The organism is Halobellus sp. EA9 (assembly GCF_051195055.1).
GTDB lineage: Archaea > Halobacteriota > Halobacteria > Halobacteriales > Haloferacaceae > Haloquadratum > Haloquadratum rubicundus.
Genome location: NZ_JBNTJW010000001.1, coordinates 439,698 through 540,703, shown reverse-complemented (window position 1 = coordinate 540,703; position 101,006 = coordinate 439,698). Strand labels below are relative to the sequence as shown.

Below are 101,006 nucleotides of genomic sequence, written 5' to 3'. Positions count from 1 at the left end.
TCGGCTTGTGCTGGCGCGAGTGCCGGAGCGGCCGCCTCCTGTGCCGGCGGTGCGGCCGGTGCTGGTGGTGCTGCTGGTGGTGCCGGTGGCGCTGGCGGGTGCTGAACGTCGCTGAGCGCGCTTACCCGGGTGAATCGACTGGAGTCGATGTTGTTGCACCCACTCTCTGTATCGCTTAAGACGCTACTGACAGGCCCCGGGTAGTTCGTTCAGGCGCTGCTGTATACAACGCGCGAATCGGTCAGATAGTTTATCCTCTTGAGGCCGGTCCCATTCTGCCTTGTCAACTGTCTGACTACCTATCTGATGGGGTCGCGGACTGCGCGTTACACCCCTGGTAATCTGCCTGATAATATATTGAGGAGACGCCCATATCGCCTGAGTCGTCTTCACGCACATTCACCAGCAACCCAGTACACGAGTCGTTGAGTGTGGTCGTATCGAACGACTCCCAATCGGACGGTGCCCGCAATGGTGTCCGAGCGTACAACGTATATACACCTGCTTGCGTCGGTACCGAGTCGAGACGGATGTCCCTGCCTCCGGGAACCCGCACTGTATCCCAGTATACGGGGTCACCGCTGTCGGTTAACAGGACCTGTACATCGACGGGGTTCGATGTGTTGTTGTTGATTTTTATGTATCCGATTTGTATCGCTGATCGTTCAGCAATCGTTGTACAGCCAGCAGTCACCCCGAGAGTTGTTGCCGCACACGCTCGGAGGAATCCACGTCGTTTCACACGGGGACCACCCACGGGCCCCAAGATCTGCAAATGACGTGTGTTTTACTAATAACACTATGTATGTCTATATACACGGGTTACCCGGCAAATGCGATTACGACCGCTTTGCTGTATCCATCATCTATATTCAGCAATATGTTCTTGGCAGATTCTGAGTAGGTAACGATTTGATGTGATACAGCATTGGTCTGTACTGATCAATTCTCGACGCTCGCCTCTGATCATAACTCAGTGAATCAGTATAGTCGGACTCTATGTTTCCGTCTACACATCTCCTGCTATACGAGAGGCAGACTCTGTGTGAGAGACGCCTATGTGCTGAACAAGATACGTTCCCACGACAAGCATACCTATAGCTCCCATCATCACCCCAAGCACTGGAGCGATCAGAAGGAGGAGTCCGGCGAATCCAAGATCAAATAGCCCTATGAGCACGGGATAGAGTGTCTGCTGAGTCATCTTACCACTGTATACACGTAGGATCAGCAAAAAGTCACTCAAGACTCAAACGGACGCTATACATACTCGCGAGCGGGCAGAGATTTTCTGACCCTTCAATAAACTCAAGACTCTCCTGTTCTTTTGCAACTGTAGCAGATGGATATTTCAGATGACCTACTCTGCCTGTATAGCGCTACTATAGATCAACAGGATGGCTCATATCTGATTGAGGTTCCAGAGCGAGAAATTCGGAAAGGAGATCTCTCAGCGGATGAGGTGTACAAAATCTCGCTGATGGAAGCTCCGTCAGTCGAAACTGATACTGCTCCGGAGTCGTCAGAGCCAGAGAAACCAGCTGAATCAGAGCCAGCCCCTCCAGTAGACGAAGGCGATATTAGAGAAGTCGAAATCGAGGGATCAGGAGATCAGGGAGACGGAGTCAGTAAAATCGAAGAAGGCTACATCGTGATCGTCCCAGAAACGGAACCGGAAGATACCGTTACAGCGAAGATGCAGACTATCCGAGAGAACTTTGCTATCCCGGAATTTATTCCTTCAGGATCCGAAGACCACAGCTTATGACTTTCAGCTCTACTATACAGTAGTACACAATGGGAATTGATCAATTCAAAACGTATCCTAAGTGGGTAAGACTTCTCAAAGAGAAAGCTGAAAAGCACAATCTGGATTTTGACGCCGACCCAGCAAATTCTAAACTAGAGAAATCCTATTGGTTCGAAATTACATCAGACGCGGTCGCAGTTAGAGGTAAGACTCATCATTCTAATCTCTCTGGCCAGCGAGAAGGAAATCATATTGAAATAGTGTACAAAGATGAAAAGAAATTGAGTTCAGCAAAAACGGAGCAATTTCCGAATGCGAATGAGTTTGAACAGATCGAAGTTTTTGCTATAGTGATCAACCACGAAACTGAGAGTGAATATGATCCTGAAATAGACGACTTCTTAGTTCTCGATGAAGAGGCTCTGGAATGTATTCCACCGTCTGGAAAGAAGCGATTTCGGATCGACTCAAACGGCTATCCATCTCCTTTTGGTGATCACGTGAACGACTGGAATCGAATATTCGAGTCATTTGAGATCACCTGTCGTTAGAAAATACGAGTATCCCACTAGCAACGGTCCTCGATCATACAGATGGTAGGGGTGAAATAGACTTTTCCATCTCTAGGCTTGCTCTCGCTTGGCAGTTGCTCTTCTCTCTAGAAAGTTTCATCAAATGCCTACGGCTCCTACGCTTATATGCAATGGTAAGAAAAGCCGAAACCGATAGCCGCGATATAGAGGGCCAATCCGAGGAGCAAGTAGAATGACTGGACTTGACGACTACATAGGTGATGGAGAAAATCAGCAGAAGCAGACTCACATCACTCTGTCCAACCCGGATCACCCCGAGTCAGAGGCCGGTTATGCTGAGGAGGAGAGAATGAAAAAGCATTTCCGAGCTGCTAAGTCGCTGAAGAACTCCCCGATCGACCGGAAGAAGATAGTCGGGGACTTCCTCGTAGCTGTGGACAAGGAGGTTGTTCAGAACAAAGAGGGTGCCATCGAGGAATTCCTCGAAGCCTCCTCAGGATAACCCCACACCCGGTACCTAGCTTTTTGCAAGACAAAACAGCCCGCGCTGGCGCATTATTGACAGTTCGATTCTGTCGAGCGGGTTTTTGCCCCACTGGAGGTATTGTATCCAGCGATTTGAGCAGACAGTCAATCGATTAACGGAGAATTTAGAGAAATGACTACCGACGCAGACGGTGACATTCGAGTTGAAGCTAGGTCTAAAACAAAAATTGGATTAGATTTCATACACTCAGATGGGAATTGAACACTTCCTGGACTCCGAAACAGAAGCGGAGTCACAAGACTCTGAAAACGAAAGGGAAGAACAGAGCCCCGAGACGAGCACCGAAACACAGAGTTCCGAAGCGGATACGGAGACAACGAGTTCTGTTGTCTCTAGGGAGCAGAAGAAAGAGTTCCTGAAAAATACCGAAGACAAGCCGTACTCTCCGTGGATATCCAAGACTGGAACGCTCACTATGTTCGAGCTGGAGCCTCAGTACGTAAAGGAAAGCATCTCAACGGATCTAAAAGATGCAGCGAAAGAGCGCGGCTTGTTGTATTTCGAGCGTGAGAAGGATGTTATCATCTTCACTGGGAAGTTCACTAGGTACCATCACCTAATTGATGAGATGGGCTTGGACTGGTGCATTGAGCAGGAACAGCAGAGATTACAGAATCTTTCTTGCCAATATTTTGACAGTTTTGAACTGTTACGGGAATTAATCATATGGAAGACAAGAATTCACTAGAATCTCAACAGGACGTATACGACAGAGTCAAGAAAACAATATCTGGCTGTATTGAGGACAAACTTGACTGTGTAATCAAAGCACCTCCTTCTTCAGGCAAATCGTACAGCAGTGCTCAGGTCATCGCTGACAAGGGGATTCACGCAGCGTACTTCACCGCTCGTCGAGATCTCTACGGAGAGTTCAAACAGTGGTGTGAGGACCGAGGACTGACAGTCAAGATACTTCCCTCAATGCCGGAGGATTGCGACAGCTATGACTCAGGTGAAGGCAGTTCCACCCCGAGTAAGGCTTACAAACTGTATCACAGAGGTATCTCACCTCGAACCATTCACCACGAGACGGAGGCTTGCCACCCAGCCTGTGAGTACGCTCGAAAACTCCCGGAGCTGAAAGGAGAGTACAACAAAGACATCCCACTCAACAAGTACGATGTCCTCATAGGGAATACAAAGCACTCTCACGTAGAGCCCTTCGTCCGAGGCCGAACTGTGTTCTTTGACGACATATCGAAGCAAGCATTCATCAAAGAGCACGAGGTTACCGAATCAAAGTTGACTGCTATCTTGGAGGATGACTCCTTCCCTTGCAACTCGGTCGACTTTATTTACGAGACAAGAGGCTCCGAAGAATTTCGACAGAGAGCGATTGAGGCTCTGGATGACTTAGATTTCGAGCCACGGACAGACGAAAGCGCGACCACACACTCCGACGCTGTGAAGATCGTCTCGACGATTTTGAAATCAGAGGATCTAGGTAACGGCTTCGCTGTCTATGGCTACGAAGACACTGACAGCTCAGACGAAGAGGACTATATCGGAGTAAAAGACGGAGACCGTAGTGTATATCTGCTGAATAGGCCTGGATTTGTGGGAAACAACCGCGGGATATCTCCTGATACCATTATCGTTCTCACCGGCTATCCGGTCGAGCACGGAAATCTATCATTTCCTGTATGGCTGAACTGGAGGTTAGGAGTGCATACTGAGCTAATCGAACCTCTATCCCAACCAGAACGTAAGAAGTACTATTCTGACATTATGGGTCTTTCTGTCGTCCAGACCTCCGAGGACGTGAAACCCTACTCATCCGGTGAATACGTGACTCCTCAGCGCGATGCAAAGCTGATCAAGTTAGTCGCTAGAGATCATAACGAGGACGTTCCGATAATTAGCACAAAGAAGGCTCTGACCCAGTACGACGAGGACGAGCTCCCAATTAGTGACAAAATGAACTTCGCTAACGTCGAGTCAAACAACCAATTCCGAAAAGAAGACGTTGGAATTGTGCTCGGGAGTCCTGAGTGGCGTATACATCATCAAGTGAGGCTTATTGGAGCCTTCTTGGATCAGTCTGTTGAGTGGAATGAGAAGAAAGGAACCGAGAAGTCATTCGGAGACGTGGGGGATCCTATTATGAGGGCTTTCCAAAAAGACATAGTAGGACAAGCTATCCTCCGGTTTGGAAGGGATGAATCAGTCGAAGAGAGTACAGTATACGTTCACACGGATGCTATCCCTGACGATATCCCAGTTAGTGAAAAGCCTGATGAGATGGTTGGTGGTTCTTATGTTTCTACTGAAAACCAGATACTCAGATACCTTCGTGATGAGGGCTTAGATCAGTTCGAGATCAATGATATAGATGGTGAAATCGAAGCAAGCAGGAGCAGTATCAGCAAAGAAGTGAAAAAGAGCGATAGGTTTGAATTGATCGAAAAAGGTAGTGGACCGATCCCCGACGTGTGGGGTATAGGGTGTGATGTGTGAAAATATTATCAGGAAACTCACAGAGGGGTACAGTATACGATTCCTAATAATTCGTTGACAATAACCCGATAGAGGTGATTTTCTGGGAGATCTATTGGCTGAGGTGCTGCCCCACATCTCGGACCCGATCTGGAGGGATATTGATTCTATGAGAGCAGAGGGTACCGTAGAACTATTAGCAAAGTTTCTTTCACACTGTTAAGTTTGAATCACCCATTAGAACGTGCTTGCGTATTGACCGTTAGAAAAGAAGCTAACTCTCGACCATATCCGTCGGTTGTACTGAACCTCAATATATTGGATAATGGCTGTTGTAGAATGTTATTAAGGTGATTCGAGCGATGGCAATTTGTCTTGATTCCATTTGTGGTATATGAGTAATGCCATCGGCGCACTAAATGCAGCAAGGCCAGCTAGTAGTAATAGAAATGCAAGATCTATCGATGGTGGCATTGCGTAAGCGCTCATCAATCCCAAAATGAACAGTATCCCAGCGACAGAGAGTGTAATTAGTGAGACAATCGAACTATAAGCGATAATTCGCGCCATCCAGTAATTCACATCTTCATCTGAGGTTGGGTCTAATCCAGCGATCAACAATCTTGACCCAGCAACGACCACTGCGGCTAACAAAGCAACCACCTGCAGCCCTCCTAATGCGACTGATGAAACAGTTGGCATACTGGGATGAAAGTTGGGCGCTTCATCATTCTTTCTCCGAGGATAGCGCCGTATCTACCATTCGCAACCGTACGGTGGAGAAGTAATCATTGTACATCCTGTAGTGAGCGATTCCTGTATAAGTGTATGAGATTGTGCGTGCTTCTACAGGAATTGAGTCCGATAGAAGGAGTCAAGACGAAATTGATTGTACGATACTCTCCCCAACGACCAGCTTGTAGACTGCAAGTAATCCACCAGCCAAAAATAGGATACCCCAGATGAGCGCGAGTACCCCAGGTTTGTAGAACAGATTGTACAAGCCTAATCCAAGGAACATCGCAGCGGAGATAGCCTGTGCTGGGCGTGTTCCTCTAAGATCAGTTAATTCGTCGACAATGGAGGGCATATACTGAGCAAATCAAGTCAATGTATTAGTACTTTGCCGAATCAAGATAGCTCGTACTTGTCGATTTTCCGCCAGTGGTTTCAGCAGTACTGGCGTGACATATATCTCCCGTACATCTCGCACGAGATGCTCTGCTCATTCTCAGATACGTGTTGATTCACTCACTTCGGGAAGAGATCCGGCTAATATTCGCATTATGTGAGGCTATGGATCTCCAAAGTGGTCCTCTGCGATGTCTCTGAGTGATTCGTTTAGATGAGACTTACTCGACGTCTTCCTCGTCTCATCTGGATCAGCAAGATCAAGAATTCGTTCAACGTCTGACCGAGGTATCAGCGTGATATTGAATCCCTCTTGGCCGCAGTATTGCATTTGCTCCGATAGTCTACCTGCCTCGATTTCCGCTTGAAGATCGCTGTAGGGAACCTTCGGCGTTAGTTCTCGGACAGACGAAAACCTGAGCCTCGCACCCCCAGAGTCGTCACGATCTACGTCATCAACAATCAGGAGATGACTTATACAGGCTCCGTGTTCATCAACACTACTCGTGCAATAGAGTAGCCCCTTATCGCCAGCTGAGATCGTCTGCCAAGCCTCGTGCCTGCCAAATCCTTCACGCTTCCAGAATGGGCTCGCGTTGAAGTATTCGCCGTGGCGAAGTGGTTCATCACAGAATCGCGTCCCCTTGCTCCCTCGATGTAGGCGGGATCAGCCTTCTCTTCGATAGGATGGCCGCTTACCTGAATCAGGAACGGCATCATAATAGACAACAGTTCCGCCGGTTGCAAAAGAGTATGTACAGCAGACTTTAGGGAAAACTCGGGTAGTCGACTGCCGGAACAGCAATACGAAGAAGGTGATCACAGGGCTTCAGTCGGACTTTTTCAGCGTTGTAGTCCTCTGATCCTTCTATCGTCTGGCCACAGTGAGGGCATTTCGCTGCCATATGTAATCCTACACGTTCCAGTCGGATATAAACAATTTCTGTTATGTGTTAGTAATAGATTTAGCCGAGTTCAGGCGTGAGGGTACTCGAAGGTCGTAATCAGCTACCACTGACTCGTCCAAGATAGATCCCCACGTGGGGACGGGGGCCTCGCCTGTTCAGTGGGTGTGACTCCACTTTCTCGCATAATGGATCCATCCCGCCTGCCTACCTTCCCGTGTTGGCCCGTGGGGACCGCGCCGATCCTATCCAGTAGCCATACTCACGTCTGTCCCCGTTTGTCCACGGGTGTTGCAATTATAATCGGTATGATAATCTCACCTATAATAGCCATCCCTGGCTTAATGAGGATTCACCCCAGAATTGCCTGTAGAGGGTATATGAGTGTCGATTTCGAGCAAATAGACTGGACAGTGGTTAGTGACGTGAAGGCAAGTGAGAGACGGACACAGGTACTCAGAGCACTCTGTCAGAAGCCTCGTATGAACGGGGAATTAGCCGATGAGCTTGATCTCTCAACGAAGTGGGTCCGTCGACAAATAAAGTGGCTACAAAAGCGAGATCTCGTTGAGGATCTTACTGAATCGAAATACAACTACAAGCTCTACCGAGCCACAGAAGACGGAGAACAAGTTGTTGAGGTGCTATAGTATGTCGACTCAATCGAGAACTAGCTTAATCAGAACTCTCCGGAGGAATCTGAACCTAAGGGTTAGAACGCTCGAAGATGTTGCAGCAGGGCGAAAGAACCCTCCAGACCGACGCGCCTCGATTATGGAGAAGCGCCGAAGCCTGCTTTCTGCGTTTGCCAGTAGAAGATCTAGTAGTACAAGAACAAACAGAAATCGGAGTCGGTCAAACGCAGAGATGGAGGGTAATGATGGGAAGGATCAGGACGACTCCTCGGTCAGCGCTAAGGATGAGGTGAATATTGAGCTTGAGTCGCCAAGTGATGAGGAGATCCAGGCAGCCAACAGTCTCGCAGAGGAGCACGAGGAAGCAGAAGAAATAGCTCTGGTGGAGAAGGGTAGCGTTCAGGTAAGAGATAGTTCCAGTACGACGTTTTCGGTGAAGATCGGAGAGATCTTGGACAAAGAGGGGGCTGACGGACCAGATACGGTACCAGCTGCTTCTCCTAGTATGGCACAGGCGGCTGCAAACAAACGAGATCTTCGACAGATTGATGACTGACTCAGCAGGGCATACAGGAGTAACGAAGCGAAGGAGCGTGTGGAAAAATAATCAGGGTAGCTGCTTGTTGAATGTTTCAGGCTTACTAGAGGCCGGGGACTACAGTATCGAAAAGACTGTACGAGATGATGGAACGATTGTGCTTGAGTTTGATCTGATTGAATCTGGAGACTGAGACTGTCATTTCGGAGTTGGGGTTAGAGTAAGACCCAGGTAGATGCCGATCTGCGAGCCACACCGCGTGTAGTGCTTACTCCAGAGGAGCTGCGACTGGGTCATCTCCTCATACCAATTCGTGTGGTAGATTATGAGTGAGAATTCTACTCCTCAGAGGTAGGATCGTTAACGAATAGCAGTACTTGTTTGCCCGCCGTCAGATCATCAACGAACAACTACTGTATGTAGTATGCAGGGAACGCGATCAACTACTACAAAATATTAAGATGTAGTATAGCTTTATTTTCATCTATGAGCCAAGCCGAACCCCTCTATGCTCAACAAAAACACTCTAATTTAGAGGATGCACATCGAAACCTCACAGACGTAATCAGCGATATCAAGACCGATCTTGAAAATAACACCGGTCGTAGTTATTCAGTAGCGTGGGCCACTGAAGCCCGCGATCACGGTGCTGAGTATGAGGTTGTCGGCGTGAAAGAGCGCATACCAGATGATACGCTTCAGATTCAGGGAGTCAGTCGTGGAGGTAAGTATGATATTGTCCCACACTACGACGAACCTCCAAAAATACGATACCATCACCCTGATTTCGGTGATATCAACTGGAAAAAAGATGCGACTGAACTCATAATTATGACTGGTATGTTCGAGTATGACTCCGAAAAAGGATTCTTAGATTGGGCAAAGGAGAGGTTCCCGTTTTAATCGAAGGATGCTATTCCCGCGCTGCTGAATAGACACTTGGTCTACAACATCTCTCGCAAATCAGCCTCTTCAAAATCCACTGCAAGACCACAATCCGAACAGCCGATCAGCAGCAACCAGCAGACCACCGCCGAGTAGAAGTAGTGAAACAAGACCGATAGCTACAATCGAAGACAGTATTCCCGAGAATGCGCCACCAGGATCAGATCGGAATCCCCAATTGAGGGCTGTATTAACAACGAAAGCCATTATAGCCACCCCTGGAATGCCAACGAGGAGTGCTTTCCAGATACTATCATTCATAGGCGAGTGCTCACCCTCGAAGAGCTACGACTGGGTCATTCTCGTGTTTCTCTAGCCGCCATTTGGCTACTCCCATCTCATCGAACTCGACCTCGTGGATATCCGAGGACTCACAGGCTGGACACGCCTCAGCGGTCTCGCTGGAGGTCCAAGCATCGTCGCAGTCATTACAGTGGTAGTAGTTCTCGGACATTACTGGTACATACTACCAATTAGTGTATAAGATTGAGCCACACCCGGAGTGAAAGTGAATTGAGCTTGTAACGCACCCCGCTAGACGGGTGAGCCGCACCACCAGGCTGGTACATTCGAAAGGGGGGAAAGCTTTCATATAGGTTAGAAGACTGAGATCTACCAGCCGTGAACTGGCGGACCATTACGATCTACCTGCTCGGGGGGATGTTCATTCTCGCGGGGTTCTCATCGCTAGCTGAGGGGATTGGTGGGTTTGTTGGCGGGATCTTGATGCTGGTGAGCGGGCTATTTCTTCTCCCACAGACGCGAAGTCCGCTATTGGGCTACTTGGACAGTCGAACAGAGTTAAATCTCTCAGGAGTTGGTGCGACTGCTATCATCCTGCTCGCACTACTCGGTGGTGGCGCTGGCGCAATGCTCATACCGACTGACGAGCCAGCACCGGAAACGGACTCAACGGTATCGGAGACAGAAACCCCTACTGCGACCCCCACACAATTGTCGACATCCACTCCTACATCAACTGCCTCACCGACACTAACTGCGACATCAACACTGCAGCCAACTACTGAATCTGGTTCACAGACGGCTTGGACCGTGACTGTCGTCGATGTCGTAGATGGTGATACGATGGACGTACGGCTTCCAAATGGCAGCGTTGAGACCGTTCGGCTGCTCGGTGTTGATACGCCTGAAACCTCCGTTACGCAAGTCTCCCCCGACGAGTGGGAAGGCGTTCCAGACACAACTGATGGACGGGACTGGCTTGCTAACTGGGGCGACGACGCAAGCCGGTACGCTGAAGATCGTCTCGCTGGGAAAGAGGTGTATATTGAGGTTGACTCCGAGGCAGATCGGCGTGGGTACTATGGTCGGTTGCTGGTCTACGTTTACCAGTCTGAGAGTTCGGAAACATCGTTCAACGAACGACTGCTCACTAACGGATACGCACGGTACTATGACAGCACGTTCAGTGAGCAAGAAGCTTACCAAGCCGCTGAGGACACGGCCCGCAGTCAGAACGTCGGTGTCTGGGACTATACTGCCCCAGAAACCACGCCAACCGACGCAGGTGGCTCCGGGTCTGGATCTGGGAGCGTCATCGTAGCCGACATTCACGAAGACGCTGAGGGGAATGATAACGAGAACCTGAACGATGAGTACGTGATCTTCGAGAACACCGGTGACAAGGCTGTAGAGATGACAGGCTGGACCGTCTCCGATGAGGCCGACCACGTTTACTCATTCCCGTCCGGCTTCACTCTTGAGCCAGGTGACTCCGTGACCCTATACACCGGCAGCGGTACAGACACCGATGACGAGCTCTACTGGGGCGAGAACGGTGCTGTCTGGAACAATGGCGGTGATACTGTGACGCTCAAAGACGAGAATGGAGACACTGTCGATACGTACACGTACTAACTGAGCACTCTACCAAGACCACCAACGAGTGCTTACTGGTGTGGCTTTACCCAACCGGTCGGTAGCTACAATAGACCCATACGCCAATCGAGACTAAGATCCCCCACAGGAACCCTGCCGCGTGAGCAAAGATATTCGTAAACGCTCCATCTTTTATTATAGCTCCTGCCTCAGGAAACAGTTTCAGAATAAGATATGCTAATATAAAGCTTACTACTGCTACCGCGCCTATGCTTAGCCCAGTGTATTTTCGCTTCTCTTTATCGGGAAACTCGATACCGCCTCTGAAGTAAGGTGAGAGGACTAGGAGGCTCGCAAGAGCAATAAGGCCCATTACCACTGGTCGAAAGTTCCCCGCGTAGCGTAGGTCGATCAGTTGCATCAACAGGAGAAGAGTGATCAATCCGGTGGCGTAGCCGACCTCACGGCTATGGCGCTTCCGTACAAATACATAGAGAGCGACCAACAGGAAGCCTACTAAGCCACTAACCACGCCTGAAAAGCCGCGAGAGACTGGTTCAGCCTCTGGGTACAGTGTCGCGAAGATAGCGTAGCTAATGAGGTTAACAAGAATAGGAAGCGTGAGAAGGTGAATTAGGAATGTGTAACGGAACCAGGAGAGCTCGTCGACGGTAAGGCAGAGAGCGTAGGTGTAGGTTGCAGCGAGAGCATAGCCGATGAGATTATTATACAGGTGAGCATCCGAGGCGTGAACGTAGGCCGCTGTGAGGAGGGTATAGCCCTTGAACCGTGTGTGGTCGAAAGCGAGTGCTTGCTGGAAGGTACCGGGAGTAAGAAAGTGGATCGCAGCGAGAAGAATAGGAACGGCAGCGAGGAGAATGTAATTGATGTCGAAATACTCAGAATTAACAGTACCAGACATACAGGATATAGCTTCTCAGTGGTGTTCAAAAACTTACTGAGGTCAAGAGTAATTATGACCTTGGCTAATTGAATAGTGAATATAATGCCCGCTCCTCCAAGTCGAGACGATCTCGCACCCGACAGGAAACAGTACAGCGCGGTCAAGTTCGACGAGTGGAAGGCTCCCACAGATTCAGGCTTTTTCAATAAACTTGGTGAGTTCGACGATTTAGACGGCTTACCAGTTACTGCGATAGGGCGAGGAGAATCGCTCACGATATATGACGCTGATGGGAGAACAGTAGAGTCGTGGGATGGTCCAGATCATCCGACCGCTAGCGATATTCCCGAACTATGACGGATACGCTGACAGTCTGGGCGCTAAAGATCCAGCCGAATAGTGCTGAAGAAGCAGCGACACCTTACGAGTTCTGTAAAAACCAATCACCGCCCATTATTGGGACCGGATGGGGGCTTTCAGAGCGATACGACTCAGTTGAGGCTGCGCTTGAACAGCACAGATCGAAAGGTAACACGGATCAGTATGGAAACGTGCGGTCTTCCATCCGGGCGATGCTTCAAGACGTTACCGTAGGAGACTATGTCTGGGTCAGCGAAGGTAGTGAGTATGCCCTTTGTCAGGTAAAATCTGACTGGAAGCAGCATCCGGTTAGTGAGCACGAAGCTGACGAGTGGACACGAAACGATATACACAACTATCGGATAGCGGATTGGGAGGTAATTGAACCTACTCTTATTCCGGGGTATGTGAAACGCTACTTCTCAGCACCAAGAATTCTAACAATGGCACGTCCTTCTGGAGGAAAGTCAGAGAGTGCCAAACGCTACGTGCGAGAGCTTTTCCAAAATGGACCGTCCGAGGTGACAGACATCGTTGACCTCAGTGAACTTAGCACGATTGTTGAGGCAAGCGCGGTATCTGAAGTGTTCGATTTGTTGGATCCTGTCGAAACAGAAGATCTTGTTCTGGATTACTTACAGTCCGATGGCTGGCACATTGTGAAATCGTCCACCTCACGAGCACAGCCTGGAATCGAGTGCATTCTCCGGCGAGTCAAGAATAGCAAACCGCAGGCTGGGTACGTACAAGTCAAATCAGGCAATGCAACTGTAGAGGTGGATGAATACCGTGAATTAGCGAGTACAGGGATTGTATATCTCCACCAATATGAAGCGCTAAGCGGCGATTTGCCTGAAGATATTCGATGGATTTCTCCGGTTGAATTGAGAGACTATATCGTTCAGCATCCTGGCTATCTCCCATCACATACTGCGTTCAAGCTGAAGTTAGGACTAGAAGCGGAGTAGTACGCTTCATACCCCTCCTTGGCGACATTCCCGCGATTAGGATACGGATGAAATGTGGATGCTCTACTGAGCTACACGTCACGTGGGCCAGTTGATCTAATCTGACTGCTACGTGTGGGCCGTGGGGGGACAGGAGAGCACGGTGATCTCGGGAAGTTGCGGCCATTCGTGCTATGATCGGATTCTAACTGGCGTATGTCTCCCCCCCACGGTGGTCCGTGTGGACTCGTCGACACTACCCATTAGCCACCCTGATCTACACTCCAATACGGTATCACTGTACGAATGATGGGGTTGTCACCGATAATGTGGATTTTACAGTCGCTAGGTAAAAATATGCGTGCTGTTGCCCTCTCAGATAAGATCTACTTGGATAGAATCTGACTCAGGCATCTCATTCATCGTAAGAGTGAGGAACTGAGGGAAAGTACCGATAATTCTGAGACTGATATAGTCCCGTCTTCCACGCCGACTATGTCAGAAGCAGCAGCGAACAAGTAAGGAAATCAGGCGAGAGAGTTTCTTAGAACTATTCGCAAGGTTTCTTTCCTCACCGTTGAATCTGATTCAGCCATCAGAGCGCGCTTGCGAATGTAACAGTGAGAATCCTCAGAGGTGGTTTTATACGACTATCTGTATATTGGTCTCAACAAGATGGTGAACCCCATCTATCTACTGAGTGGTCTATTCGCATTTTTTATAAGTTCAATCACGTTAGTTCGGACTCGTGCCGTACTCCGGTTTCGTTCACCAGGAAGGATCCAACCGGGGAGTATCCCTGATTGGAAAGTATGGCTCTGGAAAATTATGGCCGGGGTGATGATGGTGACATCAGGTAGTTTCGTTTTTATCCTCGTTGTCGGACTCTGAATAGAGTCCCTGTACTGACCGGTTCGCTACTATTGATTTCACTTCTCTTTCAGTGAAGCAACCTTGAGAAGCCGCGTGCACAATCACCAATATACTCTACTGAACGGATCTATAACAGCATCTGTACTAATGAGTAGGGTAGCTGTTGCCGTTGGAGTTTTCGAAGTCCTCGGGGCGGTTGCGCTCGTCATCACGACGTTCACAATTCCTGCCTTCATCGATATGGCACTTGCGTGGCGGGTTATGGCCGTATTTATGATCACTGAAGGCAGTAATAGGCTTTCTAGCAACGTGAGTCTCTGAAACACACCTCAAAAAGTGTCCTCGACCGATTACCAACGAGTTAGTGCTACGTACACACCCTACATTGAGCGATTAGCCGTTATAGATCGCCTTCTGATTTCGTATGGAAAGATGACGCAGAGTCGAAACTGGTGAGATCGTCTATTCGTTGTTCTAGTTCCTCTATTTCTTCCTGTAGTTCCTCTGTATCTTCGTCAGTAGCAGCTAATTGATCTTTGAGTCCTTGCAGGCGAGTTTCTTTGTTCTCTTCGTCTACCTCTGCTTTCCTCACATACTCACTCTCTTCAATTTTATACACGTCACGTTCGCTGAGTTCCACAACTTCGAGAGCGTCGTCTACTTTGCTGGCGTCTACACTGGTTACTCGCTCACGGTCGATACCGGCTTCTGCGAGTATCTCAAGAACCTCCTCGTCATCTTTCAGCGACCGGTTCCGTCGAGACGTGCGCTGCACAGAGCCATACTGACCGGAGACCGGCTGATCGTGATGAAGTCGGTCCAGTAGGATACTCCTCACGTCTTGACGGAGATCATTAGCGTTCCGTTGCACGTCTGAGAGGAGCGTATAGAGATTCACCAGCGAGGGAGTATCCATCTCTTCAAGATCAGTGGGATCGTTGCGTTCGAGCTCGTCGATAAGGAGGAGAGCATCAGAGTAGACGGATATGTCAGGTTCTTCTCGTTCGTCCTCTTCGCTATCCACTTCGTGAGCATCGACTAATGGAGAGCTCGTTGGTGATTGACTTTCGGAGAGCATCCCCTCTCGGTCGTCAATCTCGAATCGAGGGTGGAGACTCAGGACAGTCGCATAGGGTTCAGCATCTGGCGGAAGATTGTCAAGATCAAAGCCACCCCATCCTTCGGTGACGTGGTCGTATAGCGTCTCAAACTGCTCTCGTTGGAGTGGGACAGTTCCGTCTTCTTCCCGGTACTCGATGAGAATGCGGTGTTCCTGGACGTCTGTGATTCGGAACGGCTTCCGAGAAAGTGGAGTGAGAAGGGTAGCGTCCGTTGGCAACTCTTCTGCGTTTTCGAGGAGATTGTGCCAACTCGCGCTGAATGTCATACCGCAGGTTTACTCACCACAGATCAAAAGCCCACGGTCAATCTTGGGAGAGAATATCCTACTCGTTCTCTTTCAACTCATCCATTGCTTCGTATAGCTCAGTCACGAACCTGAGCACCTTCTCCTCATCTTCAATATCGTAGCCTCGGTACTCAATCACGTCGTTGACTGCCGCTTCTTTCGGACTGTCAGGAGAAGTCCGAGTAACGATTTTCCAACTTTCACTCTCATCGTAGACGACTGCTGAAACAGTCTCTCCTGACGTAATGAGCAGATCATATATTTTCCCCTCGCTATCTTCGTCGTCTTGAATACTGTGAGGCGTAGCAGGAAATACAAACCCAATCGAGTCCGACTGATTGAGCGATGCTACCTCAGGGTGAGAGAGTGGCCGGTCAGGAAGCCCTTTGAGCATATGAGATTATTCTCGATTGGGTTTGTGATAATTCTGATTGGCATAGAGGTAGTTCAGTCGTGATCTGATAACCCTACTCTGGTTCAACTGGAACCCCGCACTCTGGACACTCTGCGAAGAGCCCACCCTCATACTCGATGAGAATGTTACTGTGTGGTATCTCCTCACCACAGAACGGGCAGTTGCCGAGTGGGGATCGCTGAACGGACATAGGGGGATAGGGAGCCTGAACGTGTGACAATCGCTGACTCCCTTGTTACCCCTGATACACCTGATAAGACAAAAAGGATCCCTAACCAGAGTGAAAGTAGAAATATCTACTGTAGTAGCAGAAATTTCGGATCATCATCAATGCCCAGGCCGTGGGGATACACCGTGATTCCGGTGAAAAATCCGCCGATATAGGCGGTGAACGGTGATATTTCAGATTCAGATATCCAGTATTGAATCGCAAATATTCGGAGGGTAGGGGTAATCCACGATAAACACGGTTCTCCGCTTGCTCTCGCTACTCACATCTCGGTCGTAAGTTCTTCTGCTAACTTTCCAGCTTGTTTCTCGTCAAGACCAATCTGATCAAAATACCCTCTGAGTGCTTCTCGGGCAGCGTCTTGATTCGGCTCATACTCTCCGATGATCTGCCCGCTCTGCCACACGATACTGTCTATCCGAAGTAGTGAGATCGGTCTTCCAAGATCCTCACTGACCTGCGAAGCAACCTCTGCCCAAGCACTCATCACCTCGTTTTCCTCTTCCGAGTCAGTGATTCCAGAAGTACGAGCGACTCTTTCGACCTGTAGGTCACAGGGGATCGGGATATCCTCAGGGAAATTGAGATAGGTGTCGTTCTCAATGAGATGGATGATATCGTAGACCTTCATAGCGAAGACAATCGTCTTTCGTTTCATCGGATTATCGAGAGCCTCAGCAAGGTTCTCCCACACGGTCAGGGGCTGGACCTCGTCGTAGTTCTCGATGAACCAGTCAGAAAAGTCGTTGTCAAAGAGCTTGATGAGCCGAGTTCGCTTTTGCTGGTTGAGCCTGGCGTTCACGGAGACTTCCATAAAGTCCCCGAGAATTTCTTTGACATCTGTTGTAGAGTCGAGTTGTCCGTGGGATAGCGCTACTTGCTCCAACTCGTTCCAGAAACGTTGAGCATCCCCTGCGAGCTGATAATCAGCCGTCCCCGCACAGATACCAAGAAGAGAACGATGAGGTTCATCTCCTAACTCGCTGCTAAGAGCTGTGAAGGTCTGGTATTCCGGTTCTTCTTCGTCGAAGAGAATAATTCCCTCGTAGCCGAGAGCGGAGATAGAGCTAGCCACTGAGTCGATCCTGTCTTGATTCATATCAGTAGCAATCCAGGATTGCAACTAAATGCTTTCTCAACTACAATCTTCAGTATGAGCAGAGAGATCGGACTCGTCAGCTGCGTCAAAACCAAGCGAGATGAACCGGCTACTCCCAAGGAGCTCTACACCTCTGATTATTTCAAGAAGATGCGTGCTTATGCTGAGCAGCATCACGACGACTGGTGGATCCTTTCAGCCAAATACGGGTTGCTTGATCCCGATGGGGATCCAGTTGAGCCATATGATGAGACGCTCAGTGGAGCGGGAAAGGCTACGAAGCAAGAATGGTCTGAAAAGGTAGCGGAGCAATTAGAGGAACAAAGTCTACTCTCCGAAGACGTAACGCTCGTTCTACACGCCGGGAAGGACTACTACGAGGAATTACTACCGCTGATTGAAGAGAGCGAAGTCACCATTGAGACTCCCACTGAAGGAATGTATATCGGTGAAAGATTATCGTGGTATAAAGGGAAAATCTGATACTAACTTGGTTTGAGTGGACGAAGGTGTTATACCAGTTCTTCGATGTCGAAATCAAGGTCCGCTCGTTCGGCAACGTATTTGAAGTGATGGCTGATTTCGTCTGCCTGAATGCGATGCTGGAAGTACCCGATCCAAAGGGGGAACCAGCGACGATGGGGTAGCAGGGAAGGAAGTTGAGTAAGTAATTCTCGGTTACTGTCATGCATTGGTAAGGGTCAGGTCTGCTCGGTTGACTTGGTACGCTGGATCATAGCATCCTCAAGAACACCTGCGGAAACATACTCTATACCACTAAATCACGACCTGTAATGGAGGACACAATCAGGTTTATTCGATTCATCAGTATCGAGCAAGGCTGATTAAATGAAAAGACTATATGCACCAGCCAACGATAACTGGGTCATATGCCTGAGTCGGTGTTTCCGTATCCTGGGGGGAAAGCGTATCTCGCCCCGTGGATTATCGAACATTTCCCGCCGCACAAATGCTACGTCGAGGTCTTCGGTGGTGGCGCAGCTGTTCTCTTAACGAAGGAACCGAGCCATACTGAGGTATATAACGATCTGGATGGCGATCTCGTCCAGTTCTTCCGTGTGTTGCGGGAGCGAGAGGACGAACTCATCGAATGGCTCAACAAGGTCCCGTACGCCCGTGAGCAGCATCAAGAGTTCAAGGAGGAGTTTTATTCTGGTGAGCGACCGGACGATCCAATCGAACGCGCGGGCCGGTTCTTCTACCTTCGATACTCGCAGTACGCCTCGAAGTACCGGACACCCTCGGGCTTCGCAGGAGCGCATCAGAGAAATAAGGCCCGTAAACTTCGGAACGCGACAGAGAAACTGCACAAGTTCGCTGAAAGATTCCGGGATGTTCAAATTGAGAAATTGGACTTCGAAGAGCTGATTACTCGTTACGATAGCGAAGATACGTTCTTCTACTGCGATCCGCCCTATATGGATGAGGGTGACGACCTGTACAGGCACGGCGAATTCGATCACGAACGTCTCGTTGATGTGCTGGAGGAAACCGAGGGCAACTGGGCAGTCTCATATCAGCGGCTTCCCGAGCGGTTGGAAGATTACTTCGTCGTCGAAAAAGGCCGATCCCAGTTTATGAATAAGCAACACGACAACGATAGTCGGTCGACCGAGGCCACCGAACGTCTCGTGATGAACTACGACCTGAACGAAACCGGAAAATTCCAGGAAGGCGAACAGCAGACTCTTAGCGGCTCCTACGACTAACTAAGGCTACCGAACGCTTCTCTGATCATCTTCGGAAGATCATCCTCAAGTTCTGACGCCTGGAGCACCTTCATCTCAGAAGACTGTTCCTCGAAGTCCTGCGTTTTTGTATCGAGATCGCGGATGGCGAGGAGACCCTTGCATTTTGAGCCGAATATATCGTCCTCAGTATTGTCGTGTGCGTACTGCTTAGTCTTCGTATCTGGATCTTTGACTTGGAGGAAGGCAAGGTACTCTAGCGTTTCCCGAATACCTCTCCTTATAGTTGACTTGCTAGTGCTATCCTTCACTTCAGCTATGAGATATTCGTACTCGTTCCTCTCGGTATTCTTTATCTCTAATACGAGCGTGTCGGGTCGTCCAGTATAGTTCTCGTATCCTTCTTCGAAGTAATTGTCCGTGAAGGTTTTAGCCACTTTCTGGACTCTGTCACTTCGGGAGAGATCATTTGAGTCCCCGAAAGACTCGTCGATGTCGAAGGAAATATCTCGATCTGCAGCAGATGTGTTGTGATAGAGAACCATTTCGGGATTTCCATCGAAGCGTGCTATCTCGTTTTTATCACGCTCTATAGTTTCGAGAGTTACCGAATCGTCCCGCATATTTTCAAGGACTCTGATAAATCTGAAAAGAACGTACAGCTCGAACAGTGTGGACTCGTCATCGGGTGTAATGGCGGTTTTTCGGAGAAGGTCTTCTATTTCGTCTGGATCTCCTTCCTGAATTCTCCGTCTTCTCTTCACGAGGTCAGCAGCTTCGAAGTAGAGTGGCTGCCGTGAGGATTCTGCCGAGACAAGCATCCGCTCTGTTGGCTCGTAACTCTCAGGGAACCGAATCCGATCGACGTGAACGTTCCGCTCAAAGATTCTTTCCAGTTCCTCTATCAGTTCGTCTTCGCCTTTCCAAGACTCCTCATTCCACGTATAGTCGTTTTTCAGGAATCTCTTCGAGTCCTGAAGACACTGATGTATGAGGGCGACAAGGTGTTTGAGAACGACGTTCTCCGGGATATCGTAGTTTACCGTCTTATTGTCGCAGACGAAAACCGATCTGTCTGCTGGGTTTCGAGAATATCTGTGTTTGATCGTTGAACCCCAGTTTATCCTACCTTCGATTCCGCCGTGCTGAACTTTCGTCTTGACCTTTGTTGACGTTTTGATGCTGCGAAGGCGCTGAGGTAACTCCTTAACGAAGTTGACAACTTCCGGACGGAGTATGAAGTGGAGATCTAGAAGACGCTGATAGTCGAGGAAGCGGTCGCTAAGTTCCTCCGGCTTGATCCTACGGGCAATCTCTGTCTCAGCCCGTGAGCCGCTCATCACGTAGGCGAAGATATCCTGTCCGAGCTGTTCAATAATATCGTCGTTATCAATCATTCTCGTCATCAAACTCGATGTTCAATCGGTCCTTCGCAGCCTTCCTGATTTTGCCTTCGTCGACTTCGCTGTTCTCGATTATCGATTTGATGACCGCTTCTCGGCCGCGCACGCCTTCGAATTGGGGGAATATGTAGTTCAGAATGACGCTGGTCAAAGCCTGATCTCTGTTCAGACCGTCGGAGGTCATCTCAGTTACACCGTCCAACATATCCTTCACGATCGCTGGGCCAATGGCACGACTGTCTATAGCTTTGTTTGTATGCTTCCAGACAGTGGCCACAGCGATCCTTTGCGGTCTAGTAGAGTCAGTATTCCAATACTGTTCGTAGCCCTCGATAAGGTCGTTCAGTTCATCGTCAGTTTCGTAGGTGCCTTCCTGGAACGGATCGTTTACCGAGATGAAGGAGAAACGTCGCATAAACGCGTAGCTCATCTCATACAGCGAATTTTTATCGAAAGTGTTCATCGTGGCTAGGATACGCCACGACTCTGGCACTACGTACTGATTCTCCTTGGGCAAACCTTCCAGAGAGTCGGCGGTGACGATTTCAAGCTCTTCGCCGTTACGCGTATATTGGAGCTGTACAGACTCTCCGGAGAGAACAGTAAAGAGCTGGCCGAACGCTTCGTCGATATTCGACCGATTCAGCTCGTCGATTACAATTGGCTCGTTTCTTTGCTCTAGCGTCTGGTCCTTCTTCAGCCGATTCAGAAGGATCCCGGATGTAAAGAATAACTGATCGCTTCCGTCCGTATCCTCCTCTGGCATATAGCCCCCGAGCGTGTCAAATGTAGACCAATCAGAGGTGGCAGTAGTGATCTGAGAGCCGGAAAACTGCCACGGCTGCTGGTTTTCAAGAATCTCGGCTATGTTTGAGGCTATCTCAGTCTTACCAGTCCCGGGGGGCCCAGTGAAGATAATGTGTTTTCCGGTGCGGAGAGCGGAGTTGACCTGTGCCTTGATATCCTTTTTCTGACCTGGTAGATGGAGACCTTTGAACATTTCATCGCCTAACTTGCCGTCGTAATCCGCGAAGATGTTTACACTAGGTGCCTCAGAGATAGATTTTGCCAGTTGCTGTACCAGTTCCCGCGCAGGCTCTAGGTCAGAAGGTTTACTGCCCCGTACGAGTTCCTGGATTCTCTGACTGGGAGGGAAGTCGATACCGAGTATTTCGTCACCTCTCTCCTCGGCAAACAGATTCTCCGTCAGGTAGTAAGTTTCCTCTTTGATGTCGGACGAATCTTTTCCGTCAATCTTGGTTTTCAAATCGAGGCTTCCGGGTTTTCCGCAGTAGAAGACACGTCGGAATTCGGTGATGTACGAATAGGTTTTTTCATCTTCGTGCTCTTGATACCAGCGGTCCTCTTTGTCGTCTTTTTCACGCGTTGTCCCAGCAATTGCTCCGCCGATTAATCCGGTTTCGTAGTCGTCGGAGCCAAGAACGTCAGAACTGTCGTTAAGATGGAAAACTATGACATCACCCTCCGGGATTGTTTCTCCTTCATCAGTAAAGGGAATAGAGTTGTAATAACAACTGACAATCCAGTCTTCCGGGGGCAGAGAAACGACCTGAATGCCGATTTCTGAGGAAACCGAGTCGATGTATCTCAACAAATCGTTTTCAATGATCTCTCTTTCTGTCCTGACCGCGTCCTCTACTTTCCTAAGAAGAGGGTCGAACTGCGTGGATATGTAGCCATCTTTCCCGGGCAGCTCTTCGGGGAAAAGTTCACCTTTCAGTTTCTTCTCTACAGTGTCAGGAGCAATTCTTCTTTCGTTCGCAACCTTTCGAACGGCATCTTTCCGCCGTTCGCTCATTGGACGGTCTGAGTCAGTGTCTTCCAACACGATGTCGGTGATCCGTTCCACGACCTGGGCTCTCGAACCGCTCTCACGCCAGTCCTCGTGAAGATATTCGTTCAGTATCCGTCGATTGCGTGTAAACCTGCCTCGAAGATCAATAGCCTCGTCTACAGAATTGCGTCCTACTGCAACTACGGTCTCCCCTCCGTGACCGGCTCTATCTCTTTCCTGTATGGCGAAGCCGTTTGAGGCAGCTTTCTCCACTGTTTCTTTCTTTATCTGAAGAGGAGGATTTGATGAGTAAGTGTCCTTCAGGCTATCATCCCAGAAGGCCCAGATATCGTATTGCTCGTGGTAGCCTCCTACGAGAACGAGGTAGTCGTCCGATCGATCCGGGGCGTATCTTCTTGAGTCATCATCCCCCTCGTCATCGTCATCGTCTTCCTCATTCCCCTTGTCTTCAATCGGAGGAAGCCTAGCATTCAGTTTGTACTCGTCTTCTCTACCGGATGGAACAATGTTGTAAAGGTAGAGTCTGTTTTTCTGCGGCAGTGGGGGCTTTAGATGGATATGAAGAGCTTCGTCTCTCCCTTCAATATCGATATGACTATACCATTGCACATTCCCACCGAGACGGTCGACTAGTTCTTGAGCGATATCTGGCCTATCTAAATCACTCTCGAGAAGATCGTCTGAGGTCACTAAGTCGCTGAGAGTGACGGCTTATTAATAAAGTTAATTGGATTTACTGAAACCCTCTGACAAAGATAGATATGGCTAGATGAATACGGTAGCAATCCTTCGTCAGTGAGACAACAGAGGCTCGTACGGTTTTCATCAACGGCTCAGAGTCAAACTTTTTGGTCAAGAAGCCGGTCGATGCTTCCGGCGATGGCCTCGATAATCCGATCCACTGCCTTGCGCGTGCCCTCCGTGTTGAACGCAGAGATGTGGGTCCAACTAATCAGACCAGGGATCTAACAATCCACTAGGAACGGGTTCCCTCAGGTCTTCTACCACCGCTGTTTCTGCTGGCTCTTGGTCTAACCACTCAGTAGAGAACTCATCTTCTACGGAATAGTAGTTTTCGGAAACTAAGAGTCTTCAGTCTGCTGTTGGACTGTATGATTTGAGGGATCGGATTCGATCAAGATTCCCTCTCGCTCAATAGCCAACAGTCGGATATAGCGTAGCATCGTCTGGTACTCAATAGGGTCCGTGTAGGTTCTCCTTGATAAACGAATTGTAGAGACGCTTCATTTGATTAGGATAGTCCTCCCCAAAGTCATCGAGATGCCCCACGATCCAGATATCGAATATTGGAGTACGTCCTCCTTCGATCTGTTACATCTGCTCGATTCGTTGCTCGAACAGGTGGCTCTAAACACAGAGGTTTCTAATATGACTGCCCCACGTGGGCACGTGATGAAACCCGGATATGTAGCAGTGCCTGCCGGAGTACGACAGCAATTTGCCCCCGTGATTCTGGAGAATCTATTCCGATAATGTAGGCTACACTGTCTGCTAATGTGTAGAACCGGTTGTCCCCATCAGTACCGTTTGGGCAACATCAATAAACATCAGCACTACACCGAAGTTCATAGCCCATACCTGCTTATTACCCGTTATATGGCATCAGTATCAGTAGAGCGCTCAACCTCTCTAGGTGAACTCCAAGCTAGCACGTTCCAGATATCTTGTTCGGAGATCTCCTCTGGAACGTAGCTCATATACTTGTCCTGAAGCGTACTCAGGTGCTTGTGCTTAGTGTATTCGTCTCTAATCCTTACGTCACTCCATCCAGCGGCTTTTAGATGACTCACTCGGGTATGGCGGAAGTCCTTGAGCTTGAGCTGTGGGATATCGTGATCTTGCTGAATCTTTCTGAGTTCATCTCGAATCTCATTCAGGGTGAGATCAAACAGCTTCCCCTCCTGGTTCTGGGTTAGACCTCTCAGGATATCTCTTTCTCCATCATCTCGGAGTTGCACGTATTCTCGGTTATCTTCTCCACGTTGCTGCTTGAGGATGTGATACCACACGAGGCCGTCTTCCAATCTCACATCGGAGGATTCCAGTAAGAGTACCTCGCCAGGTCTCCGACAGTGTAGATATTGGATAGCGAAGAACTCCCGATACGGAGACTCTGAATACTCGAGTATCGTTTCTACCTCACTGAGCCGATATACGTTCCTGTCGTCAGCGGCTAGTCCGTAGACAGTCGCGCTGTCAGAGTTTTTGAACCGTCTCTCCCGGTACTTTCGGAACTCCCTCTCGGAGAACCACTCCAGATTCATCTCGTCGCAATAGGACTGTATAGAGTCGAAGTAATGCCGAATCATCTCTCGGCTGAGATCCAGCTCAAAAAGCAAACTGATGAACTCCGTCAGCTGCTCGAATGACTCTGGTTCGTACTCGGAGAACTGGTAGCTGGCTCTGGCTGTGCGCTTCAGATCTCGGAAGCGTTGCACGGCATCTTTCCCACTCATCCCGTCCGTGTGGGATCCTGCGAGATAGACATCGAACAATCGGAGACACGATTTTCGATCTTTCAGGGTTGCCTCTGCGTACCGCTGTTTGGCTTTCTCGGAGTACTCTTCATACTGCATAGCTATCCCTCCAAGTAGGCTGAATCTGGGCTGTTCTGCTCGTAGTACACCTGCTGCGGGTTCAGGATCTCGGGAGGGATATCCGCAGGAGAGGGCTGCCCGATAGCCTCGAATAATCCATTGCTTCCCTCTCGTCCGGCTAATGCGAGAGCGATGCTCTCAGGATCCGAGTTCAGCCAACTCATATCCACCTCGCTCGTCGTATCGTAGTACCTCTTGTCGAACTCGTCCCTGTCCACATTCGGATCAAGTGCCAAGACCTCTGTAGTCACTTCCTCCAGTACTCCCACTTCCTTCAGAAACCAGATCTGCTTGCGGATGTGTTCGTCATTAGAGACCGTCAGAGAGGAGTCCACACGGGCCAACATCTGGTTGTACTGGCGGAAGAGTTCGTTAGGGAACTCCGGGCCTTCCAACGAGATGTAGCCCGAAATGAACGGACCTGTTCGACTAGTCGTTGCGCCGGAGAGGGAGTCTACTGCGATATGGATAGATTCCTCTAATTCGCTAAAATTTTTAACCATATATGAGGTTTGATTTGTAATGAGGGGTTATAAAGGTAGTATTGTTAATAATTCAAAACCGATCTACAATGAATATTCCAGGAACCGTGGTTTCTCGAATACAGAAGCAGCCAAGCAAGGGCAGCGGGCATTCCTTGAGAATCCTTAGCCCCAAGGAAACAGCGATGCAAGAGAGCCGAGCGCGTCTGAAATAGAATTGGCGAGTTTGTTCCTATCCTCTCGACGTAACTCCTTTCTATGTCCGAAAGCGCGGTGAATTTCTACTTCTATCTCTTTCTTTAATAATTCCAGTCGAATTTTTTCCGCCTCAGTTAGTGCTTCTCTTTCGGCCCTCTTGTCATCCATCATCACTGCACGTAGCTCTCCTTGGATGCTGCTCTGCTCGTCTGGAAACATCGCCTCGAATATAAGAGACTGCGCCTCCACTCCAAACTCCCGATTGTAGAGGTAATCAATATCACAATCTTTCAACCGGTCATAATCGTATATTTCTCGCATTCTCTCAGCCAACCAGTCGATTTCCTCCTTGTTGGGCGTATCCTCGTACATACTTCGAACAACTCTATTCCAGTACTTTCAGTCCCGCCACGATAGCGACAGCGGAAAGAGCAACCTGACCAATAGTACCTTTTATTCCGGTTCGTGCGGCTAACTCACCAAGATCAGGTGCCATCCCAATCGGTGGAGTAACGGGGAGTCCAGCGAGTTCAAAGCTCATTACTGCCAGCTCAGATGCTGCTGGAACTTCAAAAGCGAGCCCCACTACGATAATGATTACCAGCAGCGCGATGATCCCGCCACCAGCCTGTTTCTTTGTTGGCATATTCAGTCTCTATCCGCCCTTGTTAATAAAACGTCAGATGCGAGAGGATCACGTGAAGCTGAGAATAGAGATCTGACTCAAATCGGACACCTGCTACAATTAAATGTGGTCACACGCAAATGATCGGGTAGGATCTATGAGGCAGAACTGGGCCAAACTACTTCATTTCATTTATACCCACGATCAGAAACGTGAATATTACAAACTGACTGAGCCCGAACTTCAAGGGGATCACCCGCTGGTCCAAAACACCGATTTAAGCGCAGAAGAAGCCCGAGACGCATTTAGATTTCTTCAGCGTAACGATCTTATTGAGGATCACGGCGAGGAATTCTTCCAACTCACTAAAAAGGGATTTGAGGTAGCTCGGGATCACGAGCAAGCAGCAAGCCAGGCTAAAATAAATCAGTCAATCTCAACTCTTACTGCCGTTCTTGCGTTCGTTGCAATCATTGATTTAGCCCTGAGTTTAGATGGTCTAAGCCGTTTTTCGTCAGTTCTCCTTGCTATCGTCGTCATTATTCTGATTGGCTTGGTAGTTTCGTCGTTGGCTGACCTAAATGTGGATTTGTAGTACAACGGTTACGCACAGGCTCTGCCACGCTTGTTAATAACGAGGATATAGAGGGAGTCGACTCCTATCTACAATTCATCCAAATATTTCGAGGAGACCTGTCGACAGCTCCCACGTAATAAGAGCGGAGGCGACAGCCCCGAACACCCCGGAGCAGCGCACAGAGGAAGAACGTTATGTGAAGCACACCGGCTGCGTCCAGACGCGGTCCTCAAGAAAGCTTGTCGTCATCTTCAGCAGGCCTGACAGTAGGATATAATGATTTAACGCGAGTAGTCCTGCTCCGTCACACTCAATGATGACAGCAGTTGATTTCTGAAATAATTTCACAGATTTCGAGAAGCCATTTGTCCTCCCACCGGAGGACGTGCAAAAGAGCGCTCTTCCCGTTTTCTGTCGCGCTTTTTTATTTGAAATATATGTTTTCTTCGTCGACTTTGCCTTTGATGATTTAGCAAGATCTTTATAATAATTCGACGCGAGAGCGCTTTTGCTCGCGATAGCAAAAATCGCAATACCGCGAGCAGGTCCAACTATGGGAGCTAGCAAGCACCTAAGCAACGATGATAGCAACGACGGATCAAAAACCTACGTCGAGTTCGACTCTTCGGAGGAAACCCAACGTGAGGCCTATCGACTCTGCTCTCGGGGAGGTCAACTCCGGGAGGGAGTCGACGACATAGACAAATTCTTCGCGGAGATGGTGCCTCACGTCGCTACGCACCTGTTCAAGGGTGATAGTATAGACCTGATGGAATGGATGGAACTAGACGAGGAAGATCTGGAAGCCTACAGAGACGAAGTGCTAGACTCTGAGGACTCAGAGTAACAACACCTCAATTTCTTAATTTATATCGGTAGAGTCAAAGACTGACCAGAGTCGGGTATCAGATTCTGCTATCTGTTGTCTCTCTGCCGCGTTTCTTTTGTAAATTTATGACATCTTATAGACACAACACGGTTTTATTTCGTGTAACACTTACTCAGTAAGAAAACGTTGTGTAGTGGAGCTCGAACATATCCATCTCGCACTCGTCGTCGGTGCAGCGAACTTCGAGCGTCGTAGGCATAGGCGTGAGTTGGCCCGCCACGGTCATAAACGCGCGGGCTCCGGCCCGACTGTCCGTCCGCGGCTGCGGCGTTCGGTTTCGCGCGTTACGCGCTACGCTTCGAGGCCCAGCCCGCCGGCCTCGACGGCCTCGTCGACGTCGGCGTCGTCGTGGATGATCGCGCTGACGGTCCGGGTGATCGCCTCGGGGTCGTCGTGCTGAAAGATCGACCGGCCCATCGAGACGCCCGCGGCGCCCGCGTCCATCGCGCCGCGGACCATCTCGGCGGTCTCGCGGTCGGTGCCGCGGCTCCCGCCGGCGATGACGACCGGGAGCCGGGTGGCCTCACAGACCCGCTCGAAGGAGTCGGCGCCGCCGGAGTAGGCGGTCTTGACGACGTCGGCGCCGAGTTCCTCGGCGATGCGGACGGCGTGGGCGAGGCTCTCGGCGTCGTGTTCGTCGACGCCGGGGCCGCGCGCGTAGCTCATCGCGAGGACGGGGACGCCGAGCCGGTGGGCTGTCTCCGTCACCTCGCTGAGCTGCGTGAGCTGGTCGGGCTCGTGGTCGCTGCCGACGTTGATGTGGAACGAGACGGCGTCGGCGCCGGCCCGGAGCGCCTCCTCTACGGTCCCAGTCTGGCGCTTGTCGTTCGAGTCCGGGCCGATCGCGGTCGAGCCGTTGAGGTGGACGATGTAGCCCTTGCCGTTCTTGTTCGGGTGGACGCGCGGGGCGACGCCCTTCTGGGTGAGGACGGCGTCGGCGCCGCCGCGGGTGATCGCGCCGACGGTCGATTCGAGGTCGACGAGGCCCTTTACGGGGCCGAGCGTGATGCCGTGGTCCATCGGGACGACGAGGTATCGCCCCCCTGTCGAGATGCGTTCGAGTCGCGCGGAGACTCCTGTGTTCATCGTGTGTGAGGCTGTGGCAACCGTCGGTTATGTGCGTTCCGCTTGGGGCACACGTTGTTCGTATCCGCGCAGGGCGCCCTCCTTCAGCTCCCGCGCCTTCGCCTCCAGTCGGTCGGCGATCTCGTCGACCGGATCGTCGTGTTCGGTCCCCTCGGCGACGATGTCGACGAGCGCGCTCCCGACGATGATGCCGTCGGCGCCCGCCGAGACGATCCGCTCGGCGTGCTCGCCGGTCTTGATCCCGAAGCCGACCGCCTTGGGGACGTCGTACTCCGAGAGGCGCGCGAGGCTCGCTTCGGTCTGGCCGGAGACGTCGTCCTTCGCGCCCGTGACGCCGAGGCGCGCCTGGACGTAGACGTAGCCCGACACCTGTGACATAATCCGGTCGAGGCGCTCGCCGCGGGTCGTCGGCGCGACGATGAACACCAGATCGAGCCCGAACTCGTCGCAGGCCTCGCGCAGGGGGTCCGCCTCCTCGGCGGGGAGGTCGGGGACGACGAAGCCCGAGAGGCCGACCTCGGCCGCGCGCTCGACGAACGGGCGCGGACCTTGCTCGGAGCCGTACTGGTAGATGAGGTTGTAGTAGGTCATACAGACCAGCGGCACGTCCACGTCCAGGTCCTCGACGAACTGGAAGAAGCGGTCGGGCGTCATCCCGCCTTCGAGCGCCCGCACGACCGCGCTCTGGATCGTCGGGCCCTCCGCGATCGGCTCGGAGAACGGGAGCCCGAGTTCGATCACGTCGGCGCCGCCGCGCGCCAGCGCCTCGACGTATTCGAGCGAGGCGTCGTAGTCGGGGTCGCCCGCGGCCAGGTAGGGGACGAAGGCGGGGCCGTCGGCGAAGGCCTCGGAGAGGTCGGAATTGGCGTGATCGGCCATCTCAGATCCCCCCCGAGAACTCCGCCATCGACGGCGCGCCCTCGATGTCGCGCTTTTCGGTCTCCTCGATCACGGTCTCTAGGTCCTTGTCGCCGCGGCCGGAGACGTTCACGACGACGGTCTCGCCGAGTTCCTCGTAATGCTCTTCGAGGTAGCCGAACGCGTGGGCCGTCTCCAGCGCGGGGATGATCCCCTCCGTCTGGGAGAGCCGGTGGAAGCCCTCCAGGGCGCTGTCGTCGTCGACGTTGACCGCTTCGACGCGGCCGTCGTCGACGAGCCGCGCGAGCTCGGGCCCGACGCCCGCGTAGTCGAGGCCGGCCGAGACGGAGTGGCTCTCCATGATCTGGCCGTCGGAGTCCTGGAGGACTTTCGTGCGGGCGCCGTGGAGGACGCCCTCCTCGCCCGTCGACAGCGACGCGGAGTTGGGCGCGACGCCCGCCTCCTCGTCGACATCGAGGCTGGAGCCGCCGGCCTCGACGGCGTAGAGTTCGACGCCCTCGTCGTCGACGAAGTTCGCGAACGCGCCCATCGTGTTCGAGCCGCCGCCGGCGCAGGCGAGCACGGCGTCGGGGAGGCCGCCGGTCTGTTCCCTCATCTGGCGGCGCGCCTCCTCGGAGATGACGGCCTGGAAGTCCCGCACCATCGCCGGGAACGGGTGGGGGCCGACGACCGAGCCGATGACGTAGTGGGTGTCCTCGACGTTCGTCGCCCAGTCGCGCATCGTCTCGGAGATCGCCTCCTTGAGCGTGCCGCGCCCCGTCGTGACGGGATTCACTTCCGAGCCGTTGAGCCGCATCCGGAAGACGTTCGGCCGCTGGCGGTTGATGTCGCGTTCGCCCATATAGATCTCGCAGGGCATATCCAGGTGGGCGGCCGCCATCGCCGTCGCGGTGCCGTGCTGGCCCGCGCCCGTCTCGGCGATGATCCGGTCTTTGCCCATGTACTTCGCCAGCAGGACCTGCCCGAGGGCGTTGTTGAGCTTGTGCGCGCCGCCGTGGAGCAGGTCCTCGCGCTTGAGGTACACCTCGCGGTCGTAGCGCTCCGAGAGCCGCTCGGCGTACTGCGTCGGCGTCGGCCGCCCACCGAAGTCCCGCAGCCGCCGCCGGAACTCGTCCATAAAGCCGTCCTCGTTCTCCAGCACGTAGCGCTCGTAGGCGTCCGTGAGCTCCTCGATCGCCGGCATCAGCGCCTCCGGCACGTACTGGCCGCCGTACTCCTCGAACTTCCCGTCCGTGTACTGTTGTGTCATCGTGTATCGGATCCCGTGTGTGTCGCTGTCGCGCCGCCTCTACGTCCCTTCTCGGCCTCGACGCCCGTCAGCCGTTCGGTGTTGGCCCGGACGTCGCCGTCCATAATCGCCGTCCCGATCAGGAGCGCGTCCGCGCCAGCGCGGCGCATCCGCCGGACGTCCTCGACGCTCGCGACGCCGCTTTCGGCCAGGAGCGTCACGTCCTCGGGCACGTGCGGCGCGAGCCGCTCGAACGTCCCGAGGTCGACCTCCAGCTCCCCGAGATCGCGGTTGTTGACGCCGACGATCTCCGCGCCCACGTCGAGGGCGCGCTCCAGCTCCCCGCGGGTGTGGACCTCCACGAGCGGCTGGAACCCCCGCTCTTGGGCCGCCTCGTACAGCGCCGCGAGCGAGTCCGTCCCCGGCTCGTCGAGGAAGCGCGCGATGAGCAGGACGAGGTCGGACGCGACGGCGTCCAGTTGCGCCTCGCGGACGACGAAGTCCTTGCGGAGCACCGGGACGTCGACCGCCTCCCGGATCCGCCGGAGGCTCTCGGTCGACCCGCCGAAGTGCTCGGGTTCCGTGAGCACCGACAGCGCGGTCGCGCCGCCCGCGACCATCTCCTCGGCGAGTGCGACCGGGTCGTCGGTCCGCTCGCCTTCGGTCGTCGGGCTCGTCGGCTTCACCTCGGCGACGACGGGCACGCGTCCGTCCGCCTCCGCGGCCCGCACGGCCGCGGGAAACGACCGCGCGTCCACGTCGACGGTCGCCCCGCCGCCGGACCGCTCCCGGGCGGCCGCGAGGATCGAGCGGACCTCCGGGGCAAGCTTGTCCTCATTAGCGTTCATCTATGTCCATTAACGGACTCTTTTGCACATAAGGTTTGCGTGTCGGTGTCGTTTAGTCGCCGCGAGCACACGTCCGAGTGTGCTTCCGTCCGAGCACTTCACCGTCGCCCTGGTCCCGGCGCTGGCGTAAGTCCTCGCGCGCGATCGGCGGTTGCCGACGCCGCGGTTCGCGGCGGTCGTGTTCCTGGGCAGCCAGTTCCCCGACCTCGTCGACAAGCCGCTGGCCCACCAGTTCGGCGTGCTCCCTTCCGGGCGGGTGTTCGTGCACTCGCTTCCGGTCGCGCTTCCGTTCCTCGCCCTCGTCGGCCTCTACGGTGGAAGACCGACCGCCCGCGGCTGAGCAGCCCCTTCGCGTTAGCCCACCTCTCGCACCTCCTCGCCGACAACTACAGGCCGCTCTTGGGCCCGAATCCGACGGTCGCGCCCGACCTGCTCTGGCCGCTTGCGGCTCCGACCGCGCGGCCGATCACGCCGTACTGGGCCGGGCCGAACGGCATCAACGTACTGCTCTGGACGGCCTTCTCGGCGATCGTCCTCTCGATCGCGGCGTACCTCCTCGTCGTGGACGTCCGCGAGCAGCTCCGGCGAGGCTCTCCGGAGTCCTGACGTCTCCGCCCACGCCGTGCTCGCGTGCCCGCGTTTCTCAAGGTTCAAGCCCGGCGCCAACGAACGGCGGCGTATGGACGTCGGCGTCTTCGCGCGGACCTCCGAGCGGTTGGGTCGCACCGTCGAGATCGGCGTCGCGAGCGGTCGGGTCATCAGCGTCTCCTTTCCCGAGGCGCCGCCGGCCGACGCCGACCCCGACCACCCGCTCTTGGACCGCGTGTTCGCGTACCTCGACGGCGAGGCGGATCACTTCGACGACGTCGCGGTCGCGCTGACGGTGCCGACCGACCAGCGACAGGTGCTGGAGGCGACCCGGAACGTCCCCCACGGCGAGACCGTCTCGCTCGACCGCGTGATCCGGATGGCCGGACTCGACCCCGACGAGCGCGAGGACGTCGAGACCGCGCGGACGGCGCTCGCGGAGAACCCGGTGCCGCTCTTCGTGTCCGATCACCGCGTCCGCGACGCCCCGGGGGCCGCGCCGTCGTCGGTGGCCGAGCGACTGCGGGCGATCGAGGGGGCGTAGCCGCTCAGCCGTCCGCGGACGGCCACTCCACGCCGAACCCCTCGTGGACGACGAACTCTAAGGCGTTGATGAGGTAGTGGGCGACGATCACGACGAGCAGGCTCCCGGTGACGACGAACGTCGCCGCGAGGACGAAGCCGAGCGTGCCGGTCACGACGACGCCCAGCCGCCCCTGCGCGCCGTGTCCGAGCGCGAACGCGACCGACGAGACGACGGCCAGCACCCACGGGGAGATCCCGTAGCCCGCGCTGACGACGCCGACGAGCGCGCCGCGGAAGAGCAGCTCCTCGAAGCCGGCGATGACCGGCAGGACGACCAGGAGCAAGAGCGCCCACCCGCCCGCCGTCTCGGGCGCGAGCGCGCTCCGCAGGCGCTCGCCGTCGCCGACGCCGAGACCGAACTGCGCTCCCGCGGCCGCCCCGGCCTCGTTCGCCGCGTAGAGCACGAGGCCGACGCCGACGCCGAGCGCCGCGGCGCCGAGGCCGATCCGCTCGGGCGCGAGTCCGAAGGCCCGAGCGGGGATCTCCGCGTACCACGCGCCCGCGAGGAGCACCACGCCGAAGATACCCTGGGAGACGGCCACGTTCGCCAGGAGCGACGCCGTCGAGACGTCGGCCAGTCGCGACTGCGGCTCGCCCACGTCGTCGGGCGAGCGTTCCTGGCGGACCCGGAACTCGACGCCGGACTTCGGGAGCGTGATCGACTCCTCGCTACCAGAGGAGGTCGCGTCGCAGACGGTGTCGCTCGTCGGCTCGCCCAGATGGTGATTCGCCGGCGGCTCGCCGACGTCGTCGGGACGCTCCTGGAGGATGCTCTTGGACGCGTGTGAAAGAAGAAGCAGGCCCGCGGTGACGACGAACGCGAACCCCGCGAACGTCGCCCACTCGGGCATCTACCCTACTGCGGGCTCGGGCTCGACGGGCTGGAGACGTTCTCGCCCTGCGAGAGCGCCGAGCCGGTGATGCTCTTGAGGCGGTCGACGAGCGAGTCCTTCTCGGGCTCGCCTTCCAGCGCGATGTCGAGGACCTCGCTGATGTGGGAGACCGGAATGATCTCGACCATCTGCTCGTACTCCTCTTCGATCATCACGTCCTGGGTGTTCGCGGCCGGGATGATGACCCGGTCGCACCCGGACTTCGCGGCGGCCTCGATCTTGTGGGTGACGCCGCCGACGGGCAGGACGTCGCCCCGGACCGAGAGGCTCCCGGTCATCGCGAGCGACTGGTCGACGCCGACGCCCTCAAGCGCGGAGATCACGGCCGTCGCGACCGTGATGGACGCGGAGTCGCCGTCGACGCCCTGCTGGCCGGTCTGGACGAACTGGATGTGGATATCCTTCTCGGAGATGTTCTCGTCGGAGAACTTCTTGATGATCGCCGAGACGTTCGAGACGGCCTCCTGGGCCATCTCCTTCAATTGTCCAGTAGCGATGACCTCGCCGGGGCCCTGCGAGGGCGTGACCTCGGCCATCACGGGGAGCATGATCCCCGAGTCCTCGCCCATCACGGCGAGGCCGTTGACGCGGCCGACCTGGTAGCCCTCCGAGACCTGGAGCTCGTAGTCTTTCCTCCGTTCGATGTAGTCGTCGGCGAGCTGCTGTTCGATCGAGCGGCTCCGGCCCTTCGCCTGGAGCACGTGGTCGCGCGTCACGTAGTCGGCGTCCTCCGAGCGGGCGATGTCGCCGGCGACGCGGACCAGCCCGCCGAGGTTCCGGAGCTTGAGGGTGAGGTGGCCCTTGCGGCCGGCGCGGCGCCGCGCTTCGAGGATGACCTCCTCGATGGCCTCCGCGGAGTACTCCGGCAGGCGGCCGTCCTTCGCGACCTCCTGGGCCACGAAGCGGGCGTACTTCCGGCGCATCTCGGGGGTGTCCTCGATGGTGTCGTCCATGTACACCTCGTACCCGTAGCCCTTGATCCGCGAGCGCAGGGCGGGGTGCATGTTCTCCATCGCGTCGAGGTTCCCCGCGGCGATCATAATGAAGTCCGTCGGGACGGGCTCGGTCTGGACCATCGCGCCCGAGGAGCGCTCGGACTGGCCGGTGATGTGGAACTCGCCCTCCTGGATCGCCGTCATCAGGTGCTGCTGGCTGCGGATGTCGAGCGTGTTGATCTCGTCGATGAACAGCACGCCCTTGTTGGCCTTGTGGATGGCGCCGGGCTCGACGCGGTCGTGGCTCGGCGTCTCCATCCCGCCTGACTGGAACGGGTCGTGGCGGACGTCGCCGAGCAGCGCGCCGGCGTGGGCGCCCGTCGCGTCCTCGAACGGCGCCGTCGTCGTGTCCGCGTTGTTGACGATGAGGTTCGGCACCATCGCGTCGCCGCCGCGGGAGCCGTAGCGGAACGCGAGGTAGATGACCCCGGCCGCGAGGATCCCCAGCAGGATCTGGCCCGCGATGATGAAGGAGTAGCCGATGACGATCGCGATGATGATCCACATCAGGAACGACCGCATCTGGTTGCGCTTGCGCGCCTCCTCCTTGTGGGCCTCGACGATCTGTTCGCCCTTGCCGGCCGGGACGGTCCGGACCTTCGGGTTGTTGCCGTCGTCGGGGTTGTGGTAGACCAGGACGTCCTGGAGTTCCTCCGGCGGGAGGAGCTCCGACATCGCCTTCGCCAGCATCGACTTGCCCGTCCCGGGCGAGCCGATCATCATCACGTGCCGCCGCTGCTTGGCGGCCTTCATCACGACGTCGCGGGCGTGCTCCTGGCCGATGACCTGGTCGACGAGCCGGTCGGGGACGTCGATCTCGTCGGTCGAGTCGATCCGCAGGCCGCCGAGGAGGTCGTCCTCGTCGACGTCTTCGGCGACCTCGGCGTCGACCTCGACGTCGCTCCCGAGGTCGTCGATCGTCCCCGTTCCCTCGTCGACGTCGGACCCGGGGCCCGAATCCGGATCGGGATTCGGACTCGGATTCGGATTCGGATCTGGGTCGACCTGACCGTTCCGGTGCTCGGAGCGGCCGCCGCGCTCGTCGGACCCACCGGGCCCGTCGGCCGGTTCGTCGGCGACCCCGTCGCGGAACCCCTCGCCCGCGTCCTCCTCGGACGGCGGCGAGTCGGGCGCCCCGTCGGTGACGCCGCCCCCCTCTTCGGGGGAGTTCTTGTCGGCATCCGTGTCGTTACTCATAGAATACTTCGCTACGTGAAACCAAGGCCGGGCGACTAATATACTTTCTCCTCGAATTCTCATTCCGTAAAATCCGGAAATCGTGGGGTTGAGTCGGTTTATAAGTCATATACGCCCGTAGCCACGTCTCGGGGTATTTATAAACGATGCGGCCGACTCCCGACGTATGCGGGGGTTCTACATCGGCCGGTTTCAGCCCTACCACGACGGTCACCACCGGATGGTCACAGAGATCGCGAGCGAGGTCGACGAGCTCGTCCTCGGGATCGGATCGGCGGGCGACTCCCACACCCCGCGGAATCCCTTCACCGCCGGCGAGCGCCTGATGATGGTCACGAAGTCGGTCGCCGAACTCGACATCACCACCTACGCGGTGCCGATCGAGGACCTCGAACGCAACTCCGTGTGGGTGAGCCACGTCCAGAGCATGTCGCCGGCGTTCGACGTCGCCTACTCGAACAATCCGCTCGTGATCCAACTGTTCTCGGAGGCGGGCGTCGAGGTCCGGCAGTCGCCGATGTTCAACCGCGACGTCCTCGAAGGCGCCGAACTGCGCTCGCGGATGATCCACGGCGACGACTGGGAGAGCCTCGTCCCCGCTCCCGTCGCCGACGTGATCGAGGAGATCGACGGCATCGAGCGCATCCAGCGCGTCAGCGACACCGACACGAACGGGGAGGTGGTCGACGAGGCCCACGCGGGCAGCGACGGCGCCAGCGACCCCGAGTGAGACGATGATCACCCTCACCTCCGACTTCGGCACCCCGTATCCGGCCGCGATGAAGGGCGTCATCCTCCAGGAATCGGACGCGCGCCTCGTCGACGTCGCCCACGACTTCCCCCGCCAGGACGTCCGCGCGGCGGCCTTCTGGTGCCGCGAGACGCTCCCGTACTTCCCGCCGGCGGTCCACCTGGTCGTCGTCGACCCCGGCGTCGGGACCGATCGCGACGCCGTCGTCGTCCGCGCGGGCGATCACGCGCTCGTCGGCCCCGACAACGGCGTGTTGCTGCCGGCGGCGCGCCGGATCGCCGAGCGCGCGGCCGAGTCGAACTCTGAGAGGGAGCCGACCGTCGACTGTTTCGTCTACGAGTACGCGGACCCCGCCTCGTCGACGTTCCACGGCCGCGACGTGTTCGCACCGGCCGCGGCCGAGGTCCACGAGGCCGGCGTCGACGCCCTGGCGTCGGTCCCGGCGGTCTCCCGCGTGGAGACGGTTTCCGCCACGGAGGCGCCCGACTCCCTAGTCGACTGTCGGTTCCCGGAGGCGTCCGTTCGAGATGACACCGCCCGCGGCGAGGTGCTCGTCGTCGACGACTTCGGCAACGCGATCACCAACGTTCCGGGGTCGTTCCTCGACGGACGGGCCGGGACGGATATCGAGGTGAACGGCACTCCCGCGCCGGCCGTCACGGCCTTCGCCGAGGTCGACGAGGGCGAGCGGCTGGTGACGGTCGGGAGCCACGGCTACGTCGAGTGCGACGTCAATCGGGGGCGGGGCGACGAGGCGTTCGGCCTCGCGCCCGGCGACGAGGTCGTCCTCTCGGAGTGAGCCGGGACGAACGCCCGTCTCGTCACTCGCTCCCGAGGCCGACGTCCGGGTCGATGTCGGGATCGACGTCGGCGTCGACGAGGTCTTCGAACTCCGTGATCTCCGCCGCGAGCGTCGACCGCTCGAAGTAGAGCACCTCGACGGCCACGACCGCGGCCGCGAGCGCACAGACCGCGTAGAACGTGTTGCGCTCGGCGGCGTAGAGGTGATACAGCATCACCGGGAAGAACCCCGCGGCGCCGACGAGGCCGACCGCCGGCGGAACCGGATGCACCGACGATTGCGCGCGCTGGCGGAGCGCGAGGTAGCTCACCCCCCCGAAGACGACGATGAACGCGAGCGACGCGAAACTGGTGACGGCGTCGAGGCTCCCCCACGCTGAGAACAGCGCCGTGATCGCGCCGATGCCGAGGATCAGCCGCGGCGGCACGCCGTCGGCGTCGGCGTCCCCCACGCGGTCGGGGAGAAAGCCCTTCGAGAGCAGCCCCTTCGCGAAGTAGCCCGACGAGAAGAGCGTCGCGTTGATCGCGCTCCCGGTCGAAAACAGCGCCGACAGGGCGATGACGAGGCCGCCGAGCCGGCGGATCCCGACAGCAGAGAGCATCCGCTCTGCGGCGACCTTCAGCGCCGTGTGCGGGTGCGTCGTCAGCGCCTCCGGCGCGAGGTTCACGGTCGCCAAGGCGACGACGACGTAGATCCCCACGGCCGCGGGGATCGAGACGTAGATCGCCTCCCGGATGGTCTCTCCCGGGTCGACGATGCGCTCCTGATCGTAGAAGAGCAGCTGCCAGCCCTGGAAGGCGACGAAGGAGACGCCCGCCGCCATCAGCGGGCTCGTCGAGAGCAGTCGACCGGCGCCGACGTCCGGGGGCGACGGCGAGATACCGAGGGCGTAGGCGATCCCGCCGAGGCCGAAGAGCACGAGGACGAGCACCTTCGCGGCCACGAGGACGTTCTCGGTCGTGCCCGTGGCCCGCGCGCCCAGCAGATTGAGCCCGACGAAGCCCGCGACGGCCGAGACCGAGATCACGGAGCGGAGCGGGAGCCCCGCGGCCGACTCCGGGACGACGGGGAACGAGATGGCGAACTCCGCGAACGCGAAGGCGTACATCGCCATCGAGCCGACGTAGCCGAACAGCAGCGTCCAGCCGGCCATCCCCGCCAGCGTCTCGTTGCCGGTGAAACACTGGATGTACGTCACGGAGCCGCCGCCCTGGTCGGCGAGCTCGTTCAGCCGGATGTAGGAGTACGCCGCACAGAGCGCGACGACGCCGGCGAGGACGAACGCCGCCCACGTCGCCGCGCCGGTGATTCGCGTCACGACGCCGAGGACGGCGTAGATACCGCCGCCGATCATCCCGCCGAGCGCGATCGAGACGGCTTCGGTGAGTCCGAGGTTCTCGCCCATCGCCGGGCGGTGGACGACTGAGAGTAAAAAAGGTTGATCACGGCGGTCCGAACAGGTTCGACTCGGCCGCCCGGTCGGAGGTCGGTTCGGCGCGCGTCAGTTCGAGGCGATGACGTCGTCGATCCGGACGACCATCGTCGCCGCCTCGGTCGCGGCGGTGACCGCCTCGCGCTTGACCGCCGCGGGGTCGAAGATCTCGGCCGCGACGGGGTCGCCGATCTCGCCGGTCCGGCCGACGGCGATGACGCCCGCGACGCCCTCGCGGTCGAACGTCGCCCGGAGCTCGACCACGGCGTCGATCGGGTCCATTCCGGCGTTCGTCGCGAGCGTCCGCGGGAGCGCCTCGATCGCGTCGGCGAAGGCCTCGACGGCGAGCTGCTGGCGCCCGTGGACGCCGCTGGCGGCCGCGCGGACGTGCTCTGCGATCGCGATCTCAGTCGCGCCGGCGCCGGGGACGACGCCCCCGGACTCGATGGCGGCGACGGTCACGCCGACGGCGTCGGAGATGGCGCGCTCCAGCTCGTCGACGACGTGCTCGGTGCCGCCGCGGACGAGGAGCGTGACGGTCTCGGCGGCGTCGCCGCCCTCGACGAAGGTGAGGTCGTCGGCGCCGAAGTCGGCCACCGACACGCGGTCGGCGTGGCCGAAGTCGGCCGCGTCGAGCTCGCGGACGTCGCCGAGCTGCTTCGCGCCGGTCGCGCGGGCGATGGCCCGCGCGTCACCGGTCTTGAGGCTCTCGAAGGCGACGATGCCGCGCCGTTCGAGGTGCGCCGCCACGCGGTCGGCGATCGACTTCGTGGAGAACACGACGTCGACGCCGGCCTCGTCGAGGGCCTCCGCGTAGCCCGCCAGCTCGGCGTCCTCGGCGTCGATGACGGCTTCGAGCTGGTCGACCGACGTGATGCGGTACTCGGCGTCGCCCTCGCCCTCGCGGACGTCGAGCTTCGTCGTCAGGACGGCGACCGTCGCGTCCTCGACCGTCCGGGCCATCCCGTCGCGGACCGGCTCCTCGTCGACGACGACGCCCTCGACGAGCTCCGTCGCCGACGACGACGCGCCGACGTGGGTGAGGATCCGCACGTCGTCGGGGTCGAACCGCCCCTCGCCGTCGTAGACGGCGCGGACCGCGTTCACGACGTTGCGCGCGAGCACGTCCGCTGTGACGTCGCCGGTCCCCTTCCCGGTCATCGAGGACTCCGCGACCGCCGCGAGCACGTCGTCGAGTCGCACGTCGAGGACCTGCTCGTCGATGGCCTCCTGGGCCAGCCGCGCGGCCTCGTTGTAGCCCTCGACGATCACCGTCGGGTGGAGGTCGTCGTCAAGCAGGTGCTCGGCCTGGGCCAGCAGTTCGCCCGCCAGCACGGACGCCGTGGTCGTGCCGTCGCTGACGCCCTCCTCTTGGGTCTGGGCCACCTCGACGATCATCTGCGCCGCCGGGTGCTCGATGTCCATCTCCGCCAGGATGGTCGCGCCGTCGTTCGTGATCACGACCTCGCCGCTCGAATCGACGAGCATCTTGTCCATCCCGCGCGGCCCGAGCGTCGTCCGTACCGCGTTCGCGACCACCTTGCCGGCACGAATGTTCGACCGCTGAGCGTCGGCACCGTGCGTTCGGTCGCTGTTCCCGGAAAGGACGTACAGGGGTTGCATTCGTGTAGACATAGTTATGTAAACCTCACAGAGAGGGACGCCAGCGGTTCTATATATAGATATCGGTAATTGGGGGATAGAGCGTGTCAGGCCCTCGTTTGGGATTCGTCAGCCTCGCGAGATCGCAAAAGTGGGACAATCTTCGGCCCAGATACCACATCGCGTACCTCATTTTAGTTGTCTGGGCTCCGGACCGTCGGTCGCCAAGGTATATTTGGGTCGCCGCATCAGTGTTCGACGATGCTGGAGCTGAACCACGGGTTCCGGGTCGTCGACCTCCACGCCCGCCTCGACCCCGGCGACGAGGAGGAGGTCGCCACCCGCGGCCGCGAGACGACTCCCGAGGCGCTCGAACGCGAACTGCACCAGGCGGGAGTCGTCCGCGCGGTCGTCTCGCCCGGACACCGCCCCCCCGACGAGGGATACCTCCGCGCCAACAACGCCGTCGCTCGCCTCAGCGTCGATCGACCCTTCCTGGCGTTCGCGCGGATCGGCGGCCCGCGCGACCCGAGCGACCGCGCCACGGCGCGCCTGCGCAACCTCACCGCCTCGCGCGAACCGCACCACGCCGGCCCCGACGACATCGAGCAGTACGCCTACGACGACCGCTTCCACGGCTTCACGCTCGCGCCCTCGGCGGACGGGCTCCCCGACGACGAGACGCTAGCGGAGCTAGAGGAGGTCTCCCTCCCGGTCGTGGTCCACGGCGGCCGCGACTTCCCGCCGGACGCCGTCGCCGAGACCCTCCTCGATCGGGAGTTCCCCGTCGTCCTCTCGGGGTTCGGCGGCTACCCGCTCGACCGGGACCTGATGCGCGAGGCGATCGACCTGCTCGGCGAGCACGACCACCTGTACCTGGACACGCACCAGGTCCGCTTCCGGAGCGTGCTCGAACGGGCGCTCCTGGAACACCCCGACCGCGTGATGTTCGGCAGCGGCGCGCCCGAGATCCACCCGAGCGTCGGCGTGATGGAGATCCTGACGCTCGACGTCTCCGAGGACGTGATGCGGCGGGCCTTCTCGGCGAACGCCTCGCGCGTGGTCGAGGGGCTCGCGCCCGGCGAGTCGTAAAGGCGAAAAACAGGCCGAAATTGGGCCGGGTCTCCGCTCTCAGCGCCAGTCGTACTTCGCGACCGCCCGGTCCGCGCGCTTCGAGCAGCCGTGGGGGTTCCGCGTGTCCGAGCGGTCCCGGGCCCGCGCCACGAGGCCGTCCGACCAGCCGGTCGCGACGCCGACGATCACGTCGCGGCCGTTGCCGACCCACCCGGTGGGCGTGGCCTCGCCGCGAACGACGTCCCGCGCGGCCGCGAGGGCGTCCGCCCCGGCGTGGGAGGCGATCCGCCGGAGGATCGTCGGGCGGACCCCGTAGTTCTTGACGAGGCGATAGGCGAGCGCGCGGTACTTCCAGCCGATGTTCCGCTCGTCCGTCCCGCCGTCGGCCTCGTACTCGGTGCGGACGCACATGTCCGCGGCCCAGGTGACCTCGCGGCCGAGCCCTGCGAGCCGGTGGGCGGCGTCGCGGGCGCCGCCGGTCTCCAGGTACTCGTCGAAGCCGTCGATCTCCGCCAGGACGTCGGCGCGGAAGGCGACGTTGTCGCCGTTGAAGTACGTCACGTCGCGGCCGCGGATCCGCCGGGCCTCCGGCTGGGTTGTCGTCATCCCCGCGGGCAGGGTCTCGTGGACGGGCCCCGTCACGACCGGCGCTCGCTCCAGGCCGGCCTCGATGGCGTCGACCCACGTCTCCTCGATCGCGAGGTCGCTGCGGAGGAAGGCGACGACGTCGCCCGAGGCGGCTTGGATGCCCGCGTTCCGGGAGACGTTCAGCGTCCGGTCGGAGACCTCCACGAGGACGTCGACGTCGTCTCGGTCGCGGACCATCCCGGTGGTCCCGTCTGCCGACGGGCCGTTGACCACCACGACCTCGGCGTCGGCGGCGTTCGCGGCCAGGACGTCGAGGGTGGCCGCGAGGCGGTCCCGGTCGTTGAGGGTCGGGACCACTACCGAGAGCTCCATACCGGTCGGTTGCGACACGAGAACTTAAATGTCGCACCTCGGAGCGCCCGGTGCGGCCCCGAGGCGGGCCGTTCCGGCCGCGGTGCGCTACTCGTCGTCGACCGTCGCCGTCCAGTACGACACCGACGCCAGGGCGTCGCCGACCGACCACGGGCCGATCGTCGCCTCGCCCAGCGAGGTGTCGAGGTCGCGGAACTCCTGGGCGACGCCGTTCGGGATCTTCCGGTAGAAGCCGTACGGGAGCAGGAAGTCGTGCTGGTCGTCGACCAGTCGCAGGCCGGCGCCGTCCAGGAGGCGGTTCACCTGCGACGCCGAGTAGAGGTGCGAGCCCATCGGGAGCAGCCAGTTGTAGACCACGCGCGTGCTCCGGTCGTTGAAGGTGTCGAAGAAGACGACGTCCTTCGAGACGCGGGCCATCTCGGCCATGAACTTCGCCGGGGTCTCGGCCAGGTGGAAAAACCGCATCGCGAAGACCGCATCGAAGTGGTCGTCGGGGAACGGGAGCCGGGCGGCGTCGCCGCGGAGGAACTCGATGCGGTCGGCGACGCCGGCGCTCCGGGCCTTCTCGCGGCCCTGGGCCAGCATCGCCTCGGAGATGTCGAGGCCGACGATGTCCGCGCCCCGCTCGGCCAGCATCGCCGTGAACCGCCCCGTGCCGCAGGCGATCTCCAGGACGTCCTCGCCCTCGACGGGGGCCAGCGCGTCGAGTACGGCCTTCTTCTCGCGGTCGTCGATGAGTCTGCCGCCGCGCGAGAACCGCTTCGAGTCGTACTCTTCGGCGACGTCGTCGGCCTGGTACCACTCCTTTCCTTTCACGCTACCTACCCGTCCACGCTCGCGGACTAAAACCGTACTGGATGCGCGCCGTCCCTCCCGCCGACGGACGGCGCGCGGGCCGATCGGGCTGGACGCGGGCCCCCGCCCGTCAAACTATGCCGGCGTCGAAACCTTATATGTGTATAATCTATACCGAGTGTATTCACACACTTGTAGCCAACCTTTACCACGAATAGACGCCACCAGGTATATATGAGCACCAGTACCGCAGACCTCGACGGTGACGACCTTCTCTCGGAGTCGGAGTACCGCGATCGCCTCCGCGAGCTTCCCCCGAGCGCGAAGCTCGTAGCGAAAGTCCTCGAAAGCGACGCGCCGCTCTCGCAGGGCCAGCTGGCCGAGGAGTCGCTCCTCCCCGACCGCACGGTCCGCTACGCCCTCAACCGCCTCGAAGAGGCGGAGATCGTCGGCTCGCGTTACAGCTTCAAGGACGCCCGCAAGCAGGTCTACTACCTCAACACGTAGCTCTCGAAGCTCTCGTTTTTCCTCTATACGCCGCTCGTGACGCCCTCGTCTCCCGATCGCGCTACGGTCCGCCGCATCGCCGTCCCCGTCGAGGGCCCGGTCCCGACGGGCTCGACGAACGCGTACCTCGTCGACGAGGCCCTCCTCGTCGATCCGCCGGCGCGCAGCGACGACCTCGACGCCGCCGTCGCCGACGCCTCGATCGAACATCTCGCGGTCACGCACGCGCATCCCGATCACGTCGGCGCCGTCGCCCACTACGCCGCCGAGACGGACGCGACGGTCTGGTGCCGCCGGGGTCGCGAGGACCGCTTCGTCGAGGCGACGGGCATAGAGCCCGACCGGACCTTCGTCGAGGGCACCGACCTTCCGACGGGCGCCTCCGTGCTCGACGTCCCCGGCCACGCCCCGGACCACGTCGCCTTCGAGACCGATCGGGGAGTCCTCTGTGGCGACGTTGCGACCGCCGAGGGCAGCGTCGCCGTCGCGGCGCCCGAGGGCGACCTCCGCGCGTATCTGGTCGCGCTCCGCCGCCTCATCGCCCGCGACCCGCCGCGGCTGTTCCCCGGTCACGGGCCCGTGATCGAGGAGCCCCGCACCGCGTGCGAACGCCTCTACCGCCACCGTCTCGACCGGGAGCGACGGGTCTTCGATGCGGTCCGCGCGGGCGCCGGCGACGTCGACGCGGTGCTCGATGCGGCCTACGACGCGAACCTCACGGGCGTCCGCGACCTCGCGCGGCGGACCGTCGTCGCCCACCTGGAGAAGCTCGCGACGGAGCGCCGCGTCGACTTCGACCGCGACGCCGAGACGGTCGCGACGCGGTGACGTCGCCCGCGACTCCCGCCTATTTCCCCGCCCCCGACCGGGAGCGTTTTGTTCGCGTCGCCGGGACACAGAGACGTGAGCGAGGCCCCCTCCCTGGAAGCGGAGCTCGACCGCGCCCGCGAGCTGTCGGTGTCGGACCTCGCGGACGCCATCGAGTCCATCGGCTTCGAGTGTACGCGCTGCGGCGCGTGCTGCAAGGGCCACGCGGACGAAAACGGCGAGACCGAGCCGCACACGGCGACCGTGTTCCCCGACGAGATCCGAGGGATTCAGGAGGCGGCAGCCGAGGCCGATGACGGCGGCGACCAGACCGACGACGGCGACGACGAGACCGACGACGTCGACGCCTACGACTGGCGCGACGTCGCCCGACCGATGCCGTACGGGCTCCCCGAGGGCGACGGAAGCGCCGGGGGCGAGACGTTCGAGTGGGCGCTCCAGACGGACGCCTGCGGCGACTGCGCGTTCTACGAGGAGGGAGAGACCGAGGGCGCCTGCCGGATCCACCCCGACCGACCGCTCATCTGCCGGACCTACCCCTTCAGCGTCGCGCTCGGCGGCACGAGCCAGCCGATGGGCGAGGCCGTCGACGAGGAGGGGATGGTCCGCGGCCACGAGTGCGAGGGGCTCGGCCGCGACATCTCCCGCGCGGACGCCGAGGAGCTGGCCGCGGCGCTGAAGGAGCGCGCGGTCCGCGAACTCGAAGAGGCGATCGGCGTCCGCGACAACTACGCGCCGGTCGACGCCGACGGCGTCGTCGTGTACGACTCCGAGGGGCCGAAGCGGGCGGACGGGACGCCGATCGACGGCGGGGAGTGACCACGACGCCCACCCGCGCGTGCGAGCCTTCTTGACGGCCCCGTCCTAAGCCCCGCTGATGACGGCCGATTCAGCGGTCTTCGATCGGGTCGCCGAGGCGACCGAGGGCGACGAAGTACGGCTCACGCTGGCGACCGAGGGCGCGACGGTCGGCGGGGTCGACTTCGCGTCGCCGGTCGTCACCCGCGTGGCCGCGGTCCGCGAGGAGACGGTCGACGCGCGGCAGAAGGACGTCGACATCGACGGGATCGTCGACCGGCGGATCCTCCACCTCGTCCCGCTCGGCGACGACGACGCCCACAGCGCCTACGTCCTGGAGACGCGGAGCCCGGTCGTGGGCGCGGACGCGGTCGAGCCCCTGCGCGCACACCCCCGCGACGGCTGCGGGCCGAGCGACGACGTGACGACCCTCCCGGTCGTCGCCGAGGTCGAGTCGATCGAGGTCCGATCGTAGACCGGTCTGCGGCGCTCTGCGATCGGAGCCGAAACCACTACCGCCGACGCCGCACACCACCGGGTATGCGAGTCAGCGTCATCGGCGGGAGCAGCATCGACGCGAGCGAGGCGGAAACGGCGGAGAGCCTCGGCCGGGTCCTCGCCCAGCGCGGCCACACGGTCGTCTGCGGCGGCCTCGGCGGCGTGATGGAGGCCGTCTGCCGCGGCGCCGCCGACGCGGGCGGCCACACGATCGGCATCCTCCCCACGGACCGCCGCGCGGACGCGAACGAGTACGTCGACGAGGCGATCGCGACCGGGCTGGGCCACGCGCGGAACCCCCTCGTGGTGATGAACGGCGACGCGGTCGTCGCTGTCGACGGCGGGGGAGGGACGCTCTCGGAACTGGGCTTCGCGTCGGTCTACGACCGGCCGACCGCCGGCATCGGCACTCACGAGGCCGCACACGTCGAGGCCGTCGAGACGGCCGAGGAAGCGGTGGTGTACGTCGAGCGCGAGGCGCGCGCGGAGTAACTACCAGGTGCCGTGGAAGGTGTCGAACGAGAGCGAATCGAGCGGCTCGTCGCCGACGGCGATCCGGTACTCGCCGGGCGTCAGCATCGGCTTGTGGAACTGCGGGCCGTCGTCGGTCGTGATCCGCGGACAGCCCGTGTTGACGAAGGCGTCCATATCGAAGTTCCGCAGTCGGTCGGGCGTCACCTCGTCCATCGTGATGAGGTAGGCGTCGTCGTTGTCCTCGATGATCTCCTCGGCGATCTCCATCCGGCCCTGGCCGATCTTCGTGCAGAAGATGACGCCCCACTTCTCGGCGTCCATCGCGCGGTGGACCGCGCCGTAGCGCTGCTTCATGAACTTCTCCGTGTCGGCGACGGTCACGACGTTGTTGACGGGGTCGGCGATCAGCACCTTCTTTTCGGGGTGCTCCATCGCGAGGCCGAGCGGGTGGAACTTCCCGCCGCCGACGTAGAGCACCTGGTCGGCGTCGATGTCGGCCGACGCGTAGTTGCAGCCGAGCACCTGGCCCTCGTAGGTCAGGCGGTCGTCGCCGCGACGGGTGTGGACGTCGTAGCCGCGCTCTTCGAGCCACGCGACCATCTCGTCGAAGCGGTTCATGTGCTGGGCGGTCGTGACGAGGCCGACCTCCTCGTCGGGGAGTTCGTCGACGGCCTCTTCGAGGATCGGGAACGGGTCGACGTTCGAGAAGAGGGGGACGTAGATGATCTTGTCCGACTCCTTCATCGGGGAGTGGCCGAAGTGGACGAAGACGTCGGTGCGGCGCATCAGGTAGGTGTCGAGGTCGCAGGCCCCGTAGCAGGGCTGGCCCGACAGCATGAACGTCACGTCGTCGTCGCACAGTTCCCGGAGGTCGTCGGCGACGGCCGGGCCGCGGCGCTTCAGCCCCTCGGGGAACTGCAACCCGACGCGGCTGGCGTCGCGCTCTTCGATCTCCTCGACGATGCGGTCGAGCTCGTAGTCCCACTCCCGGTCGTGCTTCAGCGACATCCCGGTGTTCCGGAGGTCTCCCTCGGTGGCGGCGTCCTGGCTCATTGCACCGCCGTAGCCCGCCGACGCCAATAACCTCGGCGGTTCCGAAATCGGAGGAAAACGACCGTGAACGTCCGGTTCGGTCGCCTCCCCGACCCGGGGCGAGCCCCGGCCGCGGCCGCGCCGTCCGGTAGCTTGAAACGCGCCGCGCCCTCAGGTGCGGGTATGAGCGTCCAGACGGACAAGCTCGAAGAGCTCGGTCGGGAACTCGGCGACGCCATCGCCGAGACGCCGGAGTACCAGGCGTTCGAGGAAGCGAAGGCGGCAGTCGAGGCCGACGACGAGGTCCAGGCGCAGATCTCGGAGTTCCGCGAGCTCCGCGATCAGTACATGCAGGCCCGACAGGTGGGCCAGGCGAGCGAGGAGTCCCTCCGGAAGGTCCAGGAGGCCCAGGAGGAGCTCCACGCGATGCCGAAGATGGCGGAGTACGTCGACGCCCAGGAGGAACTCCAGGACCGCCTGGAGGCCGTCAACGAGGCCATCTCCGCGCCCCTCGACGTCGACTTCGGCGGCGAGGCCGGCGGCTGCTGTCACGACTGACCGGCTGTCGCCCGCCCGTCCGTTTCTCGCGGCGCCCGCCGAGGGTTCATATACGAGACCGGGACCAGGAGCGGTATGCTCGCGATCGCCGGCGGGAAGGGAGGAAGCGGGAAGACGACCACGACGCTCGGGCTGGCCCGGGCCCTCGACGGCCCCGCCCTCGCTGTCGACGCCGACTGCGACCTCCCGAATCTCCACTCGCTCGCCGGCGTCCCGCGGGACCCGCCCGGCGGAAGCCCCGGCCATCCGGACCCCGACGGCCGGGAGACGCTGATCCGGCCGGCGCCGCGGAACGCCCCCGACGGCATCGGGAGCCGGCTCCGACGCCTGGCCGACTTCGGCGGTCACGTGCTCGTCGACTGCCCCGCGGGCGCCGGCCCCGACGCCGCCGTACCGCTCCGGGTCGCGGACGCGGTCCTCCTCGTCGCCACGCCCTGCGTGATGGCGCTGCGCGACGCCGCGAAGACGGCGGCGATGGCCCGCGCGCTCGGCACTCGCGTCGCCGGCGCCGTGCTGGTCCGCGCCCGCATCGAGCCGCCCGGCGTCGCCGACCTGCTCGGCTGTCCCGTGCTCGCGACGGTGCCGCCCGCGGCGACGCCGCTCGAATCCCCGGCCGTCAGCCGCGCGTACGACGGTCTCGCCCGCTCCCTCCCGGATCGACAGAAAGCCTAAGCCCGTCGCCTCCATACCCCCGCTGTGGCATCACGGCTCTCGACCGGCGTCAGCGTCCTCGATCGCCAACTCGACGGGGGGATCCCGCCGGGGAGCATCGTGCTCCTCGCGGCGGACCCCGCCAGCCAGTCGGAGCTGTTCCTCTACGAACTGACCGCGGTCCGCGCGACGCTGTATCTCACGACGATCCGCTCGGACCAGGCCGTCCGCGACGCCCTCGATCGGATGCCGGGCCACGTCGGCGACCCGACGATCCGCGACGTCGGCGGCAACGCGCCGCTGGACACGGCGAACCGCTTCGTCCGTGACCTCCCGGAGGGCGCGAACCTCGTCATCGACGTCGTCGACGCGCTCGAAGAGCCCGAGCCCGCGCGCTACCGGCAGTTCCTCAACGAACTCCAGACGCATATGGTCAACACCGGCGGGCTGGCCGTCCTCCACGGGATGAAGCGCGACGAGGAGCCGGCGAACCGCGGCTACACGGAGCACATGGCCGACGTCGTGTTCGATCTCCGCATCGACGTCGAGGGCTCGGAGATCGAGAACCGCCTCGCGATCCCGAAGTTCCGCGGCGGCACTCCGCCGACCGAGACGATCAAGCTCCAGCTCAGCGAGCGCGTCGCGGTCGACACGAGCCGGGACATCGCCTGAGCTTCCTTTTCCTTCCTCTTCCCCTCGGCGACGTACTCCGTCACCCGACGAAGCCGAAGTACGCGAACGCGACGAGCGTGACGGCGACCGTCAGCGCAGACCAGGTCCGCGGGGTGTCGAGGCCGCCGAGGTCGAGCCGGCTCGTGAAGAGCGAGAGGAAGTAGGGGCCGAGCGGGACCAGCCGCCAGACGAAGGGGATCTCCCGACCCAGGCCGTACCGGAGCCCGAGCGTCAGCGCGATCGTACAGGCCGCGGCGACGGCCGCGACCCGCAGGTCCTGCGCGCCGGCGAGCGCCTCCTCGGGGAGGTCGGCGGTGTCGTCCGCGTCGGCGGTGTCGTCGGCCATCTAGATCCTCGCTTGTCGTGTCGAATCTCGAAAAAAGCGTCTGCGACGCGTTACTCGTCGATGTCGACGTCTTCGAGCTCTTCGGCGAGTTCGTCGGCGTCGACGTCGACGTCCTCGATCGCCTCTTCGATGTCCTCGGGAGCCGCGCCGCCGGGGCCGCCGGCGCCGCCCATCATCCCGCCGAGGCCGCCCATCATTCCGCCCATCCCGTCGATGGTCTCCTGGACGATGACCCGATCGAGGTCGAGCCGGTCCATCACGTCCTGGGCGATCTGCTGCTTGGAGAACATCCACTGCTGATTCATCGTCATCTGCGGCGTGGCCTCGATGTACAGCGTCTCCTTTTCGACCTCGACGGTCTCGGTTTCGAGCTCGCCGTCGTCGTCTTCGGCGTCCGCCTCGTCCTCGTCGGGCTCGACGACCTGCTCTTCTTCGACCGTGTCGGTCTCGATCCAGACCTCGGGGGCCTGCTGGAGGTACATCTCCAGCATGCTCGCGGCCTGCTCCTCGCGGTCGTCGACGATCTCGAGGATCTCGTACTCGTATTCGAGGTCCTCGCCCGCGAGCGGGTGATTGAAGTCGACGCGGGCGCGGCCGCCGACCATCGTGATGACCTGGCCCTGGTCGCCGTCGATCTGGACCTGGGCGCCGGGGTAGCGGTCGTCCTCGTCGATCTTGTTGGCGCTGACGGTGCGGACCTGCTCGTCGTCGTACTCGCCGAACGCCTCGGCGGCGGGGATATCGACGGTGCCGGTGTCGCCCACTTCGCCGCCGACGAGCGCGTCGTCGACGCTCTCGAAGACGTGGCCGGCGCCGACCACGATCACGCGGGGCTCGAAGTCGTACTCCTCGGTGTCGATGTCGGCCTCCTCGGCGGTCTCCTCGTCGGTGGTGTCGACGACGGTGCCGTCGTCCTTCGTTCGGAGCGTGTAGGCCAGACGGACGAAGTCGTCCTCCTGGATGGCGTCCTCGGGGACGTCCGCGACGTCCTCCTCGACGTCTCCCCCTTCGGCGGGAGCGTCGGCGTCTGCCTGCGATTCGGCGGCGTCCGCCTGCTGTTCGTCACTCATACGCTGATCATCTCCCGTGTGACCCTTAAGAATCACGTTTCGGCCCCGAGACGCCCAGAATTCGCCGTCCGTCGATATCGACCATCTCGGCCCCGAAGCGGACGGCTTTTGGCGGTTCCGCTCGACCCGCCGGTATGTACGAGGTCGAGGTCAAACTGCGGGCCGCCCACGACGCCGTCCGCCCGGCGCTCGACGACGCGGGCGCCGAGCGCGTCGGCGGCGTGACCCAGGTGGACACCTACTACGACGCGCCGCACCGCGACTTCGCCGAGACGGACGAGGCGCTGCGGGTCCGGGAGGAACGACCCGCCGACTCCGCGGCGGACGGGGAAGCGGACGCAGACGCGAGCGCGGAGACCAAAGTCACGTACAAGGGCCCGCTCGTCGACGCCGACTCGAAGACCCGCGAGGAACACGAGACGGGCGTCGACGACGCCGACGCCGCGCGAGGTGTCTTCGAGGGCCTCGGCTTCGAGCCCGCGGCGGTCGTCGAGAAGCACCGGACGTTCTTCGAGGTGGACGGCTACACCGTCACCCTCGACCGCGTCGCGGACCTCGGCGAGTTCGTCGAGGTGGAGGCCGAAGCCGAGCGCGAGGGAGAGGTCGACGCGGTCAGGGAGGGCGCGTTCGACGTCCTCGGGCGGCTCGGTCTCGACCCCGACGACCAGATCCGGACCTCCTATCTGGGGCTGCTGCTCGACGAGGGATAATCTCGGATCCGACGCGCACCAACGACATTCTCCGGGGTAATATTCCGACCAGCGAAGGTTTCCGCAAGTTATAGATCCGGGCGGGTCGAAGCCCGTGGCAATGAGCGAGCGGAACATCTCTATCGAGGCGGCGGACCGAACGGCCGTCGAGGACCAGACGGTCGAGATCGTCGAGCGGAAGGGCATCGGCCATCCCGACTCCATCTGCGACGGCATCGCCGAGAGCGTCTCGCGGGCGCTCTCGAACCTCTACCTGGATCGCGTCGGCAAGGTGCTCCACTACAACACCGACGAGACGCAGCTGGTCGCCGGCGAGTCCGCCCCACAGTACGGCGGCGGCGAGATCGTCGAGCCGATCTACATCCTGATCGTCGGGCGCGCGACGAAGTCCTACGACGGCAAGCGGCTCCCCGTCGACTCGACCGCGCTCGCGGCCGCCCGCGACTACCTGAACGAGCACATCCCCGAACTGGAGGTCGGCACCGACGTGATCGTCGACGTGCGCCTCGGCGAGGGCTCGGGCGACCTCCAGGAGGTCTTCGGCGAGGAGGGCGCCGAGGTCCCGATGTCGAACGACACCTCCTTCGGCGTCGGCCACGCGCCGCTCACCGAGACCGAGGAGATCGTCCGCTCCGTCGAACGGGAGCTCAACGGCCCCTACGCCGCGGACCACCCCGAACTCGGCCCCGACGTGAAGGTGATGGGCAAGCGCGAGGGCGACCACGTCGACATCACCGTCGCCGCGGCGATGGTCGACGCGTACCTTGACGACCTCGATGAGTACGACGACGCCGTAGAGAGCGTCCGCGAGCACGCCGCCGCGGTCGCCCGCGACCTGACAGACCGCGAGGTCGCCGTCGACGTCAACACCGCCGATGACTACGATGAGGGCTCGGTCTACCTGACCGTCACCGGCACCAGCGCCGAGATGGGCGACGACGGCTCCGTCGGCCGCGGCAACCGCGCCAACGGCCTGATCACGCCGAACCGCCCGATGAGTATGGAGGCGACCTCCGGGAAGAACCCCGTCAACCACATCGGCAAGATCTACAACCTCCTCTCGACCGACATCGCCGAGACCGTCGTCGACGAGGTCGACGGCATCCGCGACCTCCAGGTCCGCCTGCTCTCCCAGATCGGCCGCCCGATCGACCAGCCCCACGTCGCCGACGCGAAGGTCGTCACCGAACCCGACGCCGACCTCGACGCGCTCGAACCCGAGATCCGTGCCATCGTCGACGACCGCCTGGCGAACGTCTCCGACGTCACCCGCCGCGTGATCGACGGGGAGCTGTCGACGTTCTGAGCCGCGCTGCCGCACCGAGACCCTGATACCTCCCCGCGACGAACGCCGACCGTGAGCGCGACGAACGCGGTGCTCGTGGGGTACGGCGACTTCGGGGCCAAGAGCAGCGCGGTCCGCGCGAAGATGGCAGAGCGCGTCGCCCGCGACGTCGAGGCGGCGCTCGCCGACGCCGGAATCGACGCGACCGTCGAGCGCCCGTGGTCCCGGCTCGTCGTCAGCACGGATCGCCCGGTGGACGCCGCCCGCGCCGCCGCGAGACTGCCGGGCGTCGCCTTCGCGCGCCCGTCGGTCGCGGTCGACGCCGACCTGGAGGCGATCTGCGACGCCGCGCGCCGCCTCGCCGCGGACCACTCCCCCGACCGGACCTACGCGGTCGACAGCGACCGGATCGGCCCCGACGACGCCCACGACTTCTCCTCCCGGGAGATCAAGGTCGCCGCCGGCGACGCGGTCGGTGCGGCGTCGGGGGCGCGCGTCGACCTCGACGATCCCGACCGGACCTACCGGATCGAGGTACGCGAGGCGGAGGCGTTCGTCTCTGTCGAGCGGGTCGACGGCCCCGGCGGCCTCCCGGTGGGCTCGCAGGGCCGCGTCGCGGTCCTCGTCAGCGGCGGCCTCGACTCCCCGGTGGCGATGTGGCGCCTGCTCCGCCGCGGCTGCGAGACGATCCCCGTCTACGTCGACCTCGGCGACTACGGCGGCTCCGACCACCGGGCGCGGGCCCTGGAGGTGGTCCGGACGGTCGCCGAGCGCGCGCCCCGGGCGGACCTCCGGCCGCGGATCGTCGACGGCGAGCCGGTCGTCGAGCGCGTCGTCGAGGGTACCACGTCCACGCGGATGCTCTCGCTCCGGCGCGCGATGCTCGCCGCCGCCGAGGCCGTCGCCGACCGCGCGGACGCCCACAGCGTCGCGACCGGCGAGGCCCTCGGCCAGAAGTCGAGCCAGACGGGCGCGAACCTCGCGGTCACCGATGCGGCCGTCTCGCTTCCCGTCCACCGGCCGCTTCTCACGGCCGACAAGCCGGACATCGTCGCCGAAGTGCGCGATCTCGGCACGTACACGGACGCGACGCTTCCCGTAGGCTGCGACCGGGTCGCACCCTCCCACCCGGAGACGAACGCGACGCTCGACGCCGTCGTCGCCGCGGAGCCCGACGGACTCCTCGATCTCGCCCGCGAGGCGGGTCGCGACGCGGACGTTGGACCCCTGTGAACGCGCGGCACACCTTATTGTGTGAATATATGACGATAGCCGTATGAAAATTAATCACATACAGCATTTGTGTGAATAACCGGGCAAAAATGGGTTTACATACGTAGAGGCCGTACGAATCTGTCGATGTCAAAGACGTGCCGGCCCTCCCCGTCGGCGTCCGACCCCGAGTGGACCGTCCGCCAGGTGGTCGAGCGCCGCGACTGGAACGAAACGACCGAGACGTGCCCGCTGTGCGGCGACGCCGTCGATCTGCTCGGCCCCCACTACCAGGTCGAACTCGACCGCGAACGCACCCCCGGCAACGGCTCGAAACTCACGCGGGAGCGCCGCCTGCTCTCCTTCTGCGACGAGGCCTGCGCGACCGCGTGGCTCGGCGACGACTGACCTGCGCGCTCTTTTGTCCGTCTCTCGCACCGCAATCGATTTATGAGCCCCAGCGGAACCCGGAGACGATCCGCGCGCCGCCGCAGGACGACCGACTATGACCGACGCCCCGTCGCCGCTCGCCCGTAGACCGCCCCGCGACTGCCCCCGTTCGAGCCGGGGGCGACCGGCCCGATGACCCGCGTCTGTCTCGTCGGCGCCGACGACGTCGACGTCCAGTACGAACTCCTCTCGCGGGAGACCGCCCGCGAGGCGCTCTCGACCTACGAGCGGCACGCGCCCTTCGAGAACTCCCTGGCGGTCGACACGGTGAGCCTCGGCGCGGCGGTGTCGCTGTACAACGACCTGAACTGGTATCTCGTCCGCTTCGTCGACCTCGCGCTCGTCCGCGAGCCGAGCGTCTCGACCGAGGAGTGGCTGAGCCGCTCGCTCGCGACGCAGGTCCGCGACGGCGACGCCGACCCCGCGGAGACGGGCGACCTGCTCGCGGTCTACGGCGTCGAGGACGGCGCGCTCGTCGAGCCGATGTACGTCACCCGCCGGCCCGACGGGACCGTCCCCGAGTACGACCTCCGGCCCGTCTCGGAGACGGTCGTCGTCCGCGTCACCGAAGACGAGTTCGGCCGCGGGTAGGCGCCGCGGTCGGGACGTCTGACGCGCGTCTGTCTCTTCGGCCGTCAGCGCCCGGTTCGGCGCGCCGCGCCTGCGAACTATTAAGACGAACGCTCCCGACTGCCGGCATATGGACGAGACACCCGAGAAGATCACGACGCTCGTCGGCCGCGAGGTGTACTCGAACGAAGGCGTCTTCGTGGGCGAGGTCGCCGACGTCCGCCTGGACCTCGAAGACCGGCAGGCGGTGACCGGGCTGGCCCTCACACAGCTCAACGACGAACTCTTCGCCGATCTCGTGAGCGGGCAGAAGGGCGTCATCCTCCCGTACCGCTGGGTCCGCGCCGTCGGCGACGTCATCCTCGTCAACGACGTCACCCTCCACGACGTGATCGAGCAGATGACCCAACCGAACAAGGACGACGCCGAAGACGCGCTCGCGTGACCGCTTTTCGATAGCTCGCTCTCTCCTCCGGGTCGCGGCCGCGTCCCTCGGCCGCCCGCCCCGGACGTCCGACCGCCGTCACGGCCCCGACCAACAGCCATTTGCGGGGCGAGGCTGTATCCCGGCGTATGTCGGACGAACCAGACGATTCCGCTGTCGACAACGACACCGACGAAGCGCCCGACGGCGACGACGCCGAGGAGAAGTCCTTCCGCGAGCGCGTCGAGGAGATCCGCGAGCGACGCGCCGAGGAACGCGAGGAGGGCGAGCGCCCCGACCCCGAGGAGATGATGGGCGGCGGCGGTCCCGGCGGCGCCGGCGGCAACCCCTTCGCGCAGATGATGAGCGGGATGATGGGCGGCGGCGGACCCGGCGGGATGGGCGGCGGCCCGCCCGGGATGGGCGGCGGCGGCCACGGCGGCCGCGGCGAGGAGAGCGACTCCGCGGGCAACGAGGAGCTCGTCCGCGAGGTCCGTCAGCTCCGCGACGAGGTCCGCGATGCGACCCGCCAGCTCCAGCGGATCGCCCAGGCCGTCGAAGACCTCGACGACTGAGACCGACTACGCCCGCGTCTCGCGCGCCCCGGGCGCCCCGCGATTTTCTCCGAGAAGCCGCTCGTAGAGGGCCGCGAGCTGATCGACCGCGTGTTCGACGCTCAGTTCGTCGCGTCGGGCGAGACACGACTCCGACAGCGACTCGCCCTCGTCGAGGACGCGCCCGATCGCGTCCCGACAGCCCGCGAGGTCTCCGTGGTCGTAGTGGTAGCCCGTGACGCCGTCGTCGACGGTGTTCGAGAGCGCGCCGGCGTCGACGGCGACGACGGGCGTCCCGCAGGCGTTCGCCTCCAGGGCGACGAGCCCCTGGGTCTCGACGGGGCTCGGGAAGACGAAGGCGTCCAGGGCCGAGTAGAAGGCGGGGAGATCCTCGCGCGGGAGGAATCCGAGGAACCGGGCGTCGACGTCGAGGTCGGCCGCGAGCGCCTCCCACTCCTCGCGCGCGGGCCCGTCGCCGCCGACGACGACAGTCGCGTCCAGGCCGCCGGCCGCGCGCAGGAACTCACCCACGTTCTTCTCGTAGCCGTGCCGGCCGGTGTAGCCGACGAGCGGCCCCGACGGGAGGTCGTGGCGCTCGCGGAACGCCTCGACTCCCGCCGGATCGACCGGCGCGAAGAAGTCGGTGTCGACGCCGTTCGAGACCACCGCCGCGGGGACGTCGGCGTCGGCGTCGGCGAGCGCCCGCTCCTTCGCGGCCTCGCTCGGGAAGACGACCGCGTCCGAGCGGGCGAGGAACCACCGCTCGTACCGCTGGGCGATCCGCTCGATGCCGCGCTCGACGCGCGGGCGGGAGGTGAGGTAGTCGGCGTACTCCGCGGTCGGCGTGTGGTAGGAGGTCACGAGCGGGAGGTCGTTCCGGCGCGCGAGGCGGACCCCGCCGAGGCCGACCGCAAAGGGCGTGTGGGCGTGGACGACGTCGACGTCGCCGACGGCCTTCGGAATCCGCGGCGATCCCAGGCGGAACCCCTCGTACATCGGGAACGGGAGGCTCCCCACGGGGTGTTCGCCGTCGTCGGGGTCGTACGCGTCGCTCCCGGGGTAGACGACCGGCATCCGGCCGCCGCGGTTCCGCCAGCGGTCGCGCCACGTCCGGATGGTGTAGGAGACGCCGTTCACCGTCGGCAGGTAGGTGTCGGTGAAGACGGCGACCGAGGGGGGACTCATCGGCGGCGATTCACGGACGCGGGGGTAAACAGTTGCGGATCCGTATGCGAGCGGCCGAGCGGGGCTACTCGCCGCTCTCGCTTTCGGTCTCGATTTCCGCCTCGCCGACGTCGACGTCGACGTCGACCGCCCGCCCCGCCCGCTTCGCGTCGACGACCTCCCGGTACGTCGCGGCCAACCGCTCGCCGACGCGGTCGAGGCTGTGCTCCATCGCGGTCTCGCGGGCGTTCTCGCCGAGCCGCTCCCTGAGATCCGGGTCCTCGGCGAGCCGCTCGACCGCCTCGCGGAACTCCGCTTCGGTCTCGCACTTCAGGCAGTCGTGGCCGTGGGTGTAGAACTCCTCGAACACCGGGATGTCCCGGAGGACGACCGCCTTCCCGCAGGCCATCGCTTCGAGGACGGCGATCCCCTGATTCTCGTTCTTCGTCGGGAAGAGGTAGACGTCGCCCGCGCCGTACGCGCCGCGGACGTCGTCGATCCAGCCGGTGAAGGTGACGTTCTCCGGGGGGTTCGACGTCCAGCGCTTGACCGCCTTCGAGGCGTGCGGGCCGGTGTCGTAGGGGCCGAACCACGCGAAGTCGTAGGGGGTCTCCTGCGCGACCTCGCAGAACGTCGAGAGGCCCTTCCGCTCGAAGACGTTGCCGACGAGGAAGACGACCGTCCCCTCCAGGTCGTAGCGCTCGCGGTACTCCGCGCGGAGGTCCTCGTGCCCTCCCAAGGCGTCGACGTCGACGCCGTTCGTGATGGGGCGGATCGGCGCGTCGACGGGGTACGATTCGAGCACGCGCTTCGTGTACGCGGAGGGACAGAGCACGAGGTCCGCCTGCGAGTAGAACCACTTCAGGTAGCGGCCGAGCGCGGGCGCAATCGTCGTCGACCCGCGGAAGGACTCCGCGAAGTCCTCGCGCGTGACGTGCGTGTGGAGGATCAGCGGGATCCCGTTCCGCTTTGCGTGCCGCGCGACGGCGAGCGAGCCCGGGCCGACGAGGTTGCAGTGGGCGACGTCGTACTCGCGGAAGAGGCCGCGGCCCCGGACGGTCGACCGGAGCCCGGCGAGGGGGTCGCCGCCGCGCCACGGCGAGGTCACCACCTCGACGTCCGTGCGGGCGAGCGCGGCGCGCTGCTGGTCTGTGGCCGTTCCGATCCCGCTCCGGTCGAGGTGAGATTCGAGTTCGAGGTAGTTGAGCGCGCGGAGTGCCACGTCTACCGTGGCTTCGCCGCGGGGTCATTTATACTGTCTGTCCCGGCGGCGGCCGCCGAGCGGCGCCGGACGCCGTTCAGCGTTGCCGCGCGGCCGCGGGCGGGACGAGGAGCACGTTGTTGTTCCCCCGGGCGACGACCGACTCGGAGACGCTCCCGAGGAGGAGTCGGCGGAGCCGACTCTGCCCCCGCGTGCCGAGCAGCGTGGTCGTCGCGCCGACGCGCACCTCCTCGGCTATGATCTCCTCGACGGGGTCGCCCTCGCGGACGTTGATCCCGGCGTCGATGTCCAGTTCCCGCTCGACCTCGCGGGCGAGATCCTCGAGTTGCGACCGGGCGTCCGTCGATTCGGTGTCGCGGTTCCGCACGTGCAGGAGGCCGACCGCCTGCGCGGCGCCCCGGAGCGTCGGGAGGTACTCGAAGGCGTCGCGGGCGTTCTCCGAGAAGTCCGTCGGCACGAGGACGTGCTCGAAGAGGTGCTCTTTCACGACGGCCTGATCGGCCTCCGGCGGCGCGATCCGCTCGACGAGCAGGGGGCGGGTGGCCGTCCGCGCGACGTTCCGCGTCGTGCTCCCGACGAACCGGTTCTCCAGCGGGCTCTCCCCGCGCGATCCGACGACGACCATATCGGCGTCGAGCCGGTCGGCGAAGCCGTCGATGCGTCGGTGCGGCGTCCCCCGCGCGACGTGCGTCTCGACGTCGAAGCCCGCGGACTCGAACACCTCGCGCTGCGCCTGTAACGCCGTCCGCGCGTCCGACGCCGCGTCCATCCCCGGCAGCCCGCTCGTCACGTTGTCCGGGACGACCGTGACGAGGTGGACCTCGGTGACGCCGATGTTGTCCAGGCAGTCCAGGCAGGTGCGCGAGCGGACCGCGGCCTCGCTCGCGTCCGAGAGGTCGGTGGCGAATACGATGCGCATACGCCTCGTTTGGTCCCGACGAACTAATATTGTGTGGTAGTTCCAATATTGTAATACCGGCTCCGGTCCGCAACTCGGAACCTCTTTTTCCGCTCGCCCGCACATCCGGGTATGGGCATCCCAGCCGAGCGGATCGACCGACTCCACGACCTCGCGCGCGAGGCCACCGCCGACGGCGACGTCGACCGCGCGCGAGAGTACGTTCGGCTGGCCCGCCGGATCGCCGAGCGGCACCGGACCGGCCTGCCGCGGCGCTTCCGGCGGTTCGCCTGCGACGACTGCGACGCGTACCTCCGGCCCGGCGCGACCGCGCGCGTCCGCCTCCAGTCGGGCCGCGTCGTCGTGCGATGTCTCGCCTGCGGCGCGACGAAGCGCTACCCGTACGAGAACTGAGGCCGGTCGCGTTCGCTCCCCCGCCGAGCGTCGTCACAGGAATCGCCCGCGGCGGGAAGCGTGAGTGCCAGTAGGCTTTTTTCAGCGGCGCTTGAAGACTTAAGTTTCAAACCGAGCCCCCTCATATGGGGCCGATATGGACGAACAGGAGTTGCGGAAGGCGGCGCACGATCTGGACGTCACCGTCTGGGTCGGCAAGGGGGGCATCGATCCGGTCGTCGACGAGGCCGCAGACCAGTTGGCCGACCGCGACCTGGTCAAGGTGAAGTTCCTCCGGGCGGCCCGCGGCGGGACGACCGTCGAGGAGCTCGCCGCGGAGCTCGCAGACCGGACCGACGCGGAGGTCGTCGAGACGCGCGGTAACACGGGGGTGCTCCACAAATGAGCGGCGCCGTCCTCCAGGTCGGCGTCGGCCTGAGCGGGTCGATCGCGCGGTTCCTCGCCGATCTCGGCCTCCCTGACGCGGTTGCGGGCCTGGCCGGCCAGGCAATCGCGTTCCTGGCGGTCTTCCTCGTCCTGTTCTACGTCGGCCGGAGCGTCCTGCTCCCGCTTGCGGACCGGGTGATGAACTCCCGCGACCTCGAACCCCACGCCAAGAAGCCGATCCGGCGGCTCGTGGTCGTCGTGCTCGGCTTCGTCGCGGTCACCATCGCCTTCGGCGCCGCGGGCTACGGCGACCTCCTGCAGTCGCTCGCGACCGTCGCGGCCGCGGCCACGCTCGCGATCGGCTTCGCGATGCAGGACGTCCTCAAGAACTTCGTCGCGGGCATCTTCATTTACACCGACAAGCCGTTCAGGATCGGCGACTGGATCGAGTGGGACGGCAACTCCGGCATCGTCGAGGACATCAGCTTCCGGGTCTCGCGCGTCCGGACCTTCGACAACGAACTGCTCACCGTCCCAAACTCGGCGCTGACCGACGGCGTGATCAAAAACCCCGTCGCGAAGGACAAGCTCCGCCTGCAGGTTCCCTTCGGGATCGGCTACGACGACGACGTCGAGCGGGCCACCGAGATCATCGTCGAGGAGGCCGAAAACCACGAGGAGATCCTCGAAGACCCCGCCCCGACCGTCCGCCTGACCGAACTCGGCGACTCCTCTGTCACGCTCAAATCGCGCATCTGGATCGACAATCCGAGCCGCGCGGACTTCGTGAAGACCCGCGCGGAGTACGTCCAGACGGTGAAAGAGCGCTTCGACGAGGAGGGCATCGACATCCCCTACCCGAACCGGACGCTCGGCGGCGAACTCACCGTCGCGGGCCTCGACGAGGTCGCGCCCGCGGACGACTGAGCGCCCGCTTCCGGTCTGGGGCCGTTCTTCGATCTACAGCTCGATCCGCTCGACGAGCTGGTCGTCGGCCTCGACCTTCGTGTTGACCGCGACGATGCGGACGTGTTTCTCCAGCCCCGAGTTGTGGAGTTTCGCCTTCAGGAGGTTGTCGACCTGATACACGCCGGCGGCGTTTATCATCTCGATCTCGACCAGCACGGGTCGGCCGTCCCCGGGCTTGAGGGTGACGTTCTCGATCGCCTGACTGGAGAGGGTGTTGATGCCACGCCCGCCCTTCTCGTAGGGGATCCGCGAGCGGCCGCGCTCCATATCGAGGGCGTCGGCGACGCGGATGACGCCCGCCTCGGTCGTCAACGGGTCCTCTTCGGTGTGGTGACAGAGGATCGCGTGGAGGACCTCCGATTTGACCCGGACCGCGTCGCGGACGTCGTAGAAGTCGAAGCCGGCGAGGATCCGGTCGAGGACGTCCGAGGCCAGCGGGATCGAGTAGTACGCGTGCTCGTCGCGGTGGACGACGTGGCCGATGTCGTGGAGCGTCGCCGCCAGCGCGACGATCACCGCCTCGTCGGCCTCGTCGAGGCCCTGGTCCGCGGCGCCGTTGAACGCGACGTCGCCGCCCTTCAGCAGGTCATAGAGGTTCAGCGCGCGGTTGCGGACGATCTCGATGTGCTTCGTCCCGTGGTCGTTGTAGCCCTTCCTCGTGACCGCGTTGACGTTCTGGGCCTCCAGGTACGTCTCGATCTCGGGGTCCGAGAGGAGGTCCGGGAGGATCGCGTTGAGCCGCTCGTCCGGGAAGTTGTGGTCCGCCTCGGGGTCGTACTCGTGTCCGACGCTCGGCGTCGATTCGGCCATACCACCGGGTAGCCGACCGATCGCCAAGTACCTGCGGGTCCGCCGGTCGCGGCGGTCGTGGCCTACGCGCTCGCCTCTTCGGCCGCCGCGGCGACCGCGTCGTAGTCGGGCTCGACGCCGGGGTCGTCGCTGACCCACGCGTAGGTGACCGTTCCCGATCCGTCGACGACGAACACGGCGCGCTTTGCGACGTCGCGGACGCCGAGGTCGGCGAAGTCCATCGAGACGTCGTAGGCGTCGATGATCTCGCGGTTGGTGTCGCTGACGAGCCCGAAGTTCAGGTCGTTCTGGTCGCGGAACTCGTTGAGCGTGAAGGGGGTGTCGATGCTGATCCCGTAGACCGTCGCGCCGACGTCCTCGAAGTTCGCCATCTGATCGCGGAACGTACACATTTCGGTCGTGCAGGTCCCCGTGAACGCCGCGGGGAAGAACGCGAGCACGACTGGCGCCTCGTCGAGGTGGTCCGAGAGCGTGAACGAGCCGATGTCGCCGTCTGCGAGCGGTGCGGTGAAATCCGGGGCCTCGTCGCCGACTGATACCATAGGCGTCTTGAGTACGCATCTCGATTGAATGTTGTCTTTTCACGTCGGCGACGGCGTGGCCACCACCGAAGACGAGTGACAACGGCGCTTCGGGGGCGTCTCATACCGACCGCCGTCCCTTTTCGCGGCGCTCGCCACTCCGCGTGCCAGCGAGCTCCAGTAAAAAACCGCGACACGGAATCAGTGCGTGTGCCCGAGCGCCTCGTTGACCATCGCGTTGAGCTCGGAGAGCTTCTTGCGGACCGCCTCCGGCTTGTCTGCCGGCGGCTCCTGGAGCGCCGGTTGCTCGTGGGGATCGGGCTCGCCGACGATGACTGAGCCGATCATCCCGAGCGATTCGTGGGGGCCACAGTAGTAGTGATACACTCCTTCCGTCTCGAACGTGTGTTCGAAGGTCGCGCCCTGCTCCGTGAGGAGCCCGCTGTCCCAGGCGACGGACCCGTCCGGAACGAGCTGCGGCTGACCGTTGTCTGGGTGGTAGGCGATCGTGGAGTGGCTCCCACTCTCGTTCGTCCACGTGACGGTCCCGCCGACGGTGACCCAGACCACGTGCGGCGCGAAGTGGTAGCTCCCGTCCTGGGTCAGCATCTTGACGGTCGCCGACTTCGTCGGTTCGCCGACGCCCGTCTCGTGGTTGTGGCTGTCGCCGCTGTGTCCCGTCTCCTCCTCGTGGTGCTCGGTCTCTTCGCCGTGGTGTTCCGTCTCCTCGCCGTGATGTCCGCTCCCGCTTTCTGTCGTGCTATGGCTCGCGTCTTCGGTGTGGTCCTCCGTCGTGGTCGCGCCGCTCCCGCCGCCGGCGCCCGAACAGCCCGCGAGGCCGACGGCAGCCGCGCTGCTGGTCAACCGAAGCATCCGTCGCCGTGTCCACAGGGATTGGTCGGTCATCGTCGGTTACCTCACACCTGTCGATACGTCGGCTCGGATAATAGGGGCCGACGCTGTTTGGCGCGAGACGCAAAACCCTCCAGTAATTAAGTACTCTCGGCGAAAGCCTCCCCCACGGGGGATACAGTGGAGGGAGACGACGCCGCGGAGTTGCTCACGCTCCTCGGCAAGGAGCGGGTCCGGCAGATCCTGGCGGCGACGAGCCGCGAGACGCTGTCGGCCAAGGAGCTCAGCGAGGAGTGCGACGTGGCCCTCTCTACGATCTACCGCCGGGTGGAAGAGATGACCGACCAGGACCTACTCGTCGAACAGACGCGGATCGCATCGGACGGGAGCCACCGCAGCGCCTACCGCGCGAACGTCGATCACGTCGATATCGACATCGACGACGGAACCATCGAGGTCGATATGCACGTCCACGAAGACGCGGCGCGGCGGTTCTCGCGCATCTGGGAAGACATCCGGGGGCACCGGGGGCAGTGAGTATGCACCTCGAACTCGTCGTCGCGAAGCTCGTCACCGTGGGCCTCGGGCTGTTGATCACCTACCAGGCGTACCGGGGGTATCGAACGTACGGCAGCGAGCCGATGCGGTACGTCGCGGTCGGCTTCCTCTTCATCAGCGTCGGCTCGGTCGTCGAGGGGATCCTGTTCGACGTCGTGGGCCTGTCGATCTTTCTCGCTGGGTCCATCCAGACGGCGCTCGTGGCGATCGGCATGCTCGTCATCCTGTATTCGCTGTACGGTCAGATGCCTGCCGGCGCGGACGGGGGTGACGATCGATGACCGACTTTTGGGGGCTCACGCTGGTCGGTGTTCGCATCCTCCTGCTCCTCTTAGGGCTCGCGACGACGGCGATCAGCTTCCGTGCGTATCGACGGGAAGGAGCCGGCTACCTCCGCGACGCCACGATCGGCTTCGGCTGCATCACGGTCGGCGTCCTGCTCGAAGGCTTCCTCTACCAACTCACCGCCCTGACGCTCACGCAGGTCCACATCGTCGAATCAGTCGCTTTGGCTGTCGGCCTCGGCGTGCTCCTCCGATCGTTCCTCTCGTAGTCTCCGTCGGCGTCAGCCGGATCATCTCGATCCGCGTTCGTACGGACGCGTCCCGGAACGAGACGTTCTACGCCCGTAGCTCCGATTTCTCTGGCCGGGCTGACGAGCAAAAAGCCTATAATTACCACCGGGTTAGGTCCGGGTAGCGATGTACGGAACTATCACCCCTCTGTTCCCGGGGCTGCCGGGTGGGCCGGAGGTGCTCGTCGTCCTGCTCATACTGGTGTTGCTGTTCGGCGCGAACAAGATCCCGAAGCTCGCCCGATCGACGGGGCAGGCGATGGGCGAGTTCAAGCGCGGCCGCGAGGAAATCGAAGAGGAACTGCAACAGATGGACGAAGACGAAGATGAGGAGTCCGAGGCGACGACGTCGAGCGACTCTGCGACGTCGACCGAGACGTCGACGGAAACGAACTGACGTCCGACGCCCGTCCCCACCCGGTCTTTTCTCGGTCGATTCGAAACCGTATCTGTTTAAGCGATCGCTCCGCTATTCGATCGCGGGACGCGTGGCCTAGTGGACCAGGGCGAGGGGTTCCTAACCCCTAGAGCGCGGGTTCGAATCCCGCCGCGTCCGTTCGCTCCGCTCACGAACGCGGCGACTTCCCGTTCGCTGTGCTCGCGGGAGTCCCGCCGCGCCCGTTTTCCCGCCGAGCGATAGCGAGGCGTGAAAACGACACTGAGGGATTCGAATCAGGGAGGTCGCGCGCAGCGGAGCGAGCACGTCCGACCGTGGTTCGAATCCCGCCGCGTCCGTTCGCTCCGCTCACGAACGCGGCGACCTCCCGCTCGCTGGGCTCGCGGGAGTCCCGCCGCGTCCGTTTCCTTCTTCGTAATTCAGAGATCCACGCGATCCCCGATCTCGACGATCTCCAGCGACTTCGGGTACTCGTAGCTCCGCGCGTGGTGATGGAGGGCTTTCGGGTCCGCGGTCAGCCCCTTCCACATGTCCCAGTGGCTCGGGAGGAGGCGATCGAACCGGAGGTCCGAGGCGGCCTTCACGGCCTCGTTCTCCGTGGAGTACCACCGCGTGCGCTTCGGTTCGCCCGTCTGCTTGTCGTCGATGTTGCCGATCGCGCCGAACGCCAGGACCCCGAGGTCGACGTCGTAGCGCTCGCCCACCGCGTCGAAGTCGTCGTGGGGCTTCGTGTCGCCGCCGTGGAAGAACGTCCCCGAGTCGTGTTCGAAGACGTACGACACCGGATGGGTCGAGTCGGGGTCGTGGGAGATCTCGACGTGGACGGTGAACTCCCCGACGTCGAGGGTGTCCCCCTCCGCGACCTCGTGGAACTGCGCCTCGTCGAGGTCGTACTCGTCGAGCCACGCCTCGTCGTCGTAGGCGACCGAAAGGGAGTCGTCGGGGGCGTAGAAGCCCGCGCCCGTGCGCTCCAGGATCGGGGCCTGACTCGGGCCGTGGGTGTGGTCGGTGTGCTCGTGGGTCGCGAAGACGGCGTCCATCTCCGCGACGTCCGCGGGGTCGAACGGCACCGGGATCATCCGGACCGTCCGCGGCGGATCGCCCGTGCCCAGGTAGGGATCGATCGCGACCGTCGTTTCGGCCGACCCCTTGAGGATGAATCCGTTGCACCCGAGATACCAGATCGCGACCGTCTCGGGATCCGCCGATTCGACCGCACGCGGGAGCCAATCGCCCCAGTCGCTTTCGACCATACGCGTCGGTACAGCCGTCCGTGGACTAATTCTGTCGGTTCGACGAGCGCCGATAGCCGCCCGGCGGAGAACTCTGGAGACCGGCTAGCAGTCTGTGAAAGAAATTCAGACTCTGGCATAATAAAGAAAATGAGAAAACGAATACGCATATAATGAATCCAATGATGGAGTATCACATCAGATTTTGTCGACAAAAAGTACTTATGTCATACCCACTTTCGACAAATTGCTATGTCAACGCATAACAGGGAGACGGCACACTTCTCGCAGATGGACGCGGCGATGCGCCAGCTCGGGTCGCGGGACCGTCGGCCGAACGCCGATTCGTGATACTGTCGGACACAAGTCTGTGAAGAATTTCGGCGCCCGGGGCGGCTAATATCTTGAAACAGTTGTGTCCGACAGTATGAGTCCGAAGGCTTCTCCTGTGGGGCTCTCTGCCGGACGTCGCTCCTGACTTGCAGACGCTGCGATACTGTTTCTGTACTGTCCGCGCGTGCGACCTGCTCTCTACAACGGCACCGGCAGCCATCGGAGCGCCGAGAGCACCGCCTCGGGGGGTATGACCGGATCGTGGAGCGTCAGCCAGTCCAGAAGCGTGAGCCCCAGCCCGTGGGCGACGATCGAGGGGAGCAGCGACTGGCTGTGGTAGTCGACCGCGCCGAAGAGGACGTCGGTCGGCCCCGACAGCAGCAGTTCGATCGGGGGCTTCCCGACGTGGTGGAGCGCGTAGACGACCGGGGAGATAAAGACGCTCTTGAAGCCGAACTCGTCGCTGACGCCGACACAGAGCAGTCCGCGATAATAGGTCTCGGCGGCGACGACGACGAGGAGCTGTTGGACCATATGCGGGAGGAACTCCCCGAGCGCGGTCGAGGTCTCCCACATCGGGTAGTACGCGCGGATGCTGGGGAGCGACGCCCCCACGAGGTAGAAGGGAAAGACGAACGCCGCGAGCGCGAGCGTGTCGCGGAGGGCGCGCCGGTCGACGTGGAACCCCAGATCGCGGCCGTGTGTGGCCGCCAGCGCCGCGGGAATCAGGAGGAAGACGACCACGTCGCGGACGGCCCGTGCGGTGAGGTCGGACGGCGGTACCGACCACGAACTCCACGCGATCGAGAGGACGAGGCCGACGACGACCGACCGCTGGAGCCACGTCGACTCGGCGGCGGCGTCGCGGAGGCGGGCGTGGACCGACACCGTCCGAGGACCCTACTTCGTCGGGATCGGACCGTCGCCGACGGCGTCTTTGACGTGGTTCACGAACGACTGGCGGGAGTCGAAGTACGTCTCGTCGACCTCCGCCAAGACGTCCGAGAGCTGCAGTGGTCCCGACGGCGTCCGGATGACGCTGTCGCCCTCCTGGTCTTCGATCCGGCTCTTCTCGTGGGGCCAGGTGAGGCGCGCGGCGACCCGCGCGAGCGGCTGTCCTTCGACGGGCGTCTCCTCGCCCAACTCGACGACGGGACCCTCGGATTCCTCCTCGTCTGCCATACGCCGCAGTTCGCCACCCGCGACATTAATCCCTTCGACACGCCCGTTCGCCCCGGGCTCGGGGTCGCCGGCGGGCTCCGGCGCCCGCGGGGATATCCGGCCGATTCGGACGGCCGTCGTGCGTCCGTCTGACGCATCGTTTTGTGTGGTGGCCCCGAATGGCCACTATGCCCAGTCTCTCGGAGGTCTACAGGGGGAAGCAGTCGGGGGCGAGCCTCCGGCGACTACTCTTCGGATTGGGGCTGTTCCTCGCCGGCGCGCTCCTGGTGGTGACCGGAATCGTCGTCGCGACCACGGACGTCCTCTACGGGTCCGACCTCGCCGCGCTGACGGCGAAGCGCCAGCTCGGCGGCGTGCTCGCGGGCGTCGGCGTCCCCGCGGTGTTCCTCGGCATCTTCGCGGTGCTCCCGTCCGGGCGGCTCACGAAGGCCGCGGCGGTCATCGGCGCCGGCATCGCCGTCGTCGGCGTCGCGCTCTTCACCCACGCGTATCCGTGTATGTGGTCCGGATCGCTCTGCGGCGCGGGGAAGCCGGACCTGACGCTCATGACCGTCAGCGTCTACTTCCTCGGCGCGATCGTCACCTTCTGGTGTCTGTTCGTCGGCGTCGCCAACTTCAAGACGCGCAACGACCCCGGCGGCACCGCCACGGTGAACGTCACCCGGAAGCGCGAGACGCGGTACGTCCCCATAGAGCGCGACCGCGGCGGCTTCGGCGGCATCGGCTTCTTCGGCGGCACGCCCGACGGCGAGGTCGAGACCCAGACCGGCGGCCGCGGCGGGTCCTCGGGGTCGGCCGGCACCGCCTCCGACGGCGGCACCGACGCCGAGTCGATCTCCTCGCCGATGGACGAACCGAGGGCGGGAAGCGGCTCCGCGACTGACGCGTCGCTGACGGCGAACGGTCCCCGACCACCCGACGGCCCGAAGAACGACGCGTCGGGACGCAGCCTCGACGCCAGCGACACCTACTGCGGCAACTGCGCGCACTTCGAGTACGTCCGGACCGACGAGGGGATCCGGCCCTACTGCGGGGCCGCCGAGGAACTGATGGACGATATGGACCCCTGCGAGGAGTGGACCTCGCGGTCGCGGCGACGATAGGCCCTCACGGCTCTCCTAATGTCTCCGCCACGTCGTCCCAGTGGCTACCCTTCCAGAACGCCTGCCCGCAGTCCAGACACTGCCAGCAGTCGGTCTCGGCGGGGTCGGGCGCGTACGAGGGAAGTGACTCGTCGGTGTCGACCGACCGAAGCTCGCCGTTGCAGGCCGCACACCGGCTCGGACGGTCGGGGAGCGCGAGGTCGTAGCCCGCGTCGTCGACCTCGCGGAGTTGCTCCCGGACGTCCTTGCTCTCGACGAGCACCGCCCCGTCGACGCGCGCCGCGAGATCCGCATCGCGGGTGAGGAGCGTCCGGTTCGAGCCGCGGGCCATCGCGGCGATCTCGTCGTCACCCGGGTCGGAGTCCGGTCGCGCGCGCTCGCCGTCGCGTTCCAGCACGTACGCGGCGTCGTAGCCGCACATCCGCAGATAGGTGGTGAGCTTGCCGAGCATCGCGTCGAGGAGGAGCCGCGGCCGATCCGTCCCCGCCCGGTCGTCCGCCGCCTCGTCCGTCGTCCGGTCCGTCATCGTCGCCTCAGTGCAGGAACGATCGCAGATCGTCCACGGCCCACGCGTTCAGTACGTCGTCGGGCTCGCACCAGCCCCGACGGGCGGTGTGGACGCCGTACCGCGCGTAGTCCAGCGCGCCCGGGGCGTGCGCGTCGGTGTCGATCGCGATCGTCGCGCCGGCGTCGACGGCGACGCGGACGAGCTCGCCGCGGAGATCCAGACGCGCGGGGTCGGCGTTGATCTCGATCGCGATCCCGGCGTCGGAAGCGGCGGTCGCGACCCGCTCGACGTCGAACTCCAGCCCCTCGCGCTCGTTGATCAGCCGGCCCGTCGGGTGGCCCAGGACGTCGACGCTGGGGTGTTCGACCGCGCGGACGAGCCGCTCTGTGGCCGCCTCCCGGTCCTGGCCGAGCGCTGCGTGCGGGGAGGCGACGACGACGTCCAGTTCGTCGAGGACGTCGTCGCCGGTCGAGAGGTCGCCGTCGCTGTCGACGTTCGTCTCGACGCCGTGGAGGAGCGTCAGGGCCTCGCCGAACTCCTCGCGGGCGTCCTCGATCGCCCCCAACTGCTCCCGCAGGTCGTCGTCGGAGAGGCCGACGCCGCCGACCATCCCCGGCCCGGTCGCGTGGTCGGTCACGGCGTAGTAGTCGTAGCCGCGGTCGACGGCGGCTTCGACCATCTCGCTCACGCTACTGCGCCCGTCGGACCAGTCGGTGTGGGTGTGGAGGTCGCCGCGGAGGTCGCCCTCACCCAGTAGCTCCGGGAGCGCCCCCTCGCTGGCGGCGTCGATCTCGCCGGTCCCCTCGCGGAGTTCGGGGGGAATCCACGGCAGGTCGAGCGCGGCGTACATCGACTCTTCGGTTTCGCCGGCGACCCGCTCGCCGACGCGCTGGTCCGCGTCGGGGTCGTCGACCTCGGAGACGTCGAACACGCCGTACTCGTTCATTTTCAGGTCCCGCTTGATCGCGACGTTCCGGAGCCGGACGTTGTGGTCCTTGCTCCCGGTGAAGTACTGGAGCGCGGCGCCGAACTCGGATTCCGAGACGACTCGGAGGTCGATCCGGACGTCGCCGGCCCGGCCGCTGGCCTTGTGCTCGCCGGCCTCGATGACGTCGGTCAGCGTCGACCACTCGGTGAACGCGTCGACGACGCGTGCGCCCGACCCGCTGGCGACGAGGACGTCCACGTCGCCGACGGTGTCGCGCCAGCGGCGGATCGACCCCGCGACTTCCGCCTCCGCGACGGCGTCGACTCCGCGGAGGTACGCCAGGGCGTCGTCGGCGAGCGGCCGCGCGTCGCCCAGGCGCTCGCGCTCTTGGGCCTGCCGGGCGAACGCGACGTTCTCGCGGATGTTCGCCTCCGTCTTGGGACCGAAGCCCTTCACCTCCTGAATCTCTCCGGCCTCGGCCGCCGTTGCGAGCTCGTCGAGCGTGGTGATTCCGAGCGCCTCGTAGAGCGTTCCGACGGTCTTCGGGCCGACGCCCTCGACGCGCGTGAGCGCCTCGACGTCGACCGGGAGCTCCTTGCGGAGTTCACTCAGCTCTTCGATCTCCCCCGTTTCGACGTACTCGACGACCTTCGCGGAGATGGCGTCGCCGACGCCGTCGATCTCCTCGACCGCCTCGGCGCCCTCGGCTGCCAGCGCCTCGATCGGCTCGGGGTGCTCGCGGATGTTCTCGGCCGCCCGCCGGTAGACGTTCGGCTTGTACTCGACGCCGTCGGCTTCGAGGAGGTCGGCGAACTCCTCCAGCTGCGAGGCGACCTCTGCGTTCCGGCTCACGGCCGCCTCCCGCTCCCGCCGGCGCCCTCGCGTCCGAGCGCCTGCTTCAGGAACTTCATCCAGCGCTTCCGGTCGGCGGCCTCCTGGACGTCAGCCTCCCGTTCGAGGTCGACCGGCCGGAGCTGTTCGAGGGCGTTCAGCGCCCGGTCGATCCCGACGATGCTTTCGGCGAGTTCCTCGCCCTTCTCGTAGCTGATCTCGCCGTCCTCGATCCGCTGGAGGCGCTGGAGGCGCTCCCGGCGAAGATTCTTTTTCGCGCGCTCGACCCGTTCGCGCTCGCCCGAGGGGATCGTGTCGCGGCGCTTGATCTCGAAGACGAAGTCCCGGAGGTCGATCTCCTCGCCCTGGACGTCGATCGCGTCCGGGATGTCCGCGCCGACGGTCGCGGCCTCGCGGTTGACCCGCTCCAGCAACTGTTTCCGTTCGAACTCCTTCACGGCTCTTGTGGTGCCTAGCGCGGGCGCACACTTCGCTCCTTCGCCGATCGCGCTCGCCCGGTCGTACCCCCGATCGCACTCGTTCGTCCGCCTCCCGTCGGTGTCGCAGACGGCGGCAGACGGCCGCCGAGAGACGAACATACTTATGACTACCGTCGGAATACGGTCGGTATGGGACTGTTCGATCGGCTGCGCGGGGAGGACCACCCGCGCGTCGCCTTCGTCGGTATCGACGGCGTGCCGTTTAGTCTTCTCTCCGACAACCCGGACCGCTTTCCGAACTTCGCCGCCCTCGCCGAGGAGGGAAGCGCGGGCGCGATCGAGAGCATCGTCCCCCCCGAGTCCTCGGCGTGTTGGCCCTCCCTCACGACGGGCGTGAACCCCGGCGAGACTGGCGTTTACGGCTTCCAAGACAGGGAGAACGGCTCCTACGACACCTACGTCCCGATGGGCCGGGACGTCCAGGCGACGCGGCTCTGGGACCGCGTCACCGACGCCGGCCGCCAGGCGAGCGTGCTGAACGTCCCCGTGACGTTCCCGCCGCAGCGCAACGTCCAGCGGATGGTCTCGGGCTTCCTCTCGCCCGGCGTCGACAAGGCGGCCCTCCCCGACGAGTTCCGCGACGAACTCGACGACCTGGGCTACCGGATCGACGTCAACGCCAAGCTCGGCCACGACGACGACAAGACGGAGTTCATCGAGAACGCCCACGAGACGCTCGACCGCCGCCACGAGGCGTTCCAGAACGTCATCGGCGCCGACGACTGGGACCTCTTCTTCGGCGTGTTCATGACGACCGACCGGGTGAACCACTTCCTGTTCAAGGACTACGAGCGCGACGGCGAGAACAAGGAGGCGTTCCTGGAGTTCTACGAGAAGGTCGACGAGTACGTCGGCGAGATCCGCGCGTCGCTGCCGGACGACGTCACGCTCGTCGTCGCCTCCGACCACGGCTTCACCTCGCTCGACTACGAGGTCCACTGCAACGCCTGGCTCGAAGAGCAGGGCTGGCTCTCCTACGAGGACGACGACCACGAGGAACTCGGCGACATCGCCGACGACACCCGGGCGTACTCGCTGATCCCCGGCCGCTTCTACATCAACCTCGAAGGCCGCGAGCCCCGCGGGAGCGTCCCGCGGGACGACTACGAGGCGGTGCGCGCAGAGCTCAAAGCCGAACTGGAGGAGCTTGAAGGCCCCGACGGCAAGAAAGTCGCAGACCGCGTCGTCGAGAAGGAAGACGCCTTCCGCGGCGACCACGACGACATCGCGCCGGACCTCGTCGTCGTTCCGAACCACGGCTTCGATCTCAAGTCCGGCTTCAAGGGCAGCGAGGAGGTCTTCGGCACCGGGCCGCGGAACGGGATGCACAGCTTCGACAACGCGACGCTGTACGTCGACGACCCCGACGTCGAGATCGAGGACGCGGACCTCTACGACATCGCGCCGACGATCCTGGACCTGCTGGAGGTCGACTACGCCCGCACCGACCTTGACGGGGCGAGCCTCCTCAAGCAGTAAGCCGCCGTCGATCGCCCGCAGAATACCTCGTTTTCCCGCGCTTACAACAGGTCGTCCAGTTCGTCGTTCGTCCACTGCTCGGCCGGATCGGTCCGCTCGGCCGCTCCCTCGACGTCTTCCTCCCGGGCGTCTTTCGCCCGCTGGAGGAACGTCTCCAGGCGCTCGGAGCGCTCGACGCCGCCCAGGAGCACGAGCGTGGCGATCCGGTCGCTGGAGAGGGGGAAGTCGCCGCCGCGGACCTGGAGGCTGCCGGTCTCCTCTTCGACCCACCGGCGCGCGCGCTCGACGCCCTTCCGCGGGATGGCGTCCTGGTCGCCGGCGACGATCAGGAGCGCGGCGTCGGCGTCGGTCGCGTCCGGCAGGCTCGACCCGGTGAGGAGGGCGCGCCGGGTCGTGCTCATCACGGCGTTGATGTTCTCCTCGGCGTCGGGGGCGGCCTCCGCCGAGGCGTAGCCGAGCGCGGCGATGCCGCCGGAGCGGAGCGTGTTGATGATCTCCGAGGAGTCGACGACGCTCTCGGCGACGCCCTCGACGGCCTCGCCGGAGGCCAGCAGCAGGCCGACGCGCTGGGCGATCTCGTGGTTGATCGAGTCGTAGCCCTCGGTGACGCTCTCGCCCACCGAGCGGAAGGCGTCGTTGTCGACGAGGAGGAGGGCGTCGGCTTCGCGAGCGAACGTCTTCAGCGACCGGCCGGCGTTCACCTGGTACATCGACCCCTCGTCCTTCCCGGGAAGGATGCCGAGGCCGTAGACGGGGACGTCGTAGATGCGCTTGAGTTCCCTCGTCAGGACCGGCGCGCCGCCGCTGCCGGTGCCGCCGCCGAGTCCCGCGACCACGAAGATGGACTCGGTCCCGGCGACCACGCGGCCGTCGAGCGCCGACAGCACCTCCTGTGTGTCGGACTGCATCACCTCGGCGCCGAGTTCGTTGTCGCCGCCGACGCCGTGGCCCTTCACCCGGTCCTGGCCGATGAGGACGGTCTCGAAGGGCAGATCCTGGAGGTCGGTCTTGGCGGTGTTGACCGCGACCGCGCCGCGGACGGAGCCGAACCCCATCCGTTCGTCGTATTCGACCAGTTCGCGGGCGAGTTTCCCGCCGGCCTGGCCGACGCCGATCAGGACGGACTTCATACTCTCCACATCGGGGAGACGATCCTTCAACGTTCGCCCCCTGGGGCCGGTCGCCTCGTCGGCCGTCGCTCCCCCACGACTCCCGCCCGACGGTTTATATCGGATCCCGCACCCACCCGCGGTATGACGAGCGACTCCGACGGCGCGGACGACGGATCGACGTGGGACGCGAACGCGAACAGCGGCACAGACGACGCCCGAGAGCGGATCGATCGACTGGAACGCCGCGTCGCGTCTCTGGAATCGGAACTCGACGCGGTCCGCGGGCTGCTCGGCGGCGTCGCGGCCGTCGACGAGGCGGTCGAGCGCCGCGCGTCGATCGCGCTCGCCAAAGCCGAATCGCTCGAACGCGAGTTCTCCGCCGCCGAACCCGGGGTCGTCCGCGAGCGGCTGGCCGAGCCGTCGGACGGCGAGGCTCGGTCGGGAGGCGGGGCCTCGGAGAACGGGACGACCCCGGCGGCGTCAACTCGCTCCGAGCGACCGGTGGCCGACGATGGTCGGCCTCCGGCGGACGCGAATCGATCGGCGTCATCGCCGTCCTCGGTGTCGGACGGACGTGACACCGACGACGGCCTCGCGGCGAGACTGCGCGGCGTGCTCCGGTGATCCGGCTGGTCGTCGCCGCGGCGCTCGCGGTCGCGATGGTCGCGGCCGCAGCCCCGGCGGTCGAGGACGCGCAGGCGACGCGGACGGCCGACACCGTCGAGGCGTTCGGCGATCGGCTGGACCGGGCCGGACGGTCGCTCGCGGCGACCAGCGATTCGGCCACCAGCGTCGATCTGGCGGCCACGCGCGGCGTCGCATTCACGTACCCGGGGGCGTCGTGGACGACGGCGCGGCCCGCGTTCGTCGCCGTCGGCGGGCGCCCCGGCGGGCCCGGGAACCGCTCGGTGCTCGCCTACGCGCTGCCCTCGTCGCCGACGCGACTACGCGCGCTCTCGCTACCGGTGCCCGTGCGGACGCCGACCGGCCCGGTCGTGTTCCGCGGGCGCGGCCGGCAGACGGTCTCGATCGCGCTCGTCACGGGCGCAGACGCCGACGGGCCCGCGCTGGTGATCAGCCGCGGCGACGCCGCCTGACGTCGCCCGATCGTTTATATACCGAGACGCGGCCACCCGCCGTATGTCGCGATACCTCGATTCGCCCCGCGCCGATGCCTTCTGTTCCCTGCTCACCGACGCCGCGGTCTCGGTCGGGCTGTCCGGTGGATCGGCAGAGACCGCTTCTCCCGACGCCGACTCGGAGGCGGACTCGGAAGTCTGCCGGTGCTCGGTCGCCGTCGAGTCCCCCACCGGGCTGGGGCTCGCAGATCGGCGGGAACTCCTCGTCGACGCCGACGACTGCCCCGGCCGCGGACGGCTCGAAGCCCGCCCCGCGTGTCGGGCCACCGTCGTCGACGCACTCGTCGAGCGCGACGTCGACGCCGTTCGGACGCGACACGCGGGCCGCGAGCGCACGTACGTCGACGCGGCACTGGCGCTGCTCGTCGCCGCCGGCCGCTTCGTGGAGCGCGCCACCGTCCACGACGCCGACTTGGCCGACCGAGCCCGCCGTGATCCGCTCTCGGCGGCGCACAGGGCCACCGGACGCGCGGGCGCAGTCGCCCGGATCGCCGCCGAGTGCGGGCTCGCCGAGCTGGCCGCCCGCGTCGGCGCCGAGGGAACACCGCCGTCGGAGGCCGGCCAACCGGACGCCTACGAGCGGGCGCTGGATCCGTTCGTCGGCCCCACGGTCTCCCGGTCGCGGGTGTCTCGACGCCTCCCGCCGGGCGCGCGGGTCGTCTCGGAGCGAGCGCTTCCGACCGGCGGGACGGCGCGTATCTGCGAAGCGCCTTCCGGGACGTGCTACCATCTCACGCCCGCGACCGAGGGACTCGACACCGACGCGACGGCGACACTTGCCACCGCCTACGACGTGCTCGCGAACGGCTCGGTCGGCGGCGGATCGCGGGCGCCCGGGCGAGCGGTCAGGCGCGTCGCGGGCGGCGACGAGCCGATCGAGACGCTCTCGGCGGTGCTCGCGCGCCACACCCGCGGGCTCGGCGTCTTCGAGCACCTCTTCGCCGACGAGGCTGTCTCGGACGTCGTCGCCTCCGCGCCCGTGGCCGACGGCCCGGTCCGGGTCGTCGTCGACGGCGAGCGCCTCCCGACGAACGTCCACCTGACGCCCGGCGGCGCGGCCGCGCTCGCCTCGCGGTTCCGCCGAGAGAGCGGGCGGGCCTTCTCGCGGAGTTCGCCCGCGCTCGACGCCTCGGTGGTCGCCGAGACGGGCCGGCGGATACGCGTCGCCGGCGTGACCGCGCCCGCCAGCGACGGCGTCGGGTTCGCGTTCCGCGTCCGCGACGACGAGCCCTGGACGCTCGCCCGACTCGTCGCCGCGGGATCGATCTCTGCCCGCGCGGCGGCCTTCCTGTCGCTCGCAGTCGAGCGCGGCTCGGCGCTCATCGTGGCCGGCACCCGCGGCGCCGGGAAGACGACCCTGCTCGGGGCGCTCTTGTGGGCGCTCCCGGCCGCGACGCGGCTCGTGACGATCGAGGACACGCCGGAGTTGCCGGTCGAATCCCTCCGCGGCCGCGGCCGCGACGTGCAGGCCCTCCATACCGACGCGGCGCTGGGCGATGCGGCGAGCGAGGGTCGCTCCTCCGATGGATTCGCTCCGACGGACGCGCTCCGCGCGGCGCTCCGACTCGGCGACGGCGCGCTCGCCGTCGGCGAAGTCCGCGGCGAGGAGGCGGGCGCGCTCTACGAGGCGATGCGCGTCGGCGTCCAGGGCCACGCGGTCCTGGGGACGATCCACGGCGACTCGGCCGCCGCCGTCCGCGAGCGCGTCGTCTCCGACCTGGACGTGCCGCCCTCGTCGTTCGGCGCGACGGACCTCGTGGTCACCTGCACCCGCGACGGCGACGCCCGACGAGTCTCCGCGATCGAGGCGGTCGAGACGCACGGCGGCGAGTCGTCGTTTCCCGCGCTCTTCGCGCGCGACGCGGGGGAACTCCGTCCCTCGGGTCGCATCGAGCGCGGCGAGAGCGCCGTCGTCGATCGGCTTCGATCACCGAGCGAGTCCTACGCCGAGTTCCTCGCGGCGCTGGAGGCTCGAACGGCCCGGATCGGTCGGCTCGCGACTACCGGGCTGACGCGGCCGGCGGACCTCGACGCCCAACGGAGCGAGAGGCGATGACGAACGGCGCCGACGCGGTCGTCAGGGTGGCGCGGACGCTCGCCGGCTGGTATCCCGGCGACGTCGAGCCGACGCGGGAGCTGCACCGGTCCCTGGCATTCATCGAGAGCGACCTCGCCGGCGACACCGTCGTCCGCGCCGGCTACGTCCTCGCGCCCGTCGTCGCGGTCGCCGTCTTCGCCGTCCTCGCGCTCGCGGCCCCCGGTCTGCCGCTTCCCGCGGCGCTGCCGCTGGCGGCCGGGCTCGGACTGGGCGCTACCCACGTGGTCCATCGACTCCCCGTCGCGGCGGCGACGCTCCGCCGGACGCGCTCGCTCGGCGACGCGCCCGGCCTCGTCGCCCGCGCGGCGCTGCGGCTCCGGCTCGATCCGTCGCCCGAACGGGCCGCGCTGTTCGCCGCGCGGACCGGCGAGGGTCCGCTGGCGCGCAGCCTGGCCGCGCACGTCGAACGCACCCGCGCGGGGCCGACGTCGGGGCTCGGCGCGTTCGCGGCCGAGTGGCGCACGTGGTTCCCGGCGCTTGAACGCTCGACGTCGCTGCTTTCGGCCGCGGTCGACGGTCCGACCGACGAGCGCGATCGCGCGCTCGACCGCGCGCTGGAGACGGTGCTCGACGGCACCCGCTCGGAGATGGCGGACTTCGCGGGCGCCGTTCGCGGGCCCGCGAGCGGCATCTACGCCTTCGGCGTCCTCCTGCCGCTCGCCCTGGTCGGCGTGCTTCCCGCCGCCAGCGCGGCCGGGGTGTCGGTGCCGGCTGCCGCGTTCGTCCTCCTCTACGACGTCGCTCTCCCGGGCGGCCTGGTCGTCGCCGGCGCGTGGCTGCTCCTCCAGCGCCCGGTCGCGCTCGCGCCGGCGCGGGTGCTCGCGTCCCACCCCGACGTCCCCTCCGGTCCGATTCGCGGCGTGGCTGCGGGTGTCGCGTGCGGGGGAGCCGGCGCCGTCGTCGGTGGCTTCGTCGCGCCGTGGGCACCGCCGGTTGCGGCCGCCGGACTCGGCGTCGGCGGCGCGCTCGCCGTCCACTACCGGCCGATGGCCGCGGTGAGAAAGCGGATCCGACGGGCAGAAGCGGGGCTCGCGGACGCGACGGCGGTCGTCGGCCGGCGCGTCGGCGCTGGCGAGTCGGTCGAGACGGCCATCGAGTCGGCGGCGGAGGCGACCACCGGCCCGACGAGCGACCTCTTCGACGAGGCGGCCGGCGTGCAGCGACGGCTCCGCGTCGGCATCGACCGCGCGTTCCTGGGCGACCACGGCGCACTCGCGGATCTCCCGAGCCCGCGGGCCCGCGCGACGGCGACCCTGCTGGCCATCGCGGGGCGCGAGGGCCGTCCGGCCGGCCCGATGCTCGTACGGCTCGCCGATCACCTCACCGAACTCCGGCGGGTCGAGGCCGACGCCCGCCGCGAGCTCGCGGCGATCACGGGGACGCTCACGCACACCGCGGCCCTCTTCGGCCCGCTCGTCGGCGGCGCGACCGTCGCGATGGCCGTCCAGATGGCCGCGGCGGGGACGTCCCGGCCCGTCGGATCGGCGGCGGCCGCGTCCTCCGCGTTCGGCGCCGCGTCGGAGTCCGCGACCGCGCTCGCGCCCTCCCTCCTCGGGACGGCCGTCGGCGCGTACGTGCTCGTGCTCGCGATCGTCCTGACCGTCGTCGCGACCGGGCTCGACCGCGGCCTCGATCGCTCGCTCGTCGGCTACCGGGTCGGTCTGGCGCTCTGCTCGGCGACCGCGGCGTACCTGGCGGCGTTCGTCGGCGCGTCCACGCTGTTCTGAATCCGCTTCCGAGTCCGGGCGTGAGGGTTTATATACCAAAACGGGGCCATCCGCGCTATGTTCGACCTGACGCTGGACGCGTGGTACGGCTGGATCGGGCTGTCGCTGGCGAGCGTCGCGCTCTTCGGGGCGGTCGCCGGGCTCCCGACGGCGCCGCCGCCCGACGCGGGGGCCGTGGCGGCAACGATCGACCGGGTCGCGGGCGCGGAGTACGCCTCGACGGCCGAGCACCCGCTCGACGCCGAGCAGATCCGGCTCGGAACACGCCGAATCGCGCTCCGATCGGACGCCGGGACCGCGCACGCGACGCTCTCGTTCGGCCCGGTGACGCCGGTCCCCGTGACCGACTCGCCGCTCCGGGACGTCCTCCACGGTATGCCCCCGGAGCGGGCGTTCGACTCGCCCGAGGCGTTCCGCCAGGCGGTCGTCGCCGCCCGTGCAAACGCGACCGACGCGCCCTGGCGCGAGGTCGACCGGACGCTGATCGCCCGCCGGACCACCTGGGAGGGAGTGGATGTCGTCCTCGTCGACGCGTGAGGCCGGCGCGGACGCGCGGGCGCAGACGACGCCGATCGTCGCCCTGATCGCGCTCTTCGCGGTCTGTTCCGGCGTCTCGCTGTACGCGAGCGCGCTAACGGCGGCGACGCCGTCCGAGACGACCAACGCTTTGGCCGAGCCGACGCTGGACCGCGTCCACGACGCCGTGAGCACCGGCGGGGTCGTCGACCCGTTCGCGCTGCCGCGGGCCGCCGATGTCGCTCCCGACGGCTATCGCGTCGCCGTCGAAGTGACGACCGACCGGGGCCGCTTCGGCGCCGGCGGCCCGCCGCCGCGGGAGGGAGTCGACGTCGACCGGGCGAGCCGTCCGGCGAGCGTCGATATCGGGACCGGCGACGTCGCGTGGGGACGGCTGACAGTCTGGGTGTGGCGATGAACGCCGCGCTCGACGCCGGCTTCTGCCTCCTTCTCCTCTCCGCAGGCGTCGTCGGCCTCGTGACGGTCGATCAGGCCCCGCCGGCGACGCCCGGACGCGCCGACGCCGTCGCCGACGCGCTCGCGACGACGACCGCACAGGTCGACTACTCGCTGACGCCCGACGTCGACGCGCTGAACGCGTCGGGTGCGGCGGTCGCAGACGAGGAGACGTTCGCTCCCGACTCGCCCGAATTCGATCGGACGAGCCACGGAAGCCTCGCGGGGCTGCTGGCTCGCGCCGCGACCGCCAGCGGTGGGGTCGCGCTCGACGCGGTCGAGCCGAATGCGACGACGGAGCCCGATATCCATCCGCTCACGCGAACGCGGTCCGGGTTCGTACGCGCCGTCGGCGACGCCGTCCTGGCGCGAACCGGCGCGCGGGTTCGCGTGGACGCGACGTGGCGGCCGTATCCGGACGCACCCGTCGGCGGACAGCTCGGCGTCGGTCCCGACCCGCCCGCCGGCCGCGTCCACGCCGCGTCGCTCGTGATCCCGACCGGCGTCGAGCCGCTTCCGCCGTCCGCTCGTACCGACTTCGACGCGTTGGGGGCCGCCGTGGCAGACCGCACGGTCGCCGTCCTCGTCCCCGCGGGACCGGCGCGCGTGACGCTCCGCGGCGACGATCCGACGGCCGCCCTGGTGCGCCACCGCTACGCCCGTCTCGCGTCGGCGACGAACGCGTCCCTCTCGGAACCGCTCGCGACCGAGGACACGCGAGCGGCCAACGAGCGGGTCGCGCGTCGGCTCGAAGCCCGGTTCACCGGCGACCTGCGGGCGGCGCACGACACGCCGATGGAGGCCGCCGAGGCGGTCTCGGTGGACTCGGTCCGCATCGTCGTCAGAACGTGGCCCGCGTCGGAGGGGATCTGAATGCGGTTCGCTGACGACGACCGCGCACGCGTGCCGTTCGCGCTCCTCGGCGTGCTGCTTCTCGTCGGGAGCTCGACGTTCGCTGCCTCGCTCGCGACGCCGGGTCCGGAACCGATCGACCGGGCCGCAGACGTCGCGGCCGACCGCGTCGAGGGCGAGGTGACGGCCGCGGTCCGCACTGCGGTTCGCGACGCCGCCCGCGCGGCCGCCCGCGACCCGGTCACGGTCGCGGCCGACACGCCCGCCGGCCGAGCACTCGGAACGGAGGATCCGTTCCGACGGTCTCTCCGGCTTCGGATCTTCGCCGCCGCCCGCGAGGCGGTCGGGCCGATCGAACACCGCAGAGGCGAGAGCGTCGCCCACGCCTCGTTCGGTGCGGGTGTGGAGGACGTCGAGGGCGCGCTCTCTCGGGTCTCCGTCGCGGGGCGAGACGACGGAACGGAGCTCCGGGCGACGGTCCGCGGCGTCGCGGTGACGGTCAAGCGGAACGGACGCGTCCTCGACTCCTACCGGACGAACCGCACCGTCACCGTCGCCGTTCCCGTGCTCGCGCTCCACGACCGGACCGAGGCCTTCCAGGCGCGCCTCGACGCGGACCCGATCGCGGCGCCGGGGCTCGCCCGGCGGCTGACGGTCGGCGTCACGGCGATGGCGCAGGCCCGCGGACTCGGCCAGTACGCCGGCCTCCCCATCTCGAACGTCGTCGGCAACCGCCACGTCGCGCTCTCGACGAACGCGGGCCTGCTCGACGCCCAGCGGGCGTCGTTCGGACACGCCGACCCCGAGGCCGCCGCTGGCGTCCGCGCGGCGACGCTTCGGACCGGCGTCACCGACGTCCTCGGATCGCGGACCGACCCCCGCGTCGTCGCCGCGGTGACGGGACAGCTCCCGGATCCGAACGACGCCGAACGCGCGGACGCCGCCTCGCGACCGGGCGCGCTCCCGGCAACTCGCACGATCACGGTCGGCGTCAACGACACGGCGGACGAGGCCTTCGTCGCGCTCCTCCGGGGTACGGACGGCCCGAGTCTCGATTCGATCCGTCGAGAGAGCTACCGCGCGAGCGTCAGCGTCGACGCCGACGCGCGGCTGGTGCGGAACGGTCGTCGACCGTCGCCACGTGCCCCCGGCGAAAACTGGACGCTCGCGTACTCGGACGTCGATACGAGCGTTTCGATCCGGGGCGGTGGCCGCTCTACCGCCGTCGTCTCCGCCGGCCATCGCGCGCACCGGCTCTACGCGGCCACGCGCCGCGTGGTCGAACGTCACACCGTCCAGCGCACCTGGGTCAAGAGCAACGCGACGCCGCGGACGACGTCGGCATCGTGGCGCGACGCCCATCGCGTCCGCGTGACTGCGACCGGCCGCCTCGGCGACGCCTGCGGACCGGACCGCGCCGTCGACCCGCTCTTCCGGACGGGCGGCGCGCTCGGCGGGCCGAACCTCCGAGGCGGTAGCTCCGTCGCCCGGGACCTCGTCGCGGAACTCGGCGGTCCCGATGCCGTCGCCCGACGGACGGTGACCGGCGGCCGGACGAACGCCCGAACGCGGTTCACCGGCGACCGTCCCGACGACCTCTCGGCGTGGGTGTACGCCGACGTCGCGGCGCTCCGGGAACGGGTCCGACGTCTCTCCGTGGAGGTAGCGGCCAGCGACGCCGCGACGGGGCAGCGGAACGGGGCCGCCCGGTTGGCAAATCGGGTTAGGAGCCGCCGCGCGGCCCTCCTGAATGCGCCGGGGCGCTACGACGGCGTCGCCGACCGCGCTCGGATCGCCGCGCGCGCCGCGTACCTCGACCTCGTGCTCGCTCGCCTGGACGAGCGCGCGGGGCGGACCGGGAAGCAGAACGCCGGCATCGGCCGAGCGCTCGCGGCGAAGGGTATCTCGGCGGCCAGAGCGAACGACCTCGCCGATCTGACGCCCGAAGCCCCGTCCCGTCGGTTCGCCCTCGGGAGCGGCTCCGGGGCCCGCGGGCGGACCGCCTTCGTCCCCGACGGCGACCCGGCGTACCTCGCGCCCGCGCCGGTCGAGGGACCGCTCGTCGACGGCGTCGACGACGACGAACGGTACGTCGGCCTCGCGGTCAGGAACCACAACGTCTTCGCGGTCCCGTACGGCGACGCCGCGGATCTGGTCACGCGGACGCTCTTCGGGGATCCCGGTCGCGTGTCGCTCCACGCCGCCGGTCAGTCGCTCGTCGCCGCCGACCGAACGCTCGCGGCGCACCCGAACGCGACGCTCCGCGCGCGGACCGACCACCTGAGATCGAGGGTCGCGCAGTCGATGGATCACATCCGGAAGCGAGCGACGCGGACGCTCGCCCGCGAGTCGTCGCTGTCGCGTCGCGAGACCGAGACCGTCGTCCGGCGGGCGTTCGCGCAGTGGGACGGCCCCGGTGAGCGCGCGGTCGCCGCGACGGACGGATCGCTGGCGGCCGCGGTCGCGTCTGCCGCGATCGAGGAGGGAGCGGCACGCGAAAACGACGGCTCCCGGAGGGTGGCCGAGGACCGCATCCGGACGGCGCTCCGCGTCGACCTCCGGGACGCCGCGACGAGCGCGGACGTCCGCGTCTCGCAGGCCGCCGTCGAGGACGCGGTCTCGGCGATCCGAGGGCTCCTCCGCGAGGAGGCACGGGCGAGGGCGGGAGCCGCGACCGAGCGGGCGATCGCGCGGGCGTCGAACGGGACCGTCGGCGGCATCCCGGCGGGCCTGCCGATCCTCCCGACGCTCAACCCCTGGGTGGCGACCGCGAACGTCTGGGTCGTCGAGTCCCGCGGCGCCTACGGGCGCTTCGCCGTCACGACTGACTCGGGCGCCACGACGTACGTTCGCGACGGCTCGTCGGTCGTTTTCGACGTCGACGGCGACGGCGAGCCCGAGGTCCTCGGCCGGAACGAACGGATCGGCTTCCGGGTCCGGACGGTCGCCGTCGTGGCCGTCCCGGCGGGGAAGCTCGGCGTCGGCGACACGGACGGCAATGTCGACGAGCGATCGGTGGCGTGGGCCGGTCCGGCGCCCGGCCCGCGCTGTGTCACCCCGACCGGGCGGTGTCCGCGGGAGTAGTCGGCGGCGTCGCTGTCGGTCGAGCGTCGAGACGGCGAGACGAGAAAGAAAACGGACGTCAGTCCGAGATCAGCGGAGTCGCGCGGCGATAAGCTCTTCGAGGTCGTCGCGGAACTCGTCGACCGCGATCTCTTCGAGGACGGGCACGAAGAAGCCCTCGACGAGCATATTCCGCGCCTGTCCGTCGGGGATCGCCCGCGACACCATGTAGAACAGGTCCTCCTTGTCAACCTGGCCGACCGTCGCGGAGTGGGAGGCTTCGGTGTCGTGGTTGTGGATGATCAGCTTCGGCGACGCGTCGGCCTCGCTGTCGTCCGACAGCATCAGCGTGTTCTCGCGCTGGTACGAGGAGGTGTTCCACGCCTCGCGGCCGACGTCCTGGACGCCCTCGTACACCGAGCGGGCCTCGTCGTCGAGGACGCCGCGGGTCACGAGGTCGGCGGTCGTGTTCTCGGCGTTGTGCCAGACGCGCGCGTTGACGTCGAAGTGCTGGTCGCCGTGGCCGAAGAACGCGCCGACGATCTTCGTCTCCGAGGAGTCGCCGTTGAGTTCGGACTCGACGTCAGAGCGCGTCAGTCGGGAGCCGAGGTTGCCCTCGATCCAGTTGACCGTCGCGTAGGTGCCGACGTCCGCGCGCTTCAGCGAGTACGTGTAGGTGTCCTCGTCGAGGTCCTGGAGCGAGCCGTACTGGACGTAGGAGTTCTCGCCCGCGTCGATCTCGACGAGGTTCGAGAAGTACCGCGCGTCGGCGTCGACGTCCTCGCCGGACTCGATGCTCTCCAGAATCGTCACCGACGACGACTCCTCGGTGACGACGAGCGTGTGGCTGAACAGCGAGCGGGAGTTCATCTCCGCGCGGACGGTCACGTCCTCGGCGTCGACGCCCTCGGGGACGTAGACGACCGTGCCGGTGGTGAAGAGCGCCGCCGACAGCGCGGTCAGGTAGTTCTCTTCGGGGTCGACCGTCGAGCCGAACGCGGACTCGACCAGGTCGGGGTGCTCGTCGAGCGCCTCGGTGAAGGTGAGGACCTCGACGCCCTCGGCGGAGGTCCGCTCGGTCTCGTCGCCCTGATCGAGCGGGTCGACGAGCGACTCGAAGTCGAGCGCTTCGAGGTTCGTCCAGCGCCGGCCGGGCGTCTGGATGACGTCCGGCAGCTCCAGTTCGTCGAGCGCGTCGAGCGCCGAGAGCCGCCGTTCGAGCAGCCACTCGGGCTCGTCGCGCGCGTCCGAAATTTCGCGAACCGTCTCCTCGGAGAGGTTCGCCGGGAGTTGTACGCCGCTCATACTATCCGAGGCTCCCCTCCATTTCGAGTTCGACGAGGCGGTTGAGTTCGACCGCGTACTCGATCGGCAGCTCTTCGGTAATGGGTTCGATGAAGCCCGAGACGATCATCTGCTTGGCGTCGTCGTCGTCGAGGCCGCGCGACTGGAGGTAGAACACGTCCTCGTCGCCGATCTTCCCCACTGTGGCCTCGTGGGCGACGTCGACCTTCGACTCGTTGATCTCCATGTACGGCATCGTGTCCGACGTGGACTCGTTGTCGAACATCAGCGCGTCGCACTCGACCGAGGTCGAAGAGTCCGAGGCGCCGTCGGCGATGTGGACCAGTCCTCGGTAGTTGGTCCGGCCGCCGTCCTTCGAGATCGACTTCGACTCGATGGTCGACTTCGTATTCGGCGCGTTGTGGTAGACCTTCGCGCCGGTGTCGATGTTCTGGCCCTCGCCCGCGAAGGCGATGGTGATGTGGTTGTCGGAGGCGCCCGGGCCCTTCAGGACCGTCGAGGGGTACAGCATCGTCGCCTTCGAGCCCATCGAGCCGGAGATCCACTCCATCCGGCCGTTCTTCTCGACGATGGCGCGCTTGGTGTTGAGGTTGTAGGTGTTCTTCGACCAGTTCTGGACCGTCGAGTACTGGACGTGGGCGTCCTCGCCGACGAAGACCTCGACGCCGCCGGAGTGCAGATTGAACGCGGAGTACTTCGGGGCCGAACAGCCCTCGATGTAGTGGACCTCCGAGCCGTCCTCGGCGACGATGAGGGTGTGCTCGAACTGGCCCATTCCCTCCGAATTCATCCGGAAGTACGCCTGGACGGGCATCTCGACGGTGACGTCCTCGGGGACGTACACGAACGAGCCGCCGGACCAGACCGCGCCGTGGAGCGCCGCGAACTTGTTGTCCGACGGGGGAACGCACTTCGTCATGAAGTGCTCCTTGACGATCTCGGGGTGCTCCTGCACCGCCTCGTCCATATTCATAAAGATGACGCCCTTCTCCTCCCAGCGCTCCTGCATGTTCTGGTAGACGACCTCGGACTCGTACTGCGCGCCGACGCCGGAGAGCGCGTTCTTCTCGGCTTCCGGAATGCCGAGCTTGTCGAAGGTGTCCTTGATCTCGTCGGGCAGTTCCGTCCAGTCGTCGACGCCCGCGCGGACGTCGACATCGGGGCGGATGTACGGGACGATCTCTGCGACGTCCACTTCCGAGAGGTCCGGCTGGCCGGGCCAGTCGGTCGGCATCGGCATCTCCTGGAACTGCTTCAGCGCCCGGAGACGCCGCTGCAGCATCCACTCGGGCTCGTCTTTGTCCTCGGAGATGACGCGGACCGTCTCCTCGGTCAGGCCCTTCTCGGTCTGGAACGCCGAGGACTCCTCCTTCTTGAAGTCGAAGCGGGCCTCGGTGTCCGTCTCTTTAAGGTGGTCTTGTTCGGAACTCATAGTGTGTGATATGTGTTTACGGCTCGTTTCTTATATGACTGTGCGTAACTGGACATAGTTACGCCGCCTCGTAGACTTCCTCGCGGACCCAGTCGTAGCCGTGGTCTTCGAGCTGCTCGGCGAGCTCGGCGTCGCCGCTCTTGACGACCTTGCCGTCCAGCATGATGTGGACGTGATCGGGCTCGACGTACTCGAGGATCCGCTGGTAGTGGGTGATCTGCAGGATGCCGGTGCCCTGCTCGTCGCGGAGGGCGTTGATGCCCTTCGAGACGTCCTGGAGGCGGTCGATGTCCAGCCCGGAGTCGATCTCGTCGAGGACGGCGATCGCGGGCTCGAGGATGGCCGCCTGCAGGACCTCGTTCTGCTTCTTCTCGCCGCCGGAGAAGCCGGCGTTGAGGTAGCGCTGCATGAACTTCTCGTCCATGTCCAGCACTTCCATCTTCTCTTTGAGGAGCTGCTGGAACTCCGCGACGCCGATCTCGCCGTCGTCGGCGGGGCCCTCCATCGGCGAGGTCTCGTAGCCCGCCTCCTCGTCTTCGTCGTCCGCCTCGGCCTCGTCTTCGTCCTCCTCTTCGAAGAGCTCCTCGCGCTCTTCGAGCTTGGCGTTGAGCGCCGTCCGGAGGAAGTTCGTCATGGTGACGCCTTCGATCTCCGCGGGGTACTGGAAGCCGAGGAAGATACCGAGCGCCGCGCGCTCGTTCGGCTCTAGGTCGAGTAGATTCCAGGTGCGTTTGTCCTCGGGGATCTCGAGGTCCTGATCGAAGTCGTCTTCTTCGAGGTGGAGCAGGATCTCGCCCTCGGTCACCTCGTAGGCCGGGTGGCCGGCGATCACTTTCGCCGTCGTCGACTTCCCGGATCCGTTCGGTCCCATCAGGGCGTGGATCTCCCCGGAGTTGACCTCCAGGTCGACGCCGCGAAGAATCTGTTCGCCGTCTTCCTCCGCCACGTTCGCGTGGAGGTTCTTGATTTCGAGTGTAGCCATCGTGTTTCGTTGCCTCGTGTCTCAGAAGTGGGCTGTGGCGCTCATAATGGTTACGCATTCGCCATTCGGAGCTTTACTGTCGATAAAATTTATTTGCGTTTTGCGAAACCCCGGCCCGGTTCCGTGACGCGCCGCGCGGGGTGGCGGCGAACCGACGGTCCGGCCGCCGCTCAGACGAAACTGCCGAGCCCGGTCTGTTCCTGCCCGGACTTCACCTCGTCCCACGACATCCCCAGCGCCTCGATGATCCGCGAGATCGGCCCCTTCAGCGTCTTCTCCAGCATCTTGTCCCAGTCGACCTCGAAGGCCTCGGGGAGCTGGTCGTCGTACTCGACGCAGATCACGTCGGGGTCGCGCTTGAACTCCCCGTAGAGCGCGTCGCGCTGGGGGTCGTAGCCCTCTTCTTCTTCCATCCGCCGGAACCACGAGGGGTGGACCTTCCGGAGGTAGAGCCGCTTCGGCTTCGACCCCCGCCCGAAGTTCGTCCCCAGGAACTCGTTGGCGTACTTGGCGCCGCGGACCTGCGCGGTCGCGGTGTCGTAGGCGTCCAGCCGCTTGCCGATCCCGCCGGGGATGCCGATCTCCTCGACCGGGATCTCGCCGGCCTCGAAGTCCTCGATGACGCCGTTGAGGTAGTCGGCGATCTCCTCGTTCGCCGTCCCGTGGACGATCATCTCGATGACGCGCTTTTGGACCTCCTTCGTGATCGGCGCGATGTCAGAGCGCTTGTACTCGAAGCCCGTGATGTCGATGTCGTCGACGTCCTTTCCCTCCTTCCAGACGATGTGGCCCGCGTAGCGCTTCTTTTTTCCCGCCTGGAAGAACCGTCGGTAGAGCTTCTCGAACTCGATCTGAAAGCGGTGCTCCTCGGCGTCGAGTTCCTCGCGGGCGAACTCGTCGTAGGAGCCGTTGATGTACTCCTCCAGCTCGAAGGACTGCTCGATGGCTTCGTCTTTACTGACGTCGCCGCCGAGCTCCAACATCACGGAGTCGGTGTCTCCGTAGATGACACCTTTGCCGAGATCGTTCGCCGCCGAGGCGGTGTGTTCGATGACGTCGCGCCCCGTCGCGGTGACGGCAGCGCCCATCTCCTTGTCGTACAGTCTAAAGCGATCCCAACCCAGCACGCCGTACAGCGAATTCATAATGACCTTGACAGCGGCCTGCTGGCGGTCGTACTGCTCGTACGCGGACGTGTCGGGGTCGTGGTCGTTCCGGAGGGACTTCTTCTCCTCGCGCTCGGCCAGCAGATCGTCGATCATCTCGCGGATGATGCCGTCGGGCTCGCGGCGGAAGTGCGTCCCGTTGGGGGCCCGGAAGGTCTCGCCGTCGTACGTCTCGGGGTCCACCTTGGTCTCCGGCGATGCGTTGATCGTCACCATACACATCGGGTAGAGGGACTTCAGGTCGAGGACCGTGACGTTCTCCTTGACGCCGGTGATCGGATCGAAGACGGCGCCGCCCTCGTACTCCTCGGCGTCGGCCTGGCCCTTCGAGGGGAGCGCGAAGCGGCCGTGGGCCTCGTGGAGGATGTAGATGTCGACGGTGTCGCCCGGCGTGGGGGCGTCTTCCAGCTTGCAGCCGACGAACGTCCGCACCTCGTCCCAGAAGGCGACGACGTCCTGTTTGCGGTCGATCTCGACGCAGAGTTCCACGTCGCGAACGTTGTATTCGAGCAGGCGCTCGGGGTCCTGCTCCCAGAGGTCGCCGATGTCGCCCGGGTAGCGCTCCTTGCCGACGTCGAGTTCGAGTTCGCCGACGGCGTCCAGGCGGTAGGACTCCAGTTCGGTGAACTGCGTGCGCTTGTACGCGTACAGCAGATCGAAGACGACGCGGCCCTTCACGTTCGGGCCGCCCCAGCCGCTGCGCCAGACCTCGTCGATCCGGGAGAACCGTTCGGGATCGAGGTCGCGCTCCGAGGTCGGATCGAGGATCTCCATCCGGTCGAGGAGATAGGGCATGTCGAAGTCCTCGAAGTTCCAGCCCGTCAGCACGTCCGGGTCCGTCTCCTCGATGTAGGAGACGAACGCGTCGAGCATCGCGTCCTCCTCGTCGAACGTCCGCACCTGGATCTCGGTGTCCTCGCGGAGCGGCTCGTAGGTCTCCAGGTCCTGGGGTGAGACGACGCCCTCGCCGGCCTCGGGGGCGTCGTAGAGCCACGCGACGTACTCGTCGCGTCGGGAGTCGTGGGAGGTGAGACAGACGATCGGCTCTTCGCCCTCCTCGGGGAAGCCCGAGCGGTCGTCGACCTCGATGTCGAAGGTATTCACCCGGAGGTCGGCGTCGACGTCGACGGCCGCGATCTCGTCGTGGGGGATCTGAATCGGGCCCCGCTCGGCGCCGTCGGCCTCCAAGCGCCGCGCGGGCACCCGGATCCCGCTCTTTACGTCCTTGTCGATCAGGAGGCGGTTCGGAAAGAGGATGTCCGCCTCGTAGTGTTCGAACTCGTCGCGGATCTCCCCGACGTCCCGCGGGGTCTGCGTGCAGATCTTCGTCAGGTCCTCGCCGCGGATGCTCTCGTAGCCCTCGTCGGTCCGGGTGATCACGTCCCTGTCGAGTTTGTCGTCGTCGAGGTTCTCCGTCGGCGCGTAGAAGTACGGCTCGAACCCCAGGACGCGGACGTGCTCGCGGTCCCCTGCCGCCGTCCGGCCGAACACGTGCAGGACGGGATACTCGCGGCGGCCGCTCCCCTCGATGGAGTAGTTCACCTGGGTCACCATCAGCTCGACCGTCCCGTCGGCGTCGGGAAAGCGGATCTCCTCGCTGTCGACGACCTCCGAGACGTGCTGTGTGCCGTTGCCGGCGACCGCGACCGCCTCCGCGTCGGGCCGGGCACCCTCGTCGGCGGCCTCGTCGCCGCCGCTCCAGTCGTCCGTGAGCCCTGCCTGTTTCATAGCACTCGGTTCGTGAGTCCCGAGTAAAAGCTTCGGCATTGCGCCCGGCCCGCTATCGCCTCCGAGAATTTGGGCGCAAGACATTTAGTATGGTACACCATACCAAAGACCGAGATGGTCGACCCTGCAGACTCCGAGCGGACGGATCGGTCGCCAGCCGCGCCGGCGCGGTTGGGCGAGGCTCGCGGACTCGACGGCGTCGAGTCCTACGAGGTCGACGAGGGGATCGTGTTCTACGATCCGCAGAACCCGCTCGCGTGGGTCGAAGCGGCCCGAACAGTGACGCTCACAGACCACTGCTGAAGCGGACGTCTTCTTCGATTCTTCACCCCGGAGCGAACCGCTTTTGCGACTGCCGAGCCTCGGTAGAGGCACCGTGTTGGACTCCGACGAGTGGCCCGACGAGCCGGACGAACCCGATCCCGAGGCCCGGTGGGGCAGCCCCGAGGACGACCTCGTCTCGGTCCCCGGGATCGACCTCCCCGGCGAGGACGCCGAGGACGCCGGCGCCGAGGTCGACAGCGACCTCGCGAAGTTCTTCTGGGTGACGGTGATCTACGCCAACGTCGCCGTCGCGGGCGTGAGCATCGGGCTGATGCTCGTCGGCTTCCGCGGCCAGGCCGTCTGGGGCGGGGGCGCCGTCGCCGTCGGGCTGTTCGCTCTCTACCGGACCTACGATCTCTATCGGACGTATCAGGACCACGTCGCCGCCGAGGAGTCGGAGGAAGCAGAAGGCACAGATTCGGAACCGAGCGAGCATAACGGATAAGCGCCCGCCGCGATTCCCCCGAGGTATGCAGACCGTCCGCGACGCGTCGGGCGACCGCTACCTCCTCGTGAAGCGCTCCGCGGAGTCGAGCCGGGTCCGCGATCCGAACACGGGAGAAGAGCGGTACCTCCCGAACGAGGAACTCTCCTTCGAGGGCGGCGAGGCGCCGCTCTCGGTCGCCGCGGCGGCCGTCTCCGAGCCGGTACGACGCGTCGTTTCCGCCGCCCACGACGACCGCTCGCTCGGCCTGCTCGTCGAGCTCGCGGACCGCGGGCCGCTCCCCGTCGTCGAACTGCTCGGCGCCTACGACCTCTGCGAGTCGGACCTCCACGGCCTGCTCTCGGAGTTCCGCGCCGCGGGGCTCGTCGCGGAGACGACCGTCCACGGCGAGCGCGGCTACGACGCGACCGAGACGACTCGCCGCGCCGTCGCGTCGCTCCGCGGGGGAAGCGAGGGCGACGAGCGTAGCGGAAGCGACGAGGACAGCGCGGTAAACGGAGACGGACGCGAGAACGCAGCCGAAGACGGAAACGGAAACGGAAACGAGAACGAAAACTGAGTGCCGATCAGGCGAACGCGCGGCTCGCCTCGCCGTCGGCGCTCGCGTCGGCCTGGATCTTCTCCCAGGCCTCGACGAAGTCGCCCATCCGGATCTCGGTCCTGTCGTCCCGGATGGCGAACATCCCCGCCTCGGTGCAGATCGCCTTGATGTCGGCCCCGGAGGCGTCGTCGGCCAGCTCGGCCAGCTGCTCGAAGTCGACGTCGTCGGCGACGTTCATGTCGCGGGTGTGGATCCGGAAGATGATCTCCCGGCCCTCCTGCTCGGGCTTGGGGACCTCGATGAGGCGGTCGAATCGCCCCGGCCGGAGGATCGCCTCGTCCAGCATGTCGAAGCGGTTCGTCGCGGCGATGATGCGGATGTCGCCCCGCTCGTCGAAGCCGTCCATCTCCGAGAGCAGCTGCATCATCGTGCGCTGGACCTCGGCGTCGCCGGAGGTCTTCGAGTCCGTCCGCTTGGAGGCGATCGCGTCGATCTCGTCGATGAAGAGGACGGCGGGCTCGTTCTCGCGGGCGACCTCGAAGAGGTCCCGGACGAGCTTCGCGCCCTCGCCGATGAACTTGTGGACGAGCTCGGAGCCGGCCATCTTGATGAACGTCGCGTCCGTCTGGTTCGCGACGGCCTTCGCGAGCATCGTCTTGCCCGTGCCCGGCGGGCCATAGAGGAGCACGCCCGACGGCGGCTGGATGCCGACCTGCTCGAACATCTCCGGCGATTCGAGCGGCATCTCGACGGTCTCGCGCACCTCCTGCATCTGCTCTTCGAGGCCGCCGATGTCGCCGTAGGTGACCTCGGGGCTGTGGTCGACCTGCATCACGCGGGCGCGGACGTCGGTCTCGTTGTCGAGGCGCTTGACCACCGAGAGGGAGTTGTTGACCGCGACGCGCGCGTCGGGTTCGAGGTCCTCGCGCATCTCGTCTGTGACCTCGGTGAGGGCCTCCTGATTGTTGCCGTGCTGCTTGATCACGACGCCGTCCTCGGTGATCTCCTGGACCGTCGCGACGAACAGCGGCGACTGCTTGAGCTTCTTGTTCTCGTGGGTGAGCCGTTCGAGTTTCTGCTGGTACTTGTTGTTCTCCGCGTTCGCGTCCAGCAGTTTGTCCCGCATCTCCTCGTTCTGGGACTCGAGGACGTCCAGCCGCTCTCTGAGCGCCTGGATCTTCTCCTGCTGCGACGCCGCCTCCTCGTCGTAAGGGAGTTCGACGTCGTCCACAGTGTCAGTCATCATCCTCCGTAGGTCACGGCTTCATAAGAGACTTCGGGTGAGAGAAGCGCTTTCACACCGCCCGAGGGCGCCCTCGCGGCTCACTCCAGGAAGTCACAGAGCAGATCGTTCACCCGCTCGTCGGCCTCGTGTTGCACCCAGTGGGTCGCGTCCGCGATCGGCTCGAACCGCCCGTTCGCACACCTCTCGGCGCTGTCTTCGGCCATCTCGGGATGGAGGTACGGATCCTCCAGCCCCCAGATCAGCATCGTCTCCGGCTCGACGGTCCAGGTCGGCGGCTCGGGGGCGTCCTCGCGGACGAGCGCCCGGTACCAGTTCACCATTCCGGTGAAGGCGCCCGGCCGGGACCACGCGCGCTTGTACCGATCGAGCGCCCGCTCGCCGAAGGTCTCGGGGCTGGTCGAGGTGTCAACGAACCACCGCAGCCCCCACCAGTCGCCGACGCGCCAGGTCCACTCGGGCACGCGCGGCAGCTGGAAGAAGAAGATGTACCAGCTCTTCAGCAGCTGGCTCGGCCGGCCGGGGAGGAACGCCTGGAAGACCGCGGGGTGCGGGACGTTCATCGTGACGGCCCGGTCGACCCGCTCGGGGTACCGAAGCAGGGTCTGCCAGACGACCGCGGCGCCCCAGTCGTGGCCGACGACCCGGGCGCGATCGTACCCGAAGGCGTCGAGCAGTCCGACCGCGTCCGCGGCCAGCTCGTCGATCGCGTACGCGGCGATCGCCCCCGGCTTGTCGCTGCGGTTGTAGCCGCGCTGGTCCGGCGCGATCACGCGGTAGCCGGCGTCGACGAGGGGCTCGATCTGCGCGCGCCAGCCGTACCAGAACTCCGGGAAGCCGTGGAACAGGAAGACCGGCGGCGCGTCGTCGTCGCCGGCGACGAGCGCGTGCAGTTCGATCCCGTTGGTCTCGACGCGCTCGAACGTCGCCGACGGCGGGAGGGCCTCCGGCGCCACCTCCCGCGAGTCGGTGCCGCGGCCCCGCGTGATCCCGCCGTCGGTCTCAGACATACTCCCTCACCTTCGCGCCGGCGACCCGGCCCACGACGCTCGGGCGCATCAGCGACGTCGGTGCCGTCTCCAGCCGCAGGACGCGCGTGAACGCCTCCGAGACGTGACCGTCCGTGTGCGCGGCGTCGACGACCCACGAGAGGTAGCGGTTGAGGAGGTCCGTGCCGGGCGGCTTCTCGCCCTCGGTCTCGGCGTACTCGAAGTCGGCGCCGACGGTCATCCGCCAGACGACGTCGACGGTGTCGGCGACGCGGTCGAAGAAGCGCGACTGGAGGTCCGACCGCCCGTTCGCGAGCGCGTGGTGTAGCTGGAGGGCGTCGAGCGCGGCCACCGACATCCCCTGGCCGTAGATCGGATTGAAGCTCGCGACCGCGTCGCCGGTGACCAAGAGCCCGTCTGGGAACCGATCGAGGTCCTCGTAGTACCGGCGCTTGCTGGCGGGGAACGGGTACTGGTGGATCTCCTCGCCGTCCCACTCGTGTTCGTCCAGGAGCTCACGGATCTCCGCCGTCGGCAGCGACGCCGCGAACTCCCGGAGGCCCGCGGGGTCGGTCGGCGGGTGGTCGCCGTGCCGGCCGAACACCGTCACGATCCACCGTTCGTCCTCTACGGGCACGGCGGTCCCGCCGCGGGTCGTCGGCGGCGAGGGGACGACCAGATACCCGCGGTCGTCGTCCGCCGGCCGCTCGACGGCGACCGTGCTGTACGCGAGGTCGACGCCGACGTCTTCGGTCTCCGGCGTCGGGTAGCCGTTCCGTTCGAGCCACGTCGGCGTCCGCGAGGTCCGGCCGGTCGCGTCGACCACGAGGTCGGCGGCCAGGGAGTCCTTTTCGTCGGCCGCGTCGACGAGCGTGACGCCGGTGACGGTCGACGCCTCGTCGTCGGAGCGGTAGCCCGTGACGTGGCACTCGCCCCGGAGCGTGACGTCGTCGCGCTCACGCATCCGCCGCCGCACGAGCAGTTCGAAGAGCGGCCGGCTCGCGCAGTAGAACGGCAGTTCGTGCGGAGACTCCGCGAGGAAGTCGCCCTGCTGGTAGAGGTCGAGCTTCTTCGAGGCGTCCATTATGACGCCGCCCTCCGCGAGCAGGTCGTCGCCGTAGCCGGGGAAGAGGTCTTCGAGCATCACCCGGCCGGGCTCCAAGAGCGCGTGGACGTGGTTCGCCTGCGGGACGCCCCGGCGCGCGACCCGCTCGTCGGGCAGCGGATCCCGATCCAAGACCGTCACCGACTCGAAGGCGTCCGCCAGGACGCGCCCCGCCAGGAGCCCGGCCATACTCGCGCCCACGACGACGGCGTGTCCGTCCCGCTCGGTCACGCGGTCGGCGTCGTAGCGCGCGACGTCGTCGAGCGTCATCGTCGCCCCCCGACGGGTCCGTCTCCCACCAGATCCGTTCTCCCGTACGCCCCGCCCGCTCTGCGCTGTGTTCCGAACATCGAGTGTGCCCCCGTTCGTGTTCGAAACTGTCGGGGGAGCGACCTTATGGATTGCCGTCAGTGTATGCGATTAGGTAATATATTGATACAGTAAATATTATTACTCTACATCCCGGAGTGGTGAACACGAATGAGCACGACAGAGGTACTCGCCCCCGAAGAGGAGTCGACCGACCGCTGGGAACCGGTCCGCGAGATGCCGCCGAGCGCGAAACTGGTCGCGAAGGTACTGGACTACAACGACACGCTGACGCAGACGCAGCTCGCCGAGGAGACGCTCCTGCCGCCGCGGACCGTCCGCTACGCCCTCACCCGGCTGGAGGACGCCGACGTCGTCGACTCGCGCTTTTCGTTCACCGACGCGCGAAAGCGGCTCTACACGCTGGAGATCTGACCCGTCGGGGACGCGTCCACCGCCCGGTCCGTTCCGCCCCCGCTCGGCCTCTTGACGACGCGAAGCTTCATACGTGATCCCGCGCCAGCCACGGCGTGACTCACCGTTCGCCGGCCACGTCCGCGTCCGCTCCCGGTCCCACTCCCCCTCCGGCCGCCCCCGCTTCTGCTCCCCCTCCGCCCGCCCGAACCGTCCGCCGGTCGCTCCGCGCGCTCGCCGACGGCTCCGCCACCGAGACGTCCGTTTCGGACCCCGAGAGCGTCGTCGCCGACGCCGAAGCGGCCGTCGACTGCGCCCGCGAGGCGGCGTCGTACGTCGCGGACGGTCGGCTCCGGCGACTCGATGCAGCCGTCGGGGCGGCCGAGTCGCGCGGCGCCACCGACCTGGCGCGTCGCGGCCGGCGGGCCCGGCGGATCCTTCGCCGACTCCGCGCCGCGATGGTCGGCTCCCCCGACGGAACCGGTGCCAACGCCGCCGCTGACGCCGACGCGGACTCCCACCGCGGCCACTTCCGCCCCGCTCGCGGAACCGTTTTAGGCCGCAGCGGTCAACGTCCGCCCAGATGACACGGGTGATCCACACCGGCGACACCCACCTGGGGTACCAGCAGTACCACTCTCCCGAGCGCCGGCGGGACTTCCTCGACGCGTTCGAGCAGGTGATCGACGACGCCGTCGCGGGCGACGTCGACGCCGTGGTCCACGCCGGCGACCTGTTCCACGACCGCCGGCCGGAGCTGCGAGACCTGCTGGGGACGATCCGCGTGCTGCGTCGCCTCCGCGACGCGGGCGTCCCGTTCCTCGCGGTCGTCGGCAACCACGAGGCGACGCGCGGCGGCCAGTGGCTCGACCTCTTCGAGAGCCTCGACCTCGCCGAGCGCCTCGGCGCCGAGCCGCGGACCGTCGGCGACACGGCCTTCTACGGCCTCGATCACGTCCCCGAGTCCCGGCGCGCCGACCTCGACTACGACTTCGAGCCGCAAGACGCCGCCCACGCGGCCCTCGTGAGCCACGGCCTATTCACTCCCTTCGCGCACGCCAACTGGGAGACCGAGACCGTCCTCGACCGCTCGAACGTCGACTTCGACGCGGTCCTCCTGGGCGACAACCACGCGCCGGGCACAGAGATCGTCGACGGGGCGTGGGTCACCTACTGCGGATCGACCGAGCGCACGAGCGCCGCCGAGGAGGAAGCGCGCGGGTACAACCTCGTGACGTTCGGCGCGGACGACACCGACGGCGCCGAGGCGGCCGATTCCGAGACCGCAGACGGAGCGAGCGCCGCGGTCGACATCCGCCGCCGGACGCTCGATACGCGACCCTTTGTCTTCGTCAGCGTCGAACTGCGCGAGGGCGAGGGGAGCGACCGCGTCCACGAGCAGCTCCGCCAGCGCGACGTCGAGGACGCGGTCGTCGTCGTCGAGGTGACCGGCGAGGGCGACCCGGTGACGCCCGCCTCGATCGAGGAGTCGCTGGCCGACCGGGGCGCGCTCGTCGCCCGCGTCACCGACCGCCGCGAGGGGGACATCGAGGCCTCGATCGACGTCTCCTTCGCCGATCCCGACGCCGCCGTCGACGAGCGCGTCCGCGACCTGGGGCTCTCGGCCGCCGCTCTCGACGTCGAGGAGACCATCCGCGCGGACGCGGTCGCGGACTCGAACGTCCGCGAGGCCGTGGAGTCGCGGGTGACGGACCTCCTCGACGAGGGGAACGAGGCGTTCGCGCCCGCCGAGCGCGACGGCGAATCCGAGAGCGAACGCGGCGGCGACGCGCCCGCCGAGCGCGACGGCGACGAATCGGCCGCGGACGAACCGACCGGAGACGAACTGACCTCCACCGACACCGGGGAGGACGCGACCGAAGCGGACGCGGCCGAAGACGCGGGAGAGACCAGCGCGTCCGCCGAAGAGGACGGCGAGAGCGGTGCCGCGGACGAGGCCGAGAGCTCCGACGACGGGGACGACGACGAACCGACGCCGGCCGACACCCAGGTCACGATGGAGGACTTCTAGATGCGCTTCGAGCACATTTCCTTACAGAACTTCAAGCCCTACGCCGACGCCGACCTCGACCTCCGGGACGGCGTCACGGTCATCCACGGCCTGAACGGCAGCGGCAAGTCCTCCCTGCTGGAGGCGTGTTTCTTCGCGCTCTACGGCGCCCGCGCGCTCGACGAGACGCTCGACGACGTCGTGACGACCGGCGAGGACGAGGCCGCGGTGACGCTGTCGTTCGTCCACGAGGGCGCGTCCTACCGGGTCGAGCGGCGGCTTCGCCGTTCGGGCGAGCGGATGCAGACCGCGTCGTGTACGCTCTCGGGGCCGGACGCCGAGATCGACGGCGCCACAGACGTCCGCGCGTTCGTCACGGACCTGCTCCGGATGGACGCCGAGGCGTTCGTCAACTGCGCGTACGTCCGCCAGGGCGAGGTGAACAAGCTCATCAACGCCACGCCCGCCCAGCGCCAGGACACCATCGACGACCTCCTCCAGCTCGGGAAACTGGAGGAGTACCGCGAGCGCGCCGGCCAGGCGCGCCTCGGCGTCGAGGACGTCCTCTCGGAAAAGCGCGGCGCGCTCTCGAAGCTCGACTCCCAGATCGAGGAGAAGGAAGACGCCGGGCTCCACGAGCGGCTGAACGAGCTCGAAACCGAACTCGGCGAGGTGGACGACGAGATCGAGCGCTTCGAGGAGAACGAGGCCCGCGCGGAGGAGACGCTCGCGGAGGCCGAAGACGTCCTCGACTCCTACGAGGAGACGAAGGCGAAGATCGACGACGTCGAGGCCGACATCAGGGAGTTAGAAGAGACGATCCGCGAGGACGAGTCGACGCGCGAGGAGCTCCGCGAGGCGGTCGTCGAGCGCCGCGAGCGGATCGACGACCTCGAAGCGACGCTCGAATCGGCCGTCGACGCGACCGACCTCGACGCGAGCGGCCCCGCGGCCCTCGACGACGACGCTCTCGAAGCGCGTCGCGAGGAGCTCGACTCGGCCGAAGAGGAGGTCCGCGAGGACCTCCAGGAGGCCCGCCAGCGCGAGACGATGCTGTCGAACCAGGCCGAGAAACTGCGCGAGCGGGCCGCGGAGTTCGAGTCGCGGGCCGAGGAGGCACGCGAGCGCGCCGCGGAGGCCGATTCGAGCGCCGCGGACGCGGAGGAGCGCGCCGAAGCGCGGCGAGAGGAGCGCGCCGACGTCGACGACGAGATCGAATCGCTCCGCGAGCGGTTCGAGAACGCGCCGGCGGAGCCGGGCGATGCGGACGAGCACCGCGAGTCGGTGCAGGCCGACCTCCGGGAGGTGCGCGACGAGATCGCCGACGCGCGCGCGGAGATGGAATCCGTCCGCGAGCGCCTCGACGAGGCGACGGCCCTGCGCGAGGAGGGCAAATGTCCCGAGTGCGGCCAGCCGGTCGAGGGATCGCCCCACGTCGACGCCATCGGCGAGTACGAGGCGCGGATCGAGGAGTTAGAGGCCGCCCTCGACGACCTCCGCGAGCGCCGCGACGAGCTCGAATCGCGGCTGGAGACCGCCGAGGCGCTCGTCGAGGCCGAGACGCGACTGGGGAACCTCCGGGAGAAGCGCTCGCTGCTCGAAGACAGCGTCGCGGACGCCGAGTCGACGGCCGAAGAGCGCCGCGAGGAGGCCGCGTCCCTGCGCGAAGACGCCGCGGAGTTCGAGTCGCAGGCCGAAGAGAAGCGCGAGGCCGCCGAGTCGCAGGCGGAGGCGGCCGCGGACGCCGCCGAGCGAGTCGCGGACCTGGAGGAGCAGCTCGACGGCGTCGAGGCCGCCCGCGAGCGACTCGACCGGGTCGAGACGCTCCGGGAGCAGATCGTGGAGCTGGAATCCGAGATCGAAACGCGCCGGGAGCGCCGCGAGACGATCGCGGACCGGAACGACGAGCGCCGGGAGTACCTCCAGGAGAAGCGCGAGCGCCGCGACGAGCTCGCCGAGGCCGTCGACGAGTCGCGCGTCGAGACGGCCAGAGAGAACAAACAGGAGGCCGAGACCTACCTGGAGAACGTCGAGGTGAAGCTCGAGGAACTCCGCGAGCGGCGCGATGAACTCCAGAACGACATCGGGAGCGTGAAGGGCGAGCTCTCCCAGCTCGAATCCCTGCGCGAGGACCGCGAGCGGGTCCGCGAGCGCGTCGCTGACCTGGAGTCGCTCCACGAGGAGGTGTCGACGCTCGAATCGACCTACAGCGACCTCCGCGCCGAGCTGCGGAAGCGGAACGTCGAGACCCTCGAACGGATGCTCAACGAGACGTTCGACCTCGTCTACGGCAACGACGCCTACTCGCGGATCCGCCTCGACGACGAGTACGACCTCACGGTCTTCCAGAAGGACGGGACGGCGCTCGAACCCGAACAGCTCTCCGGGGGAGAGCGGGCGCTGTTCAATCTCTCGCTCCGGTGTGCGATCTACCGCCTGCTCGCCGAGGGCATCGAGGGCGCGGCGCCGATGCCGCCGCTGATCCTCGACGAGCCGACCGTCTTCCTCGATTCGGGGCACGTCTCCCGGCTGGTCGACCTCGTCGAGGAGATGCGCAGCCTCGGGGTGAAGCAGATCCTGATCGTGAGCCACGACGACGAGCTCGTCGCGGCCGCCGACGACCTCGTCACCGTCGAGAAGGACCCCACGAGCAACCGCTCGTCGGTCGATCGCGTCGACGACGCGTCGCTCGCGGCGGTTGCCGCCGAGTCCGACGACTGATAGTGATTACTTTCACTGTTTACCGCCGAACGCCACCCCCCGGTAACGGCGTTCGGCGGTAAGAGACGAGAGTAATCACTATGAGGGCGTCTCTCGGCGTCCCCGCCGCCGACCGTCCGCCCGAAGCCGAACCACTCAACACCGACGGCTCCGAGGGGCGCGTATGGGCACGCCGCTCGACGACCGCGAGGAACAGGCCGCCGCGGTGCTCGACCGCCTCTACGAGGAGTACCCGGACTCGACGATCTCGCTGAACTTCGCCGATCGACTGGAACTGCTCGTCGCCGTCGTGCTCTCGGCGCAGTGTACCGACGAGCGCGTG

General features: G+C 64.2%; 109 protein-coding genes, 1 tRNA gene and 1 pseudogene (1 of these 111 only partly in view). 61 read left to right on the top strand and 50 right to left on the bottom strand.

Features of this window, described 5'->3' with window-relative positions; translation table 11 throughout:
* Window positions 1-1,009: 1,009 nt before the first annotated feature.
* Complete coding sequence (locus ACQUQ0_RS02840; protein WP_435183023.1) at window positions 1,010-1,204, bottom strand: hypothetical protein; 195 nt, start codon at window positions 1,202-1,204, stop codon at window positions 1,010-1,012.
* A gap of 138 nt (window positions 1,205-1,342) precedes the next feature.
* On the opposite strand from ACQUQ0_RS02840, the gene ACQUQ0_RS02835 reads away from it, so the two are divergent.
* The 5 genes from ACQUQ0_RS02835 (at window position 1,343) to ACQUQ0_RS02815 (ending at window position 5,287) form a co-directional block, all read left to right on the top strand.
* Entirely contained in the window at window positions 1,343-1,768 is a 426-nt protein-coding gene (locus tag ACQUQ0_RS02835; protein WP_435183022.1) for a TRAM domain-containing protein, read from the top strand.
* A 29-nt stretch (window positions 1,769-1,797) separates the two neighbouring features.
* Window positions 1,798-2,301 carry a hypothetical protein gene (locus tag ACQUQ0_RS02830; protein ID WP_435183021.1) on the top strand — a complete coding sequence of 168 codons (504 nt, stop codon included), beginning with the start codon at window positions 1,798-1,800 and terminating at the stop codon, window positions 2,299-2,301.
* A gap of 214 nt (window positions 2,302-2,515) precedes the next feature.
* Complete coding sequence (locus ACQUQ0_RS02825) at window positions 2,516-2,785, top strand: hypothetical protein (RefSeq protein WP_435183020.1); 270 nt, start codon at window positions 2,516-2,518, stop codon at window positions 2,783-2,785.
* 235 nt (window positions 2,786-3,020) lie between these two features.
* Window positions 3,021-3,518 carry a hypothetical protein gene (locus ACQUQ0_RS02820; protein WP_435183019.1) on the top strand — a complete coding sequence of 166 codons (498 nt, stop codon included), beginning with the start codon at window positions 3,021-3,023 and terminating at the stop codon, window positions 3,516-3,518.
* A complete protein-coding gene (locus ACQUQ0_RS02815) occupies window positions 3,497-5,287 on the top strand; it encodes a hypothetical protein (protein WP_435183017.1) in 1,791 nt (596 codons plus the stop codon). The genes ACQUQ0_RS02820 and ACQUQ0_RS02815 overlap by 22 nt, the downstream gene beginning before the upstream one ends.
* A gap of 324 nt (window positions 5,288-5,611) precedes the next feature.
* Here the strand turns inward: ACQUQ0_RS02815 and ACQUQ0_RS02810 are convergent, their stop codons facing one another.
* The 3 genes from ACQUQ0_RS02810 to ACQUQ0_RS02800 form a co-directional block, all read right to left on the bottom strand.
* On the bottom strand, window positions 5,612-5,968 hold the full coding sequence (locus ACQUQ0_RS02810; RefSeq protein ID WP_435183016.1) for a hypothetical protein: 357 nt from the start codon (window positions 5,966-5,968) through the stop codon (window positions 5,612-5,614).
* 172 nt (window positions 5,969-6,140) lie between these two features.
* On the bottom strand, window positions 6,141-6,356 hold the full coding sequence (locus tag ACQUQ0_RS02805; protein ID WP_435183014.1) for a hypothetical protein: 216 nt from the start codon (window positions 6,354-6,356) through the stop codon (window positions 6,141-6,143).
* Between the two features lie 515 nt (window positions 6,357-6,871).
* The gene (locus ACQUQ0_RS02800) at window positions 6,872-7,117 is read right to left on the bottom strand and encodes a hypothetical protein (RefSeq protein WP_435183012.1); all 246 of its coding nucleotides are present in this window, start codon (window positions 7,115-7,117) and stop codon (window positions 6,872-6,874) included.
* Between the two features lie 565 nt (window positions 7,118-7,682).
* On the opposite strand from ACQUQ0_RS02800, the gene ACQUQ0_RS02795 reads away from it, so the two are divergent.
* The 3 genes from ACQUQ0_RS02795 to ACQUQ0_RS02785 all read left to right on the top strand — a co-directional run bounded on the left by ACQUQ0_RS02795 (window position 7,683) and on the right by ACQUQ0_RS02785 (window position 9,378).
* Window positions 7,683-7,952, top strand: coding sequence for an ArsR family transcriptional regulator (locus ACQUQ0_RS02795; protein WP_435183010.1), 270 nt, complete (start codon window positions 7,683-7,685; stop codon window positions 7,950-7,952).
* A 1-nt stretch (window position 7,953) separates the two neighbouring features.
* Window positions 7,954-8,493, top strand: coding sequence for a hypothetical protein (locus ACQUQ0_RS02790; protein WP_435183009.1), 540 nt, complete (start codon window positions 7,954-7,956; stop codon window positions 8,491-8,493).
* Between the two features lie 468 nt (window positions 8,494-8,961).
* Complete coding sequence (locus ACQUQ0_RS02785) at window positions 8,962-9,378, top strand: hypothetical protein (RefSeq protein WP_435183008.1); 417 nt, start codon at window positions 8,962-8,964, stop codon at window positions 9,376-9,378.
* A gap of 313 nt (window positions 9,379-9,691) precedes the next feature.
* On the opposite strand, the gene ACQUQ0_RS02780 is transcribed toward ACQUQ0_RS02785, so the two are convergent.
* On the bottom strand, window positions 9,692-9,874 hold the full coding sequence (locus tag ACQUQ0_RS02780; protein ID WP_435183007.1) for a hypothetical protein: 183 nt from the start codon (window positions 9,872-9,874) through the stop codon (window positions 9,692-9,694).
* 599 nt (window positions 9,875-10,473) lie between these two features.
* Here ACQUQ0_RS02780 and ACQUQ0_RS02775 point away from each other — a divergent pair.
* Window positions 10,474-11,298, top strand: a complete 825-nt coding sequence (locus ACQUQ0_RS02775; protein WP_435183006.1) for a lamin tail domain-containing protein — start codon at window positions 10,474-10,476, stop codon at window positions 11,296-11,298.
* A gap of 46 nt (window positions 11,299-11,344) precedes the next feature.
* Here ACQUQ0_RS02775 and ACQUQ0_RS02770 read toward each other — a convergent pair whose 3' ends face one another.
* Window positions 11,345-12,181: a hypothetical protein gene (locus tag ACQUQ0_RS02770; protein ID WP_435183005.1), complete on the bottom strand. Its 837-nt coding sequence runs from the start codon at window positions 12,179-12,181 to the stop codon at window positions 11,345-11,347.
* Between the two features lie 84 nt (window positions 12,182-12,265).
* Between ACQUQ0_RS02770 and ACQUQ0_RS02765 the strand changes: the two genes are divergently transcribed.
* Both ACQUQ0_RS02765 and ACQUQ0_RS02760 read left to right on the top strand, forming a co-directional pair.
* A complete protein-coding gene (locus tag ACQUQ0_RS02765) occupies window positions 12,266-12,520 on the top strand; it encodes a hypothetical protein (protein WP_435183004.1) in 255 nt (84 codons plus the stop codon).
* Complete coding sequence (locus ACQUQ0_RS02760; protein WP_435183003.1) at window positions 12,517-13,491, top strand: restriction endonuclease; 975 nt, start codon at window positions 12,517-12,519, stop codon at window positions 13,489-13,491. Before ACQUQ0_RS02765 ends, ACQUQ0_RS02760 begins: the two co-directional genes overlap by 4 nt.
* Before the next feature lie 1,252 nt (window positions 13,492-14,743).
* Here the strand turns inward: ACQUQ0_RS02760 and ACQUQ0_RS02755 are convergent.
* The 3 genes from ACQUQ0_RS02755 to ACQUQ0_RS02745 all read right to left on the bottom strand — a co-directional run bounded on the left by ACQUQ0_RS02755 (window position 14,744) and on the right by ACQUQ0_RS02745 (window position 17,494).
* A complete protein-coding gene (locus tag ACQUQ0_RS02755; protein ID WP_435183002.1) occupies window positions 14,744-15,730 on the bottom strand; it encodes a hypothetical protein in 987 nt (328 codons plus the stop codon).
* A 58-nt stretch (window positions 15,731-15,788) separates the two neighbouring features.
* Window positions 15,789-16,145 (bottom strand): hypothetical protein, encoded by a 357-nt coding sequence (locus ACQUQ0_RS02750; protein ID WP_435183001.1) that lies wholly within the window; start codon window positions 16,143-16,145, stop codon window positions 15,789-15,791.
* Between the two features lie 512 nt (window positions 16,146-16,657).
* A complete protein-coding gene (locus tag ACQUQ0_RS02745; RefSeq protein WP_435183000.1) occupies window positions 16,658-17,494 on the bottom strand; it encodes an N-glycosylase/DNA lyase in 837 nt (278 codons plus the stop codon).
* A 54-nt stretch (window positions 17,495-17,548) separates the two neighbouring features.
* Between ACQUQ0_RS02745 and ACQUQ0_RS02740 the strand changes: the two genes are divergently transcribed.
* Both ACQUQ0_RS02740 and ACQUQ0_RS02735 read left to right on the top strand, forming a co-directional pair.
* On the top strand, window positions 17,549-17,977 hold the full coding sequence (locus ACQUQ0_RS02740) for a DUF6884 domain-containing protein (protein ID WP_435182998.1): 429 nt from the start codon (window positions 17,549-17,551) through the stop codon (window positions 17,975-17,977).
* Window positions 17,978-18,384: 407 nt separating this feature from the next.
* On the top strand, window positions 18,385-19,224 hold the full coding sequence (locus tag ACQUQ0_RS02735) for a DNA adenine methylase (RefSeq protein ID WP_435182997.1): 840 nt from the start codon (window positions 18,385-18,387) through the stop codon (window positions 19,222-19,224).
* Here ACQUQ0_RS02735 and ACQUQ0_RS02730 read toward each other — a convergent pair.
* The 6 genes from ACQUQ0_RS02730 to ACQUQ0_RS02705 all read right to left on the bottom strand — a co-directional run bounded on the left by ACQUQ0_RS02730 (window position 19,221) and on the right by ACQUQ0_RS02705 (window position 26,366).
* On the bottom strand, window positions 19,221-20,600 hold the full coding sequence (locus ACQUQ0_RS02730) for a hypothetical protein (RefSeq protein WP_435182996.1): 1,380 nt from the start codon (window positions 20,598-20,600) through the stop codon (window positions 19,221-19,223). The two genes, ACQUQ0_RS02735 and ACQUQ0_RS02730, sit on opposite strands and share 4 nt — an antisense overlap.
* Window positions 20,593-23,112, bottom strand: a complete 2,520-nt coding sequence (locus tag ACQUQ0_RS02725) for an AAA family ATPase (protein WP_435182995.1) — start codon at window positions 23,110-23,112, stop codon at window positions 20,593-20,595. Before ACQUQ0_RS02725 ends, ACQUQ0_RS02730 begins: the two co-directional genes overlap by 8 nt.
* 923 nt (window positions 23,113-24,035) lie before the next feature.
* A complete protein-coding gene (locus ACQUQ0_RS02720; RefSeq protein ID WP_435182994.1) occupies window positions 24,036-25,019 on the bottom strand; it encodes a hypothetical protein in 984 nt (327 codons plus the stop codon).
* Between the two features lie 2 nt (window positions 25,020-25,021).
* Window positions 25,022-25,543 carry a hypothetical protein gene (locus ACQUQ0_RS02715; RefSeq protein ID WP_435182992.1) on the bottom strand — a complete coding sequence of 174 codons (522 nt, stop codon included), beginning with the start codon at window positions 25,541-25,543 and terminating at the stop codon, window positions 25,022-25,024.
* Between the two features lie 144 nt (window positions 25,544-25,687).
* On the bottom strand, window positions 25,688-26,092 hold the full coding sequence (locus ACQUQ0_RS02710; RefSeq protein WP_435182991.1) for a hypothetical protein: 405 nt from the start codon (window positions 26,090-26,092) through the stop codon (window positions 25,688-25,690).
* A gap of 13 nt (window positions 26,093-26,105) precedes the next feature.
* Window positions 26,106-26,366 (bottom strand): hypothetical protein, encoded by a 261-nt coding sequence (locus ACQUQ0_RS02705; protein WP_435182990.1) that lies wholly within the window; start codon window positions 26,364-26,366, stop codon window positions 26,106-26,108.
* A 136-nt stretch (window positions 26,367-26,502) separates the two neighbouring features.
* Here ACQUQ0_RS02705 and ACQUQ0_RS02700 point away from each other — a divergent pair, with 136 nt between their 5' ends.
* Window positions 26,503-26,940: a hypothetical protein gene (locus ACQUQ0_RS02700; RefSeq protein ID WP_435182989.1), complete on the top strand. Its 438-nt coding sequence runs from the start codon at window positions 26,503-26,505 to the stop codon at window positions 26,938-26,940.
* A 535-nt stretch (window positions 26,941-27,475) separates the two neighbouring features.
* Window positions 27,476-27,769: a hypothetical protein gene (locus tag ACQUQ0_RS02695; RefSeq protein WP_435182987.1), complete on the top strand. Its 294-nt coding sequence runs from the start codon at window positions 27,476-27,478 to the stop codon at window positions 27,767-27,769.
* Between the two features lie 169 nt (window positions 27,770-27,938).
* Here the strand turns inward: ACQUQ0_RS02695 and ACQUQ0_RS02690 are convergent.
* The 5 genes and pseudogenes from ACQUQ0_RS02690 to trpC form a co-directional block, all read right to left on the bottom strand.
* Window positions 27,939-28,010, bottom strand: a pseudogene (locus tag ACQUQ0_RS02690) (DUF7559 family protein); the annotation flags it as partial.
* Window positions 28,011-28,102: 92 nt separating this feature from the next.
* Window positions 28,103-28,897 carry a 2-amino-3,7-dideoxy-D-threo-hept-6-ulosonate synthase gene (locus tag ACQUQ0_RS02685; protein WP_435182986.1) on the bottom strand — a complete coding sequence of 265 codons (795 nt, stop codon included), beginning with the start codon at window positions 28,895-28,897 and terminating at the stop codon, window positions 28,103-28,105.
* A 27-nt stretch (window positions 28,898-28,924) separates the two neighbouring features.
* Window positions 28,925-29,776, bottom strand: coding sequence for a tryptophan synthase subunit alpha (gene trpA / locus ACQUQ0_RS02680; RefSeq protein ID WP_435182985.1), 852 nt, complete (start codon window positions 29,774-29,776; stop codon window positions 28,925-28,927).
* A 1-nt stretch (window position 29,777) separates the two neighbouring features.
* Complete coding sequence (trpB, locus tag ACQUQ0_RS02675; RefSeq protein WP_435182984.1) at window positions 29,778-31,025, bottom strand: tryptophan synthase subunit beta; 1,248 nt, start codon at window positions 31,023-31,025, stop codon at window positions 29,778-29,780.
* Entirely contained in the window at window positions 31,022-31,852 is an 831-nt protein-coding gene (gene trpC, locus ACQUQ0_RS02670) for an indole-3-glycerol phosphate synthase (RefSeq protein WP_435182983.1), read from the bottom strand. The genes trpB and trpC overlap by 4 nt, the downstream gene beginning before the upstream one ends.
* Before the next feature lie 151 nt (window positions 31,853-32,003).
* Here trpC and ACQUQ0_RS02665 point away from each other — a divergent pair, with 151 nt between their 5' ends.
* From ACQUQ0_RS02665 to ACQUQ0_RS02655, 3 genes are all read left to right on the top strand, one after another.
* Complete coding sequence (locus ACQUQ0_RS02665) at window positions 32,004-32,192, top strand: hypothetical protein (RefSeq protein WP_435182982.1); 189 nt, start codon at window positions 32,004-32,006, stop codon at window positions 32,190-32,192.
* 59 nt (window positions 32,193-32,251) lie between these two features.
* Entirely contained in the window at window positions 32,252-32,458 is a 207-nt protein-coding gene (locus ACQUQ0_RS02660) for a hypothetical protein (RefSeq protein ID WP_435182981.1), read from the top strand.
* A 73-nt stretch (window positions 32,459-32,531) separates the two neighbouring features.
* Entirely contained in the window at window positions 32,532-32,984 is a 453-nt protein-coding gene (locus tag ACQUQ0_RS02655; RefSeq protein ID WP_435182980.1) for an MGMT family protein, read from the top strand.
* A 4-nt stretch (window positions 32,985-32,988) separates the two neighbouring features.
* Here the strand turns inward: ACQUQ0_RS02655 and ACQUQ0_RS02650 are convergent, their stop codons facing one another.
* Together ACQUQ0_RS02650 and lonB are read right to left on the bottom strand one after the other, a co-directional pair.
* On the bottom strand, window positions 32,989-33,876 hold the full coding sequence (locus ACQUQ0_RS02650; protein WP_435182979.1) for a CPBP family intramembrane glutamic endopeptidase: 888 nt from the start codon (window positions 33,874-33,876) through the stop codon (window positions 32,989-32,991).
* A gap of 5 nt (window positions 33,877-33,881) precedes the next feature.
* Window positions 33,882-36,110, bottom strand: coding sequence for an ATP-dependent protease LonB (gene lonB / locus ACQUQ0_RS02645; RefSeq protein ID WP_435182978.1), 2,229 nt, complete (start codon window positions 36,108-36,110; stop codon window positions 33,882-33,884).
* 166 nt (window positions 36,111-36,276) lie between these two features.
* Here lonB and ACQUQ0_RS02640 point away from each other — a divergent pair, with 166 nt between their 5' ends.
* Both ACQUQ0_RS02640 and ACQUQ0_RS02635 read left to right on the top strand, forming a co-directional pair.
* Window positions 36,277-36,840, top strand: coding sequence for a nicotinamide-nucleotide adenylyltransferase (locus ACQUQ0_RS02640; RefSeq protein WP_435182976.1), 564 nt, complete (start codon window positions 36,277-36,279; stop codon window positions 36,838-36,840).
* Window positions 36,841-36,844: 4 nt separating this feature from the next.
* Window positions 36,845-37,660 (top strand): SAM hydrolase/SAM-dependent halogenase family protein, encoded by an 816-nt coding sequence (locus ACQUQ0_RS02635; protein ID WP_435182975.1) that lies wholly within the window; start codon window positions 36,845-36,847, stop codon window positions 37,658-37,660.
* A 22-nt stretch (window positions 37,661-37,682) separates the two neighbouring features.
* On the opposite strand, the gene ACQUQ0_RS02630 is transcribed toward ACQUQ0_RS02635, so the two are convergent.
* Window positions 37,683-39,068, bottom strand: a complete 1,386-nt coding sequence (locus ACQUQ0_RS02630) for an APC family permease (protein WP_435182974.1) — start codon at window positions 39,066-39,068, stop codon at window positions 37,683-37,685.
* Window positions 39,069-39,164: 96 nt separating this feature from the next.
* The gene (gene thsA / locus ACQUQ0_RS02625; RefSeq protein WP_435182973.1) at window positions 39,165-40,730 is read right to left on the bottom strand and encodes a thermosome subunit alpha; all 1,566 of its coding nucleotides are present in this window, start codon (window positions 40,728-40,730) and stop codon (window positions 39,165-39,167) included.
* A gap of 228 nt (window positions 40,731-40,958) precedes the next feature.
* Here thsA and ACQUQ0_RS02620 point away from each other — a divergent pair, with 228 nt between their 5' ends.
* Window positions 40,959-41,789: an amidohydrolase family protein gene (locus ACQUQ0_RS02620; RefSeq protein WP_435182972.1), complete on the top strand. Its 831-nt coding sequence runs from the start codon at window positions 40,959-40,961 to the stop codon at window positions 41,787-41,789.
* Window positions 41,790-41,828: 39 nt separating this feature from the next.
* Here the strand turns inward: ACQUQ0_RS02620 and ACQUQ0_RS02615 are convergent, their stop codons facing one another.
* A complete protein-coding gene (locus tag ACQUQ0_RS02615) occupies window positions 41,829-42,731 on the bottom strand; it encodes a glycosyltransferase family 2 protein (RefSeq protein ID WP_435182971.1) in 903 nt (300 codons plus the stop codon).
* A gap of 87 nt (window positions 42,732-42,818) precedes the next feature.
* A complete protein-coding gene (locus ACQUQ0_RS02610) occupies window positions 42,819-43,547 on the bottom strand; it encodes a class I SAM-dependent methyltransferase (RefSeq protein ID WP_435182969.1) in 729 nt (242 codons plus the stop codon).
* A gap of 213 nt (window positions 43,548-43,760) precedes the next feature.
* Here ACQUQ0_RS02610 and ACQUQ0_RS02605 point away from each other — a divergent pair, with 213 nt between their 5' ends.
* From ACQUQ0_RS02605 to ACQUQ0_RS02585, 5 genes are all read left to right on the top strand, one after another.
* The gene (locus tag ACQUQ0_RS02605; protein ID WP_372387975.1) at window positions 43,761-44,033 is read left to right on the top strand and encodes a winged helix-turn-helix domain-containing protein; all 273 of its coding nucleotides are present in this window, start codon (window positions 43,761-43,763) and stop codon (window positions 44,031-44,033) included.
* Window positions 44,034-44,069: 36 nt separating this feature from the next.
* Window positions 44,070-44,861: an MBL fold metallo-hydrolase gene (locus ACQUQ0_RS02600; RefSeq protein ID WP_435182968.1), complete on the top strand. Its 792-nt coding sequence runs from the start codon at window positions 44,070-44,072 to the stop codon at window positions 44,859-44,861.
* A gap of 75 nt (window positions 44,862-44,936) precedes the next feature.
* Window positions 44,937-45,680, top strand: a complete 744-nt coding sequence (locus tag ACQUQ0_RS02595) for a YkgJ family cysteine cluster protein (protein ID WP_435182967.1) — start codon at window positions 44,937-44,939, stop codon at window positions 45,678-45,680.
* A 58-nt stretch (window positions 45,681-45,738) separates the two neighbouring features.
* A complete protein-coding gene (locus ACQUQ0_RS02590) occupies window positions 45,739-46,134 on the top strand; it encodes a hypothetical protein (RefSeq protein ID WP_435182966.1) in 396 nt (131 codons plus the stop codon).
* Between the two features lie 65 nt (window positions 46,135-46,199).
* On the top strand, window positions 46,200-46,649 hold the full coding sequence (locus ACQUQ0_RS02585) for a TIGR00725 family protein (protein ID WP_435182965.1): 450 nt from the start codon (window positions 46,200-46,202) through the stop codon (window positions 46,647-46,649).
* On the opposite strand, the gene dph2 is transcribed toward ACQUQ0_RS02585, so the two are convergent.
* Window positions 46,650-47,684 (bottom strand): diphthamide biosynthesis enzyme Dph2, encoded by a 1,035-nt coding sequence (dph2, locus tag ACQUQ0_RS02580; protein ID WP_372387984.1) that lies wholly within the window; start codon window positions 47,682-47,684, stop codon window positions 46,650-46,652. It lies immediately after the preceding gene.
* A 162-nt stretch (window positions 47,685-47,846) separates the two neighbouring features.
* Between dph2 and ACQUQ0_RS02575 the strand changes: the two genes are divergently transcribed.
* The 3 genes from ACQUQ0_RS02575 (at window position 47,847) to ACQUQ0_RS02565 (ending at window position 49,544) form a co-directional block, all read left to right on the top strand.
* Complete coding sequence (locus ACQUQ0_RS02575; protein WP_435182964.1) at window positions 47,847-48,221, top strand: YlbF family regulator; 375 nt, start codon at window positions 47,847-47,849, stop codon at window positions 48,219-48,221.
* 75 nt (window positions 48,222-48,296) lie between these two features.
* Window positions 48,297-48,893, top strand: a complete 597-nt coding sequence (locus ACQUQ0_RS02570; protein ID WP_435182963.1) for a MinD/ParA family ATP-binding protein — start codon at window positions 48,297-48,299, stop codon at window positions 48,891-48,893.
* 24 nt (window positions 48,894-48,917) lie between these two features.
* Window positions 48,918-49,544 carry an RAD55 family ATPase gene (locus ACQUQ0_RS02565; protein WP_435182962.1) on the top strand — a complete coding sequence of 209 codons (627 nt, stop codon included), beginning with the start codon at window positions 48,918-48,920 and terminating at the stop codon, window positions 49,542-49,544.
* A gap of 40 nt (window positions 49,545-49,584) precedes the next feature.
* On the opposite strand, the gene ACQUQ0_RS02560 is transcribed toward ACQUQ0_RS02565, so the two are convergent.
* Both ACQUQ0_RS02560 and ACQUQ0_RS02555 read right to left on the bottom strand, forming a co-directional pair.
* The gene (locus tag ACQUQ0_RS02560) at window positions 49,585-49,890 is read right to left on the bottom strand and encodes a hypothetical protein (RefSeq protein ID WP_435182961.1); all 306 of its coding nucleotides are present in this window, start codon (window positions 49,888-49,890) and stop codon (window positions 49,585-49,587) included.
* Window positions 49,891-49,940: 50 nt separating this feature from the next.
* Window positions 49,941-50,960, bottom strand: a complete 1,020-nt coding sequence (locus ACQUQ0_RS02555) for an FKBP-type peptidyl-prolyl cis-trans isomerase (protein WP_372387994.1) — start codon at window positions 50,958-50,960, stop codon at window positions 49,941-49,943.
* Window positions 50,961-51,094: 134 nt separating this feature from the next.
* Here ACQUQ0_RS02555 and cyaB point away from each other — a divergent pair, with 134 nt between their 5' ends.
* From cyaB to ACQUQ0_RS02520, 7 genes are all read left to right on the top strand, one after another.
* A complete protein-coding gene (cyaB, locus tag ACQUQ0_RS02550) occupies window positions 51,095-51,670 on the top strand; it encodes a class IV adenylate cyclase (RefSeq protein WP_435182959.1) in 576 nt (191 codons plus the stop codon).
* A gap of 100 nt (window positions 51,671-51,770) precedes the next feature.
* A complete protein-coding gene (locus ACQUQ0_RS02545; protein ID WP_435182957.1) occupies window positions 51,771-52,976 on the top strand; it encodes a methionine adenosyltransferase in 1,206 nt (401 codons plus the stop codon).
* A 51-nt stretch (window positions 52,977-53,027) separates the two neighbouring features.
* A complete protein-coding gene (locus tag ACQUQ0_RS02540) occupies window positions 53,028-54,188 on the top strand; it encodes a tRNA sulfurtransferase (protein WP_435182956.1) in 1,161 nt (386 codons plus the stop codon).
* A gap of 126 nt (window positions 54,189-54,314) precedes the next feature.
* Entirely contained in the window at window positions 54,315-54,575 is a 261-nt protein-coding gene (locus ACQUQ0_RS02535; RefSeq protein ID WP_372388000.1) for a hypothetical protein, read from the top strand.
* Between the two features lie 174 nt (window positions 54,576-54,749).
* Window positions 54,750-55,208: a DUF5804 family protein gene (locus ACQUQ0_RS02530; protein WP_435182954.1), complete on the top strand. Its 459-nt coding sequence runs from the start codon at window positions 54,750-54,752 to the stop codon at window positions 55,206-55,208.
* A 109-nt stretch (window positions 55,209-55,317) separates the two neighbouring features.
* Window positions 55,318-55,632, top strand: a complete 315-nt coding sequence (locus ACQUQ0_RS02525) for a PRC-barrel domain-containing protein (protein ID WP_435182953.1) — start codon at window positions 55,318-55,320, stop codon at window positions 55,630-55,632.
* A 128-nt stretch (window positions 55,633-55,760) separates the two neighbouring features.
* On the top strand, window positions 55,761-56,186 hold the full coding sequence (locus ACQUQ0_RS02520) for a hypothetical protein (protein WP_435182951.1): 426 nt from the start codon (window positions 55,761-55,763) through the stop codon (window positions 56,184-56,186).
* A gap of 6 nt (window positions 56,187-56,192) precedes the next feature.
* Here the strand turns inward: ACQUQ0_RS02520 and ACQUQ0_RS02515 are convergent, their stop codons facing one another.
* From ACQUQ0_RS02515 to ACQUQ0_RS02505, 3 genes are all read right to left on the bottom strand, one after another.
* Window positions 56,193-57,350 (bottom strand): glycosyltransferase, encoded by a 1,158-nt coding sequence (locus ACQUQ0_RS02515; RefSeq protein ID WP_435182950.1) that lies wholly within the window; start codon window positions 57,348-57,350, stop codon window positions 56,193-56,195.
* A 64-nt stretch (window positions 57,351-57,414) separates the two neighbouring features.
* Window positions 57,415-58,551, bottom strand: a complete 1,137-nt coding sequence (locus ACQUQ0_RS02510; RefSeq protein ID WP_435182949.1) for a glycosyltransferase family 4 protein — start codon at window positions 58,549-58,551, stop codon at window positions 57,415-57,417.
* A gap of 76 nt (window positions 58,552-58,627) precedes the next feature.
* On the bottom strand, window positions 58,628-59,470 hold the full coding sequence (locus ACQUQ0_RS02505) for a universal stress protein (protein ID WP_435182948.1): 843 nt from the start codon (window positions 59,468-59,470) through the stop codon (window positions 58,628-58,630).
* Between the two features lie 111 nt (window positions 59,471-59,581).
* On the opposite strand from ACQUQ0_RS02505, the gene ACQUQ0_RS02500 reads away from it, so the two are divergent.
* The 3 genes from ACQUQ0_RS02500 to ACQUQ0_RS02490 all read left to right on the top strand — a co-directional run bounded on the left by ACQUQ0_RS02500 (window position 59,582) and on the right by ACQUQ0_RS02490 (window position 61,156).
* The gene (locus ACQUQ0_RS02500; protein WP_435182947.1) at window positions 59,582-59,863 is read left to right on the top strand and encodes a ribonuclease P protein component 4; all 282 of its coding nucleotides are present in this window, start codon (window positions 59,582-59,584) and stop codon (window positions 59,861-59,863) included.
* Between the two features lie 136 nt (window positions 59,864-59,999).
* The gene (locus ACQUQ0_RS02495) at window positions 60,000-60,248 is read left to right on the top strand and encodes a YhbY family RNA-binding protein (RefSeq protein WP_435182946.1); all 249 of its coding nucleotides are present in this window, start codon (window positions 60,000-60,002) and stop codon (window positions 60,246-60,248) included.
* Window positions 60,245-61,156 (top strand): mechanosensitive ion channel family protein, encoded by a 912-nt coding sequence (locus ACQUQ0_RS02490; RefSeq protein WP_435182944.1) that lies wholly within the window; start codon window positions 60,245-60,247, stop codon window positions 61,154-61,156. The genes ACQUQ0_RS02495 and ACQUQ0_RS02490 overlap by 4 nt, the downstream gene beginning before the upstream one ends.
* A gap of 33 nt (window positions 61,157-61,189) precedes the next feature.
* Here ACQUQ0_RS02490 and ACQUQ0_RS02485 read toward each other — a convergent pair whose 3' ends face one another.
* From ACQUQ0_RS02485 to ACQUQ0_RS02475, 3 genes are all read right to left on the bottom strand, one after another.
* Window positions 61,190-62,008, bottom strand: a complete 819-nt coding sequence (locus ACQUQ0_RS02485; protein WP_435182943.1) for an HD domain-containing protein — start codon at window positions 62,006-62,008, stop codon at window positions 61,190-61,192.
* A gap of 62 nt (window positions 62,009-62,070) precedes the next feature.
* Complete coding sequence (locus ACQUQ0_RS02480; RefSeq protein ID WP_435182941.1) at window positions 62,071-62,550, bottom strand: redoxin domain-containing protein; 480 nt, start codon at window positions 62,548-62,550, stop codon at window positions 62,071-62,073.
* 180 nt (window positions 62,551-62,730) lie between these two features.
* Window positions 62,731-63,435, bottom strand: a complete 705-nt coding sequence (locus ACQUQ0_RS02475) for a plastocyanin/azurin family copper-binding protein (protein ID WP_435182940.1) — start codon at window positions 63,433-63,435, stop codon at window positions 62,731-62,733.
* Window positions 63,436-63,561: 126 nt separating this feature from the next.
* Between ACQUQ0_RS02475 and ACQUQ0_RS02470 the strand changes: the two genes are divergently transcribed.
* The 5 genes from ACQUQ0_RS02470 to ACQUQ0_RS02450 all read left to right on the top strand — a co-directional run bounded on the left by ACQUQ0_RS02470 (window position 63,562) and on the right by ACQUQ0_RS02450 (window position 65,069).
* Window positions 63,562-63,918: an ArsR/SmtB family transcription factor gene (locus tag ACQUQ0_RS02470; RefSeq protein WP_435182938.1), complete on the top strand. Its 357-nt coding sequence runs from the start codon at window positions 63,562-63,564 to the stop codon at window positions 63,916-63,918.
* A gap of 2 nt (window positions 63,919-63,920) precedes the next feature.
* Complete coding sequence (locus ACQUQ0_RS02465; RefSeq protein ID WP_435182937.1) at window positions 63,921-64,220, top strand: DUF7521 family protein; 300 nt, start codon at window positions 63,921-63,923, stop codon at window positions 64,218-64,220.
* Window positions 64,217-64,492: a DUF7521 family protein gene (locus ACQUQ0_RS02460; RefSeq protein WP_435182936.1), complete on the top strand. Its 276-nt coding sequence runs from the start codon at window positions 64,217-64,219 to the stop codon at window positions 64,490-64,492. Before ACQUQ0_RS02465 ends, ACQUQ0_RS02460 begins: the two co-directional genes overlap by 4 nt.
* A 148-nt stretch (window positions 64,493-64,640) precedes the next feature.
* Window positions 64,641-64,910: a Sec-independent protein translocase subunit TatA/TatB gene (locus ACQUQ0_RS02455; RefSeq protein WP_435182935.1), complete on the top strand. Its 270-nt coding sequence runs from the start codon at window positions 64,641-64,643 to the stop codon at window positions 64,908-64,910.
* Between the two features lie 85 nt (window positions 64,911-64,995).
* Window positions 64,996-65,069, top strand: a tRNA-Arg gene (locus ACQUQ0_RS02450).
* Between the two features lie 260 nt (window positions 65,070-65,329).
* Here the strand turns inward: ACQUQ0_RS02450 and ACQUQ0_RS02445 are convergent.
* From ACQUQ0_RS02445 to ACQUQ0_RS02435, 3 genes are all read right to left on the bottom strand, one after another.
* Window positions 65,330-66,163, bottom strand: a complete 834-nt coding sequence (locus ACQUQ0_RS02445) for an MBL fold metallo-hydrolase (RefSeq protein WP_435182934.1) — start codon at window positions 66,161-66,163, stop codon at window positions 65,330-65,332.
* 510 nt (window positions 66,164-66,673) lie between these two features.
* The gene (locus ACQUQ0_RS02440; protein ID WP_435182932.1) at window positions 66,674-67,363 is read right to left on the bottom strand and encodes a CPBP family glutamic-type intramembrane protease; all 690 of its coding nucleotides are present in this window, start codon (window positions 67,361-67,363) and stop codon (window positions 66,674-66,676) included.
* Window positions 67,364-67,375: 12 nt separating this feature from the next.
* Complete coding sequence (locus ACQUQ0_RS02435) at window positions 67,376-67,657, bottom strand: DUF5789 family protein (protein WP_435182931.1); 282 nt, start codon at window positions 67,655-67,657, stop codon at window positions 67,376-67,378.
* A gap of 167 nt (window positions 67,658-67,824) precedes the next feature.
* Here ACQUQ0_RS02435 and ACQUQ0_RS02430 point away from each other — a divergent pair, with 167 nt between their 5' ends.
* Window positions 67,825-68,760, top strand: coding sequence for a DUF7139 domain-containing protein (locus tag ACQUQ0_RS02430; protein WP_435182929.1), 936 nt, complete (start codon window positions 67,825-67,827; stop codon window positions 68,758-68,760).
* A 4-nt stretch (window positions 68,761-68,764) separates the two neighbouring features.
* On the opposite strand, the gene ACQUQ0_RS02425 is transcribed toward ACQUQ0_RS02430, so the two are convergent.
* Genes ACQUQ0_RS02425 through ACQUQ0_RS02415 form a run of 3 tightly spaced genes read right to left on the bottom strand, consistent with a single transcriptional unit; the run spans window position 68,765 to window position 71,485 of the window.
* Window positions 68,765-69,286: a Mut7-C RNAse domain-containing protein gene (locus ACQUQ0_RS02425; RefSeq protein WP_435182927.1), complete on the bottom strand. Its 522-nt coding sequence runs from the start codon at window positions 69,284-69,286 to the stop codon at window positions 68,765-68,767.
* Window positions 69,287-69,293: 7 nt separating this feature from the next.
* Entirely contained in the window at window positions 69,294-71,048 is a 1,755-nt protein-coding gene (polX, locus tag ACQUQ0_RS02420) for a DNA polymerase/3'-5' exonuclease PolX (RefSeq protein WP_435182926.1), read from the bottom strand.
* Window positions 71,045-71,485 carry a DUF5788 family protein gene (locus tag ACQUQ0_RS02415; RefSeq protein WP_435183044.1) on the bottom strand — a complete coding sequence of 147 codons (441 nt, stop codon included), beginning with the start codon at window positions 71,483-71,485 and terminating at the stop codon, window positions 71,045-71,047. Before ACQUQ0_RS02415 ends, polX begins: the two co-directional genes overlap by 4 nt.
* 171 nt (window positions 71,486-71,656) lie before the next feature.
* On the opposite strand from ACQUQ0_RS02415, the gene ACQUQ0_RS02410 reads away from it, so the two are divergent.
* The gene (locus ACQUQ0_RS02410) at window positions 71,657-73,006 is read left to right on the top strand and encodes an alkaline phosphatase family protein (RefSeq protein WP_435182925.1); all 1,350 of its coding nucleotides are present in this window, start codon (window positions 71,657-71,659) and stop codon (window positions 73,004-73,006) included.
* Between the two features lie 41 nt (window positions 73,007-73,047).
* On the opposite strand, the gene ACQUQ0_RS02405 is transcribed toward ACQUQ0_RS02410, so the two are convergent.
* The gene (locus ACQUQ0_RS02405) at window positions 73,048-74,136 is read right to left on the bottom strand and encodes a tubulin/FtsZ family protein (protein WP_435182924.1); all 1,089 of its coding nucleotides are present in this window, start codon (window positions 74,134-74,136) and stop codon (window positions 73,048-73,050) included.
* Window positions 74,137-74,259: 123 nt separating this feature from the next.
* Here ACQUQ0_RS02405 and ACQUQ0_RS02400 point away from each other — a divergent pair, with 123 nt between their 5' ends.
* From ACQUQ0_RS02400 to ACQUQ0_RS02365, 8 genes are read left to right on the top strand one after another with little or no spacing between them, the layout of a single operon-like run.
* Window positions 74,260-74,742 (top strand): DUF7310 family coiled-coil domain-containing protein, encoded by a 483-nt coding sequence (locus tag ACQUQ0_RS02400; protein WP_435182923.1) that lies wholly within the window; start codon window positions 74,260-74,262, stop codon window positions 74,740-74,742.
* Window positions 74,739-75,215 (top strand): DUF7311 family protein, encoded by a 477-nt coding sequence (locus ACQUQ0_RS02395; RefSeq protein ID WP_435182921.1) that lies wholly within the window; start codon window positions 74,739-74,741, stop codon window positions 75,213-75,215. Before ACQUQ0_RS02400 ends, ACQUQ0_RS02395 begins: the two co-directional genes overlap by 4 nt.
* Before the next feature lie 43 nt (window positions 75,216-75,258).
* Window positions 75,259-77,313, top strand: coding sequence for an ATPase, T2SS/T4P/T4SS family (locus ACQUQ0_RS02390; protein WP_435182919.1), 2,055 nt, complete (start codon window positions 75,259-75,261; stop codon window positions 77,311-77,313).
* Window positions 77,310-79,082, top strand: a complete 1,773-nt coding sequence (locus tag ACQUQ0_RS02385) for a type II secretion system F family protein (protein ID WP_435182918.1) — start codon at window positions 77,310-77,312, stop codon at window positions 79,080-79,082. The genes ACQUQ0_RS02390 and ACQUQ0_RS02385 overlap by 4 nt, the downstream gene beginning before the upstream one ends.
* Before the next feature lie 57 nt (window positions 79,083-79,139).
* Window positions 79,140-79,619 carry a DUF7283 family protein gene (locus tag ACQUQ0_RS02380; protein WP_372388052.1) on the top strand — a complete coding sequence of 160 codons (480 nt, stop codon included), beginning with the start codon at window positions 79,140-79,142 and terminating at the stop codon, window positions 79,617-79,619.
* On the top strand, window positions 79,597-80,016 hold the full coding sequence (locus tag ACQUQ0_RS02375) for a DUF7285 family protein (protein WP_435182917.1): 420 nt from the start codon (window positions 79,597-79,599) through the stop codon (window positions 80,014-80,016). Before ACQUQ0_RS02380 ends, ACQUQ0_RS02375 begins: the two co-directional genes overlap by 23 nt.
* A complete protein-coding gene (locus ACQUQ0_RS02370) occupies window positions 80,013-80,927 on the top strand; it encodes a DUF7284 family protein (RefSeq protein ID WP_435183042.1) in 915 nt (304 codons plus the stop codon). The genes ACQUQ0_RS02375 and ACQUQ0_RS02370 overlap by 4 nt, the downstream gene beginning before the upstream one ends.
* Window positions 80,928-83,990: a DUF7286 family protein gene (locus ACQUQ0_RS02365; protein ID WP_435182916.1), complete on the top strand. Its 3,063-nt coding sequence runs from the start codon at window positions 80,928-80,930 to the stop codon at window positions 83,988-83,990.
* A gap of 69 nt (window positions 83,991-84,059) precedes the next feature.
* Here the strand turns inward: ACQUQ0_RS02365 and sufD are convergent, their stop codons facing one another.
* From sufD to ACQUQ0_RS02345, 4 genes are all read right to left on the bottom strand, one after another.
* Complete coding sequence (gene sufD, locus ACQUQ0_RS02360; protein WP_435182915.1) at window positions 84,060-85,274, bottom strand: Fe-S cluster assembly protein SufD; 1,215 nt, start codon at window positions 85,272-85,274, stop codon at window positions 84,060-84,062.
* Between the two features lies 1 nt (window position 85,275).
* Window positions 85,276-86,706, bottom strand: coding sequence for a Fe-S cluster assembly protein SufB (gene sufB, locus ACQUQ0_RS02355; protein WP_435182913.1), 1,431 nt, complete (start codon window positions 86,704-86,706; stop codon window positions 85,276-85,278).
* Window positions 86,707-86,764: 58 nt separating this feature from the next.
* The gene (locus ACQUQ0_RS02350) at window positions 86,765-87,688 is read right to left on the bottom strand and encodes an ABC transporter ATP-binding protein (RefSeq protein ID WP_435182911.1); all 924 of its coding nucleotides are present in this window, start codon (window positions 87,686-87,688) and stop codon (window positions 86,765-86,767) included.
* Between the two features lie 170 nt (window positions 87,689-87,858).
* The gene (locus ACQUQ0_RS02345; protein ID WP_435182909.1) at window positions 87,859-90,582 is read right to left on the bottom strand and encodes a DNA-directed DNA polymerase; all 2,724 of its coding nucleotides are present in this window, start codon (window positions 90,580-90,582) and stop codon (window positions 87,859-87,861) included.
* Window positions 90,583-90,696: 114 nt separating this feature from the next.
* On the opposite strand from ACQUQ0_RS02345, the gene ACQUQ0_RS02340 reads away from it, so the two are divergent.
* The 3 genes from ACQUQ0_RS02340 (at window position 90,697) to ACQUQ0_RS02330 (ending at window position 91,910) form a co-directional block, all read left to right on the top strand.
* A complete protein-coding gene (locus ACQUQ0_RS02340; protein WP_372388063.1) occupies window positions 90,697-90,885 on the top strand; it encodes a DUF7331 family protein in 189 nt (62 codons plus the stop codon).
* Between the two features lie 76 nt (window positions 90,886-90,961).
* Window positions 90,962-91,351: a DUF7322 domain-containing protein gene (locus tag ACQUQ0_RS02335; RefSeq protein ID WP_435182908.1), complete on the top strand. Its 390-nt coding sequence runs from the start codon at window positions 90,962-90,964 to the stop codon at window positions 91,349-91,351.
* A gap of 25 nt (window positions 91,352-91,376) precedes the next feature.
* Window positions 91,377-91,910, top strand: coding sequence for a DUF7346 family protein (locus tag ACQUQ0_RS02330; protein WP_435182907.1), 534 nt, complete (start codon window positions 91,377-91,379; stop codon window positions 91,908-91,910).
* Window positions 91,911-91,917: 7 nt separating this feature from the next.
* Here ACQUQ0_RS02330 and pan1 read toward each other — a convergent pair whose 3' ends face one another.
* The 3 genes from pan1 to ACQUQ0_RS02315 all read right to left on the bottom strand — a co-directional run bounded on the left by pan1 (window position 91,918) and on the right by ACQUQ0_RS02315 (window position 95,499).
* A complete protein-coding gene (gene pan1 / locus ACQUQ0_RS02325) occupies window positions 91,918-93,135 on the bottom strand; it encodes a proteasome-activating nucleotidase Pan1 (RefSeq protein WP_435182905.1) in 1,218 nt (405 codons plus the stop codon).
* Between the two features lie 80 nt (window positions 93,136-93,215).
* Complete coding sequence (locus tag ACQUQ0_RS02320; protein WP_435182904.1) at window positions 93,216-94,145, bottom strand: alpha/beta fold hydrolase; 930 nt, start codon at window positions 94,143-94,145, stop codon at window positions 93,216-93,218.
* Window positions 94,138-95,499, bottom strand: coding sequence for an FAD-dependent oxidoreductase (locus tag ACQUQ0_RS02315; protein ID WP_435182902.1), 1,362 nt, complete (start codon window positions 95,497-95,499; stop codon window positions 94,138-94,140). Before ACQUQ0_RS02315 ends, ACQUQ0_RS02320 begins: the two co-directional genes overlap by 8 nt.
* A gap of 210 nt (window positions 95,500-95,709) precedes the next feature.
* On the opposite strand from ACQUQ0_RS02315, the gene ACQUQ0_RS02310 reads away from it, so the two are divergent.
* Window positions 95,710-95,973, top strand: coding sequence for a MarR family transcriptional regulator (locus ACQUQ0_RS02310; RefSeq protein WP_372388076.1), 264 nt, complete (start codon window positions 95,710-95,712; stop codon window positions 95,971-95,973).
* Between the two features lie 100 nt (window positions 95,974-96,073).
* Here ACQUQ0_RS02310 and ACQUQ0_RS02305 read toward each other — a convergent pair whose 3' ends face one another.
* Window positions 96,074-96,352 carry a hypothetical protein gene (locus ACQUQ0_RS02305; protein WP_435182901.1) on the bottom strand — a complete coding sequence of 93 codons (279 nt, stop codon included), beginning with the start codon at window positions 96,350-96,352 and terminating at the stop codon, window positions 96,074-96,076.
* Window positions 96,353-96,535: 183 nt separating this feature from the next.
* On the opposite strand from ACQUQ0_RS02305, the gene mre11 reads away from it, so the two are divergent.
* The 3 genes from mre11 to nth form a co-directional block, all read left to right on the top strand.
* The gene (gene mre11, locus ACQUQ0_RS02300; protein WP_435182900.1) at window positions 96,536-97,984 is read left to right on the top strand and encodes a DNA double-strand break repair protein Mre11; all 1,449 of its coding nucleotides are present in this window, start codon (window positions 96,536-96,538) and stop codon (window positions 97,982-97,984) included.
* Window positions 97,985-100,684, top strand: coding sequence for a DNA double-strand break repair ATPase Rad50 (rad50, locus tag ACQUQ0_RS02295; RefSeq protein ID WP_435182898.1), 2,700 nt, complete (start codon window positions 97,985-97,987; stop codon window positions 100,682-100,684).
* 163 nt (window positions 100,685-100,847) lie between these two features.
* A protein-coding gene (gene nth, locus ACQUQ0_RS02290; protein WP_435182896.1) for an endonuclease III crosses the window boundary here: on the top strand, window positions 100,848-101,006 show its beginning. It continues 528 nt past the right edge of the window; 159 of the gene's 687 nt are visible here — the first part of the coding sequence; it begins with the start codon at window positions 100,848-100,850; its stop codon lies beyond the right edge, outside the window.

What these genes read in the sequence shown, in the direction of transcription:
- ACQUQ0_RS02840 (WP_435183023.1), bottom strand. Translation starts at nt 1,204, where the DNA reads ATGACTCAGCAGACACTCTATCCCGTGCTCATAGGGCTATTTGATCTT.
- ACQUQ0_RS02835 (WP_435183022.1), top strand. Translation starts at nt 1,343, where the DNA reads ATGGATATTTCAGATGACCTACTCTGCCTGTATAGCGCTACTATAGAT.
- ACQUQ0_RS02830 (WP_435183021.1), top strand. Translation starts at nt 1,798, where the DNA reads ATGGGAATTGATCAATTCAAAACGTATCCTAAGTGGGTAAGACTTCTC.
- ACQUQ0_RS02825 (WP_435183020.1), top strand. Translation starts at nt 2,516, where the DNA reads ATGACTGGACTTGACGACTACATAGGTGATGGAGAAAATCAGCAGAAG.
- ACQUQ0_RS02820 (WP_435183019.1), top strand. Translation starts at nt 3,021, where the DNA reads ATGGGAATTGAACACTTCCTGGACTCCGAAACAGAAGCGGAGTCACAA.
- ACQUQ0_RS02815 (WP_435183017.1), top strand. Translation starts at nt 3,497, where the DNA reads ATGGAAGACAAGAATTCACTAGAATCTCAACAGGACGTATACGACAGA.
- ACQUQ0_RS02810 (WP_435183016.1), bottom strand. Translation starts at nt 5,968, where the DNA reads ATGCCAACTGTTTCATCAGTCGCATTAGGAGGGCTGCAGGTGGTTGCT.
- ACQUQ0_RS02805 (WP_435183014.1), bottom strand. Translation starts at nt 6,356, where the DNA reads ATGCCCTCCATTGTCGACGAATTAACTGATCTTAGAGGAACACGCCCA.
- ACQUQ0_RS02800 (WP_435183012.1), bottom strand. Translation starts at nt 7,117, where the DNA reads ATGATGCCGTTCCTGATTCAGGTAAGCGGCCATCCTATCGAAGAGAAG.
- ACQUQ0_RS02795 (WP_435183010.1), top strand. Translation starts at nt 7,683, where the DNA reads ATGAGTGTCGATTTCGAGCAAATAGACTGGACAGTGGTTAGTGACGTG.
- ACQUQ0_RS02790 (WP_435183009.1), top strand. Translation starts at nt 7,954, where the DNA reads ATGTCGACTCAATCGAGAACTAGCTTAATCAGAACTCTCCGGAGGAAT.
- ACQUQ0_RS02785 (WP_435183008.1), top strand. Translation starts at nt 8,962, where the DNA reads ATGAGCCAAGCCGAACCCCTCTATGCTCAACAAAAACACTCTAATTTA.
- ACQUQ0_RS02780 (WP_435183007.1), bottom strand. Translation starts at nt 9,874, where the DNA reads ATGTCCGAGAACTACTACCACTGTAATGACTGCGACGATGCTTGGACC.
- ACQUQ0_RS02770 (WP_435183005.1), bottom strand. Translation starts at nt 12,181, where the DNA reads ATGTCTGGTACTGTTAATTCTGAGTATTTCGACATCAATTACATTCTC.
- ACQUQ0_RS02765 (WP_435183004.1), top strand. Translation starts at nt 12,266, where the DNA reads ATGCCCGCTCCTCCAAGTCGAGACGATCTCGCACCCGACAGGAAACAG.
- ACQUQ0_RS02760 (WP_435183003.1), top strand. Translation starts at nt 12,517, where the DNA reads ATGACGGATACGCTGACAGTCTGGGCGCTAAAGATCCAGCCGAATAGT.
- ACQUQ0_RS02755 (WP_435183002.1), bottom strand. Translation starts at nt 15,730, where the DNA reads ATGACATTCAGCGCGAGTTGGCACAATCTCCTCGAAAACGCAGAAGAG.
- ACQUQ0_RS02750 (WP_435183001.1), bottom strand. Translation starts at nt 16,145, where the DNA reads ATGCTCAAAGGGCTTCCTGACCGGCCACTCTCTCACCCTGAGGTAGCA.
- ACQUQ0_RS02745 (WP_435183000.1), bottom strand. Translation starts at nt 17,494, where the DNA reads ATGAATCAAGACAGGATCGACTCAGTGGCTAGCTCTATCTCCGCTCTC.
- ACQUQ0_RS02740 (WP_435182998.1), top strand. Translation starts at nt 17,549, where the DNA reads ATGAGCAGAGAGATCGGACTCGTCAGCTGCGTCAAAACCAAGCGAGAT.
- ACQUQ0_RS02735 (WP_435182997.1), top strand. Translation starts at nt 18,385, where the DNA reads ATGCCTGAGTCGGTGTTTCCGTATCCTGGGGGGAAAGCGTATCTCGCC.
- ACQUQ0_RS02730 (WP_435182996.1), bottom strand. Translation starts at nt 20,600, where the DNA reads ATGATTGATAACGACGATATTATTGAACAGCTCGGACAGGATATCTTC.
- ACQUQ0_RS02720 (WP_435182994.1), bottom strand. Translation starts at nt 25,019, where the DNA reads ATGCAGTATGAAGAGTACTCCGAGAAAGCCAAACAGCGGTACGCAGAG.
- ACQUQ0_RS02715 (WP_435182992.1), bottom strand. Translation starts at nt 25,543, where the DNA reads ATGGTTAAAAATTTTAGCGAATTAGAGGAATCTATCCATATCGCAGTA.
- ACQUQ0_RS02710 (WP_435182991.1), bottom strand. Translation starts at nt 26,092, where the DNA reads ATGTACGAGGATACGCCCAACAAGGAGGAAATCGACTGGTTGGCTGAG.
- ACQUQ0_RS02705 (WP_435182990.1), bottom strand. Translation starts at nt 26,366, where the DNA reads ATGCCAACAAAGAAACAGGCTGGTGGCGGGATCATCGCGCTGCTGGTA.
- ACQUQ0_RS02700 (WP_435182989.1), top strand. Translation starts at nt 26,503, where the DNA reads ATGAGGCAGAACTGGGCCAAACTACTTCATTTCATTTATACCCACGAT.
- ACQUQ0_RS02695 (WP_435182987.1), top strand. Translation starts at nt 27,476, where the DNA reads ATGGGAGCTAGCAAGCACCTAAGCAACGATGATAGCAACGACGGATCA.
- ACQUQ0_RS02685 (WP_435182986.1), bottom strand. Translation starts at nt 28,897, where the DNA reads ATGAACACAGGAGTCTCCGCGCGACTCGAACGCATCTCGACAGGGGGG.
- trpA (WP_435182985.1), bottom strand. Translation starts at nt 29,776, where the DNA reads ATGGCCGATCACGCCAATTCCGACCTCTCCGAGGCCTTCGCCGACGGC.
- trpB (WP_435182984.1), bottom strand. Translation starts at nt 31,025, where the DNA reads ATGACACAACAGTACACGGACGGGAAGTTCGAGGAGTACGGCGGCCAG.
- trpC (WP_435182983.1), bottom strand. Translation starts at nt 31,852, where the DNA reads ATGAACGCTAATGAGGACAAGCTTGCCCCGGAGGTCCGCTCGATCCTC.
- ACQUQ0_RS02655 (WP_435182980.1), top strand. Translation starts at nt 32,532, where the DNA reads ATGGACGTCGGCGTCTTCGCGCGGACCTCCGAGCGGTTGGGTCGCACC.
- ACQUQ0_RS02650 (WP_435182979.1), bottom strand. Translation starts at nt 33,876, where the DNA reads ATGCCCGAGTGGGCGACGTTCGCGGGGTTCGCGTTCGTCGTCACCGCG.
- lonB (WP_435182978.1), bottom strand. Translation starts at nt 36,110, where the DNA reads ATGAGTAACGACACGGATGCCGACAAGAACTCCCCCGAAGAGGGGGGC.
- ACQUQ0_RS02640 (WP_435182976.1), top strand. Translation starts at nt 36,277, where the DNA reads ATGCGGGGGTTCTACATCGGCCGGTTTCAGCCCTACCACGACGGTCAC.
- ACQUQ0_RS02635 (WP_435182975.1), top strand. Translation starts at nt 36,845, where the DNA reads ATGATCACCCTCACCTCCGACTTCGGCACCCCGTATCCGGCCGCGATG.
- ACQUQ0_RS02630 (WP_435182974.1), bottom strand. Translation starts at nt 39,068, where the DNA reads ATGGGCGAGAACCTCGGACTCACCGAAGCCGTCTCGATCGCGCTCGGC.
- thsA (WP_435182973.1), bottom strand. Translation starts at nt 40,730, where the DNA reads ATGTCTACACGAATGCAACCCCTGTACGTCCTTTCCGGGAACAGCGAC.
- ACQUQ0_RS02620 (WP_435182972.1), top strand. Translation starts at nt 40,959, where the DNA reads ATGCTGGAGCTGAACCACGGGTTCCGGGTCGTCGACCTCCACGCCCGC.
- ACQUQ0_RS02615 (WP_435182971.1), bottom strand. Translation starts at nt 42,731, where the DNA reads ATGGAGCTCTCGGTAGTGGTCCCGACCCTCAACGACCGGGACCGCCTC.
- ACQUQ0_RS02605 (WP_372387975.1), top strand. Translation starts at nt 43,761, where the DNA reads ATGAGCACCAGTACCGCAGACCTCGACGGTGACGACCTTCTCTCGGAG.
- ACQUQ0_RS02590 (WP_435182966.1), top strand. Translation starts at nt 45,739, where the DNA reads ATGACGGCCGATTCAGCGGTCTTCGATCGGGTCGCCGAGGCGACCGAG.
- ACQUQ0_RS02585 (WP_435182965.1), top strand. Translation starts at nt 46,200, where the DNA reads ATGCGAGTCAGCGTCATCGGCGGGAGCAGCATCGACGCGAGCGAGGCG.
- dph2 (WP_372387984.1), bottom strand. Translation starts at nt 47,684, where the DNA reads ATGAGCCAGGACGCCGCCACCGAGGGAGACCTCCGGAACACCGGGATG.
- ACQUQ0_RS02575 (WP_435182964.1), top strand. Translation starts at nt 47,847, where the DNA reads ATGAGCGTCCAGACGGACAAGCTCGAAGAGCTCGGTCGGGAACTCGGC.
- ACQUQ0_RS02570 (WP_435182963.1), top strand. Translation starts at nt 48,297, where the DNA reads ATGCTCGCGATCGCCGGCGGGAAGGGAGGAAGCGGGAAGACGACCACG.
- ACQUQ0_RS02560 (WP_435182961.1), bottom strand. Translation starts at nt 49,890, where the DNA reads ATGGCCGACGACACCGCCGACGCGGACGACACCGCCGACCTCCCCGAG.
- ACQUQ0_RS02555 (WP_372387994.1), bottom strand. Translation starts at nt 50,960, where the DNA reads ATGAGTGACGAACAGCAGGCGGACGCCGCCGAATCGCAGGCAGACGCC.
- cyaB (WP_435182959.1), top strand. Translation starts at nt 51,095, where the DNA reads ATGTACGAGGTCGAGGTCAAACTGCGGGCCGCCCACGACGCCGTCCGC.
- ACQUQ0_RS02545 (WP_435182957.1), top strand. Translation starts at nt 51,771, where the DNA reads ATGAGCGAGCGGAACATCTCTATCGAGGCGGCGGACCGAACGGCCGTC.
- ACQUQ0_RS02535 (WP_372388000.1), top strand. Translation starts at nt 54,315, where the DNA reads ATGTCAAAGACGTGCCGGCCCTCCCCGTCGGCGTCCGACCCCGAGTGG.
- ACQUQ0_RS02530 (WP_435182954.1), top strand. Translation starts at nt 54,750, where the DNA reads ATGACCCGCGTCTGTCTCGTCGGCGCCGACGACGTCGACGTCCAGTAC.
- ACQUQ0_RS02525 (WP_435182953.1), top strand. Translation starts at nt 55,318, where the DNA reads ATGGACGAGACACCCGAGAAGATCACGACGCTCGTCGGCCGCGAGGTG.
- ACQUQ0_RS02520 (WP_435182951.1), top strand. Translation starts at nt 55,761, where the DNA reads ATGTCGGACGAACCAGACGATTCCGCTGTCGACAACGACACCGACGAA.
- ACQUQ0_RS02515 (WP_435182950.1), bottom strand. Translation starts at nt 57,350, where the DNA reads ATGAGTCCCCCCTCGGTCGCCGTCTTCACCGACACCTACCTGCCGACG.
- ACQUQ0_RS02505 (WP_435182948.1), bottom strand. Translation starts at nt 59,470, where the DNA reads ATGCGCATCGTATTCGCCACCGACCTCTCGGACGCGAGCGAGGCCGCG.
- ACQUQ0_RS02500 (WP_435182947.1), top strand. Translation starts at nt 59,582, where the DNA reads ATGGGCATCCCAGCCGAGCGGATCGACCGACTCCACGACCTCGCGCGC.
- ACQUQ0_RS02495 (WP_435182946.1), top strand. Translation starts at nt 60,000, where the DNA reads ATGGACGAACAGGAGTTGCGGAAGGCGGCGCACGATCTGGACGTCACC.
- ACQUQ0_RS02490 (WP_435182944.1), top strand. Translation starts at nt 60,245, where the DNA reads ATGAGCGGCGCCGTCCTCCAGGTCGGCGTCGGCCTGAGCGGGTCGATC.
- ACQUQ0_RS02485 (WP_435182943.1), bottom strand. Translation starts at nt 62,008, where the DNA reads ATGGCCGAATCGACGCCGAGCGTCGGACACGAGTACGACCCCGAGGCG.
- ACQUQ0_RS02480 (WP_435182941.1), bottom strand. Translation starts at nt 62,550, where the DNA reads ATGGTATCAGTCGGCGACGAGGCCCCGGATTTCACCGCACCGCTCGCA.
- ACQUQ0_RS02475 (WP_435182940.1), bottom strand. Translation starts at nt 63,435, where the DNA reads ATGACCGACCAATCCCTGTGGACACGGCGACGGATGCTTCGGTTGACC.
- ACQUQ0_RS02465 (WP_435182937.1), top strand. Translation starts at nt 63,921, where the DNA reads ATGCACCTCGAACTCGTCGTCGCGAAGCTCGTCACCGTGGGCCTCGGG.
- ACQUQ0_RS02460 (WP_435182936.1), top strand. Translation starts at nt 64,217, where the DNA reads ATGACCGACTTTTGGGGGCTCACGCTGGTCGGTGTTCGCATCCTCCTG.
- ACQUQ0_RS02455 (WP_435182935.1), top strand. Translation starts at nt 64,641, where the DNA reads ATGTACGGAACTATCACCCCTCTGTTCCCGGGGCTGCCGGGTGGGCCG.
- ACQUQ0_RS02445 (WP_435182934.1), bottom strand. Translation starts at nt 66,163, where the DNA reads ATGGTCGAAAGCGACTGGGGCGATTGGCTCCCGCGTGCGGTCGAATCG.
- ACQUQ0_RS02435 (WP_435182931.1), bottom strand. Translation starts at nt 67,657, where the DNA reads ATGGCAGACGAGGAGGAATCCGAGGGTCCCGTCGTCGAGTTGGGCGAG.
- ACQUQ0_RS02430 (WP_435182929.1), top strand. Translation starts at nt 67,825, where the DNA reads ATGCCCAGTCTCTCGGAGGTCTACAGGGGGAAGCAGTCGGGGGCGAGC.
- ACQUQ0_RS02425 (WP_435182927.1), bottom strand. Translation starts at nt 69,286, where the DNA reads ATGACGGACCGGACGACGGACGAGGCGGCGGACGACCGGGCGGGGACG.
- ACQUQ0_RS02410 (WP_435182925.1), top strand. Translation starts at nt 71,657, where the DNA reads ATGGGACTGTTCGATCGGCTGCGCGGGGAGGACCACCCGCGCGTCGCC.
- ACQUQ0_RS02405 (WP_435182924.1), bottom strand. Translation starts at nt 74,136, where the DNA reads ATGAAGTCCGTCCTGATCGGCGTCGGCCAGGCCGGCGGGAAACTCGCC.
- ACQUQ0_RS02400 (WP_435182923.1), top strand. Translation starts at nt 74,260, where the DNA reads ATGACGAGCGACTCCGACGGCGCGGACGACGGATCGACGTGGGACGCG.
- ACQUQ0_RS02390 (WP_435182919.1), top strand. Translation starts at nt 75,259, where the DNA reads ATGTCGCGATACCTCGATTCGCCCCGCGCCGATGCCTTCTGTTCCCTG.
- ACQUQ0_RS02385 (WP_435182918.1), top strand. Translation starts at nt 77,310, where the DNA reads ATGACGAACGGCGCCGACGCGGTCGTCAGGGTGGCGCGGACGCTCGCC.
- ACQUQ0_RS02380 (WP_372388052.1), top strand. Translation starts at nt 79,140, where the DNA reads ATGTTCGACCTGACGCTGGACGCGTGGTACGGCTGGATCGGGCTGTCG.
- ACQUQ0_RS02375 (WP_435182917.1), top strand. Translation starts at nt 79,597, where the DNA reads ATGTCGTCCTCGTCGACGCGTGAGGCCGGCGCGGACGCGCGGGCGCAG.
- ACQUQ0_RS02370 (WP_435183042.1), top strand. Translation starts at nt 80,013, where the DNA reads ATGAACGCCGCGCTCGACGCCGGCTTCTGCCTCCTTCTCCTCTCCGCA.
- ACQUQ0_RS02365 (WP_435182916.1), top strand. Translation starts at nt 80,928, where the DNA reads ATGCGGTTCGCTGACGACGACCGCGCACGCGTGCCGTTCGCGCTCCTC.
- sufD (WP_435182915.1), bottom strand. Translation starts at nt 85,274, where the DNA reads ATGAGCGGCGTACAACTCCCGGCGAACCTCTCCGAGGAGACGGTTCGC.
- sufB (WP_435182913.1), bottom strand. Translation starts at nt 86,706, where the DNA reads ATGAGTTCCGAACAAGACCACCTTAAAGAGACGGACACCGAGGCCCGC.
- ACQUQ0_RS02350 (WP_435182911.1), bottom strand. Translation starts at nt 87,688, where the DNA reads ATGGCTACACTCGAAATCAAGAACCTCCACGCGAACGTGGCGGAGGAA.
- ACQUQ0_RS02345 (WP_435182909.1), bottom strand. Translation starts at nt 90,582, where the DNA reads ATGAAACAGGCAGGGCTCACGGACGACTGGAGCGGCGGCGACGAGGCC.
- ACQUQ0_RS02340 (WP_372388063.1), top strand. Translation starts at nt 90,697, where the DNA reads ATGGTCGACCCTGCAGACTCCGAGCGGACGGATCGGTCGCCAGCCGCG.
- ACQUQ0_RS02330 (WP_435182907.1), top strand. Translation starts at nt 91,377, where the DNA reads ATGCAGACCGTCCGCGACGCGTCGGGCGACCGCTACCTCCTCGTGAAG.
- pan1 (WP_435182905.1), bottom strand. Translation starts at nt 93,135, where the DNA reads ATGACTGACACTGTGGACGACGTCGAACTCCCTTACGACGAGGAGGCG.
- ACQUQ0_RS02320 (WP_435182904.1), bottom strand. Translation starts at nt 94,145, where the DNA reads ATGTCTGAGACCGACGGCGGGATCACGCGGGGCCGCGGCACCGACTCG.
- ACQUQ0_RS02315 (WP_435182902.1), bottom strand. Translation starts at nt 95,499, where the DNA reads ATGACGCTCGACGACGTCGCGCGCTACGACGCCGACCGCGTGACCGAG.
- ACQUQ0_RS02310 (WP_372388076.1), top strand. Translation starts at nt 95,710, where the DNA reads ATGAGCACGACAGAGGTACTCGCCCCCGAAGAGGAGTCGACCGACCGC.
- mre11 (WP_435182900.1), top strand. Translation starts at nt 96,536, where the DNA reads ATGACACGGGTGATCCACACCGGCGACACCCACCTGGGGTACCAGCAG.
- rad50 (WP_435182898.1), top strand. Translation starts at nt 97,985, where the DNA reads ATGCGCTTCGAGCACATTTCCTTACAGAACTTCAAGCCCTACGCCGAC.